104 protein-coding genes, 3 tRNA genes and 3 pseudogenes (1 of these 110 running past the window's edge) are annotated in these 115,343 nt (G+C 44.0%); 60 read left to right on the top strand and 50 right to left on the bottom strand.

Features of this window, described 5'->3' with window-relative positions:
- A partial coding sequence (locus tag I2F54_RS13960) for a mannonate dehydratase (RefSeq protein WP_195500238.1) occupies positions 1–135 on the top strand: 135 nt, incomplete at its 5' end.
- A 113-nt stretch (positions 136–248) separates the two neighbouring features.
- Here the strand turns inward: I2F54_RS13960 and I2F54_RS13965 are convergent.
- The 12 genes from I2F54_RS13965 to I2F54_RS14025 all read right to left on the bottom strand — a co-directional run bounded on the left by I2F54_RS13965 (position 249) and on the right by I2F54_RS14025 (position 12,900).
- Positions 249–321 (bottom strand) — tRNA-Pro (locus I2F54_RS13965).
- Positions 322–338: 17 nt separating this feature from the next.
- Positions 339–411, bottom strand: a tRNA-Phe gene (locus I2F54_RS13970).
- 581 nt (positions 412–992) lie between these two features.
- On the bottom strand, positions 993–2,450 hold the full coding sequence (locus tag I2F54_RS13980) for an Ig-like domain-containing protein (RefSeq protein WP_229097205.1): 1,458 nt from the start codon (positions 2,448–2,450) through the stop codon (positions 993–995).
- A 6-nt stretch (positions 2,451–2,456) separates the two neighbouring features.
- Positions 2,457–3,107 carry a hypothetical protein gene (locus I2F54_RS13985; RefSeq protein ID WP_195501502.1) on the bottom strand — a complete coding sequence of 217 codons (651 nt, stop codon included), beginning with the start codon at positions 3,105–3,107 and terminating at the stop codon, positions 2,457–2,459.
- A gap of 621 nt (positions 3,108–3,728) precedes the next feature.
- Positions 3,729–4,403 (bottom strand): recombinase family protein, encoded by a 675-nt coding sequence (locus I2F54_RS13990; RefSeq protein WP_195501503.1) that lies wholly within the window; start codon positions 4,401–4,403, stop codon positions 3,729–3,731.
- Positions 4,404–4,518: 115 nt separating this feature from the next.
- Positions 4,519–4,965, bottom strand: a complete 447-nt coding sequence (locus I2F54_RS13995) for a JAB domain-containing protein (protein ID WP_195501504.1) — start codon at positions 4,963–4,965, stop codon at positions 4,519–4,521.
- Positions 4,966–5,053: 88 nt separating this feature from the next.
- A complete protein-coding gene (locus I2F54_RS14000; protein WP_195501505.1) occupies positions 5,054–6,073 on the bottom strand; it encodes a DUF3871 family protein in 1,020 nt (339 codons plus the stop codon).
- A 359-nt stretch (positions 6,074–6,432) separates the two neighbouring features.
- On the bottom strand, positions 6,433–7,239 hold the full coding sequence (locus I2F54_RS14005; protein WP_195501506.1) for a hypothetical protein: 807 nt from the start codon (positions 7,237–7,239) through the stop codon (positions 6,433–6,435).
- A 697-nt stretch (positions 7,240–7,936) separates the two neighbouring features.
- On the bottom strand, positions 7,937–9,145 hold the full coding sequence (locus I2F54_RS14010; protein ID WP_195501507.1) for a hypothetical protein: 1,209 nt from the start codon (positions 9,143–9,145) through the stop codon (positions 7,937–7,939).
- A gap of 259 nt (positions 9,146–9,404) precedes the next feature.
- Positions 9,405–10,289: a hypothetical protein gene (locus tag I2F54_RS14015; RefSeq protein WP_195501508.1), complete on the bottom strand. Its 885-nt coding sequence runs from the start codon at positions 10,287–10,289 to the stop codon at positions 9,405–9,407.
- A gap of 81 nt (positions 10,290–10,370) precedes the next feature.
- On the bottom strand, positions 10,371–11,570 hold the full coding sequence (locus tag I2F54_RS14020) for a phage integrase SAM-like domain-containing protein (RefSeq protein WP_195501509.1): 1,200 nt from the start codon (positions 11,568–11,570) through the stop codon (positions 10,371–10,373).
- Between the two features lie 328 nt (positions 11,571–11,898).
- Positions 11,899–12,900 (bottom strand): malate dehydrogenase, encoded by a 1,002-nt coding sequence (locus I2F54_RS14025; RefSeq protein ID WP_087413403.1) that lies wholly within the window; start codon positions 12,898–12,900, stop codon positions 11,899–11,901.
- A gap of 208 nt (positions 12,901–13,108) precedes the next feature.
- On the opposite strand from I2F54_RS14025, the gene I2F54_RS14030 reads away from it, so the two are divergent.
- Entirely contained in the window at positions 13,109–13,957 is an 849-nt protein-coding gene (locus I2F54_RS14030; protein WP_022219383.1) for a CvfB family protein, read from the top strand.
- 119 nt (positions 13,958–14,076) lie between these two features.
- Positions 14,077–14,940, top strand: a complete 864-nt coding sequence (locus I2F54_RS14035) for a hypothetical protein (RefSeq protein WP_195501510.1) — start codon at positions 14,077–14,079, stop codon at positions 14,938–14,940.
- A 95-nt stretch (positions 14,941–15,035) separates the two neighbouring features.
- Here I2F54_RS14035 and I2F54_RS14040 read toward each other — a convergent pair whose 3' ends face one another.
- From I2F54_RS14040 to I2F54_RS14060, 5 genes are read right to left on the bottom strand one after another with little or no spacing between them, the layout of a single operon-like run.
- Positions 15,036–16,364, bottom strand: coding sequence for a TolC family protein (locus tag I2F54_RS14040; RefSeq protein ID WP_195501511.1), 1,329 nt, complete (start codon positions 16,362–16,364; stop codon positions 15,036–15,038).
- Positions 16,365–16,393: 29 nt separating this feature from the next.
- The gene (locus I2F54_RS14045; protein WP_009122356.1) at positions 16,394–17,500 is read right to left on the bottom strand and encodes an efflux RND transporter periplasmic adaptor subunit; all 1,107 of its coding nucleotides are present in this window, start codon (positions 17,498–17,500) and stop codon (positions 16,394–16,396) included.
- A gap of 54 nt (positions 17,501–17,554) precedes the next feature.
- Complete coding sequence (locus I2F54_RS14050; RefSeq protein ID WP_087426868.1) at positions 17,555–18,796, bottom strand: ABC transporter permease; 1,242 nt, start codon at positions 18,794–18,796, stop codon at positions 17,555–17,557.
- A gap of 6 nt (positions 18,797–18,802) precedes the next feature.
- Positions 18,803–20,059, bottom strand: coding sequence for an ABC transporter permease (locus tag I2F54_RS14055; protein WP_022219380.1), 1,257 nt, complete (start codon positions 20,057–20,059; stop codon positions 18,803–18,805).
- A gap of 30 nt (positions 20,060–20,089) precedes the next feature.
- Complete coding sequence (locus tag I2F54_RS14060; RefSeq protein WP_022219379.1) at positions 20,090–20,806, bottom strand: ABC transporter ATP-binding protein; 717 nt, start codon at positions 20,804–20,806, stop codon at positions 20,090–20,092.
- A gap of 178 nt (positions 20,807–20,984) precedes the next feature.
- Between I2F54_RS14060 and I2F54_RS14065 the strand changes: the two genes are divergently transcribed.
- The gene (locus I2F54_RS14065) at positions 20,985–21,965 is read left to right on the top strand and encodes an ROK family protein (RefSeq protein WP_022219378.1); all 981 of its coding nucleotides are present in this window, start codon (positions 20,985–20,987) and stop codon (positions 21,963–21,965) included.
- Between the two features lie 439 nt (positions 21,966–22,404).
- On the opposite strand, the gene rplS is transcribed toward I2F54_RS14065, so the two are convergent.
- A complete protein-coding gene (rplS, locus tag I2F54_RS14070; protein ID WP_009122351.1) occupies positions 22,405–22,758 on the bottom strand; it encodes a 50S ribosomal protein L19 in 354 nt (117 codons plus the stop codon).
- A gap of 225 nt (positions 22,759–22,983) precedes the next feature.
- Between rplS and I2F54_RS14075 the strand changes: the two genes are divergently transcribed.
- Genes I2F54_RS14075 through I2F54_RS14085 form a run of 3 tightly spaced genes read left to right on the top strand, consistent with a single transcriptional unit; the run spans position 22,984 to position 27,670 of the window.
- Positions 22,984–23,754, top strand: coding sequence for a 5'-nucleotidase C-terminal domain-containing protein (locus I2F54_RS14075; RefSeq protein WP_195501512.1), 771 nt, complete (start codon positions 22,984–22,986; stop codon positions 23,752–23,754).
- 28 nt (positions 23,755–23,782) lie between these two features.
- Entirely contained in the window at positions 23,783–24,628 is an 846-nt protein-coding gene (locus tag I2F54_RS14080; RefSeq protein ID WP_009122349.1) for a bifunctional metallophosphatase/5'-nucleotidase, read from the top strand.
- 3 nt (positions 24,629–24,631) lie between these two features.
- On the top strand, positions 24,632–27,670 hold the full coding sequence (locus I2F54_RS14085) for a glycoside hydrolase family 3 N-terminal domain-containing protein (protein ID WP_195501513.1): 3,039 nt from the start codon (positions 24,632–24,634) through the stop codon (positions 27,668–27,670).
- Between the two features lie 113 nt (positions 27,671–27,783).
- Here I2F54_RS14085 and I2F54_RS14090 read toward each other — a convergent pair whose 3' ends face one another.
- From I2F54_RS14090 to I2F54_RS14100, 3 genes are all read right to left on the bottom strand, one after another.
- Positions 27,784–28,413, bottom strand: coding sequence for an outer membrane beta-barrel protein (locus I2F54_RS14090; protein ID WP_195501514.1), 630 nt, complete (start codon positions 28,411–28,413; stop codon positions 27,784–27,786).
- A gap of 61 nt (positions 28,414–28,474) precedes the next feature.
- Positions 28,475–29,128, bottom strand: coding sequence for a DUF4136 domain-containing protein (locus I2F54_RS14095; RefSeq protein WP_022219374.1), 654 nt, complete (start codon positions 29,126–29,128; stop codon positions 28,475–28,477).
- A 190-nt stretch (positions 29,129–29,318) separates the two neighbouring features.
- Positions 29,319–30,320 (bottom strand): aldo/keto reductase, encoded by a 1,002-nt coding sequence (locus I2F54_RS14100; protein ID WP_195501515.1) that lies wholly within the window; start codon positions 30,318–30,320, stop codon positions 29,319–29,321.
- Between the two features lie 195 nt (positions 30,321–30,515).
- Here I2F54_RS14100 and I2F54_RS14105 point away from each other — a divergent pair, with 195 nt between their 5' ends.
- The 7 genes from I2F54_RS14105 (at position 30,516) to I2F54_RS14135 (ending at position 44,637) form a co-directional block, all read left to right on the top strand.
- The gene (locus I2F54_RS14105; RefSeq protein WP_004292320.1) at positions 30,516–31,403 is read left to right on the top strand and encodes an AraC family transcriptional regulator; all 888 of its coding nucleotides are present in this window, start codon (positions 30,516–30,518) and stop codon (positions 31,401–31,403) included.
- Positions 31,404–31,657: 254 nt separating this feature from the next.
- Entirely contained in the window at positions 31,658–34,756 is a 3,099-nt protein-coding gene (locus I2F54_RS14110; RefSeq protein WP_118047243.1) for a SusC/RagA family TonB-linked outer membrane protein, read from the top strand.
- Between the two features lie 15 nt (positions 34,757–34,771).
- Positions 34,772–36,466, top strand: coding sequence for a RagB/SusD family nutrient uptake outer membrane protein (locus I2F54_RS14115; RefSeq protein ID WP_195501516.1), 1,695 nt, complete (start codon positions 34,772–34,774; stop codon positions 36,464–36,466).
- Positions 36,467–36,483: 17 nt separating this feature from the next.
- Positions 36,484–37,578 carry a glycan-binding surface protein gene (locus I2F54_RS14120; RefSeq protein WP_195501517.1) on the top strand — a complete coding sequence of 365 codons (1,095 nt, stop codon included), beginning with the start codon at positions 36,484–36,486 and terminating at the stop codon, positions 37,576–37,578.
- 76 nt (positions 37,579–37,654) lie between these two features.
- The gene (locus I2F54_RS14125; RefSeq protein ID WP_195501518.1) at positions 37,655–38,947 is read left to right on the top strand and encodes a glycoside hydrolase 5 family protein; all 1,293 of its coding nucleotides are present in this window, start codon (positions 37,655–37,657) and stop codon (positions 38,945–38,947) included.
- Position 38,948: 1 nt separating this feature from the next.
- Positions 38,949–42,056, top strand: coding sequence for a glycosyl hydrolase (locus I2F54_RS14130; protein WP_195501519.1), 3,108 nt, complete (start codon positions 38,949–38,951; stop codon positions 42,054–42,056).
- A 22-nt stretch (positions 42,057–42,078) separates the two neighbouring features.
- Positions 42,079–44,637, top strand: coding sequence for an alpha-L-rhamnosidase-related protein (locus I2F54_RS14135; protein ID WP_195501520.1), 2,559 nt, complete (start codon positions 42,079–42,081; stop codon positions 44,635–44,637).
- A 28-nt stretch (positions 44,638–44,665) separates the two neighbouring features.
- On the opposite strand, the pseudogene I2F54_RS16325 reads toward I2F54_RS14135, so the two are convergent.
- Positions 44,666–45,834, bottom strand: a pseudogene (locus tag I2F54_RS16325) (IS4 family transposase).
- A gap of 135 nt (positions 45,835–45,969) precedes the next feature.
- Here I2F54_RS16325 and I2F54_RS14145 point away from each other — a divergent pair.
- From I2F54_RS14145 to I2F54_RS14165, 5 genes are read left to right on the top strand one after another with little or no spacing between them, the layout of a single operon-like run.
- A complete protein-coding gene (locus I2F54_RS14145; RefSeq protein WP_118047254.1) occupies positions 45,970–47,400 on the top strand; it encodes an L-fucose/L-arabinose isomerase family protein in 1,431 nt (476 codons plus the stop codon).
- Between the two features lie 45 nt (positions 47,401–47,445).
- The gene (locus tag I2F54_RS14150) at positions 47,446–48,531 is read left to right on the top strand and encodes a glycoside hydrolase family 26 protein (protein WP_195501522.1); all 1,086 of its coding nucleotides are present in this window, start codon (positions 47,446–47,448) and stop codon (positions 48,529–48,531) included.
- Positions 48,524–49,729 carry a glycoside hydrolase family 130 protein gene (locus I2F54_RS14155; RefSeq protein ID WP_276530171.1) on the top strand — a complete coding sequence of 402 codons (1,206 nt, stop codon included), beginning with the start codon at positions 48,524–48,526 and terminating at the stop codon, positions 49,727–49,729. Before I2F54_RS14150 ends, I2F54_RS14155 begins: the two co-directional genes overlap by 8 nt.
- 7 nt (positions 49,730–49,736) lie before the next feature.
- The gene (locus tag I2F54_RS14160; protein ID WP_195501525.1) at positions 49,737–51,119 is read left to right on the top strand and encodes an MFS transporter; all 1,383 of its coding nucleotides are present in this window, start codon (positions 49,737–49,739) and stop codon (positions 51,117–51,119) included.
- A 13-nt stretch (positions 51,120–51,132) separates the two neighbouring features.
- The gene (locus I2F54_RS14165) at positions 51,133–52,323 is read left to right on the top strand and encodes an AGE family epimerase/isomerase (RefSeq protein ID WP_229097206.1); all 1,191 of its coding nucleotides are present in this window, start codon (positions 51,133–51,135) and stop codon (positions 52,321–52,323) included.
- Positions 52,324–52,423: 100 nt separating this feature from the next.
- Here the strand turns inward: I2F54_RS14165 and I2F54_RS14170 are convergent, their stop codons facing one another.
- Entirely contained in the window at positions 52,424–53,761 is a 1,338-nt protein-coding gene (locus I2F54_RS14170) for an aspartate kinase (protein ID WP_039950905.1), read from the bottom strand.
- Between the two features lie 288 nt (positions 53,762–54,049).
- On the opposite strand from I2F54_RS14170, the gene I2F54_RS14175 reads away from it, so the two are divergent.
- Positions 54,050–55,393: a sigma-54-dependent transcriptional regulator gene (locus tag I2F54_RS14175; protein WP_195501527.1), complete on the top strand. Its 1,344-nt coding sequence runs from the start codon at positions 54,050–54,052 to the stop codon at positions 55,391–55,393.
- A gap of 324 nt (positions 55,394–55,717) precedes the next feature.
- On the top strand, positions 55,718–56,947 hold the full coding sequence (locus I2F54_RS14180; protein WP_195501529.1) for a site-specific integrase: 1,230 nt from the start codon (positions 55,718–55,720) through the stop codon (positions 56,945–56,947).
- Positions 56,948–57,010: 63 nt separating this feature from the next.
- Here I2F54_RS14180 and I2F54_RS14185 read toward each other — a convergent pair whose 3' ends face one another.
- The 13 genes from I2F54_RS14185 to I2F54_RS14245 all read right to left on the bottom strand — a co-directional run bounded on the left by I2F54_RS14185 (position 57,011) and on the right by I2F54_RS14245 (position 65,075).
- Positions 57,011–57,313 (bottom strand): helix-turn-helix domain-containing protein, encoded by a 303-nt coding sequence (locus I2F54_RS14185; RefSeq protein WP_032594827.1) that lies wholly within the window; start codon positions 57,311–57,313, stop codon positions 57,011–57,013.
- 3 nt (positions 57,314–57,316) lie between these two features.
- Positions 57,317–57,481 carry a helix-turn-helix domain-containing protein gene (locus I2F54_RS14190; protein WP_032594828.1) on the bottom strand — a complete coding sequence of 55 codons (165 nt, stop codon included), beginning with the start codon at positions 57,479–57,481 and terminating at the stop codon, positions 57,317–57,319.
- Between the two features lie 315 nt (positions 57,482–57,796).
- Positions 57,797–58,534 carry a DUF6047 family protein gene (locus I2F54_RS14195; RefSeq protein ID WP_195501616.1) on the bottom strand — a complete coding sequence of 246 codons (738 nt, stop codon included), beginning with the start codon at positions 58,532–58,534 and terminating at the stop codon, positions 57,797–57,799.
- Between the two features lie 57 nt (positions 58,535–58,591).
- A complete protein-coding gene (locus tag I2F54_RS14200) occupies positions 58,592–58,912 on the bottom strand; it encodes a hypothetical protein (RefSeq protein ID WP_038610725.1) in 321 nt (106 codons plus the stop codon).
- 9 nt (positions 58,913–58,921) lie between these two features.
- Positions 58,922–59,638 (bottom strand): DUF6047 family protein, encoded by a 717-nt coding sequence (locus tag I2F54_RS14205; protein WP_195501531.1) that lies wholly within the window; start codon positions 59,636–59,638, stop codon positions 58,922–58,924.
- The gene (locus I2F54_RS14210; RefSeq protein ID WP_410518271.1) at positions 59,639–59,818 is read right to left on the bottom strand and encodes a hypothetical protein; all 180 of its coding nucleotides are present in this window, start codon (positions 59,816–59,818) and stop codon (positions 59,639–59,641) included.
- Positions 59,819–59,825: 7 nt separating this feature from the next.
- A complete protein-coding gene (locus I2F54_RS14215) occupies positions 59,826–60,731 on the bottom strand; it encodes a DUF6047 family protein (RefSeq protein ID WP_195501535.1) in 906 nt (301 codons plus the stop codon).
- Between the two features lie 111 nt (positions 60,732–60,842).
- Entirely contained in the window at positions 60,843–61,475 is a 633-nt protein-coding gene (locus I2F54_RS14220) for an RteC domain-containing protein (RefSeq protein ID WP_195501537.1), read from the bottom strand.
- Between the two features lie 590 nt (positions 61,476–62,065).
- Complete coding sequence (locus tag I2F54_RS14225; protein WP_195501539.1) at positions 62,066–62,629, bottom strand: flavin reductase family protein; 564 nt, start codon at positions 62,627–62,629, stop codon at positions 62,066–62,068.
- 3 nt (positions 62,630–62,632) lie between these two features.
- A complete protein-coding gene (locus I2F54_RS14230) occupies positions 62,633–63,472 on the bottom strand; it encodes an aldo/keto reductase (protein WP_195501541.1) in 840 nt (279 codons plus the stop codon).
- Complete coding sequence (locus tag I2F54_RS14235) at positions 63,469–64,029, bottom strand: flavodoxin (RefSeq protein ID WP_195501543.1); 561 nt, start codon at positions 64,027–64,029, stop codon at positions 63,469–63,471. Before I2F54_RS14235 ends, I2F54_RS14230 begins: the two co-directional genes overlap by 4 nt.
- 18 nt (positions 64,030–64,047) lie before the next feature.
- Positions 64,048–64,737 carry a flavodoxin gene (locus tag I2F54_RS14240; protein WP_195501546.1) on the bottom strand — a complete coding sequence of 230 codons (690 nt, stop codon included), beginning with the start codon at positions 64,735–64,737 and terminating at the stop codon, positions 64,048–64,050.
- A gap of 59 nt (positions 64,738–64,796) precedes the next feature.
- On the bottom strand, positions 64,797–65,075 hold the full coding sequence (locus I2F54_RS14245; RefSeq protein WP_195501621.1) for a hypothetical protein: 279 nt from the start codon (positions 65,073–65,075) through the stop codon (positions 64,797–64,799).
- Here I2F54_RS14245 and I2F54_RS14250 point away from each other — a divergent pair.
- The 22 genes and pseudogenes from I2F54_RS14250 (at position 65,062) to mobA (ending at position 84,992) form a co-directional block, all read left to right on the top strand.
- The gene (locus I2F54_RS14250) at positions 65,062–66,129 is read left to right on the top strand and encodes an alpha/beta hydrolase (protein WP_229097207.1); all 1,068 of its coding nucleotides are present in this window, start codon (positions 65,062–65,064) and stop codon (positions 66,127–66,129) included. The two genes, I2F54_RS14245 and I2F54_RS14250, sit on opposite strands and share 14 nt — an antisense overlap.
- Positions 66,130–66,250: 121 nt before the next feature.
- Positions 66,251–67,252, top strand: coding sequence for an aldo/keto reductase (locus tag I2F54_RS14255; RefSeq protein WP_195501550.1), 1,002 nt, complete (start codon positions 66,251–66,253; stop codon positions 67,250–67,252).
- A gap of 4 nt (positions 67,253–67,256) precedes the next feature.
- Positions 67,257–68,522, top strand: a complete 1,266-nt coding sequence (locus I2F54_RS14260) for an MFS transporter (RefSeq protein ID WP_195501552.1) — start codon at positions 67,257–67,259, stop codon at positions 68,520–68,522.
- Positions 68,523–68,526: 4 nt separating this feature from the next.
- Positions 68,527–69,531 carry an aldo/keto reductase gene (locus I2F54_RS14265; RefSeq protein ID WP_195501554.1) on the top strand — a complete coding sequence of 335 codons (1,005 nt, stop codon included), beginning with the start codon at positions 68,527–68,529 and terminating at the stop codon, positions 69,529–69,531.
- Between the two features lie 15 nt (positions 69,532–69,546).
- Positions 69,547–70,260 carry a dihydrofolate reductase family protein gene (locus I2F54_RS14270; RefSeq protein WP_195501556.1) on the top strand — a complete coding sequence of 238 codons (714 nt, stop codon included), beginning with the start codon at positions 69,547–69,549 and terminating at the stop codon, positions 70,258–70,260.
- A gap of 3 nt (positions 70,261–70,263) precedes the next feature.
- On the top strand, positions 70,264–71,328 hold the full coding sequence (locus tag I2F54_RS14275; RefSeq protein ID WP_195501558.1) for an alpha/beta hydrolase: 1,065 nt from the start codon (positions 70,264–70,266) through the stop codon (positions 71,326–71,328).
- A gap of 66 nt (positions 71,329–71,394) precedes the next feature.
- Positions 71,395–72,504: an alpha/beta hydrolase gene (locus I2F54_RS14280; protein WP_195501560.1), complete on the top strand. Its 1,110-nt coding sequence runs from the start codon at positions 71,395–71,397 to the stop codon at positions 72,502–72,504.
- A gap of 3 nt (positions 72,505–72,507) precedes the next feature.
- Entirely contained in the window at positions 72,508–73,191 is a 684-nt protein-coding gene (locus tag I2F54_RS14285) for a flavodoxin family protein (RefSeq protein ID WP_195501562.1), read from the top strand.
- Between the two features lie 19 nt (positions 73,192–73,210).
- A complete protein-coding gene (locus I2F54_RS14290; RefSeq protein ID WP_195501564.1) occupies positions 73,211–73,765 on the top strand; it encodes a flavodoxin in 555 nt (184 codons plus the stop codon).
- 16 nt (positions 73,766–73,781) lie between these two features.
- Positions 73,782–74,453, top strand: coding sequence for a flavodoxin (locus I2F54_RS14295; protein WP_195501566.1), 672 nt, complete (start codon positions 73,782–73,784; stop codon positions 74,451–74,453).
- Between the two features lie 27 nt (positions 74,454–74,480).
- Complete coding sequence (locus tag I2F54_RS14300) at positions 74,481–75,080, top strand: flavodoxin (protein WP_061438486.1); 600 nt, start codon at positions 74,481–74,483, stop codon at positions 75,078–75,080.
- A gap of 112 nt (positions 75,081–75,192) precedes the next feature.
- Positions 75,193–75,999: a helix-turn-helix domain-containing protein gene (locus I2F54_RS14305; RefSeq protein ID WP_195501568.1), complete on the top strand. Its 807-nt coding sequence runs from the start codon at positions 75,193–75,195 to the stop codon at positions 75,997–75,999.
- A gap of 189 nt (positions 76,000–76,188) precedes the next feature.
- Positions 76,189–77,256 carry a cupin domain-containing carboxymuconolactone decarboxylase family protein gene (locus I2F54_RS14310; protein ID WP_410518273.1) on the top strand — a complete coding sequence of 356 codons (1,068 nt, stop codon included), beginning with the start codon at positions 76,189–76,191 and terminating at the stop codon, positions 77,254–77,256.
- Positions 77,253–78,320, top strand: coding sequence for an alpha/beta hydrolase (locus I2F54_RS14315; RefSeq protein WP_195501572.1), 1,068 nt, complete (start codon positions 77,253–77,255; stop codon positions 78,318–78,320). The genes I2F54_RS14310 and I2F54_RS14315 overlap by 4 nt, the downstream gene beginning before the upstream one ends.
- Before the next feature lie 56 nt (positions 78,321–78,376).
- A pseudogene (locus tag I2F54_RS14320) lies at positions 78,377–78,538 on the top strand (twin-arginine translocase subunit TatC); the annotation flags it as partial.
- A gap of 29 nt (positions 78,539–78,567) precedes the next feature.
- Complete coding sequence (locus I2F54_RS14325) at positions 78,568–79,407, top strand: RteC domain-containing protein (protein ID WP_195501573.1); 840 nt, start codon at positions 78,568–78,570, stop codon at positions 79,405–79,407.
- A 357-nt stretch (positions 79,408–79,764) separates the two neighbouring features.
- Positions 79,765–80,058, top strand: a complete 294-nt coding sequence (locus tag I2F54_RS14330) for a hypothetical protein (RefSeq protein WP_195501575.1) — start codon at positions 79,765–79,767, stop codon at positions 80,056–80,058.
- A 31-nt stretch (positions 80,059–80,089) separates the two neighbouring features.
- Entirely contained in the window at positions 80,090–81,100 is a 1,011-nt protein-coding gene (locus tag I2F54_RS14335) for a fusion protein (RefSeq protein ID WP_195501576.1), read from the top strand.
- A gap of 83 nt (positions 81,101–81,183) precedes the next feature.
- Entirely contained in the window at positions 81,184–83,088 is a 1,905-nt protein-coding gene (locus I2F54_RS14340; RefSeq protein WP_195501579.1) for a ParB/RepB/Spo0J family partition protein, read from the top strand.
- A gap of 82 nt (positions 83,089–83,170) precedes the next feature.
- Entirely contained in the window at positions 83,171–83,395 is a 225-nt protein-coding gene (locus I2F54_RS14345) for a hypothetical protein (protein ID WP_195501581.1), read from the top strand.
- A gap of 114 nt (positions 83,396–83,509) precedes the next feature.
- A complete protein-coding gene (locus tag I2F54_RS14350; RefSeq protein WP_195501583.1) occupies positions 83,510–83,749 on the top strand; it encodes a hypothetical protein in 240 nt (79 codons plus the stop codon).
- An 820-nt stretch (positions 83,750–84,569) separates the two neighbouring features.
- Positions 84,570–84,992 (top strand): annotated as a pseudogene (gene mobA / locus I2F54_RS16230) (conjugal transfer protein MobA).
- A gap of 497 nt (positions 84,993–85,489) precedes the next feature.
- Here the strand turns inward: mobA and I2F54_RS14365 are convergent.
- The 6 genes from I2F54_RS14365 to I2F54_RS14390 all read right to left on the bottom strand — a co-directional run bounded on the left by I2F54_RS14365 (position 85,490) and on the right by I2F54_RS14390 (position 89,489).
- Positions 85,490–85,627 carry a hypothetical protein gene (locus tag I2F54_RS14365; RefSeq protein ID WP_195501585.1) on the bottom strand — a complete coding sequence of 46 codons (138 nt, stop codon included), beginning with the start codon at positions 85,625–85,627 and terminating at the stop codon, positions 85,490–85,492.
- 93 nt (positions 85,628–85,720) lie between these two features.
- Complete coding sequence (locus I2F54_RS14370) at positions 85,721–86,005, bottom strand: hypothetical protein (protein ID WP_195501587.1); 285 nt, start codon at positions 86,003–86,005, stop codon at positions 85,721–85,723.
- Entirely contained in the window at positions 86,002–86,715 is a 714-nt protein-coding gene (locus I2F54_RS14375; RefSeq protein ID WP_195501589.1) for a hypothetical protein, read from the bottom strand. The genes I2F54_RS14370 and I2F54_RS14375 overlap by 4 nt, the downstream gene beginning before the upstream one ends.
- Before the next feature lie 13 nt (positions 86,716–86,728).
- A complete protein-coding gene (locus I2F54_RS14380) occupies positions 86,729–87,136 on the bottom strand; it encodes a hypothetical protein (RefSeq protein ID WP_229097208.1) in 408 nt (135 codons plus the stop codon).
- Positions 87,129–88,355 (bottom strand): nucleotidyltransferase domain-containing protein, encoded by a 1,227-nt coding sequence (locus tag I2F54_RS14385; protein WP_195501590.1) that lies wholly within the window; start codon positions 88,353–88,355, stop codon positions 87,129–87,131. The genes I2F54_RS14380 and I2F54_RS14385 overlap by 8 nt, the downstream gene beginning before the upstream one ends.
- Positions 88,356–88,361: 6 nt before the next feature.
- On the bottom strand, positions 88,362–89,489 hold the full coding sequence (locus tag I2F54_RS14390; RefSeq protein WP_195501592.1) for an SAVED domain-containing protein: 1,128 nt from the start codon (positions 89,487–89,489) through the stop codon (positions 88,362–88,364).
- Positions 89,490–89,656: 167 nt separating this feature from the next.
- On the opposite strand from I2F54_RS14390, the gene I2F54_RS14395 reads away from it, so the two are divergent.
- The 10 genes from I2F54_RS14395 (at position 89,657) to I2F54_RS14440 (ending at position 100,013) form a co-directional block, all read left to right on the top strand.
- Positions 89,657–90,334, top strand: a complete 678-nt coding sequence (locus I2F54_RS14395) for an RNA polymerase subunit sigma (RefSeq protein WP_229097209.1) — start codon at positions 89,657–89,659, stop codon at positions 90,332–90,334.
- On the top strand, positions 90,321–90,668 hold the full coding sequence (locus I2F54_RS14400) for a hypothetical protein (protein WP_195501594.1): 348 nt from the start codon (positions 90,321–90,323) through the stop codon (positions 90,666–90,668). The genes I2F54_RS14395 and I2F54_RS14400 overlap by 14 nt, the downstream gene beginning before the upstream one ends.
- Positions 90,649–91,446, top strand: coding sequence for an ImmA/IrrE family metallo-endopeptidase (locus I2F54_RS14405; protein WP_195501596.1), 798 nt, complete (start codon positions 90,649–90,651; stop codon positions 91,444–91,446). Before I2F54_RS14400 ends, I2F54_RS14405 begins: the two co-directional genes overlap by 20 nt.
- Before the next feature lie 746 nt (positions 91,447–92,192).
- On the top strand, positions 92,193–92,273 hold the full coding sequence (gene kdpF / locus I2F54_RS16330) for a K(+)-transporting ATPase subunit F (protein WP_087426886.1): 81 nt from the start codon (positions 92,193–92,195) through the stop codon (positions 92,271–92,273).
- A gap of 12 nt (positions 92,274–92,285) precedes the next feature.
- A complete protein-coding gene (kdpA, locus tag I2F54_RS14415; protein ID WP_022219359.1) occupies positions 92,286–93,992 on the top strand; it encodes a potassium-transporting ATPase subunit KdpA in 1,707 nt (568 codons plus the stop codon).
- A 26-nt stretch (positions 93,993–94,018) separates the two neighbouring features.
- Positions 94,019–96,067 (top strand): potassium-transporting ATPase subunit KdpB, encoded by a 2,049-nt coding sequence (kdpB, locus tag I2F54_RS14420; RefSeq protein ID WP_195501598.1) that lies wholly within the window; start codon positions 94,019–94,021, stop codon positions 96,065–96,067.
- Positions 96,068–96,084: 17 nt separating this feature from the next.
- Entirely contained in the window at positions 96,085–96,660 is a 576-nt protein-coding gene (locus tag I2F54_RS14425; RefSeq protein WP_009122323.1) for a K(+)-transporting ATPase subunit C, read from the top strand.
- 73 nt (positions 96,661–96,733) lie between these two features.
- Entirely contained in the window at positions 96,734–97,432 is a 699-nt protein-coding gene (locus I2F54_RS14430; protein ID WP_394368772.1) for a hypothetical protein, read from the top strand.
- The gene (locus tag I2F54_RS14435) at positions 97,429–98,553 is read left to right on the top strand and encodes a sensor protein KdpD (protein ID WP_022219355.1); all 1,125 of its coding nucleotides are present in this window, start codon (positions 97,429–97,431) and stop codon (positions 98,551–98,553) included. Before I2F54_RS14430 ends, I2F54_RS14435 begins: the two co-directional genes overlap by 4 nt.
- Before the next feature lie 20 nt (positions 98,554–98,573).
- On the top strand, positions 98,574–100,013 hold the full coding sequence (locus I2F54_RS14440; RefSeq protein WP_009122320.1) for an ATP-binding protein: 1,440 nt from the start codon (positions 98,574–98,576) through the stop codon (positions 100,011–100,013).
- Positions 100,014–100,031: 18 nt separating this feature from the next.
- Here I2F54_RS14440 and I2F54_RS14445 read toward each other — a convergent pair whose 3' ends face one another.
- From I2F54_RS14445 to I2F54_RS14460, 4 genes are read right to left on the bottom strand one after another with little or no spacing between them, the layout of a single operon-like run.
- The gene (locus I2F54_RS14445) at positions 100,032–100,898 is read right to left on the bottom strand and encodes a helix-turn-helix domain-containing protein (protein WP_118467618.1); all 867 of its coding nucleotides are present in this window, start codon (positions 100,896–100,898) and stop codon (positions 100,032–100,034) included.
- Between the two features lie 36 nt (positions 100,899–100,934).
- The gene (locus I2F54_RS14450; RefSeq protein WP_009122318.1) at positions 100,935–102,575 is read right to left on the bottom strand and encodes an efflux MFS transporter permease; all 1,641 of its coding nucleotides are present in this window, start codon (positions 102,573–102,575) and stop codon (positions 100,935–100,937) included.
- Between the two features lie 25 nt (positions 102,576–102,600).
- Positions 102,601–103,692, bottom strand: a complete 1,092-nt coding sequence (locus tag I2F54_RS14455; RefSeq protein WP_009122317.1) for an HlyD family secretion protein — start codon at positions 103,690–103,692, stop codon at positions 102,601–102,603.
- A gap of 20 nt (positions 103,693–103,712) precedes the next feature.
- Positions 103,713–105,038: a TolC family protein gene (locus I2F54_RS14460; protein ID WP_195501600.1), complete on the bottom strand. Its 1,326-nt coding sequence runs from the start codon at positions 105,036–105,038 to the stop codon at positions 103,713–103,715.
- Positions 105,039–105,395: 357 nt separating this feature from the next.
- Here I2F54_RS14460 and I2F54_RS14465 point away from each other — a divergent pair, with 357 nt between their 5' ends.
- The 3 genes from I2F54_RS14465 (at position 105,396) to I2F54_RS14475 (ending at position 107,525) form a co-directional block, all read left to right on the top strand.
- Positions 105,396–105,695 carry an RNA recognition motif domain-containing protein gene (locus I2F54_RS14465; protein WP_195501602.1) on the top strand — a complete coding sequence of 100 codons (300 nt, stop codon included), beginning with the start codon at positions 105,396–105,398 and terminating at the stop codon, positions 105,693–105,695.
- Positions 105,696–105,904: 209 nt separating this feature from the next.
- Positions 105,905–107,023 (top strand): DEAD/DEAH box helicase, encoded by a 1,119-nt coding sequence (locus tag I2F54_RS14470; RefSeq protein WP_009122314.1) that lies wholly within the window; start codon positions 105,905–105,907, stop codon positions 107,021–107,023.
- 61 nt (positions 107,024–107,084) lie between these two features.
- Complete coding sequence (locus I2F54_RS14475) at positions 107,085–107,525, top strand: cold-shock protein (protein WP_009122313.1); 441 nt, start codon at positions 107,085–107,087, stop codon at positions 107,523–107,525.
- A gap of 557 nt (positions 107,526–108,082) precedes the next feature.
- Here I2F54_RS14475 and I2F54_RS14480 read toward each other — a convergent pair.
- Positions 108,083–108,156 (bottom strand) — tRNA-Met (locus tag I2F54_RS14480).
- 256 nt (positions 108,157–108,412) lie between these two features.
- Here I2F54_RS14480 and I2F54_RS14485 point away from each other — a divergent pair.
- From I2F54_RS14485 to I2F54_RS14500, 4 genes are all read left to right on the top strand, one after another.
- Entirely contained in the window at positions 108,413–108,799 is a 387-nt protein-coding gene (locus I2F54_RS14485; RefSeq protein WP_022219352.1) for an START-like domain-containing protein, read from the top strand.
- Positions 108,800–108,875: 76 nt separating this feature from the next.
- On the top strand, positions 108,876–110,783 hold the full coding sequence (locus I2F54_RS14490; protein WP_039950890.1) for an LptF/LptG family permease: 1,908 nt from the start codon (positions 108,876–108,878) through the stop codon (positions 110,781–110,783).
- A 15-nt stretch (positions 110,784–110,798) separates the two neighbouring features.
- Positions 110,799–112,013 carry a bifunctional 3,4-dihydroxy-2-butanone-4-phosphate synthase/GTP cyclohydrolase II gene (locus I2F54_RS14495; protein WP_039950901.1) on the top strand — a complete coding sequence of 405 codons (1,215 nt, stop codon included), beginning with the start codon at positions 110,799–110,801 and terminating at the stop codon, positions 112,011–112,013.
- Positions 112,014–112,094: 81 nt separating this feature from the next.
- A complete protein-coding gene (locus I2F54_RS14500; RefSeq protein WP_195501604.1) occupies positions 112,095–113,288 on the top strand; it encodes a pyridoxal phosphate-dependent aminotransferase in 1,194 nt (397 codons plus the stop codon).
- Between the two features lie 146 nt (positions 113,289–113,434).
- On the opposite strand, the gene I2F54_RS14505 is transcribed toward I2F54_RS14500, so the two are convergent.
- The 3 genes from I2F54_RS14505 to I2F54_RS14515 all read right to left on the bottom strand — a co-directional run.
- Entirely contained in the window at positions 113,435–113,605 is a 171-nt protein-coding gene (locus I2F54_RS14505; protein ID WP_004292360.1) for a DUF362 domain-containing protein, read from the bottom strand.
- A gap of 138 nt (positions 113,606–113,743) precedes the next feature.
- Positions 113,744–114,835 (bottom strand): sensor histidine kinase, encoded by a 1,092-nt coding sequence (locus I2F54_RS14510; RefSeq protein ID WP_195501606.1) that lies wholly within the window; start codon positions 114,833–114,835, stop codon positions 113,744–113,746.
- Positions 114,832–115,343 carry the end of a tetratricopeptide repeat-containing sensor histidine kinase gene (locus I2F54_RS14515; protein ID WP_410518272.1) on the bottom strand. It continues 1,384 nt past the right edge of the window, so 512 of the gene's 1,896 nt are visible here — the last part of the coding sequence; the start codon falls outside the window, past its right edge; its stop codon occupies positions 114,832–114,834. The genes I2F54_RS14510 and I2F54_RS14515 overlap by 4 nt, the downstream gene beginning before the upstream one ends.

Here is a 115,343-nt window from a genome sequence, read left to right on the forward strand (position 1 = left end):
CCCGACCACGGGCATCAGATGGTGGACGATTTGAAGAAGAAAACCAATCCGGGCTACTCCTGCATCGGTCGTCTGAGAGGACTGGCAGAACTGAGAGGACTGGAAATGGGAATTGCCAAATCATTGTTTGAATAGGAGATTCATGCTATGGAAATTCGTTTTTACATTGACTCCCAATCCGATATATAACGAAACTGCTAAAAATAAAATAAGCTGTTGTAAAGAAACAACAGCTTATTTTATTTGTGTCGGAATGAGGCGACTCGAACGCCCGACCCCTACGTCCCGAACGTAGTGCGCTACCAACTGCGCTACATTCCGATACCTTTTTCGAAAAGTGGTGCCACCAGGAATCGAACCGGGGACACAAGGATTTTCAGTCCTTTGCTCTACCAACTGAGCTATGGCACCATTCTTATTTTTAACTTGCTTAATTATAGCTGTTTAGCTTCATTGTCAAGTCTTTTATGTCTGTCTTTCCACTTCTGGTTTACCTCTGGGTTTACACAAGTTGTTAAGTTAATAATCTCTTGTATTTCTCTTTAGTAAAGTGTCCTTTCGTTTAAGACGCTGCAAAGGTACTCATTATTTCCTAACCTGCAAGTAAAAAAGTCCTTTGCTCCCCTGTTTTAACAATTATTTAGTGGAATGGCTATATTGTAGCCCTCTTTTATGCTGAATTGAAGAAATAGAGTGTGATTTTCACTTCATTGGATTAGCGGATAAAAGCTGCTTTGAATTGCTACTGTATTGATATGCTTCCATCTTTATAAGTGCAATCTGTGTAAACCAGTGTGTAAACCGAGAATTGAAGTATGCTTTCCAGCGATAAAAGCTATCCTTTAAACCATAATAATTTGCTGCAACATTTTAGTGAATGGGGGCTATATGGGAAGTATTCTTTAGGAATGTAGTAGCTAAAAAAAGAAACAGCATAAGAGTTTCCTCAAATGCTGCTTTTATTCTGTTTTATTTAAATTTGAATAATTTCTTTATTCCACTCTCTGATAAGAAAATTTCCTACCATTGGGTGTAACTCCGTCAGCTTCCAATTCCTGTACTGATAAAGTCATTGAATTAAGTAACAGAATATCACTGATAATCCATTCATCCTCATCACTAAACATTTCGTAAAGTTTCTTACCGTCTATCTTGTACTTACCTACCTCTTTGTAAGTTCCACTCCCTGTGTATTCAAATGTGCCATCATTCTTATAAGTTACATGGGTGGCAATGGCATTGCCGCTTGTCATTTTCCATTTGCCTACAATCAAAGAAGTGTAATCATCCTGCTTCTTTGTCACAGTAACAATCGCAGTCGTACTGAAACCGCCATCTTCTGTTGTTACTGTGATATTCACTTCACCTGCTGAATTGGCTGTAACCAAACCATCTTGATTTACACTTGCAACAGCTTCATTAGAACTGCTCCATATAACTTTCTTGTTAGTAGCATTATCGGGCTGTACAGTAGCTATTAATTGGAATGTTTCACCTTGCTTTAGACTAACAGACTGCTCATTAATTGATATGCCTGTAACCTTTACTTCGTCAGTAACAATCTTACCATTATCTATATTGATTTTAAATGTAAAGTCCTTTTTAGTTCCATCAAAGAACAACACTTCACACCTGTATTCCCAAACATTGGTTGCATTACCAGTCAAAATATAAGTCCGCTTGGCATTGGATGGAATATCAAAAGGGGCTGTGATGGGTGTTTCCCAAACTGTTGTAGCATCCTTAAAGTTATATCTACAGAAAGCTCCTTTCTCAATGTACCCACCATTAGCATAATAGCTTCGTATAATTAAGCCATCTACGTGAGATAGCAATGTGGTATTCTCACTGTCAATCCGTGGTGTTTCCTTTGCTTCATAGATAATTGAACCTAAGTCGGAGTAGCAACAGTTATCTATAAATATAGATTCTTGAAACCAGTCTTTTGGCACAGAGCCATTCTTCAATAGCTCTGTACGGTTAGTTTCATTGCCAAAAGTAAAGATGTGCTGACGATAATAATCATTTAAAGACACAGTCACTATATTGCCTGAGGGTGTCTTTTTATAGAAAGCGGGGAAGAATTTGTTTACCCGTATGGTATCATATTCGCCATAACCTTTATGAATAACTTGTATGGTATCAGTTTCCTCTTTGTCTATCCATTCAAATTTGATTCCTTTAGTTTCTGTCTTTTCATAAAGAGCAAACCAAAGGTGCTTAGCGTTTAAACCTGTAAACAGAATGGTTGATTCAAACTCGGCATATCCTCTACAGGTTATTCTATGATTACCACCAACATATTCATCGAATAGTTTATCTATTTTAGAAGACTCACTTGGATTATGATTCTCTATAGGTTTAATATCTAATTCATCATCCCCACAGGAACTAAATCCTGCACACACTGCAACCAATAATGAGGTTGCTAATAATTTAAATGTTTTCATCTTTTTTTATTTTAGTTTGATAATCCCAAGTCTTAATGCTTCTTCTGCATCAAAATATTTGCACGATAAAGTCCGTTCATTATAATTCCCATATAACATTGCTATTGCATAATGTATTCCACAATATAATTCAAAATATGTCTGAAAATCTTTTGTGCATGGAACTTCTGTGTATGATTCTTTATTTGAGTACTTTTGTACCAAGTCAAAATCTATGCAATCAAGTGTTGGGAAATATTGTATTCCTTTTATTAGATATTCTCCTTGTTGATATGGTATATTCATATAGGTGTTCTGAGGTGTAAAAGATTCAAATATTAAAACTCCTCCATCTCCATATATGGGAGGATTCGCATATTTAAAGCAATTACAAAGCTCTTTGAATTGTTGAGAACATAGATAATCATATTCGTTCTGTTTTAATGCTTTATGCGAACAAGCATGTATGCAATTATAGAAAAACCTTACTTTTTCCCATTCCTTAAGAGCTTGGTCTATTTTTATTTCTTCTTTTGTAATAGTTCCTCTACAAGTATATTCTATATAAGCAGTAGCAAAAGGGCTATATTTCCCCAAAATAGTTGATGGCATATATAACCTACATTGAGTATCAAAGAACAATGGATGATTTAAGCTCATTCTTCTAATTAAATCCATAATCTAAATGTAATATAACCTTACCTATTCCCTATGGATAAGCTGTTACAATAAAAAAGGTGTGGGAACACTATTTGCTTTACCCTTGTAACTGGCTCTCGCATTGCCTTTGCTGTGGATAAAACAATAGCGACCCACACCAAAGGGCATATAGAAACCTCACAACTATGAGGTAGGTATATATCCAAGTGTGGGTGCTACTGCTATCATCTTCACAGCGTTTCAAATTTGCGAGATTTGTTACAAGAAGATAATTTCAATAACACCTTTCGTTAAATATGTCCTTCCAACTCCCTAACGCATTAGTTTATTGGAATTGGTGCAAAGATAGCGAAAGGTTTCAAATCATTAGATATGAAGTGAGGATAAATAGTAGATTTCCTGCCCTCAAACATAGTCTGCATGAGATATTTAGTCAGAATTGTATCTGAACTCTGTAAATCCATGTGGGTATCAAAATGATAATTTCCCTTATAAGAACTGAATATTAGAAATTGTTACCCACATGGATTTATAAAGCTAAAGTTAATATCTCCGTCTGAATTAGAGGGTAGGACAAATTCAGATTGGGGTGTACAAGACTGACCTTGCTCTAAATTTGTCCTGCCTTTCAAAGTGACTTCACGACATCAACCCTGCTCTAACAAGTAACCTCTTGACTTGTGTAATCTGAAACTTGCATCCCTTAGATGTAACAAAGCCTTGCTCATTCAACAGACAAGTCATTTCGGACAATGATTTGCCTTGCATTGATAATGACCGTAACAGTGCTATCGCTCTCATGTTATTTGGATTGTTAGTTGCCTTAGCCTTGTTGGTAATGATACTATGCTGAACAGCTTGTTCAAATTTGTTCATCAAGTTCTCAGATTTTCCAAGCTGCACACCCCTTGCTTTCTTGGCTTGAAGTGATTGTTTGGTTCTCTGACTGATTAACCCTGCTTCATATTCAGCTATGCTGCTGATAATATGCAAAATTAGTCTGTTGGCTTGGGGAAAGTCGCAGAACACAATCTCAACATCACTCTCCAACAGCTTTGAAGTAAACGCTACATTCCTTGACAGTCTATCCAATTTGGCTACAATCAGAATAGAGTCCGTTTTCCTGCACATTGCCAAAGCTGCAAGAAGTTGAGGTCTGTTAGACTTCTTCCCACTCTCCGTTTCAATGTATTCAGCAAGTATGGGCTTATGCTTTACATGGTTGTGTATAATTTCCCTTTGGGCTTCCACACCAAGACCAGAGATTTGCTGCTTCATGGTGGATTGCCTTAGATATGCTATGTATGTCTTCATAATTTACATTTATTAATAGTTGGTTACAAATGCTGAATGTTCGTTCAGCTTATGTAAGTAAGGACACCCAACTTAAAAATTGAATGTCCTTTACCTTGTTATATATAAGAACAGCTTACAACTGTCCTTCATCAGAGAAACTGTAATATCCTACATCTGTAAGAATGAGGTGGTCTGTTACTGAAATTCTCATAAGTCTTGCAGTATCCTTGACCTGCTTAGTAATCTCCATATCCTGCCTACTTGGTTTCAGATTACCACTTGGATGATTATGCGCAAGGATAATGGCTACTGAATTGGTGAGCAATGCGGCTTGTAGAATCACTCTTATATCAGCACAAGTTTCAGTAATTCCACCCTCTGAAATGAGAGTGTAGCCTAAAACTTGGTTGGCTTGGTTTAGGAACAAGACTTTGAAATATTCCTTGTAACAGATTGTACCCTCTTTATATGTAGGGAGTAAGTATTTATAAGCGTCCTCTGAACTGACAATTTTATGCAAACTCTTGAATTTGGGTTTGTAGGATAGTTCCACTTCTCCCACTGTATAATCTATATCCATAATGTATAATGTTTAATAAGTTGGTAGAAATAAAGAAAGGACAACTAACTTAATAGCTGCCCTTTCCTCTCTCAATCAATAAGCCCATTTAATCAATGAACCACTTATATCTCTCGTCACCATGCAAAGCCGCATTGATTCCAACTGCCATTTCAGTAGCATTTAATGAACGGTCTAAGAATGAATCAATATAGCTTGACTTGTTAGTTCCTGTAAGCAAGTTGTAGAACTTCCACATATTAAGCTCGCTTCCAAAGCCGCCAAAATTATTGTCGTGAATGTATGCTTTGGCTACGCTGTTAATTTGCGTATCAGTAAGCAACATTCTTGGCAGTGCCTTTTGATAGCCTGTTGGCAAGCATTGGTAAAGTCGCATCTTGCCTATTATCTGTGCGAATTGGTGTTCACTCATGGAAGTGTTGCCTAATTGCTGCATCAGATAAAGATGCTTGGCAGGATTGTAGTTGTTGAACAGTTCCAATGCTGCACGATAGAGTTCACTTGTACTGCTCACTCTCAAATCATCCTTGTAGCCATTGGTGAAGATGCACATATTGCAACAAACTTGGTTTTTGAAGCCAATTGCAAGACGGAACAACTCTGGAACTTTCTTGCTATATAAGTTCATCTGATTATAAGCCCTCACACCTACGATGGAAAGATTGAGCTTGTTTCCACCAACCGTTTCATAGATGGTAGGAACATCAATGCTGAAAGCTGCTCTCTCATAATAGATGGTCTTGTCAGATTCCAAAAGTTGATTGGCAGGTTTGTGGATGGCTGCTGGGATTCTGCCTTTGATAATGTGGCTCACACGAATGTCTGCCTGTTTCACTTTCTCACCACTAAAGAATGATTGGGCTGCATCCTGTATGGTTTCCACAAATGCAGCATGGTTAATGGTCAGTTCGTTGTCTTTAGAGAACACAGGGGTAATGCAGTCATGTTTCAGATGATGCAAGGTTGCTTCCTGTGTGTTGGCTTCAATGAAATGGTTGGCAGGTCTTACAGGTTCATCCACGATGATTGTTGCTTCCTCTGCATATTCACCCAAATTCATTCTCTCACGGTTCTGTGCCATAGCTGGCATGATAACTAAATTTCTCATAATGATAAATTGTTTAAATGATTATTGATTGGTTTAACTCTGGAATTGGTAAAGTTCCTATCGCCTTGGGTTGCCCCATAACGATTTTGACTTTACTACAATTCGCTGAATTACATTTAAGCGTATTACAGTTAGACTGTATTACCATTATGTCTGTATTGTGTATCGCTTTAAGAAGTCTATGAATGATGTGAGGTGAATAGTAAAATTTATAATGGTTGAGGGGGTGGGTGGCTATCTATCAATTCTCATTTTCCTTTTACTTGGTGAGAGGGGGCTAAAATAGTGGTATGGTATCTCGTACAACATTTTGGTGATTGGGGCTATAAAGTCCATTCTTCACCTTAATTGTTGTCATATCATAAGTATAAATCTGCCAGTTCTTCCTTGTCCTTTATCTCTTGCTTCCTGCCTACCAGCCCACTTGATAATGATTTCATAAGAGCGTGCATATCCTTAACTCCCTCAAAGTTTTTCTCCTTGTATTTCTTATAAATCATGCACTCCCTTGAAATGGGGTTTCCTCTGCTCTCGTTAAATGCTATCATGTGTTCAAAGACAGCTTTCACTTCTTCCACATATTTATCTTTGGGTAGGTCTATTATAAGACCTTTGGCTTTTAAAATGATTGAATCTCCAACTTCATCCAATAAGTCCATATCCCTTAGTTGGTCTATATATTTATCCATAGTACCATGCCCCATGTGAATTAGCTCTTTCAGTTTTCTTACAGATAAGGTAATAGTATGGCTGTGTGGCTCTGCTGCACTGAACAGTTTAAGGATGAATCCTCTGAGTTTTAAATCCAAAGTATTGTTATATGAATCGTAAAACTCTCTGTTGATTCTTCTGTAATGCCCAAAACTGACAGGAAAGAATATATAATCAGTCCAAGTTCTATCTTTCTTACCACTGTCTTTATTCTGTATGCTGACTTCTCCTGTGGCTCTTAACTTGTCATTGAATGATTTGGAACTCTTACCACCTTTATAGTTGGCAGGTTTATCACCAACAAATGATGCAAGTTGGTCTATCGTGGTGTCAGTGGTCAATGTATATTTGTCTGCTGTCAATAGTAGCACGTATGTCCTATAAACATCAGCACAACCTAACTTTTGAATCAGATTGTTGCTCATTACTGTATATTCCTTGAATGGTAGCTTCATAAGGCAATCGCTCAATATGTTTAATTAAAATGATTTGGTTGGTCTTTAATAAGAATCTCATTTTAGAAGAACTTAATCTGTTGGATTTCCTAAGTTCGCTCAGCCTGTCATAAAAATTGTTGTTATAAATCCACATATCATTGGTATTAGTCACTCCCAGCTTACAGATTACCTGTGCGGTGTCCGTTAGGACATTGCATGGGTCTTATTGGATTGTAGCGTAGGAATGTAGAGAGGGGGTGTTTAGGCACGGGGTAAAAAGTGAATAAGCACACCACAAAGATTTAACAATATGAATCTCTCTGCTTCAAATTTTATCTTGTCAGTAAGCCAACTTCTGCAATGAGATATAATAGGTAGTAACCTTTCCATTTTTCTTTCTCCTTGTTTTTAGATAGTTATTAAGATTAGCCCACAATCCAATATGAACCTTGTTATCTTTTACTCCCTGTTTAAGAGCCTTAGCCCTTATCTGTTCATAAGTAAATTCTTCCATTTTAGATATTCTGAATAGTTTGTAGTCCGTCAATCTGTGTGGTGGGATTATCCGCTTGTAGTACTGTAAAAGTAGTAATTCCATAAGTGGGGAACTAATGATAAGACCACACATTTAAGAATCAGACTGTAGATTATTCAGAATGTCTAAGAGCTTGAGGAGAGTAAGCCCACCTGTCACATGGGCTTTATTATTGATGGCTTATGCAGCCTGTTCTTCCTTAATCACTCCATGATTCTTTAGGTATTGAGTGAGCATTTCAGAATAGATAGCGTTCACATGGTCTGACTTCACTTTATTTATAATCTTAATGCTGTCCTCATTCAATGTCTTTATGGTACTTAGAGTTTCATCCAATCCAATCTTCTTGTTTCCACCATTCGGTGCGTAATTGGCAAGTTGGGTGATTGCATCAATCATGTAGCGATGTCTGATAGTGTCCTTAGAAATCTTCATGTCAGTTAAAGTCTTGATAATTGTATCGCCTACTGTCAAGTCATATTCTTCAAGTTGGGTTTCACAAACTCCCAGCATGGCACTGTTCCAGACTTTCAAACTCAGTGTTTTACCCAAATTATAGTATTTGGTGATTACGCTGATGTTTGCTTTCAGTTCCAATGCCTTTTGGAACACTTTATTAAAGAACTCCTGTTGAGTGGCTAATGCTGCGTTACCTGCTTTCTCCAATCCGTTAAATCCACGACTTAACACATTGTTTACTCCTCTGTACTTGCCAAACTCTTGTAAAGATGTGAACTCTTTGATTCTCACATTTTCTATAATGAGTTTTGTATCATCCTTGACTATGGCATTGAGGTTGTGCTCATGGTAGCTTGCCCATTGCCAATATCCGTTTGCAGTATCAACAGGAACATAGACATTGGGAGTGCCTTTAGGTACGATGTTCCCGTTAAGGTCTTTCAGTTCAATGTCCGCGTTGTAAAACAGGGTGGCTTCTGTGATGTAGAGAGGAACTTTATCAAATTTTTCATTGGTTATCAAGTCCTTGCCACATTCGATGTTTACCTTGCTTACTGCCATGCTGTAAACAGATGTAGCGATGATGATTTCCTTTTCCTCTTTAGTGAAGACTACCTGTTTGTTTGTATTCTTGCTCTCATTCCACAATTCCACTTTAGATGTTGGAAGTTCCACCTTTTTAAGTGCTTCAAGATATGCGGTTTCAGCCTTACCTACATTGACCTGTGCGGACTTCTTGATATTGGCTTCTGCATCCTTGTTGGCTTCAAGCACGCTCTTGGCTTTCATCAAATTCTGACGGGCTTCTTCTACTGCTTGCATCTTAACTTCTGCTGATGTCATTCTTACTTCTTCCATATTATTGTTCTGATTTAAAGATTCAACTTCATTCTTCACTCTCTCTTCGGTTACATTTGTTAATTCTGCCATAATTTTAATCTTTTAAATTGTTATTATTCATTCAGTGCAACCGTCAAACCTATGCGCACTTGGCTTTCTGATTACGCTGCAAAGGTGGGAACTTTGGAGAAGATTAAAGGAGAGTAAAATTTTGAGGATTTTGGTTCTCCCTTAACTTGCTGCCTTACAAGTTCTGTCCCTTTGACACTGCAAAGGTGGGGAGAAACCGTGAGGATAAGAGAGAGTAAAAAATAAGGGAGATGTTATTCTCCCTTAGACGATTATTCTATTAATATATTCTGTTTCTGACATTTGTCAGTTTGCTCTTATTGCTTAGATAGCCTTTTAATGTGCGCTCATTCACATAAAATTCCTCATTCTTGGAGATTCCTGTCAGATAAATAAGCCTTGATATTAAGAATGTAACATTGTAGGAAATCTTACTGTTCCTGCTTCTTCGTTTTTGTTTTGTCATTATTCCGTCAGGAAATGGCTGCAACATGGACTTGAATAATAGGGTAAAATAGCATATTTGGCTATTATTGGATTCCGTGTTGCTTGTGTCTTTCAAGGGAACTTCGCACATTGCTATCATATCTTCCAATTCCATATCGCAGAGTGATTGGAAGCTCTTTTCACATAAGGACAACAAGTAACCAATGGTATTGGGGTGCTGTATGGTCTGCACTTCCTTACCATTTATTTGAATGGATAATGTGATGTCTTCACTGAATTGCATTTGGTCTGTCAGTGGATTCTCTCCAACTGCCTTATATTGAGATAGCAGTTTGATAAGGCTGTTCAGTTCACCTATGGGTGACGGAGCAAGTTCTTGGGCATTGAAACATTGTCCTTGTGTATAATCCAAAATAAAGAGGAGTAGAAACCAAAACTTGTCTGAATCTATTTCCAAACCAGCAAGGGTTGGTTGTATCTCTTTGTTCTTCTTATATTCTTCATAGGTTAGTGGCATTTTTATAAGCCTGTTATTGTATCGTTCCTTAAAAGTGGGCATAGCTTCACTTCCTTCTAATATTTCTCCTTTTACTTTTTTAGGAATGGCAGGGTGTATCAGCATGGCAAGTTGCCAAACATAATCTAATATATCTTCTTCCTTTGCATCAAAAGTAGGGTAAACTGTATCTATATTGGTAAATTTATCTATTGGGTTCATATCCTTATGTGTAATGGTTATATATGCAAAGTTAAAAAATAATCCCCACCTGCAATTTGCTGCAAGTGGGGAATTATTGGCTTAGAGTAAATTCTTCATCGCTTCATCCATCTGCTCATTTCCAAAACTGTCCAGATAGACCTGCGTTATCTTCTCTGAACTGTGTCCTAATGATTCGCTTATGATGGAAGTTGCTACTCCTGCTTTTTTCAACACTGTGGCATGGCTGTGTCGTGCAACGTATGTGGTCAGAGTGACGGGTATCTCCAAATCTTTGCCAATCTTTTTCAATCTATTGTTCACATTGGAGATAATCTTATGCACCCTGTTGAACTTCTGCTGCTCCGTCTTATGGTATGCTTTCAGAATGGGGAACAGATAAGGGTTGCCATCGTCATGGTACTTTTCAATCAGTTCTATGGCTTTGTCCTGCAAGGGTAGCTGGATTAGTTTTTTGGTCTTGTGTCTGATATAGACCAGTCTGTTATCCATCATGTTCTCTTTGGTGAGGGTTGAAATATCCACAAAATTGATTCCTCCCATGATGTAGGAGAATGTGAATATGTCTATGGCAAACTGCACCAACGGATTATCTGTCTTGTATTCTATGATTCTGCTAATATCTTCTTTGGATATGGCACGTTTGGCAGTTTCCTGTTGCAGTTTGGCAATTTTGAATTTTCTGAACGGATAATGTTCCACCTTGACAATATTCTCGTCTATGGCGATGTTGTACATGGTGCGTATATCCACAAATTTGCCTTTGATGGTATTGGAAGCCAGTCCTTGCTTGCGTAGCCATGCCTCATATCTTTTCAACCAAGAAACGTCTATATCCACGAAATAGATATTCAAATGCTTGTTGAACTCCAAGAGTGAATTGTAGGTCTGTTGGATGGAAAGCATATAGCTCAATTTCTGCGCTTGTTTCAATAGGTTCATTTGTTCTACAAACACTTCTCCAACAGTTTTCACCTTGTTGGGCTTGCTTACTTTCTCCACCAGACTTGTTGCTGTGAAGTCCCTGCTCATGGATTTCAGCTCAATAATCTGCGCTGAATATTCCTGCACTTTTTGGGCTATCAGAGAATCTATGTATTCTTTGTTGGGACATTGCGGTTTGGGAGCGTTCCTATTAAAGTCCCAATAGGCAGGATTGACGGATATTCCAAGACTGATGTACTTGCGTTTCCTGTCTTTGCACACTCTCACCATCAGAGGTGATTCATTGTTTTTAAGCACTTTTGATTTGTAGCAAATCACGTTTACAGTAGCATTCACGGTTTACACGCTGGTTTACACAACCTGCTTCAAGCCCCTGTAAAACCGTCATTGTGGAAGATAAAAAAAAGTTGCTCTTTTGAAGCAACTCTCATATAATCAAGTAGTTAATATCTTTTGCAAGTGTCTCACGCATGGATTTTCAGTCCTTTGCTCTACCAACTGAGCTATGGCACCTTTTTCGTTTGCGGGTGCAAAGATAAAGAGATTTTTTTATACTACAAGGCTTTTTGAGGAAAAATATTAGAAAAATCCCCTTTGTGACTTTCTAAATAAGGACAAAGGGGATATTCGTATTATTTATCGGTATAGATTTCCGCGTAATCGTCTAATCTATATTCGGATTTATGCTGTGCCAATCCTTAATCGGCGGTAACACCCCCATTCCGATAACTTCATCACGCAGCTTACAGAGATGTTCGTAGCTTTCTTTCAGTTTGGCCTCCTCTTCGGGAGTACCTTTCAGCTCTTTATAATGTACGCCGTCCTTATTGATTTCGGTTTCCATGGCCATCATGATATGGTCGAAACCGTGACTGTGCACGTATGTACCTGCCGGCCAGCGGAAAGGCTTTCCACCCATGGCGGCGGCAATCATTTCAATGGAAACATAGGCAGGGCTTTGGAACGAAGAGCGACCACGTAAGGCGATAATGTTAGCGCCGCCTTTGGTAACTTTGGTTTGTATCTCTGCCCATTGTTCCTTTGTCAGGGCGGGAGTGCCGATGATGTCCGGCAACGGTTTTCCATCCACTTTGGCGGTAGAGGCATATACGGCCATTTGTTCGCCATGCCCGCCGTACGTACGGCAGTTCTCTATTTTATCGGGAGCAATTCCGAAGTGTTTGGAAAGCTCGCTGCGCAGACGGGTGCTGTCGAGAGCGGCCAGTGTTGTAACCTGAGATGGCTTCAACCCTGAATACAATAACGTAATCAAGCCGGTAATATCCGCAGGGTTAAAGATGACAACCACGTGCTTCACATCCGGGCAGTAAGCTTTTACATTTTTTCCGAATTCTTCGGCGATGGCAGCATTGCCTTTCAGCAAATCTTCGCGGGTCATGCCGGCTTTACGGGCAGCACCACCGGAAGATACTACGTATTTGGCGTCGGTCAAGGCTTCTTTGATGTCGGATGTGAATGTAAGGTTCAAACCTTCGAATCCGCAGTGGAACATTTCTTCCGCTACACCCTCCAGTCCGGGAGCATAAGGATCGTATAAACAGATGTTCGGAGTGAGGTGCATCATGATTGCGGTCTGCGCCATATTGGAGCCAATCATACCGGCCGCACCTACAATGGTCAGTTTTTCGTTTGTAAGAAATTCCATAATTATATTGTTTAAAGATGAATAACAAGCGCTTTTGTTGATTGCTATGTTACAAAGATAACCGTTTTCAGGCGGAGTTGTTCATATAAAAAAGTTATCTTTTAGAGTGAAAAGTTATTCCTTATCTTTATCTTTGCGCTGAATGCCGGGATAAGTTGTGCGCCGTTGTGCATTATCCCTGCTGTAAACGTTACGAAATATAATTTATATGAGCATAGAGTTAGGGAAGTTCAATACTTTGAGGGTGGTGAAAGAGGTCGATTTCGGAATGTATCTGGATGGCGGTGAAGAAGGAGAGATTCTGCTTCCGTCGCGTTATGTGCCCGAAGAGTGCAAGCCGGGAGATGAGTTGACTGTGTTTATCTACCTGGATAATGAAGAACGGCTGGTAGCTACCACGTTGACGCCGCTGGTGCAGGTCGGGCAATTCGCTTGTCTGGAAGTGGCATGGATAAATCAGTACGGCGCTTTCCTCAACTGGGGATTGATGAAAGATTTGTTTGTCCCTTTCCGTGAGCAGAAGATGAAGATGCAGGTTGGGAAACGATATGTAGTCCATGCGCATCTGGATGATGAAAGCTACCGGATTGTAGCCTCTGCGAAAGTAGACCGTTACCTGTCGAAAGAAAAAGCGCCTTATGCACCCGGCCAGGAAGTCAACATACTTATCTGGCAGAAAACGGATTTAGGTTTCAAGGCTATCATTGAGAACCGATATAGCGGCTTATTGTATGAAAGCGAAATATTTCAGCCCCTGCATACGGGCATGATGCTGAAAGCCTATGTAAAGCAGGTACGTGAGGATGGTAAGATTGACTTGATACTCCAGAAACCGGGTCAGGGTAAAGTGGAAGATTTTGCGACCACCTTGTTGGACTATATCCGCGAACAGGGAGGACACATTACCTTGCATGACAAGAGCCCTGCCGAAGATATTTACGATACATTCGGTGTCAGCAAGAAAACCTTTAAGAAAGCAGTTGGCGATTTATATAAAAAGCATCTGATATCGTTGCAGGAGAATGGCATCGAGCTGGTAAATACCTCTAACCCCTAATTGCGATAGGGTTTTCCCTATAACATATTAGAGAGAAACAAAAGGATAGGGGAAAATATTCCCCTATTTTTGTTTTTACTAAAGAACCGATGGAATATAAACTTGTAAAGAACGCTACCATGAAACGAATATTATTTATATTATTTGCCGCAATAACGAGTACCGCTGTTTGCCATGCGGCTATGAGTAACAGTAAAGTGCGTAAAGAGACACGCTTCCTTACGGATAAGATGGCCTATGAGCTGAAACTGAATACGGAACAGTATAATGATGTGTACGAAATCAATTATGACTTTATCTCGGGTATACGGTATTTAATGGACGATGTCTTGAGGGGGGAAGAATGGGCTTTGAATCGTTATTACGATTATCTGGATATACGTAATGACGATTTGCGCTGGGTGCTGAGCAGCAGACAGTATTCCCGTTTCATGCAGGCCGCTCATTTTTTCCGTCCGGTCTATGTGAGTGGCGGACGATGGTCTTTCCGGATTTATGTTACTTATACCAATCCGAATCATTTCTATTATCCGCGTCCTTACCATTATCGTACTTACTGTGGCGGACATTATCGTACCCATTATCAAAATGTAAGTTACTATCGGGGAAGGCACAATCATCCCACTTATAACGGTTCTTTCCGTATCCGTGATAACAAATCGTACCACACGAGCCGCCGTTCTGATTTCGGCTCGGTTAATATCCGCCCCAACTCCGGTACACGCCCTCGCGTGGAACAGTCCAATCGCCGTCCTGCCGCCAACGGCCCGACACGCCGTTCCGATGCCGGGAAAGAAGTGAATGCGCCGAAACGGGAACAGAGTACTCAAAAAGAAAGCGTAAGGCGCGGTAGCTCTAAAAGGCAGGTGGAGAGCAATAGCAGTTCACGCAGAAGCGGCGGTTCTTCTTCCTCTTCTACGCGTACGACACGTTCTTCTTCCCGTTCGTCGGAAAAAAGTAATGGAACGTCAAGACGAAATTAAACTCTTGTCTGTGTGACTTAACTGACAAAAGCCCCTTTCCCTCTGTATACGCAGAAGAAAAGGGGCTTATCAACACACAACAACTAAAATTATATTTATTCGATAGGCTCCCCTTTATAAAAGTCCAGTATCTTGGTACGGAAGAGGTACTCATATTTGGCCTGGAGTTCGTCGGATTGCGCTTTCATTAAGTTCTGCTTTGCCTCATTATATTCTACGGCATTCGCTTTTCCGTTCTCGTACTTCTCGCTCATCAACTTAAAGGATGCCTTGCTCGCCGAGGCTGCCGTACTGCTGCTTGTATACTTGCTCTCGGATGCTGCCGCATTGTACCATGCTTGCTGAATTTCTTTGTAGAGGTTCTTTTTGGCATTATCCAGTTGCAAAGAGTAGTTCTCGCGTTGCAGGCGGGCTGTACGTACCCGGTTGCGTGTAGCCAGTCGGTTGAAGATAGGTACGCTCAGATTGAAACCGATGTATTTGTTGAAGTTATCACTCATCTGCTGACTGAAAGTCCGGTTGATGGTCGAATAGTAGTTCGTACCGAGGCTTCCGTTGAAACTCAGTTGCGGATAATAACCGCTTTGGGCGATTCGGATACTGTGTTTGCTTCCTTCCAGACGATACTGCGCAGCTTGTATAGAAGCCTTGCTGCCCAATGCTATCTGGAAAATTTCATCCGGCGGAGTTAGAGGAGTGAGCTCTATCTTTACGGCGGGCTCTTCCAAAAGGAAACCTTCCGGTGTTTCCAACTCGATAAGTTGGCTGAGGTCGAGTAATGCCAGCCGGTAATCATTGTTCGCTTGTACCGCGTTCATCTCATCCTGCGCTACACGCGCTTTGGCTTCGGCGACTTCTGCCGGAGAGGCTTTCCCTACTTCCGCCAACCGCTCTATACGGTTGTACTGTTCTTTGCTCAGTTCCACTTGTCCTAAGGATACCCGGTACAGTTCCTCATTGAATAATACCTGCAGGTAGACTGAGGCTATGTTGATGGAAATATCTTCTTTGGCTTTCTCCAAGTCGGCAAGGGCGGCTTTGAGGTTTAGCTTGGCCAAAGCATATTGGTTGGGTATCTCGAGCCCGGTAAATAGCGGAATGCTGGTAGAAACGGACATGTTTGTGCCGTGACTGCCCGTGTTGACATATACAGTGGAGTAATCGCCGGTATTTTCGTCCTTGATTGCCGTCTGCGTACGTCCCCAGTTCCAGTTTTGTCCGGCACTGGCATTAAGGTTCGGCAGCCGTGCCCATTTGGCGGTATTTACTTCAACATTACTTTGTTCGGCGGCATTGGCTGTCTGGCGGATGTCGATATTATGTTCGATGGCGTAGTCTATGCATTGGCGTAATGACCAACGGTCTTGAGCCTGAATTTGCATACAAGCCAGCATAGCCAGAGATATGCATATATTTCTCTTCATGGTGTTCCTGATTCTTCTGATGGTGAGGGTTATTTATCTTTCTTTTCGGCGCCACGTACCTTGTCTTTGGCGGTCAGACCGCTCTTGACGGCTATCTTGATGCCGTCGCTCATGCCCACCTCTATTTGCCGGCGTTTGAACTTCTGTTGGGGTACACTGTCGGTCAACACATATACGAAGGTGCTGTCGCCGCTGAATTCAACCGTGCTTTCCGGCAACGCGAGCGTCTTTTGGGCACGTTCCAGTACAATTTCCGCATTGGCGGAATACCCTGAACGGATTTGTACGCTATCCGGCGCTTGAACGGCCGCTTTGATTTCAAACTGGTTGGCGCCGTTTTCTTCCACTCCTTTCGGAGATATGTATTCCAGTACGGCATTGAATGACAGGTTTTGCAGTGCCCCGATAGTCAGTTTCACCGGCATGCCTTCGTGTACGCGTCCTACTTCGGTCTCGTCCAGATTACCCCGGAAGATAAGGTCGTTCATATTGGCAACGGTAGCGATTGTTGTTCCGTCGTTGAAAGTGTTACTCATAATAACGGAGTTGCCGACTTTGATGGGTACATCCAAAATCAGTCCGGTGATGGTGGAACGAATCAGTGTGCTGCTGAATGAAGCGCTGTTCTTGGTGATACCTTCCTTTACGATTTCCAGATTATCTTTGGCCGTTTGCAGTTCTTCCCGTGCCTGCTTTACGTTCACCTCGCCCTTTTCGTATTCTTCGTTGCTGATGAGCTTGTCATTAAATAACTTCTCGATGCGCGCAAAATCCGTTTCGGCTTGCTTGGCGTTGATTTCAGCCAGGCGGACGCGACTTTCGGCGGAGTTCAGCGTACCCAGTTCGGGGATGACCTTTACTTTGGCAATCACTTCACCTTGCTTCACGCTTTGTCCGGCTTCTTTATATACTTCGGAAATGATACCGGAGATTTGCGGTTTGATGAGTACTTCATCTCTCGGCTCCACTTTCCCGGTAGCCACGGTTGTCTTTTCCAAATCGGCTGTTTCCGGGACGATGGTCTCATATACTTTTACCTTAGGCTGTGACTTCTGATATAAGAACACGAATGTCCAGATAAATATGGCAGCTACCACTACCAACGACGCGATTTTCAGATACTTCTTTGTTTTCATCTTATTATTGTATTATTGTTTTATTTCTCTACGTTATCACCCTGTCACCTCGTATCACTCATCCCTTATCGCCTCAATCGGCTTGATGACCATTGCACGGTAGGCGGGCGCCAGTCCCGCCAATACTCCCAATGCGATGAGGAGGGCGCAGGTGCCGATAGCCAACCCGAAGGACACCTGATAATGCGTCTTGATTATTCCCGGTTCATTCGCCGCGCTTTCCAGTATTTGCAGCACAAGGACGGCAAAAGAGATGCCTGCCATACCGGCTGCGGTGGTCAGTACCATGCTTTCCGAAAGGATTTGTTGCAGAATGTCTTTGGGACGGGCGCCGATAGCACGCCGTATGCCTATCTCCGTAGTGCGTTCCCTTACCGTAACCATCATAATGTTGGATACGCCGATGGCGCCGGCAAACAGGGTACCCAAGCCTACCATCCAGATAAGGATGCGCGTGCCTGTCATCAGGGTATCCATCATGGAGAACATTGCCTCTGCGTTAAGGAACATGACCGCTTGTTTGTCGTCCGGTGAGATATAATGGGCGGCTTTGACAAGACGTTCTATCTCCGGTTCTACATCCGTAACCTTTACTCCCGGTTTCATGATAAAGCATACGACATCTATTCTTTGTCCCAGGTTGTACGTTTGCTGCATCGTTGTGAAAGGCAGGGTGACGGCTTCCGAAGCCTGTCCCTGTATGTTGACGTTACCTTCGGAAGAGCACATGCCGATGACACGGTAGTAAATGCCGTTTACCCTGATATATTTTCCGCAGGGGTCCTCACCCGGTCTGAAAAGACTTTCGTACACGCGCTTGCCTATGACGCATACCTTTCGCGCTTCCCGTATATCCACGTCATTGATAAAGCGGCCGTAGGTCATTTCCTGATGTTCTACCTGTTCGTACTCGGGGTACAAGCCTTTGACGCTGCATTCGTATTTGTTTTCGCCGTAAACGGCTGTTTGTCCCCAAAGAGCGAATGACGGAGTGGCTATCTTTATTCCGTCGATGCCGCGCACCCGTTCCACATCTTCCAATTCCAAGTCCCACCGGCGGCCTTTGCGGAATCCCTTATAAGCCTCACTCGTCTTTTGCGCGGCGATAAATCCGGAGTTGGTGGCAAAGCCCTCGAACTGCGATTTCATTTTCTCCTGCATGCCTTGTCCGCCGCCGATGAGTGCCACAAGCATAAAGATGCCCCAAAACACCCCGAAGGCCGTCAGCAGGCTGCGCGTCTTGTTTCTTGTTATCGTGACGAGGATTTCCTCGCACGTATCCATGTCTATTCTCATAATCGTTTAATCTGCTCTAAGTGCTTCAATGGGACTGATGCTTACCGCCTTTCTGGCCGGAAAGAATCCCGCGAGTGTACCTGCGATAATCAAAGTCAGCGTAGCTTGTATGGCGATGCCGATGTCTACTGTGGGGTCGGAGAACATTCTGGCCTGGAACATACCCGTGTCTGCCGTTTGGGTGCCGAAGGCGGAATTCATCCACTCGGTCACTCCGATGCCCGCTACCATGCCGATGTAGCCGAAGAAGGTCGTAATCGTGACGCTTTCCACAATAATCAGCCAAAGGATGGAGAAAGGCTTTGCGCCCAGCGCTTTCCGTATGCCGAACTCGCGTGTGCGCTCCTTGACGGTAATCAGCATGATATTCGATACACCTACAATACCGCTCAGCAACGTAAAGATACCTATCACCCAAATGGCCGTACGAAGCAGACCGGCAACGTTCTGCGTCTGTATGTACTGTGTGAAGCGGTTCCATATCCAGATTGCGCCTTCATCTTCCGGGTCGAAACGATGATTGGCGGCAATGACTTTCCGGTATTCTTTTTCAAAGGCTTCATTGGCTTCCTCACTCGTGAGGTTTTTGGTGGTGAAGATGATATTGTTAAGCTTGTCGCCCTTGTTATAAATGGTTTGCAGGGTAGAGAAGGGGATAAAGGCCACGCTGCTCTGGTCGCCCTGGTCTTCGTACAGTCCGGCTACCTGATAGGCTACGCCACCTGCATTGACAAACCGGCCGACAGGCTCCGTATGCGACTTCCCGAAAAGAATCTCCGCCGACTTTTTATGAAGAATGATAACTTTCCGCCGTTCTTTGATATCGTTCCGGTTGATGAAGCGTCCGGTCGCGGTTTTTATGGCTTCGGATTGCACGTAGTTCGGGTGTACGCCCATTAGCGAGATATTGATGTATTCTTGTCCGAAGCTGATGTTTACATCGCCTTGCCGCAGTGTGGCGCCGGCGGTGATAATGTTATCCGGAAAGTATTTCTCGGTTGCGGCGAGGTCTTTGTTCTCCATTTGGATGCGTCGTCCCTCTTTCAGTCCTTCGTATGACTTGGTAGTCCAGCCGCCGCCCAGACGAATGGAGTTCAGCGCGCGCTCGGAGGCGTTTTGCTCGAAAGCGTGGATGATGCCGTTGCCCGCTCCCAGCAGTACGATAAGCATAAAGATGCCCCATGCCACCGCAAAACCGGTGAGGAACGTACGCAACTTGTTACGCTTGATGGTACCGTATATTTCTTGCCAAAGGTCTATCATGATTAATGTGGTAATGCTATAAGGTGGTCATTATTTCATATATCCGTCCTTGCCGAATGGCGACGCGTCATGATTCGGATTATCTTCGATACTGCCTATCACGCCGTCCTTGATGTGGATAATCTTATCCGTCTGATTGGCCACGCCGCTCTCGTGAGTTACGACGACGATGGTCATGCCCGTTTCGTGCAAGTCCTTCAGAATCTGCATAACCTCTACGGAAGTTTTGCTGTCGAGGGCGCCGGTCGGTTCGTCGGCAAGGATAATCTGGGGTTGGGTAATCAGCGCACGGGCAATGGCGACACGCTGCTTCTGTCCGCCGGACATCTCATTGGGCATGTGGTGCGCCCAGTCTTTCAGTCCCAAACGCTCCAGATACTCCAGTGCCATGGCATTGCGCTTCCGGCGGCCTACGCCTTGATAGAAGAGCGGGAGAGCTACATTCTCTACCGCATCCTTAAAGGAAATCAAGTTGAATGACTGGAAGATAAAGCCAATCATACGGTTACGGTATTCGGCGGCTTTGTTCTCGCTCAGGTTTTTGATAAGCGTACCGTTCAGATAGTACTCTCCGGTGTCGTAGTTATCCAGAATGCCTAATATATTAAGTAACGTGGATTTTCCGGAACCCGACGCTCCCATAATGGACACGAACTCTCCTTTCCGGATGTCGAGATCGATGCCTTTGAGAACGTGTAACGGCGCCCCGTTATTATAGGTTTTGTTGATGTCTTTTAGTTGTATCACGATTTTCCCTGTTTATTGCTTTGTTCTTATTAATTTTCACTATTAGACGCACCGATGTCACGAAAAGTTGCAAATGGAGCGAAGTTTTTTAAAAAAAGATTTTGCAGTGTCGTTTTTCTTTGTGTAATTTGTAACCATTAATGTTATAACTAACCCTTTAAACAAAAAAGTAAATATCATGAATTCAAACATGGAAAAACCCTATGTAGTGGGGATTGACATAGGCGGAACGAACACCGTCTTTGGTATCGTGGACGCACGTGGCACTATTCTTGCAAGTGGTTCCATCAAGACGGGAGCTTATGAACGGGCGGAAGATTACGTAGACGAAGTATGTAAGAATCTTCTTCCGCTGATTATCGCAAATGGCGGTGTCGATAAAATAAAAGGTATCGGTATCGGCGCTCCTAACGGCAACTATTATAGCGGTACAATCGAATTCGCCCCGAACCTTCCGTGGAAAGGGGTAATCCCCTTGGCCGCCATGTTTGAAGAACGTCTGGGTATTCCCACCGCGCTGACCAATGACGCCAATGCCGCCGCCATCGGTGAAATGACCTATGGCGCCGCACGCGGTATGAAAGACTTCATCATGATAACGCTGGGTACAGGCGTAGGTAGCGGTATCGTTATTAACGGCCAGATGGTATACGGACACGACGGTTTCGCCGGAGAGCTGGGACATACCATTATCCGCCGCGAAAACGGTCGTCTTTGCGGATGTGGCCGTCATGGTTGTTTGGAAACTTATTGCTCGGCTACCGGTGTGGCGCGTACTGCACGTGAGTTCCTTACCGCACGTACCGAACCGAGTTTGTTGCGTTCCATTCCCGCCGAAAATATCACGTCTAAGGATGTGTACGACGCGGCCGTTCAAGGCGACAAGCTGGCGCAAGATATTTTTGATTTTACCGGTACCATTCTGGGCGAGGCTCTTGCGGACTTTATCGCTTTCTCCAGTCCCGAAGCCATTATTCTGTTCGGCGGATTGGCTAAATCAGGCGATTATATCTTCAAGCCTATTCAGAAAGCTATCGATGACAATGTCCTGACTATTTACAAAGGCAAGGCAAAACTGATGATGTCCGAGCTGAAAGACTCTGATGCAGCCGTACTGGGAGCCAGTGCACTGGGTTGGGAGTTGAGAGATATTAAATAAGCGCAGTCTTTAATAAAGGTATAGCCGCCCTGCCGGAACGTGATGTTCCGGCAGGGCGGCATTGTTTTTTGATGTACATCAAAAGAGATTTCCAACCGTATCGAACGAATTTTTCCCTATGGTGAAAAGTCTTTTTCATCCTACGAAAAAAGAATATCCTTGTAAGGAACATAAGTTTTCCTGTACCCCCTTCACCTTTCACATCCCTTTATCCATACGGGATAGCGGGTGAAGGGGCGTTGTTGGTGTACACCGCGAGAACCGGCTTGCGGGACGGATGTTTTTGTCTTGCGAGACGGTTGCATTCGTCTCGTGAGATGGATTTATCCGTCTCCTGAGACAAATAATTCCATCCCGTGGGACGGGGCTTTTGAGATATTAAAAAAGGGAAACCGAATCAATCGGTTTCCCCTTTTTATTTAGAAATAGGAGTTCGGAATTAACCGTTGACTCTTTTTTCTTTAATTCTTGCTTTCTTACCGGTAAGAGCGCGCAGATAGTACAATTTGGCGCGACGAACTTTACCCACTTTGTTCACTTCGATGCTGTCGATAGCCGGTGATTCAATCGGGAAAATACGTTCTACACCTACAGTACCAGACATTTTACGTACGGTAAAACGCTTCTTGTCTCCATGTCCGGCAATCTTGATAACAACGCCGCGGTACAACTGTACACGCTCTTTGTTACCTTCGACGATACGATATGCTACTGTAACAGTGTCACCTGCCTTGAAGCTCGGGTGTTGTTTGCCGGTAGCAAATGCTTCTTCTGCAATTTTAATTAAATCCATTGTTCTTATTATTAAATTGTTTGATCGTTACAACGCAACATACCAGGCTTCTCACTCGGTGTCCTGACAGCGATTGCGCGAAAGCGGTGCAAAGGTAGAGTTTTTCTTTTGATTGACAAAGAGATGTACGCTTTTTCTTTTTTGTCAGATTGAAAGAAAAACTATCCCCTCTTTGGGATTACAGCAAAAGAAAAGTATATTTGTAGCAATTTAAAACGAACAAATATGAAGAAAAGTTATTTGAAATTCGTTTCCGGCGCAGCGTTGGCAATGATGTTTTTGTTGGCATCTTGCCATTCGGCCTGCGAAGTGACGAAAGTGGAAGGACGTATGCAACCGATGGATTCCACGTATGATGTTAATCCCGATACGGAAGCTATGGCGCTGCTTGCCCCCTATAAGGCAAAGATAGACAGCATGATGTACCGGGTGGTGGGCACTGCCGAAATGTCTATGGATAAAGGCGCTCCCGAAAGTCTCCTTTCCAATCTGGTGGCCGACGTGCTGCGCGGAGCGGCCGCGCAAGTGCTCGGAAAACCTGCCGATATGGGGCTTGTGAACATGGGCGGTCTGCGCAATGTGCTGACCGAAGGTGCCGTTACCTGCGGTAATATCTACGAAATACTGCCGTTTGAGAACTCGCTTTGTGTGGTAACTCTGAAGGGCGTTTATCTGAACCATCTGTTTGAAAATATAGCGGCGCGCGGCGGCGAAGGAGTCAGCGGCGTGCAATTGCAGATTACCAAAGACGGCAAACTGCTCCGGGTTGCCGTAGCCGGCAAGCCGGTTGTCGACGACAAGCTGTACACGGTTGCCACCATCGACTATCTGGCCGACGGCAATGACGGTATGACCGCCCTTATTCAGGGCGAGAAGAGAGACTGTCCTCCGGGAGCAACCTTGCGTGGCCTGTTTATGGACTATGTGGAGCGGCAGACGGCAGCGGGAAAGAAGATTACTTCGCGCATGGAAGGACGAATCACGGTAGAAGATTAAGAACGGAAAACTAAAAAAAGAGAATTCGATGAAACGTATATCTATATATTGCTTGCTGATATTCTGCGTATTGCTGACAGCATCGGCACAGCAGACCAAACAACTGGTCATTCTGCACACAAGTGATACCCATAGCCGTATCGAACCGATTGACCCGCATGCTGCCGACCGGTATGCCGGTATGGGCGGTGTGGTGCGCCGTGCCACTTTTCTGAAAGATTTTCGTGCCGGAAATCCGGATGTCCTGCTCTTTGACTGCGGCGACATTTCGCAAGGTACGCCGTATTACAACCTTTTCCAAGGTGAGGTGGAAGTCAAGATGATGAACCTCATGGGCTATGACGCCATGACTATCGGTAACCATGAGTTTGACTTCGGGCTGGATAATATGGCGCGTTTGTTCCGCATGGCCGATTTCCCGGTGGTGTGCGCCAACTATGATGTCACCGGAACCGTCCTTGAAGGGCTGGTGAAGCCTTACGTTGTACTGAACCGCGACGGAATGAAAATCGGCGTATTTGGGTTGAGTCCCAAAATGGAAGGCTTGGTACAGGCCGATAAGTGCGAAGGCGTCGTTTACAACGACCCGATTGCCGCAGCGCAGGAAGTGACCGACCGGCTGCGCGCACAAGAGGGATGCGATGTGGTTATCTGCCTTTCTCATCTCGGATTCCGCATAAAGAATGAAGTTTGCGACGAGAAACTGGCGGCGGAAACCAAAGGTATCGATGTAATTCTGGGCGGGCATTCCCACACCTTTATGGAGAAGCCGGCCTTTTACCTGAATGCCGAGGGCAAGAGTGTCCCGGTATTGCACACCGGAAAGAGCGGTATTTTCGTAGGAGAATTGGATTTGACGTTGACTAAGGAGTAGTAGATGAAAAGACTGTTACTATTTGTTCTGATGATAATGGGATGTTGCGGCCGTTTCGCTTCGGATGCGAAACGGTGTCCGGCGACACCTGCCGTTGCGGCTCCCGTGGAACCGTTGTTAGTAAGGCCGGTACTGGATGATGTGCGGTGCAGGCAGTGGGTGGACTCGGTGTTGGATAAACTGAGTCTGAAGGAACGTATAGGACAGCTTTTTATTTATACAATCGCCCCCTATCAGGATAAAGCCAACAAGGAGTTGTTGCGCAAGGTGGTTGAGGATTACAAGGTTGGCGGCCTGCTGTTCTCCGGCGGCTTGATGCAGAACCAGGCTATGCTGACGAATGAGGCGCAGCGCATGGCGGATATTCCTCTGCTGATTACGTTCGACGGGGAGTGGGGGCTGTCCATGCGCTTGCGGGGTACGCCCGTCTTTCCGAAGAATATGGTGCTGGGCTGCATACAGAACGACAGCTTGCTTTATGAATACGGCCGGGAGATGGCAAGGCAGTGCCGGGAACTGGGTGTACAGGTGAATTTCGCCCCTGTGGCGGATGTCAATATCAATCCGAAGAATCCGGTCATCAATACCCGCTCTTTCGGTGAGAGTCCGGTGAACGTGGCCGATAAGGTTACCGCTTATGCCAAAGGGCTGGAAGACGGCGGGGTACTCTCGGTGTCCAAGCATTTCCCCGGTCATGGGGATACGGATGTGGATTCGCACAAGGCGCTTCCTACGTTACCTTTCACGCGTGCGCGTCTGGATAGTGTGGAGCTGTATCCTTTTAAGAAAGTCATTCAGGAAGGGTTGAGCGGTATTATGGTAGGGCATCTGGAAGTTCCCGCTTTTGAGGCGCAAAGCGGATTGCCGTCTTCTCTTTCCCGTAATGTGGTTTATGACTTGCTGACACGCGAGTTGAAGTTTCGGGGACTTATCTTTACGGATGCCTTGGCGATGAAAGGGGTGTCGAATAATGGGTCGCTCTGTTTGAAAGCGTTGAAAGCGGGCAATGATTTGCTGCTCGTTCCACGGCGTATCAAGGAAGAGGTGGATGCCGTATTGGCTGCCGTAAAACGTGGCGAGCTGACGGAACAGGCGGTAGAGGAGAAGTGCAGGAAGGTGTTGACTTATAAATATGCTTTGGGGCTGAATAAGAAGCCGATGATTCGTCTTTCCGGTTTGGGAACCCGGATTAATACGCCTTATACACGTGATTTGATTCGCCGTCTGAACATGGCTGCCATTACCGTGCTGGGTAATGCAACGGAAGTGCTGCCGCTGGACCCGTCGATAAAGGATGTTGCCGTACTGAATGTAGGTGCGGCTGCGGAGATACGGCCTTTCATCAAACAACTGTCCGGATATACGCGTCCGGTAGAGTTCCAATTGGGGAAAGACCTGTCGGCAGCGGGGCGTAAGGCTTTGAGGGATAAGCTGTCAAAATATAAACGTATTCTGGTATGCGTCACCGAGCATCGTTTGGCCGCTTATCAGTCTTTCTTTGCGGAGTTTGCCCCGGATGTTCCGGTGGTGTACGTGTTCTTCATTCCCGCTAAGCAACTGTTGCAGATACATCGGGGCATATCGGCCGCCGAAGCGGTGGTATTGGCTCATTCTTCGGATGAGGATGTGCAGCGGCAGGTAGCCGGGATACTCTATGCGGACGCTGTGGCTGACGGCAGGCTTTCGGCAAGTATCGGCGGTCTGTTCGCTACCGGAGAGGGGGTAGACCTGAACCCGCAGACAGAGCCGCATTTCGTACCCGAAGAGCATGGGCTGGATTCACGCTTGCTGGCGCGGATTGATACGCTGGCGCGCGAAGGTATACGGGAAGGCGCCTATCCGGGATGTCAGGTAGTGATTTTGAAGGATGGGAAAGAGATGTATAATAAGGCTTTCGGCACTTATACATGGAATACGGCTAAGAATAAAGCCGCTGCTCCGGTGACGCCGGCATCCGTATATGATATTGCGTCTTTGACGAAGACCACGGCTACCTTATTGGCCGTAATGAAGCTGTATGATAAAGGACGCTTGAACCTGACAGACCGTGTGGCTGATTATCTTCCATACTTGCAAGATACGGATAAACGTAATATCACTGTCAGGGAATTGTTGTTCCATCAGTCGGGGTTACCTTCCACTTTGTTGTTCTATCTGGAGGTCGTCGACAAGGACAGTTATGATGGTACATTGTTCAAGGCAAGGGCGGATGCGCAGCATCCTACCCGTATCGGGCGGCAGACATGGGCTAATCCGAAGTTCCGTTTCCGTCCGGGACTGACTTCGAAAGTACGTACAGCCGAATGTACGTTGCAGGTTTGTGACAGCCTTTGGCTGAACAAGTCTTTCAAAAAAGAGTATCTTCAAAAAATCGCGGATACCCCTCTGAAGGATAAACGGTATCGTTATAGCTGCGTGGGCTTTATTCTGTTGCAGCAACTGGTTGAGGCGCGTGCGGGAATGCCTATGGATGAGTTTCTGGCTCAGGAGTTTTATACTCCGATGGGGTTGAAGCGCACCGGGTATCTTCCGTTACGGTTCTTGCCTGAAGAGGAGATCGTTCCTTCGTCCGTTGACCCTTTCCTGAGGAAAACGACTCTGCAAGGATTCGTGCATGATGAGTCTGCCGCTTTTCAGGGTGGTGTTTCCGGCAACGCGGGATTATTCTCTACGGCTGGGGAAGTGGCACGGATTTATCAAATGTTACTGAACGGCGGTGAACTGGATGGAAAACGCTATTTGAGCAAGGAAACTTGCAGGCTCTTTACCACTACGGTTGCCAGAAGCTGTCGCCGCGGCCTGGGATTCGATAAGCCGGATATGCAGAACCCGGCAAAAAGTCCTTGCGCGCCTTCCGCCCCGGCATCGGTGTACGGGCATACGGGTTTTACCGGTACTTGCGCATGGGTGGACCCGGATAATGGTTTGGTTTATGTTTTTCTCAGCAACCGTATTTATCCGGACGTATGGAACTCGAAGCTGCTAAAGCTGGATATTAGGGGGAGAATACAGGAAGCGATGTATCGGGCGGTGTTGAAGTAAGGTATCACGTCCGAATAAAAAATAGAGGAGAGGCTGGCTGACTTTGGATTGTCAGGCAGCCTCTCCTTTTCTTGAAACAATTAATTTATTCTGTTAAGCTTTAGGTGTGTATGTCAGAATGCGATACCGATACGTAAGCCTAAGTTATTCACACCGTCTACACTGTAAGTGAAGAGGTCGCCTTTGTTGGTGCCGTAGCTATAATAGGCCGCGAAGTGCAGACCCGGACCGTAAGCCCACGGATAGACGTTGAAGCCGATTTCGGGGGATACATAGAAGCCCCATGTATCTTTGTTGGTTTCGAACGCGTTGAAAGTGGACTTCAACTGCGCATATTGTGCGCCGAGTTTGACGCCTACATACGGCTGGAATGCACCGCCGCGGTTCCATGCGTAACGCGTGGCAAGACCGAAAGGCAACTGGAATACGGTGTGCTGCTGGTCGGTGTTCAAGCTACCGCTTTCGCCAACCGGCAAGGTCTGACGGCTGAAATATTCATGATTGCTATGATAAGCAAGGAAGCCTCCTAAAGCAAAATTGGACGTCAGGAAGTAACCGCCTTCAAAGTTCATACCCCATCCGCTGGCTTTATCGGCGAAGTGGTTGCTTAAGGGGAAGTTGAACTGCCAATCGATGTTGGCGTAACCGTTATCGGTCATCTGTGCCTTTGCCGGCATGGCGAAGGCAAGGGCGAGGGCTGCAATGGCGAATGCCCTCAAAGATATATATTTCAATGTTTTCATACTTGTTCTTGTTTTATAAATTCAACAATAGCTTGCTATCGGGATAGAAGAAGCTGGCTGCTTATCTCGGTTGAGCACTCATTCTGTTCAGATAGGCAGATTGTGTAAAGGATTGGTTTACGCCTTCTACGGCCATCTTGGTGTTGAAAGAAGTCGAACCGCTCAATAATCCGCTCATGTAGCTGGTCCACAGAACAGGGAGTTTCTCTTTCTCGCCTTGAGGAGCGTCGAGGTTCAGCAATTCGGTGATGAAGGAACCGGTACTATAAGCATAGTTTACGGCATACGGATAGTACCATCCGCCCCAGTTACCCCAGTAAGGAGCGTCCCAATAGCCCGGATAGTTCCACCACCATTCGGGGCGTCCGTAGTCTGTAAAGTAGTAGGTACTCTTTACGTAGCTGACTTGCAAACCGAGGTCGGCGTCTTCACGGTTGTCCACACGGAGATAACCGCGGTTGTTCATATTGGTAACGTATGCGCTGAGGATTTCCTGCGCGCTTTCGTCTTTCCAATATTCGGCGTCTTTACTGTTGCCGATAACAAGTATGCTATCCGGTAAGTAGTAAGTTTCGAAAGCTTTGAAGTCTGCTTTCGTGTCATAATTGGTATAAACCAGATACTTGCTGTCCAGCTTATCCATGTCGGGGTCTTTTTCGCAAGAAACAAATGCTATTGCGAAGACCGCTAATAATAAGGGAATAAATTTCTTCATACTTCTATAATTGTTTAGGTTAAATATAAATTCCTGCCCTATTGGTACCTTAGGCTTTTGGAGAAAGAACAAGATAAAAAATAAAAGGTTCAAAAATAAATGTGTTAAATGTGCGGCGAACGATAAAGAAATAGGGTGATGAATGTATGGTAAATACATCATCACCCTATTGTATGCAGGCTTATCGCAACTATTTTACAATCTGATAAATACTTTCTAATTCTTCAGCGGAGAAAGCCGTGTTTTCCATCGCTTTCAGATTATCTGCCAATTGTCCGACGGAACTTGCCCCGATAATGACCGAGGTCACCAAGTCGTCTTTCAGTATCCATGCGAGCGCCATCTCAGCAAGGGTCTGGCCGCGACGGATAGCGAGTGCATTCAGTGCTTGGATTTTGCTCAAGACTTCATCTGTCAGCGCTTCTTTTTTAAGGAAGCCGCCTTTGGCGATGCGCGAGTTTTCTGGAATACCGTTCAGGTAGCGGTCTGTAAGCAAGCCTTGTGCCAGAGGAGAGAAGGCGATGAAACCGGTACCGTTCTCTTTGGTTTGTCGCAGGATGCCTTCTTCTGCCGGTTCACGGTTGAACAGGCTGTATTTACCTTGATAGAGGAGGCAATGTATATCCCGCTCTTCCAGGTATTTATAGGCGAACTCTGCTTTGTCTTTAGGATATTTGGAAATGCCGATATATAGCGCTTTGCCTTGTCGTACGATATCAACCAGTGTTTGAAGTGTTTCTTCGAGAGGAGTGTTGGGATCGTAACGGTGGGTATAAAAGATGTCTACATAATCCAGATTCATTCGTTTCAGACTCTGGTTGAGGCTGCTCATCAAAGATTTTCGGGAACCCCAATCTCCGTAAGGACCCGGCCACATTTCATGTCCTGCTTTGGTGGAAATGAATAATTCGTCCCGATAGGGCATGAATGATTTCTTCATGATCATGCCGAATGTTTCCTCTGCGGAGCCGCAGGAAGGACCATAGTTGTTGGCAAGATCGAAATGGGTAATACCTCGGTCGAATGCGTAATGTGCCATTGCTAAAGAGTTGGAGAATGCATTGACATCACCGAAATTGTGCCATAGCCCTAAAGATATTTCAGGGAGCAGAATGCCGCTTTTACCGCAACGACGGTACTTCATATTGCGGTCGTATCTGTCAGGGGCTGGAGAATAGATGGAATTGATCATATCTGTAGGTTTTAGTTGAATTTTATTATAAGGTAGTAAAAACTGTGAAAGCAAAAGTAAGTAAATTCTTTAAAATACTCTGCGCTTTTTTGCAATAATAAATTAGTCATTTAAGAGTTAAAATGGATTTTGTAAATATTGGAATGAAAATAATGGCTATATTTGCAATATGTGATACTTTTTTAACTAATAGAAATGGAAAACCCAAACTACATTATGAGGGAGATAACCCCTTTGTCTGAACGTGATTGTTTTTATATTGCAGATCGTCGTAAAACTGAATTTACTTATCCTATTCATTGCCATGCCGAATATGAGTTGAATTTTACGGAACATGCTTCCGGAGTGCGTCGGGTAGTCGGTGATTCTGCGGAGGTTATCGGGGATTATGATTTAGTGTTGATTACAGGTAAAGAGTTGGAGCATGTGTGGGAACAACATGAATGTACTTCAAGGGATATCCGAGAAATTACAATTCAGTTTTCTTCAGATCTTTTCTTTAAAGACTTTATCAATAAAAATCAGTTTGATAGTATTCGCCGGATGTTGGAAAAAGCACAATGTGGTATTAGCTTTCCAATGCAGGCTATTATGAAAGTCTATAATTGGTTGGATAAGTTGGCTTCTGAAGAACAGGGATTTTATGCGGTAATGAATTTTCTTCGAATACTTTATGAACTATCTCTGTATGACAATGTAGAAGTGCTTTCTAGTTCTTCGTTTGCTAAAATAGACAATTTTTCAGACAGTCGTCGCGTGCAAAAAATTCAGAAGTATATTGCGGATCATTATCAAGAAGATATACGTTTGGCAGATATGGCAGAGATGGTAGGAATGACTCCAGTGTCATTTAGCCGTTTTTTTCATTTGCGCACAGGTAAAACTCTTTCTGACTATATTATTGATATTCGTTTAGGGTTTGCTACACGATTGTTAGTTGACTCAAGTCAGACTATTGCTGAAATATGTTATGATTGTGGGTTTAATAATTTATCTAACTTTAATAGAATGTTTAGAAAGAAAAAAGGATGCTCGCCTAAAGAGTTTCGTGAAAACTATCGGAAGAAGAAAATTGTTATATAACATTTGGTGTATTTGTAGAGAACTGGAAGAGGTATTCGAAAGGATGCCTCTTTTTTTGTTGTTTAATGCGAACGTATCATTTGAATATGATAAAATAGTATTAGTTTTTTGCATGACAATGGTCTAATTTTGTCGTGTCTAATCTATGAGATATATCGGTTTTAAGAAAGATGAAAATATCTGGATATTTAGTTGAATAGAATGATTGCTTATTGTGAAATTATTAATCTATATTGATCTTATTTTTAAATAGCATGAAAAATGTACTATTCTTTTTAATGGCATTCTTATTTGAATGTCAGATTGTAGCCCAGGAGGTTATTATTAGAGGTTCTGTGGCGGATGCTGCAGATGGTTCTCCTTTGATAGGAGCGAATGTGTTGGTAAAAGGTACTAGTGTGGGTACTATTACGGATGTGGAAGGAAAGTTTAGTTTGAAAGTTCCTAAAGGAACGTCGAAGTTGACTTTCTCTTGTGTAGGTTATCAAGAACAGGAAGTTGCTTTGAAAGCGAATCAAACAATGTTGGATGTTTCTATGCGTGAAGATTCAGAATTACTTGATGAAGTTGTCGTTATTGGGTATGGTGGAGCTAAGAAGTCGGATCTTACCGGTGCTGTAAGTGTATTGGAATCTTCTGATTTGTTAGATGCTAATCCGTTGAGTGTGTCACAAGGATTGCAAGGTAAGATTGCAGGTGTGAATGTAACTCAAACAGACGGTGCTCCGGGTGCAGGTATGAATATCTTGATTCGAGGTATTAACTCATTCTCAACAAGTACGGAACCTCTTTATGTTGTCGATGGAGTTCCTTTTGAAGGAGCGTCTTCATTAATTAATCCATCTGATATTGAAACTCTTACGGTTTTGAAAGATGCTTCGTCTACAGCTATTTATGGTTCGCGAGGTGCTAATGGAGTTATATTGATAACAACAAAACAAGGAAAAAGAGGGAATGATCGGATTGAATTCTCGGCAAACTATGGTTTCTCTAATGTTTTAAAGAGAATAAACGTATTGGATGGTCCTACTTATATTCGTTATAGAAATGAAGCAGTAAGTAATTATATGTATTACGATAATGCAGATGATGAATTGCCGTATCCGATAACAGGACCGGGATATTATGACCCTGCTCAGGGATATTATAGACCGTCTTATGAAGATTTTGAAAATGGATATTTGAATGGAACAGGAACTGATTGGCAGGATGTGATTTACAAAACAGGTGTAACGCAAGAATACAATTTGAGTATTTCCGGAGCAAGTGAAAAAGGGAACTACTCTGTTTCTGGTGGTTACTATAACCAAAAGGGTGTTATCGAAGGTTCCGGTTATAGCCGTATTAGCTTGCGTACCAATATCAATAGAAATTTGCGCGATTTTATCCGCGTTGGTACAAGTACGTCGGTAGTACGGAGTGTAGGAGATTATGTGAAGGCAAGTACTAGCTCAAATAGTGTCGTTCGTTCTGCTTTGTGGTATCCTTCTGATTTGCCTATTTATGATGAGAATATTGAAGGTGGATTTACGCGTGTGGACTGGCTTGCGGCTAATCCCTATTTGCAAATACGTGATTCAAAAGATCAGACAGTAACTTATAATATATTTTCATCCAATTATTTGGAGGTCGATATCTTGAAGAGCTTGAAATTCAAGCAGACAGCAGGTGTAAGTTATGTTGGCAATAATAATTATTCTTATTATGGTAGCACTACTTTGGATGGTAGGAATGCTCCTAATGGTAAAGCTTCTCAATCTGACAGTTGGAGTACTCGATTGGTCATGGAATCAATGTTGACTTATGATAAGGTATTTAAGAAAGATCATCATTTGAATGTTATGGCTGCATTTACGGCAGAGCGCTCAGATTATGGTAGTAAGGCAATTTCTGTATATGACTTTGATAATGATTATTTGTTAATGTGGAATTTAGGAGCTGCGAAACAACAAAATAAGCCCTCAAGTGGACGAGGTATGTCTTCTTTAGCTTCTGTATTAGGTAGAGTGAATTATAATCTGAAAGAGAGGTATTTGTTTACAGCATCATTTCGCTATGATGGTTCTAGTAAATTTTCAAAGGATAACCGTTGGGCATTTTTCCCGTCAGTGGCTCTTGCTTGGAGAGCTTCAGAGGAATCATTCATCAAGAATTGGAATGTCTTTAGTAATTTGAAGTTACGTGCCAGCTATGGTCAAACTGGTAATCAGGCTATAGGCTCATATCAAACTGTTTCATCGTTATCTCCGGTTGGTTCTGCATTGAATGGTTCTATCGTAAGTGGAGGTGTTGATTCATTCTTGAATAATACACAGTTGATTTGGGAAACAACTGAACAGACGGATTTAGGACTTGAAATGGGATTCTTCGATAACCGTTTGAATTTTACAGTTGATTTGTATCATAAAAAGACGAGAGACTTATTACAAAACATAATCATTCCGTCCAGTACCGGATTTGGTTCTAAAATTGTAAACTCCGGTAATATGATCAACCGTGGTTTAGAATTGTCTATGAAAGCATTTATTATAGCACAGAAGAATTTTGGTTGGGACATCAATGCTAACATTGCTTTTAATAAGAACAAGATAAAAGGTTTGAAGACCGACCAGTTTGCACAAGCTCTGTGGTCAGATGTTGACCAAGTGTTTATTCAGCGGAATAATTGTCCGGTAGGATATATTTATGGCTATGTTGAAGATGGATTCTATGATAATGAAGCTGAAGTACGTGCAGATCCCGCATATGCCAATGCTTCGAGTGCTGTTATCCGTTCTAAACTTGGTGAAATCAAATATAAAGATTTGGATGGAAAGCCCGGAATTACTTCGGATGACCGAACGATAATTGGAGATGTCAATCCAAATTTCACCTTTGGTTTTACAAATAATTTCCAATGGAAAGACTTGTCTTTGAGTATGTTCTTCCAAGGAAGTGTGGGAAATGATATCTTTAATGGTAATTTGATGGAGCAAAAAATGGTGGAAGTTAGTAATATAACGCAGGAAGCCTATGATACACGTTGGACTCCGGACAATTACGAAAATGCGAAGTGGCCTAAACCGACAGAGAATATGAGCAGACAACTCCAAGTATCAGATCGATTTGTAGAAGATGGTTCATATTTGAGATTAAAAAGTCTGAATGTGGAATATAAGTTTAGATCACCTGTGAAATTTGTTAACTCATTGACGGTTGGCGTTACAATGACGAATTTGTTTACGATTAGTAATTATAGTTGGTATGATCCGGAAGTTAACGCATTCGGTGGAGATGCTTCTCGTAGAGGAGTAGATGTATTCTCTTATCCGTCTAATCGTACTTATTCATTAAATTTTAAATTAGTATTATAGTTAATTCTTTATATTATGAAGATCAGATTGTTAATAGCTTTGTTAATAGCCTCTGTTACTATTACTTCGTGTAATGACTTTTTGACAGAAAAGGAATATGATTTTATAGGTCCCGGTCTTGTCGGCGATTCAGAAGATTCAAAAGAATATTGGTTAAATGGAGTGTATTCAACATTTAATTCCGGAGAGTACTTCTTATATGGCGCGTTTGAACAGATGTGGGAATTGGATAGCGATGATGTGACGGGACCGGCTTGGGCGATGTCCGGTATTGGAGCTGGAGTTTTTACTGAGTTTTGGGGATATAATGTAACATGGACAGGACCTTATAATATTATCCATCGTGCAAATCAAGCCCTGCTTAGAGTAGCTGAAATGGGTTCATTATCAGAAGAATCTAAGAATGATGCGCTTGGACAGTTATATTTTCTGCGGGCATTTGCTTATTTCCAGTTGGTAAGAGCTTATGGACCGTGCCCTATTCATGAAACGTCTGTATCTGAAGGAGATGAACCTCACAAACCTCGTGCAGCGGTATCAGAAGTGTATGCTCAGATTATAAAAGATTTGAAAATGGCAGAGACTCTTATGTTTTCTATGAAGTCTCAGGAACATAAACCGGGTCGTCCTGCCAGTGGTGCTGCCAGTTTGCTGTTAGCAAAAGTTTATCTGACTATGGCATCGGGGGCTGCTCCGGCCGGAACGGAAGTTACAGTATTGGGAGGACCTGCGTTTAAGGATGAAAATGGAATACGTGTGAAAATTGCGAAGCCCGCTCCGATTACTTATGCTAAAAGTGTAGTTGCCGGTTATGAGGTTTTTGATTCTCAAGAGTATTTTAAGTTAGCCAAAGAGAAAGCTTATGAAGTAATTCAGAGTGGCGATTATGAGTTGTTTAAAACTTGGGGTGAAATCTGGAAAATCGAGAACCGTAATACGAAAGAACATATGTTCTCTTTACAGTCTCTTTCAAGCGATTCATCATTAGGTAATTCGTTGGCATATAATTTTATTGGGCTAATGGATCTTACTACAATGCACCGTAAGGAAGGTGGATGGTTTGGCTTGCGTTCACATTGGTATGAATTGTTCGAAGAGCAGGATGCCAGAATATTGGAAGGTGTTGTTCATAGATGGACCGGTGATCCGGAGTTGGAAACAGGACAATACCGTTATTATCCGGAAAAGCATAAAGATAAAGTTGAAGCAGAAGATCCGACTTATGGATATAAAAAGGAGGATGTATATTTTGATTTTGATCAAAATGCTATTGCAAGATTGACAAAGTTCTTCTGTACATCAGATCCGACTCAAAGATATGGAGATTTCCCTTATCCGTGGTTGCGTTATGCTGAGGCTTTCCTGATTTTTGCTGAAGCTGAAAATGAATTGAATGGTCCGACTTCAGATGCTTATGCTGAATTAAATAAAATTCGGAGACGTAGCAATGCTTCGGATGCACCGGTAAATATGAATAAAACGGAATTTCGTTCATTCGTATTGGAAGAGCGTCGTAGAGAATTGGCATTGGAAGGTAACCGACGTTGGGATTTGGTTCGTTGGGGAATCTATTTGCCTGTAATGAATGATATCGATATCGATGAGAACAATGTGATAAAGCGTCGTGAAAGTAGAAGTTTGTTATTCCCTATTCCTGTAGGTGAAATAGATTCAAACGATGCGATATTGGAGAATAATCCTGGATGGTAATTTAAAAATGGAAAATTATGAAAAGTAAATTTTGTTTTTTTATGATACTTTGTGCACTATTGTTTGTAGCTTGCGATAATGATACAGACAATATGGCTCAACCTCAGGTAATGAAAATTACTTCAACTACAGATTTAGAGACATCGTTGAGTGCTTGTAACTTAGGCGACTGGGTAGTTGTTCATGGTGAGGGGTTGGATAATGTTACTTCAATCAATGTAAACGGAGTAGAACTTAATATTAGAGATGTCTTTCGGGAAGCGAATCGGATAACGCTGCAAATTCCTCGTGAACTTCCTGAAGGAGAACCTACAAATAAGATTAGAGTAAATGTTGCAGACCTTGTTGCAGAAACTGACCTTGCTGTGTCAATTCCGGATTTAATTGTTACAGGTTTGGACAATGAATGGGCAGTTGCCGGGGAGACAGTGAAAGTGTGTGGTAACAACTTTGATTTATATGATGTGACGGCAGATGCTGGAGAGGTGTTCTTTGGTGATGCCAAAGCTGAAATTACTGAAACGCAAGCCACTTTTGTAACAGTAGTAGTACCTAATGGAGTATCGAATAAAAGCCAGATTAAAGTGTTAAGTAAAAAATCAACTGTAATTGCTCCTGTGCTATACCGCGATGATACTAATCTTTTTGAAGGTTTTGAAGGTGGATTTGGTTGGGCTGGAACGGACAACTTGGTTACAGATGGAAGTCGTGAAGGCGATATTGCACCTTGCAATGGTAAGTATTTTTATATGAATGAAGTTCTTCATGCCAATTGGTATATTTTTATAGCTAATGCAGTTATGTGGCCTAAGGAAATGTGGGAAAATCCTGAAAATTGGTGCATGAAGTTTGAAATGTTTACACAAAAACCTTTCAGTGGCAACTACTTCCAATTTGATCAAACTCATTATCTGTGGAAACCAGAAGAGCATGGAGTAACTAATACTCATGGTAAGTGGCAAACAATGGTTTTAGAGATGACCGATGTTCTATTTGAAGGGTATACTCAAAATCCGGAAGCTGCTTTCTTATTCCAAATATCTCTTCACGGAGGAAATGCGGAAACAGTGGACATAGGACTTGATAATTTCCGCTTATATAGAAAAAAATAATTTTAGTTATTTGAGAGCCTGTTTGAATTTTGTTATAAGGCGATTTGAACAGGCTCTTATTAAATGTACGTAAACTATGCATCGTTTTAGATTTTTAATATTATTCTTTTCTTTTGTACTGGTTCTTCATTCGTGCTCTAACACTGAAGATAAATTTGTTAGAATTAACAACTCTCATTTTGAAGTGAATGGTAAGCCCTATTATTTTGTCGGTACAAATTTCTGGTATGGGGCAATTTTGGCTTCTCAGGGTGAAGGAGGCGATAGAGAGCGTTTGGTTCAAGAATTAGATTATTTAGATTCTATCGGAATAAATAATTTACGTATATTAATCGGAGCCGATGGACAAGACGGAACACTGACCAAAGTGATGCCAACTTTGCAAAAGTTACCGGGTGTTTATAATGATACTATTTTTGATGGTTTGGATTTCCTTTTGGCAGAAATGGGAAAAAGGGAGATGTACGCTGTCTTGTATTTTACAAATAGCTGGGAATGGAGTGGAGGCTATGGACAATATTTGGAATGGACCGGACATGGAGTGGCTCCTATACCATCTAAAGATGGCTGGAATACATATATTGATTATGTATCGCAATATGCAACTTGTGACGAATGCACTGAGTTGCTGAAAAAGCATATAACAAATGTTGTACATAGGGTTAATTCTTATACAGGTGAAAAATATATAGATGATCCTACGATTTTCTCATGGCAAATTTGCAATGAACCACATGCATTTGGTGATGAGAATAAAGAAGCGTTTGAGAATTGGATGACAGAAGTGGCGAAACACATACGCTCTTTGGACCCCAATCATTTGATCTCTTCCGGTTCTGAAGGTATTGCAGGATCTGAATTTGATAAATCTCTTTATGAACGTATTCATACAAAATCGGATATTGATTATTTCACATTGCACATTTGGCCGCTCAACTGGGGATGGGTTGACGGAAGTAATATGAAAGACTCATTGGAGCTATGCATTGAGCGGACCAATAAATATATAGCAGAGCATATTGAACTGGGTGTCAAGCACCAGAGACCGGTTGTTATTGAGGAGTTTGGAATGCCTCGTGACGGACGTAAGTATCAGTTGGATGTTCCAACAGAATGCCGTGATAGATATATGGAGAATGTGTTTGAGCAAGTGGTACTTAGTAGCCGTAATCAAGGAGTGTTGGCAGGTTGCAATTTCTGGGCATGGGGAGGACTTGGAAGACCTCATTCGGAACATATTTATTGGCAACCCGGAGATACCTATTTGGGTGATCCGGCTCAAGAGGAACAAGGGTTAAACTCTGTTTTTGATACAGACTCTACTATACAATTAATATTGAAATATACTAATCAAATCGTGAAAGAGTAAGATGAGAAATCGTATAGATAAAATCTTTCTGTCTGTTTGGGGGCTATTTATGCCTCTGTATGCTTTGGGAGATGACTATGGAACTTTTTATGAAAAGTTTATAGACCCTCCAAAAGAATATAGGCCTGCACCTCTATATGTATGGAATACACAAGTAACTGCTGAACTGATAAATCATACAATGGAAGATTTGCATGAACAAGGTTTTGGAGGCGTTTTTGTGCATCCTCGTCCTGGATTAAAAAACGAGTATTTATCGGATGAGTGGTTTTCTCTTTTTCAGCATACACTAAACACTGGTAAAAAATTGGGAATGAATGTATGGGTTTATGATGAAAATACCTTTCCTAGTGGTTTTGCTGGTGGACATGTAAATGCAGAAATGCCAGAAAGTTATAATCAAGGAGGGAGTATTGTATTGTATCAGTATAATAAACTTCCAGAAAATATAGATAATCTTTATTTAATTTTAAAAGAAGAAGCTGGAAATTATGTGGATGTGACAGCAAATTTTTTGTCAGAACGTAAAAAGAATGGAAAATATTATGTTTATGTAAAAAGTTTTGAGCCTCGAGTTGCTTGGCATGGAGGATACTCTTATGTAGATTTACTTTATCCTGGTGTTACACAGAAGTTCTTGGAAGTGACAGGAAAAGGGTATGAGAAAGTTGCATCCAAAGACTTTGGAAAATATTTGCCTGGCTGGTTTACTGATGAACCTCATGTTGGTCCTCCGGGAGGAGGAATACGTTGGACTCCCGATTTGTTTGATACTTTCTACAAGCGTTGGAAATATGATTTGAAGTCATATCTGCCTTCTTTATCATTGGATGTAGGCCCCTGGAAGCAGGTTCGTCATGATTATTATCAAACCTTGTTAGACCTGTTCATAGAACGCTGGGCTAAACCGTATTATGAATATTGCAGTGAGCGCGGATTGGCTCTTACCGGACATTATTGGGAACATGCCTGGCCTGAGATTACGTATGGACCGGACAATATGGCAATGTATGCTTGGCAACATGTGCCTGGTATTGACATGTTGATGAACCAATTTAATGAAGATGAGCCTCAGGCTCAATTTGGAAATGTACGCTCTGTAAAAGAAGTTCGCAGTGTGGCTAATCAATTGGGACGCGAACGAATACTTTGTGAGACTTATGGCGCTTCAGGTTGGGAAGAACGTTTTGAGGATTTTAAAAGATTGGGAGATTGGCAAACTGTGTTGGGAGTTAATTTTATGAATCAACATCTCTCGCATCTCAGTTTGGCGGGTGACCGTAAATATGATTGTCCTCCTTCTTTCTCGGAACATTCCCCATGGTGGCGTCATTATAAAAACTTGAATGATCATTTTTCTCGTTTATCTGTTGCGATGTCTGTAGGTGAACAAATAAATGATATTTTAGTAATAGAGCCGACTACAACAATTTGGATGTATTATGTGACTTGGGCAAGTCGCCCTCAGTTGTGGAATATAGGACGTAGTTTCCAGCGTTTTGTTACTACATTGGAAAAGTCACAGTCCGAGTATGATTTGGGGTCGGAACAGGTTATTAGTGATTATGGGAGCATTTGCAATCATCGTTTTAAGGTTGGGCAACGAGAATATTCAACAGTGGTAATTCCTCCTTTAACTGAAAATTTGAACAAGAGGACTTTTGACCTTTTAAAAGAATTTGCAAAAGTTGGGGGTAAAATATTGGCATTTGCAATACCGACATTGGTAGACGGTTGCGAAAATCGAGAAATTGTTTCTTTTTTTCAAAAGAATAAGTCTGTAATAAGAGAGAAAGAACTTACACAAGAAGTTGTTGATAAATATTTGCTTCCCAAAGATTTTCGTATTGTATCCAATCAAGGGGGCAATCTTTTTCATCATCGTCGTAAAATGTCGGATGGAGAAGTTATGCTATTGGTAAATTCCGATTTGAATGAATCGTCTAAAGGTATGGTACAGCTTGCCGGAGCCGGAGTTGTTGAACTCAATACATTCTCTGGTAAAGTTGTTGATTACCCGAACAGTCGTTCATCTGAGAATGTAAAGTTTGATTACGAGCTATCACCCGGTGGACACTTATTGGTTTATGTATTTGAAAAGAAACATCACTCTTATCAATCTTCACCGGTAACCACGCAGCGTGAATATATAATGCCCGTTTCTCCTTTGAAAATAAATCCGTTGGCAGATAATGTGCTTGTGGTTGATTTTTGTGATTTGGAGTTGGCGGATAGTGTGCATAAGGATATTCATATTTATGAAGCCGATCAGAAAGTATTCAAGCATTTTGGCTTTCCGGAAGGTAATCCGTGGGGAACAGCCATACAGTATAAGAAAAATATAGTAGAGCGTGATATAAATAAACATGAAGGCTTTAAACTGACCTATCATTTCCAGTTTGACAATTTGTTTAATGTATCAACTGCCGATTGGAAGATAGTTATAGAGCGATCCAATCTCTATTCTATCGCTATAAATGGAATTGAAGTAAATAACCAAACAAATGAATGGTGGCTTGATCGTGATTTTTGTGTATTGCCGCTTGGAAAATATATTTGTAACGGTGACAATTCGCTTACTTTATCCATTGATTCAATGAATTTGGATGCAGAGCCGGCTCCTATCTATGTATTGGGAGACTTTAAACTACTCTCAGCTGAGCATGGTTGGAAAATGGTAGGTTTGAACAATAAAATAGAATTGGGTAGTTGGAGAGTACAAGGCAGTCCTTTTTATGCAGATGCGGTTACTTATGAACAAAGCTTTCAGGTGCCTTATTGTGAAAATATGGGTTATGAAGTTCAATTAGGCAAATGGAATGGAACGGTTTCTGAGGTATTGGTTAATGGCGTTTCTGCCGGTATTATAGCATTTAAACCTTATACATTGGACGTTTCGAAATTGATTCGACCGGGAATCAATCAGATATCGGTTAAAGTTGTGGGAAGTAATAAGAATTTGTTCGGTCCTTTTCATAATGAATCCTCTATAGGCTTCGTGACTCCTAATTTGTATAAAGGAACAGTAAATTATCCGGCAGGTAAAGATTATATGCAATTTGATTATGGTTTGTATGAACCTTTTTTATTGGTAAGTAAATCTAAGTGAAATCATTAAATTTTTATTATATATGAAGACGCGTTATATGAGGGTTTTGTTGGGCATCCTATTGTCCATTGTTTCGTTCGCTCCGGTGAAGGGAAATGTTACTAACGTAGATTTTGCCCCTGCACATTGGATATGGTATCCGTCCGGACGTGTTTTGCAAAACACTTTTGTATTGTTTCGTAAAGAGTTTAATTTAGAAAAACAACCTAAACAAGCTATAGGTTGGATTTTAGCAGATAGTCGTTATCAACTTTTTGTAAATGGACATAGAGTTCAATGGGGACCTGCTCCTCATGATCCCCGTTGGCCTGAAGCAGATCCGGTTGATGTTACATCTTTGTTGAAAGAAGGTAAAAATGTTATAGCCTGTCAAGTCCTATTTTATGGGATGGGCGAAGGCACATGGGCTATGGGAAAACCGGGACTTATTATGAATCTGGATGTTGATGGTGAAAAAATAGTAACCGATAACACCTGGAAAAGTTTCTTGGCTGATAGTTGGAAACCGGGACAGTATAAGAGAAGCTTCTTGAGAACATTGCAAGAGTGTTTTGACGCAAATAAGTTCCCTTATGGTTGGGATACTGCTGATTTCCAGGAAAATGCAGATTGGATACCGGCGTCGGAATCACAAGCTTCAGCTGCTAAGCCATCGATTTGTGCTGGCTTTGCAGAATATCAGTGGGAAATTTATGGAAATCAGTCGACTACAGATATTCGCCAACGTTCGATTCCTATGATGAAAGAAAACAATGTATCTGTAGATAAATTGGTTGAAACAGCTTGGGTTACTTGGAAACGCCCATGTGAAGAGTATTTCGATATGTTAGTTCCTAATGCTTATGAAGCAGAATGGGCTGATTTGGCTCATAAGAAATCAAATGATGCGTGGGAAGTCAAAGACTCTTTGGGAAAAGCTGCTATATTGACATTTGATTTTAAAGAACAATCTGTTGGATGGCCTTATTTTACCATTGATGCTCCTGAAGGCACTATAGTAGAACTATTGGTACATGAGGCTCATCAACCGGGAGGACCTGTATTGTTGAATTCTCATTTTAATGCATGGAGCCGTTTTGTATGTAAAGAAGGAATTAATCATTTTGAAACTTTTGATTTTGAATCGTTACGTTGGTTACAACTTCATATTCGTAATAATTCAAGGTCTGTGACTGTTAGTAACGTTGGTATGCGACGCAGGCAGTACAATTTCCCTGTAGTTCCTCAGATTCATATGAAGGATGGTAAATTACAGAGATTGATGGATGCTGCGGTAAATACACTCTATAATTCAGCCCAAGAAACAGTTGTAGACGGTATGGCACGCGAACGTCAGCAATATAGTGGCGACGGAAGTCATCAGCTGCATGCTTTATACCAAGCTTTTGGAGAAAGCAGATTGCCTAAACGATTTATCCATACCTTTAGTCAAGGTATGACATTGGATGGTTACTTTTTGGATTGTTGGCCTGCTTTCGACCGTTTGGCGCGTATTATAGAACGTCAAATGCAGTTGACGGATTGGGGACCCATATTAGATCATGGTGTAGGCTTCTGTTTCGAGAATTATCATTATTATCAGTATACAGGTGATTTGGACGGGTTGAAGGGGTCTTATCCACGTTTATTGCGCTTCTTTGATTATCTAAAAGAGTTACGGGGCAATGATAAATTGTTGCCGGTTGAGAATATTGGTATTCCTTCAGTTTGGATTGATCATCAGGCATTCCGTCAACAGAAACATAAACAATGTGCTTTCAACTTGTATGTTTCGGCGATGTGTACGAGAGCATTGTTACCGTTATGTAATGCTTTTGGTGATGTAAATAAGTCTCGCGAGGTGAAAGAGTTTGGAGACTCTTTGTTGAAAGAAACGGTAGCGGCATTTTGGTCTTCTGATCAAAAAGCATTTGTTGATAACTTGCCTTGGGTAAGCGAAGATCAGGGTCAAACATACTATAGTGATAGGACATTAGCGTTGGCTATCCTTTTTGATATGTGTCCTAATGATGATGATACAGCGTGTGTCCGTTTGTTAGCTGATAAAAATAAGATAGGCGTTTCATATCCTTGTAATGCAATATGGGCTATGTGGGCGTTGGCTAAAGCCAATCGTATGGATGTAATACTGAAGGATATGCGTGAATTGTGGGCTACAATGTCGTCTGTGACTATCAACAATACAATTCAAGAGTTTTGGCAGACGGAACCCGATTCATGGTCGCAATGGAGTCATTGCGCTGTTGGTCCATTGATTATTCTGTATCAAGGAATTGCAGGAATACATCCATTGAAACCCGGATATGAGGAGTGTATGATTTCGCCCCAATTAGGAGATTTGACTGATGTTGAATTGGAAGTCCAAACTCCGGCGGGTGGAATACATTTTAAGACAGAAGGAAAATATGGAAAGAGAACATTGTTGCTTGATATACCTGCGGGAATAAAGGCTGTATTGAATTTGGATAGTCGTGAGAATGTAAAGCTGAAACCTTTGATATCAAATGATTCAGTAAAAGGCAAAAAGCAATATGAACTTATCGGAGGAAAAACTTATAAACTGAATTTGAAGTATATGTAATTTAATAAAATATATCACTGCTGGGCACTTAGTCCCAGCTGATTTTCAATTGTTTATAATTTAGTTCTTTGACATTTTTGTAATCGCAATCGGTAAGTATCTCTCTTACAGGTGTTTTATCCGGTAGAGAGAAGCTCAAGATTTGTAGAATTTCGTAGATTGGACGGTTAATTTTCAATTTGTAAGCGACAGTGGTAACCAGACAGTATGTTATGATGGCACAGTACATCTGTGTCTTGACTGCATTCATCGTGGTCTCCCAAAAAGATTTTACTCTCAGGTGTTGCTTTATCCATTTGAAAAATAGTTCCACCTGCCAACGGTTCTTGTATAGCAAGGCTATTTCCTCTGCTGAGAGTTCCATGTTGTTGGTGATGAACACAAATTCTCTGCCCAGTTTTTCATCGTAGTATTTAACCCGTCGGAGTTTGTCCGGATATGCTTTGAGCGATTTATACGTTTCAAGCATTCCAATCTGGTCACATTTTATTCCGGTTATTTTATCGACCTCACGGGAATACATTTACGGAACCTCATATTATCCTTTGCACGTGTAACGAAGTAAACACTGCTGGTGCGCAGCTTATGTAAACGAGTGAAGTCAACATATCCTTTATCCATGATATAGAAACTTTCCTTTTCATAGTTTAACTCGTCCAGCATGTTTACGTCATGTACTTTGGTGTTGGTTATCAGTACGATTGTCGGTATGGAGGTCTTTACACCATACAATGTATGAAGTTTGATGCCTCCTTTGTGTTTCCTAAATTCTGCCCACCAAAAAACATTCAGGTAAAGGTCTATGGTGGAGGAATCAAAGGCATAAACATCACCGTCAACTTTCACCTCAAAGTCATTTCTGTAGTAGCTGTTACGGGCTTCTGCAATCAAGGTATAGGCAAATTCTTCGTGGATACGATAATCCCTATTCCGGTTTGCTTTCCCTAGATTGGTACGGGTAACTGTTGAGCCGAGTCCTAAGTGATAGTACTTGTTCTTGTGCGCCTCAAGGCTAAGCATAAGGTCACGCATACTGTCCCGGGCGGTCAGTTGTCCGAAGATCATGCACAACATCTGATTCCAACAGGTGAATGTTCTGATTTTCTTATTCCCGGAATACTTCTCTACCAAGCGGTCAAAGACACGACGAGGAAGAAAATCTGTAAGTTGAGCGAAAATATATTTGCCTTGATTCATTGTTTCGAGCTTTTGGGCAAAGCTAAAACAACTTTTCAATTCAAATCGTCACGCTCCAAAAAGATACATAACTATGCGATTATCAAATATTTCAAAGAACGATGTTTAATTTAAAGTGCCCACTAGTGAAAATATATGGTTATGAAAAAAGTAAAAATTGGATTGTTAGGAACCGGACTTGATACATATTGGAACCAATTTGAAGGCTTGCATGATGCATTGTTAGCTTATCAGGAGAAGATTTGCTCAAAAATGGAAGTTGTAAATGACGTAGAGGTGGTAAATGTAGGATTGGTTGATAATGCGCAGAAATCCATCGAAGCAGCTGATAAATTAGTAAGCGAAGGAGTTGATATCGTCTTTTTATATATGTCAACTTATTGCTTGTCATCGACGGTTTTGCCTATAGCTCAGAGAGTTAATTGCCCTATTATTATATTGAATCTTCAACCGACTTCAGCAGTAGACTATGATTATATGAATAGTTTGCAAGATCGTGGTAAGATGACCGGTTATTGGTTGATGAACTGTCAGGCATGCTCTGCTCCGGAAATTATTTCTGTTTTGAAGAGAGCCGGTTTGCGCTTTGATTTAGTTTCGGGGTATTTGGATGATCCATTGGCTTGGAAAGAAATTTATGAATGGATTAATGCCGCTGTAGCATACCGTAAGATGTACAATAACCGATTGGGTATTTTAGGACATTACTATGGAGGTATGTTAGACGTATATACCGATGTAACCAAGCAGTCTGCTGTTTTTGGAACTCAGATTGAGATTTTGGAAATGTGTGAGCTTAAAGCTTTGCGTGATGCTGTAACAAAAGAAGAGATTGATGAAAAGATTGTAGAGTTCCGTAATGCTTTTAAAGTAGATGACAGATGTGATGATAAAGAACTTGTTCGGGCAGCTTGTACTTCTGTTGCTTTGGATAAGTTGGTGAAAGCTCATGATTTGGGCTCAATGGCATATTATTATGAAGGATTTGCGGGAAATGATTATGAAAATATAGTAACATCCGTAATCGCAGGAAATACACTGCTGACAGGAAAAGGAATCCCCGTTGCTGGTGAATGTGAGGTAAAAAATGTTCAGGCGATGAAGATTCTTTCAGCTTTAGGTGCCGGTGGTTCGTTCTCTGAGTTTTATGCATTAGACTTTGATGATGACATTGTAATGTTGGGACACGATGGTCCTGCCCATTGGGCGATAGCAGATGGTGAAGTCGAGCTTGTTCCATTACCTATCTACCATGGCAAACCCGGAAAGGGACTTTCTATACAGATGTCTGTGAAATGTGGTCCGGTTACCATTCTTTCTGTTTGTGAAGGAGAAAATGGAGTTTATCTGTTGGTAGCGGAGGGAGAAGCTGTTGAGGGACCGGTATTCCATATCGGAAATACGAATAGCCGTTATCGTTTTGCTTGTGGTGCACGTGAATTTATTAATAAGTGGAGCAAAGGCGGTCCTTCTCACCATTGTGCAATCGGAATAGGACATTGGGCTTATACATTGGAAAAAATGGCATTTTTGTTTAATATTCCTATTATAAAAGTTTGCGAATAAATTGCTCTTGACTTGATTATAATAACTTAATTATAAGATTATTGTATGAAATTTAAAACATTACTTTGTATAAATGCATTGGCACTTTGTGTCTCTTCTTGTGGAGTAAGCGTAGAAGAGACAACCCTTGAAACCCAAAAGCTATTAAGTAACCTTCAGAAGATGTTGTCAAAAGGCATAATGTTTGGACATCATGATGATACGGTTTATGGCATTGGCTGGGAGGGAGATGAAGGACGATCTGATGTAAAAAGTGTCTGTGGAGATTATCCGGCTGTAATCAGTTTTGATTTAGGGGAAATAGAACTCGGGCAAGATGAGAACTTGGATAAAGTTTCTTTTGATAAGATACGAAAGGAAATTGTAAATCAATATGAAAGAGGCGGTATGGTCTCTTTAAGTTGGCATGTTCGTAATCCGTTAACAGGAGGAGATGCATGGGATGTATCTGACTCAACTGTAGTCCGTTCCATTTTGCCGGGTGGAAGCATACATGATAAATTCGTCAACTGGATGGATTATGTTGCAACCTTTCTTAATTCTTTAAAAGATTCGGATGGAGTAAAAGTTCCTGTTTTGTTCCGCCCTTGGCATGAACATACCGGTAGCTGGTTTTGGTGGGGAGAAAAACTATGTTCCTCTGCTGAGTATAAACAACTATGGCGTATGACTGTAGAAACTTTGCAAGCTAAAGGTGTGAACAATGCGCTTTATGCGTATTCTTCAAGTTCTAATTTGCAAGATAGTTGCCAATATTTGGAACGTTATCCCGGGGATGATATAATCGATGTTATGGGATTTGATGCATATCAGGGTGATAGCCTAGCTTTTGTCCAAGATATGAAATCCTCTTTAAATGTTCTCAGTGAGGTTGGTAAGAAGCATAATAAAATTATAGCGCTTACAGAAACCGGATATGAAAGCATTCCTGATGCTAAATGGTGGACTGATACACTTTTACCGCTTGTTGAATCTGTTCCTCTATCTTATGTATTGGTTTGGCGTAATGCACGTGAGCGGCCGACTCATTATTATGCTCCTTATCCAGAGCAAGTTTCTGCAGAGAACTTTGTAGAATTTTACAACGATTCCAGAACTTTATTTGTTTCAAATGTTAATTTATATGAGTAATACAATGGGAAATAATTATAAAGAAAAAATTAATGCGCTTTTAAAAGATTACGAAGCGCTGATAACACAAAAGAATGAACCGGTAGAGAATGGCAACGGTATATTTACCCGTTACAAACATCCTGTGCTGACAGCTGCCCATACCCCTATCTTCTGGCGTTACGATTTGGATGAAAACAGTAATCCTTATCTAATGGAACGAATCAGCATTAATGCCACGATGAATTCCGGTGCCATAAAATGGAATAATAAGTACTTATTGGTGGTTCGGGTGGAAGGTGCTGATCGTAAATCGTTTTTTGCCATAGCCGAAAGTCCGAATGGTGTTGACAGTTTTCGCTTTTGGGATTACCCGATCACAATGCCCGAAGATGTCATTCCGGCAACCAATATCTATGATATGCGTCTCACAGCCCATGAAGACGGTTGGATATATGGTATTTTCTGTGCGGAACGGCACGATGACACAGCTCCTGTGGGAGATTTGTCTTCTGCAACGGCTACGGCAGCTATTGCCCGTACCAAAGACCTGAAAACCTGGGAGCGTCTGCCGGACTTAAAAACTAAAAGTCAGCAACGTAATGTGGTGCTTCATCCGGAATTTGTAGATGGTAAATATGCACTTTATACCCGTCCGCAGGATGGTTTCATAGATGCCGGAAGCGGTGGAGGCATTGGTTGGGCATTGGTGGATGACATAACGCATGCTGAAGTAAAGGGGGAAAAGATTATTGACCAACGCTATTATCATACTATCAAAGAGGTGAAGAATGGCGAAGGGCCGCATCCTATCAAAACCTCTAAGGGGTGGTTGCACTTGGCACATGGAGTACGTGGTTGTGCGGCAGGATTGCGTTACGTACTTTATATGTATATGACAGCCTTGGACGATCCCTCCAAACTGATAGCTGCTCCCGGTGGTTATTTCATGGCGCCCGAAGCGGAAGAACGTATAGGCGATGTAAGCAACGTACTTTTCTCCAACGGGTGGATTGTTGATGATGACGGAACGGTATTTATCTATTATGCTTCTTCCGATACGCGGATGCATGTTGCAACCTCTACTGTCGATAAGTTAGTGGATTATTGCATGAATACTCCTGTTGACGGTTTGAGTTCATCCGCATCGGTGGACACTTTAAAGAGATTGATAGACAAGAATTTGAAACTATTGAAACAACAGGCTGTTTCTAAATAAACACAGTATGATAAAACTTACAGAGAAAATAGGCTACGGATTTGGGGATATGGCATCATCCATGTTCTGGAAACTGTTTGGCGCCTATCTGATGATATTCTATACGGATGTTTTCGGTTTGCCGGCTGCGGTGGTGGGAACTATGTTCCTGATAACGAGAATATGGGATTCGGCTTTCGACCCTATTGTCGGCGTCGTTGCCGACCGTACACACTCCCGTTGGGGAAAGTTCCGGCCTTATCTCTTGTGGTTGGCTGTCCCGTTCGGCATCATCGGTATTCTGACTTTTGTTACTCCGGACTGGAGCCCGACCGGTAAGTTGATTTATGCCTACGTCACCTATTCGTTGATGATGATGATATACTCTGCCATCAACGTACCTTACGCTTCCCTGCTGGGAGTAATGAGCCCTAATCCTAAAGAACGCAACACACTTTCTACTTATAGAATGACCTTTGCCTATATCGGTAGTTTCATAGCCCTGCTGTTGTTTATGCCGTTAGTGAATTTTTTCAGCGGCAACAGTAAGGAGTTTGCCGATCAGCAGACGGGCTGGACTCTGGCAGTCGTTGTTATAGCCATCTTATGCATCGTGTTATTCTTCGGATGCTTTGCCTGGACTAAAGAACGGGTAAAGCCAATCAAAGAAACACAAAACCCGCTGAAAGAAGACTTGAAAGATTTGTTTAAAAACAAGCCTTGGTGGATCTTATTGGGTGCGGGTGTGGCTGCTTTGGTATTCAACTCCATTCGTGATGGCGCTACTGTCTATTACTTTAAGTATTTTGTCGTAGAGGAAGATTATGCGACTGTCTCTTTCTTCGGCATGTCATTCGTGTTGAGCGGACTATACCTCGCTTTGGGGCAGGCTGCCAATATAATAGGCGTAATAGCAGCCGCTCCCGTCAGCAACCGCATCGGTAAGCGTAACACCTATATGTGGGCGATGATTATCGCCACAGTACTTAGCGTTATCTTTTATTGGTTTGATAAGGAAGACCTGATATGGATGTTTGTATTTCAAGCGTTAATCAGCGTTTGCGCGGGCAGTATCTTTCCGTTGCTCTGGTCTATGTATGCCGATTGCGCCGACTATTCGGAACTGAAAACCGGTAACCGTGCCACAGGACTGATATTCTCCTCTTCTTCCATGAGCCAGAAATTCGGTTGGGCTATCGGTACGGCGGTAACCGGCTGGCTGCTCGGATTCTTTGGCTTCCAGGCAAACGCTGTGCAAAGTGAAGAAGCGATTAGCGGTATCAAGATGTTCCTGAGCTTCTTGCCGGCCATAGGTACTATCCTGAGTGTGGTGTTCATCAGCATGTATCCGCTTACAGAAAACAAAATGAAAGATATAACAACAGAACTGGAACACAAAAGACAATTATAAGAAAATGATGTGCATGAATATACTAAGCGGGATGCAGCAAGAGATGCGTACTGTACTGGAAGATAATATCCTTTCGTTTTGGGCGGATAAAATGACAGACCCGGTGCATGGCGGTTTCTATGGCCGCATCACCGGAACGGATAAACTGGAACTGCAGGCTGTGAAAGGCGCTGTACTCAATGCCCGCATATTGTGGACGTTCTCATCGGCTTACCGTTTGTTGAAAAAGCCCGGATACTTGGAAACGGCTACCCGTGCCAAACGTGTCATTATCGACCAATTCTACGACAAGGAACAGGGTGGAATATACTGGTCGCTCGACTATACAGGCCATCCCTCGGATACCAAAAAGCAGATTTATGCTTTAGGTTTTGCCATTTACGGTCTGAGTGAGTATCATCGCGCCACCGGAGACGAAGAAGCATTGGACTATGCCATCCGCCTCTTCAGAAGCATCGAACAATATAGCTTCGACTCCGTAAAGAACGGTTATTGCGAGGCCTTGACCCGCGATTGGCACGAAATCTCCGATATGCGGCTTAGCGACAAGGATGAGAATGAGCGCAAGACCATGAATACCCATTTGCATATTCTGGAACCTTACACAAATCTCTATCGGGTATGGAAAGATGAGGGTCTTGAGAAGCAACTCCGCAACTTGATACTACTCTTCACAGATAGAATACTGAACCAGCAAACCGGGCATTTGGAACTCTTTTTTGATGATGATTGGGTGAGCAAATACCGCATCGTATCCTATGGGCATGATATTGAGGCTTCCTGGCTGATTCATGAGGCGGCTTTAGTCTTGGGAGATAAAACGCTCTTGGAGAAGGTAGAGCCTCTGGTTGAGTACATCGCGGCGGCTGCCGATGAGGGATTGACATCCGAGGGTAGCATGATTTACGAGACTTTCCCCGACAAGGGGATAACGGACAGGGACTGCCATTGGTGGGTGCAAGCCGAAAATGTGGTAGGCCACATTAATCTCTATCAGCATTTCGATGATGAAGTGGCTCTTCAAAAGGCATTCCGCTGTTGGGAGTATATCAAGAAACATCTGATAGATTATCAAAACGGAGAATGGTATTGGAGCGTTCGTGCCGACGGAACGGTAAACACCGCCGATGATAAGGCGGGTTTCTGGAAATGCCCCTATCATAACGGGCGCATGTGTATGGAGATGCTTGAACGCTTTTCGTAAAAAACAGGTTAGTTGTTTTCAGGTTGAGGCTATATTAGAATGAGGTACTGATGAATATCCATTCTGATATAGCCTCTCCATTATGTATAGGGGCGGGTTGCTATTTGATGATTTTATCTGTTTCCGGCTCAAAGAGCTTATTGCTGAGCGCCTGCAAAGCCTTTTTCTTATCTTCCGTCTTAATGACGAATGCCACGTCGCTGTCATTGCTTCCATACGAAATCATCCGTAACGGAATATCCGCCAGCGCTTCTATAATCTGCGCCTCGACACCGGCATACTGCCAGCGTATGTTTCCCACTACGGATACAATAGACATGCGGTCTTCCGTCAGAATTTTTGCATATTGCTCCAGTTCCGCAAGGATTTTGCATAAGCGTTCGCTATTGTCTATGGCGACGGACACGCCCTGATTGGATGAAACCAACAGACAAAGCGGGGTTCTGTACTTGGCAAACGTATCAAAAATCTTACTGATAAACTGATAAGGGCACAGACTGTGTTTCGATTCGAATTTCACGTAGAAGATATTGTCTTTGGCGGCTATGGCCTTGATGATATTATCGTCCTGCAAATCCGAAATCAATGTCCCCTCTGCCTGAGGATTCATCGAGTTGAGCAATCGTACCGGAATATTGCGTTTGCGTGCCGGAGCGATACAAAACGGGTGCAATATTTTCGCTCCGTAAAAGGCCAGTTGCTCGGCTTCGTTGAAACTGAGATGTTTTACGGAACGGGTTCCCGATACTTCACGCGGGTCATTATTGTGCATTCCGTCAATGTCCGTCCATATCTGTATTTCCTCTGCGCGGATAGCGGCTCCGATGAGTGATGCCGTATAGTCGCTGCCACCCCGTTTCAGATTATCCGTTTCATTATAAGCGTTTTTGCAGATGTACCCTTGAGTAATAAAAAGATTGATGCCGGGGTACTGTGCCAATTGCGCTTGCAGTTTTTCCTCTATATACTTCAAGTCCGGTTCCCCTTCCGTTCCGGTACGCATAAAGTCGAAAGCAGAGAGCAAAATATTGGCAATCTTTCGTTCCCGCAGGTAGAAGTGGAGCAGGGCTGTACTGATAAGTTCCCCTTGCGCCAGTACCTCTTTTTCCTCGACCGAGGTAAATTCATCGTTGATAAATTGCCAGAGCCGCTGGAAACGGTCGAGAATATAATCTATCGCTTCCCGCTTTATGGACTCGTCTGTCAACAGTTCGTTGGCGAAGTCTATGAACTGGAATTCCAGCCGGGTTATTTTCTCGTGTGCCTGTTCTATATCACGGCTGAAGAGGTTGGCTGCGATTTCTTCCAGATGATTGGTGGTACCTGCCGTTGCGGACAGGACTACAATCTTCGGTGCGGACTCTGAAATGAGTTCCGCCACGTGTTTCATTCTCTCTACTGTGCCGACGGAAGTACCGCCGAATTTGTAAACTTTCATTTTTAATTCTTTTTTAGTTATTCTTTTTTCCGTTGCCGGGTGGAGCCACCGTACGCCTTTTCGTTTTAGAAGGCTCATTCCCAAAATGAAAGGGAGAGTTTCTTTCTCTGTTCTCTTGCAATGCCCCCGAGGATGCATTGTAAGGCGATTTACTACTTTTCCGTAGCCTTATGTAGCCCCCCTTCACTTATAAAAGTTCAAAAGACATGCCGTTCGTTTCCCGGAAAACATTTATATTTGCGCATCCCCTGTTTTTACCATTTATCACTTTAAACTTATCCGAGAAATATGAGCAAGATTTTAGTCGTTGACGATGAAGTACAGATTCGTACCCTTCTGTCGCGTATGTTGGAGTTGGAAGGATATGAAGTATGTCAGGCCGGTGATTGCAGGACTGCTTTGAAGCAGTTGGAATTTCAGAGCCCGGATGTGGCCTTGTGCGATGTATTCCTTCCTGACGGTAATGGGGTAGACCTTGTGTCGTCTATCAAGAAAACGGCCCCTAACGTCGAGATAATCCTATTGACGGCGCACGGCAATATCCCGGACGGGGTACAGGCCATTAAGAACGGCGCTTTCGATTATATCACCAAAGGTGATGATAACAATAAGATTATACCGCTTGTCAGCCGTGCCGTGGAAAAGGCGCGCATGAACGTCCGCTTGGAGAAACTGGAAAAGAAAGTAGGGCAGACGTATTCTTTCGATTCTGTTTTGGGTGATTCGAAAGCATTGAAAGATGCCGTTTCACTGGCACGGAAAGTCTCGGGAACGGACGTGCCTGTATTGCTGACGGGCGAAACGGGTACGGGAAAGGAAGTCTTTGCGCAAGCCATACATTATAATAGTAAGCGTGCCGGGCAGAATTTTGTGGCGGTCAACTGCTCTTCTTTCAGTAAAGAGCTGCTGGAAAGCGAGATGTTCGGTCATAAGGCCGGTTCGTTTACAGGCGCATTGAAAGACAAGAAAGGATTGTTTGAAGAGGCCAGCAATGGTACAATCTTTCTGGATGAAATCGGTGAAATGGCATTTGAACTGCAAGCCAAGCTTCTGCGTATTCTCGAAACGGGTGAATATATAAAGATTGGCGATACCAAACCTACCCGCGTGAATGTGCGTATCATTGCCGCAACCAACCGTAATCTGCCGGAAGAGATTGCCGCAGGACGTTTCCGCGAAGATTTATTCTACCGGCTTTCCGTATTCCAAATACATCTGCCGCCGTTGCGAGAACGGGCGGGCGATGTGCGTCTTTTGGCAAAAGCCTTTGTGAAGAACTTCTCCGCCCGGTTGGCGCGTCCCGTTACGGAAATTACGCCCGCCTTTCTCGAAGCTCTCGAGCAACAACCCTGGAAAGGCAATATCCGTGAACTGCGTAATGTGATAGAGCGCAGTCTGATTGTTAGCGAAGGTGAACGGCTGGACGTGGCCGACTTGCCGCTCGATATACAGAACGCACATTACGAACAATCCGATGAAACCAGTCCCGACAGTTTTGAACTTTCGGCTATGGAGCGTCGTCACATCGCCCGTGTATTGGAATATACGAAAGGTAATAAGACCGAAGCCGCCCGTCTGCTCAAAATCGGACTGACCACCCTCTACCGTAAAATCGAAGAGTACGGAATATAATCTGTTCCTTTCCCATAGCTTACCGAAAGTTCCCCGGCATGGAACAAAGTGTTCCGATAATCGAAACCAAGTATTTTTAAAAGATGTGCAAAGATAACGCAACCCTGTTAGAAATCAAATAGTTATAAAACATTTTTTTAGCAGGGAGGCAAAAGGAAAGCAAAAAAAAGCAGATTTGGAAAGGAGTTAGGTTACCAAATCGTAACTCCGCCAAATATGCTATAAAAAGGAGTATAATATATTATATTTCAATCTGTTGCTCGTTTTTGCATAGTATCAGATAACTCAACAGAAAGTAAATTTGTAACTAAAAAAAGTTGAGTTATGCGAAGCACATTCAAAGTATTGTTCTACACCAAGAACCAGTCAGTAAAAAATGGTAAGGCCCCGATAATGGGACGTATCACAGTCAATGGAACTCAAGCGGGTTTCAGCAGTAAAAGAACGGTGTCCCTTTCCTTATGGGACGTAAAAGCCAACCGTGCGAAGGGCAAGTCCGAGGAGGCACGCACGCTGAATCAAGAACTTGACAACATCAAGGCGCAGATAACGAAGCACTATCAGTACATCTGCGACCATGACAGTTTTGTTACGGCCAAGAAAGTATATAACCGCTATGCAGGTTTCGCAGAGGAATGCCATACTCTTATGGTGCTCTTCAGAGAACAGATTGAATCGTATAAAGAAAAGATTGGTAAAGGAAAGGCAGAAAGCACTTACCGTGGACTGGTTGCCGACTACAAGAGTCTTTTGCTTTTCATGAAAACGAAAAAGAACATCGAGGATATAGCTATTGACGAGCTTGAAAAGTCGTTCATTGAGGACTATTACACATGGATGCTCGGCACGGCAGGCAATGCGAATGCCACCGCTTTCAACCGTGTCAATACCCTGAAATGGCTGATGTACATCGCGCAGGAAAAGGGTTGGTTGCGAGTCCATCCTTTCGCATCCTTCGAGTGCAAGCCGGAATACAAGAAAAGGGCTTTTCTTACTGAAGAGGAATTGCAGAGAATTATCCACGTGGATCTGAAATACAAACGCCAGCGTGCCATGCGGGACATGTTTCTCTTCATGTGCTTCACCGGTCTTGCGTACGCCGATCTCAAAGCCATTACTTACGACAACATCCATACCGATTCCGACGGAGGCACATGGCTGATGGGCAACCGTATAAAAACCGGAGTGGCCTATGTCGTGAAGTTATTGCCCATAGCCATTGAGCTTATTGAGAAATACAGGGGTGTGGACGAGAAGAAGGATTCCCCCGATAGTGTTTTCCCCGTAGGCGAATACAACACGATGTTCCTCAGCCTCAGAATCATCGGCAAGAAGTGCGATTGCCATACCGAAGTCACCCCGCATATCGGACGTCATACATTCGCAGTTCTGGCCATTCTCAAAGGGATGCCGTTGGAAACCCTGCAAAAGGTATTAGGACATAACTCCATCCTTTCCACACAGGTATATGCCGAGCTTATCAATCCGAAAGTGGGCGAAGATACCGACAAGCTTTGCGAGAAGATAGGCCATGTTTACAAACTGGCCGTCTAATACCGACCAAAAGGAATGCCCTTTCAGCCGGCAGGCCGGAGGGACATTCCTTTTGTCTTTTCTTTATTTCCTGAACCTTCGGAAATCCCGGTAGTTCTTTTTTAACACCTCATACAGTCCGCTTTCGGGATAAAGAATCTTTCCACCGATGGTAGTATAGGATACCATGTTCTCATCACGCAAGGTTTGCAGTGTCCGCCGTGAGATGTGCAGCCTCTCGCACACGTCATCTCCTGTCAGGTAATGCTCATCCGCAATCGTGGGACGTATCCTTGCCGTGGCTTCCTTAGCCGCCTTACCCGCTTTCCTTATCCATCCGGTCAGTTCCTTGAACTCTTCCGAATCCTTTGTGATAATGTCTGCCATAGCCTATTTCCTTTTTACAAGTCCATCACTCAATATCTCCTGAATATCCGTTTCCCGATAGAAGAATTTCCCGCCTATGTTGGAATAAGGGATAAGGCCGTTGTCCCTGTAATTTTGCAGGCATCTCTTCGATATATTCAGAGCCAGACATACCTCTTGTGCGTCCAATCATTTGTCCGGTGCGGGTGGGGCAACCTTTTTACGGAAGTCTTCCAACTGTACCGCCAGCAGGCTGAACTGTTTCCTCATTTCCAGATACGCACTCGTTTCGATAATAGTCAGTTCCATACATGATGTTTTTGGTTTATACATTTTGATGTTTTCTCCGGCAAAATAAGGCATACTCTCCGCTAAAAACAAATGTGCGGAATCAAAGTCGGATTTTGTCGTGCATTGTCACAACGGTAAAGTAAACGGTATGAAGAATGGCTTGTATCCCTATGTTTCCACTATGGACAAGCCTTTCCTCTACCATCTGCCACCTTATATTCTCAGGCCTTTATTCTTCCGCTCTACTATGACATTTTCTATTTTTCCCTCTTTCATTTCCGTATTCTGACGTATATTTGGAAAATGCTCATTCAGCAAATCGCCTGCCAATCTTTTAGCTTTCTCCTGCATCTCGTCGTGTACACTCAATCTGTCCGGTCCTGACAGTTTTTTTTCAATCTCCTCAAACTTGTCGTAAAAACTGAACTCATCCGGATATTCATCAACCAGCCCGTCCCTCGGATACCCTTGTTCCCGGATGAATAGTAAGGTCATCCGATCATAATTATCCGGACTTCGTGGCAATCCCAATCCTTCCCCTATTTCAGTCAGATTGAAGTAATTTTCCCATGTAGGCGCAAGGTCAAAAGTCTTGCTTTCCACTACATTCTTCAAAACAGACCTGTCCTGATATGCGCACTGTCTCATTGTTTCCTCATCTACCCAGTCTCCCCGCTCATTTTTACAGAGGTTTACCTTTCTTTCCATTAAGGAAGGCCATCCGCTCAGCTCATGAACGGCCAGAGATTTTAAAGGAAAATCAGGTTCAAAGAAACTCTTCTCCACATATTCATACATATAACTGTTGAATTGCCATTCTCCATTTGTATTGTCGTCAAAGAGAAGGACGCCCTTATCCGTTTCGACGGCAGAGTAATAATGATTCCCGCGTTTCAGGTCATCCAGCATTTTCTCCACCATTTTAGGTGAGGATTGTATTTCCTCCCACATGCCGGGTGTCAGTATCCGTTTAAAATGCTCATCTTTTGACAACGGGTCTATATCTTTTCACAGGCAATACACCACTTCCGATACACGCAGGTAACTTTGCAATCCGATTCCCTGCCCATCCATTGCTTTTTCCAATGTTTTCAAATAGTTACTGTTATTTCTCTTCCGCAAAGGAGGGACCATTGCCAGGTCAGGCACATCATAGTATAAAACGCCTGTTGTCGGTATCTCTTTTCCTCTCAGAGCCTTTTCCACATCTTCCTGCATGAAATCCCAAAAGCCTTCTTTACCCTTGCCTTTCATACTGATGTGTATCGGATTGAAGTGTCCGTCCACTGTGACATACACACTGCCACTCTTGTTCTCTTCTTTTTCCATATTTCAAAACTAAATTTTCATTCCACGCCTTTCCCTTTTCATGGGAACTTTCACCGACATGTTCGGACCGGAGAAACGGGTATTGTCAGGCCGCGCCACCAGTTGCACCATGATCCGTTCCTGTTCCTTTGTCAGCGGAACCTTCACCAAAGGCAGATTTCTCAACCGGTTGAAGTTTCTTAATGTGGGTGCCATATCCAGCCGTTTTGTACAAATCCCGTAACTCAATATCTCCGGCGAGGCCACCTGCCAGTCACCCATTGTACCCCGGTACTTTGCATTCAGCGGTGCTATTTCATAAAATCCCAGTTCCTTCGGTTTCCCTTTTCTTTCAAAGAACTTTTCAGTTATTCCGTCTAATAATTTGGTCAGTTCCTTGTCTCCTGCTTCTGTCTTATCAAACAGCAATACCTTTTGTCCGTATTCCACTGCCGTACAGGTAGGAAATACTGCCAATCCGTTTCTTATCACATGGCCGTCCGTTCCGAAACGGTGTGCCAGCCGTTGGTAGTCCTCATGCTCCACCAGTGCCGTATGCGCTGCCGAGGCGGACAGTTGCCTGATTCCCCTTTCCTCGCAGAATGCCGCATCCCGTAGTCTCACCACCCCCGAAGGATGAATCTTCTCCCGTTCCAATACCGGAGTGAGCCGTTCCAGATAGTCCCTGTTGTCCGTTCCGAGGATAGGGGGAATCATGGACTTGTCCCTGAAATCGAAACGGAACATTCAATGGTCGGGGATAAACTCCCTGCCAGTGGCATGAAAGGTTACATTATTACTGATATAGCGTGCGAACCCTTCTTCACCTTGTCCCCGCATACTCAGATATACGGGACGATAGAAAGAGTCCAGCGTCATGTACAGGCTGCCGTTTTCCATACAGTCTGTATTCATTCTCTTTTCCATAAGCATATTATATAATCAGTTGTTTTTTTTCTTTCTTCTGCGGAATAACGGAAGAGACATGCTTCGTAGCCTGACGCACCGATTTTTCCGGTTCCGGCTCTTTGGACTGTTGAGACGAACACTTTTCCGGAGTTTTTGTCCTTTGTGATGTCCGGCTCGCTTTTCCGCCCAGCCTGAACTCCCCGTCTGTAATGTGGAACTCCGATTGCAGGATGTCCCTCGCCATTGTTTTGGCTTCCATCTGCAAGGCCGCATAGCCGAAGTCGTGCGCCGAGAGCGGGGCTTCCCGTCTCGCCTTCATACTGTCCCCCAGCTTCTCCGCCAGTTCCTTGAACTCATACTGATAGCTGAACGGATGGAAATGGTCCGCTTCCATAAGGCCGGCATATCCGTTCTCCGAGATATACAGCAGTGCCGCAACATCATAATTACGGGGTGAGATACCCAGGTCGAAGTCCTTTGTCAAACGGTCAAAGTTATTGAAGTCGGGACGTAAGTCGTATTTGCCAGTGCAAACGGCACCCACCAGCATCTCCTTTCCCGACATCTTTTCGGGCGTGAAGCTGCATACCGATTTTCTTAATTGTATATCATCCCTGCGCAAGTCTGCTTTTGAGAGTTTGTCGATACAATTATCGGCCAGTTCAACCATCTGCCGCATGGGAATCTCTATTTCATACAGTTTAAGTGTTTCCACTTTTTTACTGAAGTTGAAGAAACCGTCTGCCAGATGTTGTAAGTAAGTGGTACGTGCTTTCATTCCCTTTACACTGTCCGAGAAGAGAAGTACACCCTCATCCGTTGCCACAGCAGACATGCGCTGATTCTCATTGTCTGCCGAAACAGGCAAGTTATCCGCTTCGGCTGTCCGGTGATGTAACCAACGGTCTGCCCAATCTTTCAATAGTCCCATAACTTGATTCTTTTTGCATAACTTAATGCTTGCAAAGAAAATACATCATCTGACAACCCACAATAAAGAGGGAATCCGAGTCGGGCTTTGGCGTTCGTTGGCGCATGACTTTTAAATTAACCGTTTCTCCAGCATACGGTTATAACTTACACGCAAGGAATCAATAAAAGGAGTAGTGTCCGTACAACGGTCAAACACTTTTCCCCGTTTGGTATATAGTGCATTTATTTTAAGATGAAACATATCCTCAAAAGCTCGAATTACACTTATCACAGTTAGTTTATCTCCATTTCTCGAACTTATTGCATCGGCTGCCATCAACGCAGCCACCAGTTCAATCAAATCACTGTCTGTACCGTTCCAAGTCAACATGACAACAGATTTATCTTTTGTTCCTTTCATTATTTCCGGTTTCAATTCGGGGATAATATTCCCATATTTGAATAACTCCTTGACCATTTCTATTTCTGTATCAAGAAGAGATAATGCCTTACCGATAAACACATCGTACAAAACATGCCTTTTATCCAACATTTGCTCCGATACTATTTGCATAGAAGTCAGCTCTATTTTAGTATAATTCAAGCGACGTAACTTCAATATTTGGCCTTCATTTTGTGGAAGTTCTCCAAGCAGAGTTACAAAATTATCATAAGCAGCAGGTAATTCTTCCGCCACTTGTACCATATCCTCCAAGTAGGAGGTAAATAGATTGAAAAGGAGTGCATTTGTTAATGTTTTCATCGCATCACATTTTAGGTTTTACAAATTATCAACTCCTACTAAATCATCATAAAATGCATCAAGCAAGTACTAACTCATATATTTCTTCATTTTAATCTTTTACAAAATTATTAGTTATATAGATAACTAAAAACGAGGTCGGTATAACTATATTTTCAATTAGTGTTATATACTGATAAATAGCAAATTATATTGAATTGAAACTGGATGATATTTCCCGAAAATCAATCGTACACTCGGTATTTGTTTTCATTCAGGTGGATATGGGATATTAATAACAGATAGAGTACAGTTTTATCTTTAGAGCCATAATAAAATACCCATTTCTCTTTTGAAAAGAGACAAATAGGGTAAATTTATATTATTTTCAATGTACTCTCAGTAAATACCGACTACGATATGTTTATCATGTAATAACCTATTAAATAGCAATCTATTTAATAAATAAAAGAAACAAGTATCGGTATTTCATTGATTTTTATTTGAATGAACACAAAAGCAAATCCCCCTTTTATTTTCTTAAGGTAAGAATTTAAATAGGGAATCCATAGATTATTAGATTCCCTATCATGATTTTCATTGATTTATTTTTAGTGTAATTGTGTTCCAGCCTTAAACGCCTTACCAACCACATCTCCGAGTACGCGGTAAGAACGCAATACGGAATCGAACGAAATGGGTTGCAACTTTCCTAAATCCACTTTACCTTGTGTATTCAATATGGATTCATCAGCTTGCACATTTACGACCTCTCCCACGACGTGCATTTCTCCCAACGCCTCCTGCATTTCTACAACTTTACATTCGAGAGTCAGAGGATATTCGTCGATAACGGGTGCATCGACAAATTCGCTATGGGTAACGTGTACACCCGCTTTTTCAATCTTGTTTTCCTTGCGTCCGGAAACAAGACCGAAATAATCAGAAAGCACCAATGTTTCTACATTGGCAATACTTAACGTGAACGCCTTTTTATTTTTCAGATTCTCGGTTGTTTTATGCCCAAGTGCGAGATTCAACGCGACGTGATGATAACCACATTGCCCGCCCCATGCCGCGTTCATGGCGTTGGGTGTACCTTGTTCATCATAGGTTGCCACAATCAACACGGGCAACGGAGCGACTACGGGAGTATTACCTAAATTCTTTTTCATAGATTACCTCCTTTCCATAAACATTCGGGCGGTTTCCGCATCGTGGTGATCGAAGAAAAGACTTTTTCCCGTGTCAAGTGTAGCAATGGAGGCCATGTCTTCGGCAGTCAGTTCAAAATCGAATATGTCGATATTTTGCCGCATCCGTTCGATGTGTGTCGATTTGGGGATAATGATTACGCCTCGTTGTATCAGCCAACGTAAAGCGACTTGAGCAACACTTTTGCCATATTTTGCCCCGATTCCAGCAAGCAAAGGATTCGTAAAGAACCCGTTTCTTCCTTCGGCAAACGGCCCCCATGACATGATGTGTGTACCGAACTCTTCCATGATTTGCTGCGGTTCGGTTTGCTGGTTGAAAACATGGGTTTCCACTTGATTTACAGCCGGAACAATTTCCATATTACCGGCAATGTCGATAAAATGATCCGGGTAAAAATTGCTCACGCCGATAGCTCGAAGTTTTCCTTCCTTATATGCCTCTTCCAACGCCCGGTATGCGCCGTAACGATCGCAGAATGGTTGGTGGAGCAACATCAGGTCGATGTAATCCGTCTGCAACTTGCGCAGGCTCTCGTCTATGGAAGTCTTCGCCTTTTCATAGCCGTAGTTGGAAATCCACACTTTCGAGACCAAAAAAATCTCTTTGCGGTCAATACCGCTTTTTTGCACGGCATTGCCTACACCCTCTTCGTTGTGATAGGCTTGCGCCGTGTCAATCATCCGATAACCGACTTTCAGGGCATCGCTTACGCAGTGTTCGCACTCGGCAGGCGAAACCTGATAGATACCGTAGCCCATCTGGGGCATTTCTACACCGTTGTTTAATATTACTTTATTCATTGAAATATCCATTTTTTAATTTCTTCTGATTTAGCAGGCAGACGAAGTCCTTTTCTGATTTTCAAAGCAGGATAACCTTTCTTTAGCGTGGCATCGGCTTCCGACATAGGGCTTTCGTAAGATGTACAGAAAGGAAATATCACCTTGCCTTTCAGTTGTTCACCGTAATTGTCGAGAAAAGTACGGATCACTGCCGGTTCTTCGTGCCACCAAATAGGGAAACCGACAAACACCGTATCAACCTTTGCGAAGTCAATGTCAATCGGTTTAATAGCCGGTCGAAGCGACTGATTGAGGTGTTCCTGCGTGCAACGGGATTGCTCGTTTACCCAATCAACATCTTCCGATGAATAGGGTTGTTCGGGCAAAAGCCGAATCATTCTGGCTCCTGTCACTTCTGCAACCTGCTTGGCGGCAAGCTCGGTATTGCCGGAATGTGTGAAATATACGACGACTGTTTTCATGTTATTATCATTTTTTGTCTGGGCCTGTACCGTATTTCCGTATGACATGGCTATCGCCACGGTCATTACAAGGATGTATTTGAATATGTTCATAATTATAGGATTATATTATTATTCAATAACCCCGATTTCCCGTAGCCACGTTCCTACATTTTCTGCATTGATTCGTCCGCTCGTCAGCCCTTCACCGGTCAGGTGGGCAGCATCGGGCGTAAGTTCTGCAATGCGGGCGAGCGTTTCGTCTCGGTAAGTTGCCGAATAAGTGCAGAACGGCACGACGGTCTTACCGGAGAAGTCGTAGCTTTCGGCAAAGGTGGCGATGATCATCGGAGCTGTATGCCACCAAACGGGGCTACCGATGAAGATAACATCGTACTGTTCCCAATTTTCCACATTGTCGGCAATAGCCGGACGTGCATCGTTGTCCCGTTCTTCAAGGGCGACTTCCGTACATTCGGTATAGTCAGTAGGATAAGGAACTGTCGGCTCTATCCGAAAAAGATCGGCTCCGGTCTGGCTGGCAATCTCCTGCGCCATACGTTGTGTCGTTCCTCCCCAACTGAAATAGGCAACCAGAATTTTGCTGTCGCTTTCGGGAGTATCAGGATTCTCCCCCGGATTGTTCGGATCGTCGGGATTGTCCGGGTTATCAGGTTCTTCCTGATCGCCCGGTTCCTCCTCGTCCGGTGTTTCGGGTGTTTCAATACCCGGCATTTCAGGTTCATTTTCATCTTCGGGCGAGCAAGCTCCGAACATTGTGATGGTCATAGCCATCATCAGTAAAATCAAATACTTTTTCATACTTAACTATTATTTATGGTTTCAAGTTTTTATCCGACTGCAAAATTACGGACGTTCCTTCATTCGGTAGGAACAAAAAATACGGGTGTAATTACCATTTTTTCGGAAAATGAAATCAGGCCAATCGGGGTATATGTACGAGAATATCGAAAAACCGAAATAATAGCATTTTCAACCGCAATTCTTGTAAAGCCTCGCTGAAAGGTTCTCTCTAACTTTGCAACATCAAAAACAAAGAAACAGATATCGTCCGATTTGATGGTTCTGTTTCGGCGAATAAAAATGAGAAAAGCAATGAGAAAGAAAAATTCACTAAAGCTATGGATGGCTTCAGCCATTTTGTTCAGTTTGTTTATATCATGCAGGCAAGACAGACGGGAACGGGTTGATGGCGAAGTGCTGGTGGTAGAGGAACAGGGAAGTTTCCTTGCCGGAGGAGCCGCCGTGACAACCCCAGGAATCTACAATGAAAATGACCCGACCAATCCTGCCGGACAGACACTCCACGGCGACCATGCGTATGTATTTTACCAGAAACCGCTTCATGCCCGTAAATACCCGCTGGTATTTCTGCATGGTAACGGAGAATCTTCAAAAACGTGGGAAACCACACCCGACGGGCGTGAAGGATTTCAAAATATCTTTCTACGGTTGGGATTCAGTGTTTATCTGGTTGATCAGCCTCGTAGGGGAAAAGCCGGGAGAAGTATGGTGTCCGATTCTATTTCTGCTTTGCCGGAAGAAGCTTTCCAGTTTGAAATATTCCGTTTGGGTATATGGCCGGAGTTTTTCCCCGATGTTCAGTTTCCAAAAGATCCGCAGTCATTGGAACAATTCATGCGACAAATCACCCCGAATACAGGAGCTTTTGACAAGCATGTCGTAGCGGATGCAATGGCTGCCGTGTTCGACCGCACAGGAGAAGGAGTCCTGGTAACTCATTCTATGGGTGGAGGTCCCGGATGGCTGACCGTCATCAGGAACCCCAAAGTACGGGCAGTAGTCGCTTACGAACCGGGTAGTAGTTTTATTTTTCCTAAAGGAGAGGTTCCGGCTCCTATGCCGACCTCTTGTCCTTACGGAGCATTGACTGCTGATTCCGTATCACTGGAGCAATTCACTTCTCTCACGTGCATTCCTATCATTATTTATTACGGTGACAATATTCCTAAAGAGCCAACTGAACACTGGGGGCAGGACACATGGCGTGTACGTTTGGCAATGGCACGGCTTTTCGCAGAATGTATAAATCGCCATGGAGGAGATGCAAAAGTTGTCCACCTGCCAGAAATCGGCATAAAAGGTAATACACATTTCCTGTTTTCCGACTTAAATAATTTGGAGATAAGCGACCTCATGTTCGATTTCCTGCATGAAAAAGGATTGGATTGACCGGAAGATTCCATTATGACAGTGTAAAACCAGCTCAATTTACTTTTTTGCAATAAACAGATTATATAGGTAAATCTCTTTCTAACTGAAAGATTAACAAAAAAAACAAATCAAGAAAATTATGAAGAATAGAGAATTAGGAAAAAGCGGATTATATATATCCGCCATCGGATTGGGGTGCATGGGCATGAGCCATGCTTATGGTGCGCCTGCCGATAAACGGGAAATGTCGGAACTGTTGGCTAAAGCCGTAGAAATCGGTTATACGTTCTTTGATACCGCCGAAACTTATGGCACGACAGAGAATCCTCACGATAACGAGGAACTGTTGGGAAATGCCTTAAAACCGTATCGCAACCGTATCGTGATCGCGACTAAATTCGGACTTCGTTTCGATACGGAGAGCGGAAAGATTCCTTACCCGTTGATTACCGATTCACGCCCTGACACTATCCGTCGCAGCGTGGAAGGTTCGCTGAAAAGGTTGCAGACCGACCATATCGACCTTTACTACCAGCACCGCGTGGATGCGGGTGTACCGCCCGAAGAGGTTGCGGGCGTAATGGCCGATTTGATAAAGGAGGGAAAAATCCTCCACTGGGGAATCTCGGAAGCCACGGAAGAGGTGATCCGCAGGGCACATAGTGTCTGCCCGATTACCGCCGTGGAAAACCGTTACTCCATGATGGCACGGCACTACGAATCGCTTTTTCCCGTGCTCGAAGAATTGGGTATCGGGTTCGTCCCGTTCTCTCCGCTTGCCAACGGCCTGCTATCCGACCAATACACGGCATCATCCCGTTTCGAGGCCGGAACGGATTACCGTGCTTCCATGCCGCAGTTCCGTCCCGAAAGTTTTGCAGAGAACCGGGAGTTGCTCGGACTGGTACGCCGTTTGGCCGAAGAAAAGAATGCCACCCCGGCACAAATATCCCTTGCATGGATGCTCTGCAAGAAAGCGTGGATCGTACCTATTCCGGGGACACGCAAGTTCAGCCGATTGCAGGAAAACGCCGGAGCCTCGGATATAGACCTGACAGCAGATGAGGTGAGACAGATAGACAAAGCATTGGACACGATGCGGATGTCGGCGGTATTCGGTGGGACAGCCATAAAATCCTGACGCCATGAAGAAAGATACGACAAAAAGTTTATTCCTGTTCTGGCTTTGTGCCGTGTTACTTTACTTTATTGCCAACCTGCAAAAAGTGGTAATGCCGGGTGCTATATTCAACGAGTTGCAGGAACATTTTTCGGCGACCGCAGGAAGTGTTACCGGCATCGGAGCGATATTCATGTACACGTATGCCATCAGCCAGTTGGTAGTCGGGTTGTTGGTGGATCGTTTCAGCGGTGCGCGTGTTATGGCTTGGGGAGGTCTGGTACTGTGTGGCGGCAGTCTCTTGTCTGCTGTCGCGCCATCTCTTTGGCTACTTTATGTCGCCCGCTTCATGGTGGGGTTCGGTGCTGCAAGTATCTATTTGAGTATTACAAAGGAAACGAGCCGTATCTATCCGAACAGCTTTGCCATGATGTTGGGCTTTGTCATGGTAGGCGGTTATTTGGGCGGAGTGATGGGCAATGCCCCTTTCATTGCCGGGGTACAGATGATGGGGTGGCAGCAGGCTTTGTTGTTGGTCGGAGGCATAGCAACCTTAATCTATCTCGCCTATGCCGGATTGAAATGCACGCTTCCCATGCCGGAAGTGGTACAGACCGCCAAATTCGACTACCATCGTTTTTTTGAAGTGTTGAAAGTACGCCAGAATATCCATATTCTCGTTTGCGGCGGTTTCCCGTTCGGGCTTTATTTCGCGATACAAAGCATCTTCGGTAAAAAATTCTTGGAAGATTATTCGGGTATGAATCCCGAAAGTGCCGGATGGGTTCTTACCGTATTGATGGTCATAGGTGCTGTCAATAGTCTGCTGGCTCCTGCTTTGAGCAAGATGTTGAAGAACCGTCGCCGTCCGTTGATGCTTTTCTCCGGTGTTGGAACCGCAGCCGCATTTCTGTTGATTGTCGGTTGCCTGTTGTCGGGAGTTCATTCTCCGTGGTTGATAAGCGGAGCCTTTATTCTGCTTGCCTTTGCCGGAAATATCTCGCCAGTCATTGTCGCATTGGTACGCGAGTCGAATCACAACGATATTTGGGGTGTGATGTTAAGCGTCTATGCTTTTCTGGCCTATATCGTGACAGCCGTTATCGGTCATTCGACGGGATGGATAATGGAGCTTTTCCCGCCGCAGGTGGTGGATGGAGTGCATATTTACGGCAATGATTCCTATTTAGCAGCATTTGCCGTATTGCTCGTCATCGCCTTGTTTGCCGCTTATAGCGGTTTCCGGTTAAAAGAATCGAACGGTAAGGATATTTCTAATGAAATCAAATAGCACAATGGAATACAGAGTATTAGGATTGAGCGGATTGAGAGTGTCCGCCATCGGATTGGGCTGCATGGGTATGAGCCATGCCTACGGAGAGCCTGCCGATACACATGAGATGAAAGAGTTGCTGGCGTATGCCGTGGATATGGGGTACACTTTTTTCGATACGGCTGAAGTGTACGGGACTCCCGACCGTCCGCATCATAACGAGGAGTTGCTGGGCGAAGCGTTAAGGCCGCTACGCAACCGGGTTGTCATCGCCTCGAAATTCGGTTTGAGATTCGATGCCCCCCAATCATCCGGGCCGCACGTATTGATACCGGATTCGCGTCCCGAAATAATCCGTTATTCGGTCGAGGAATCGCTCCGTCGTTTACAGACCGACCGCATCGACCTCTATTACCAGCATCGTATCGATCCGAAGATTTCCCCGGAGGAGGTGGCCGGTGTCATGGCAGACCTGATACGGGAGGGTAAAATCCTCCATTGGGGCATATCGGAAGCAACGGAGGAGTATCTGCGTCGTGCCCATAAAGTCTGTCCCGTTACAGCCATTCAGAACCGTTACTCGATGATGGCGCGGTGGCACGAGAATCTGTTTCCCGTGCTCGAAGAGTTGGGTGTCGGATTCGTGGCATTTTCCCCGTTGGCGAACGGGTTATTGACGGATTGTTACACGGCCGACACACGATTCGACACCAAGACAGATTACCGTGCATCCATGCCGCAGTTCCGTCCCGAAAGTTTTAAACAGAACCAAAGGCTGTTCAGCCTTGTGGAGCATCTGGCAGATGAATACCATGCCACACCCTCGCAAATCGCATTGGCGTGGATGATAAACAAGCATCCGTGGATCGTGCCCATTCCCGGCACGCGCCATCTTTCGCGATTGAAGGAGAATATCGGGGCTGTGGATATACACCTGACAACAGAGGAAATCCGGCGTATTGATGCGGAACTCGATACAATAGGCATGAGCGATGTGTTCGGAGGTTCCCCTATAAAAAGTAAATAGATAGAACGAAGAAAAATGAAACCAAAAGTAATATGTCATATCATGAGTTCCGTCGATGGGCGGTTACTCGACAATCGCTGGACGCAGCCGTTCGGCGAAACGGATAAAACAGAGTTGTTGAAGGTTTACGCGGCTATCGGCCGTGAACTGAATACCGATGCGTGGATGTTCGGGAAAAACACGGTTTGCGCTGTATTTCCTGAAAAATCGAGCAAAGGGAATACCCCCTTCTCCGGAACCGCTTCTGTTTTCATGGGAGAGCGGCACTCCGAGAGAATGTTTATCGTGTCTGATCCCGACGGCGACATACTCTTCACCTCCTCCACCTTGCGTGGCGATAATATCCTCGTGGTTTTAGGCCGGAACGTCACGGAAGAGTATCTTGCGTTCCTGCGCGGGATGCGTATCTCTTATGTTGTCGTGGAAGACGCAACCGATTTGTACGCGGGTCTTGAAGCGGCCAATCGTGAGTTCGGTATCCGTTCGGTATCGGTGCAGGGCGGAGGAATCTTGAACGGAGCTTTGCTGAAAGAGGGAGTTATTGACGAGTTAAGTTTAGTCGTTTATCCCGGAATCGACGGGCTTGCAGGTATCCCCTCTGTTTTCGAGTATATCGGGAGTAAAACCGATTGCCCGGCAAAAGGTCAAAACCTGCAACTTCTTTCGGTAGAACAACGGAAATACGGGGTTGTCTGGCTCCGATATAAATTTCACTTCAATAATAAATAGACTATGAAAAAGATGGTAGGAATAATGTTATTGCTTTGCTCGATAATGCCATTTACGGCTTGCACATCTACTGAAGACGAACCTTATAAACCGGAGACAGAGCAACCGTCGGATGATCCGAACAATAATGAAGAAGAGGATAATGATACGACACCCGTTTACGGGCATCTGACCACGGCCAATACCGTGAGCGATGTTGTCAATCATGAGGCTTTTAACGGGTTCGGACGATTCATACTCCCGGCAGAGCGGAGCTATAACGTTAATATGACATTGCAGAATGTGGCGAGTATGCTCCCGTATCATAATTACATAACGGGCGAAAGAGCGGTTGAAACCATCAACACGATGGTCGATTACGTGCATGACGGGAACACGCTCTTTTATGACATTTATTCGGATGCGGATAAGCAGGCGGATTCCCGGAAAAACAATACGGGACTGTTCTTTTTTCGGGGAGAACCCGGCAAACCGTTTGCAATCGTGTGTCCCGGTGGAGGTTTCTCGTATGTGGGGGCTATCCACGAGGGATTTCCGCTTGCCATCGCGTTGAGCAAGATGGGTTACAACGCCTTTTCCATCCAATACCGCACGGGCGGGGCGCAGGTCGCTTGCGAAGATCTTGCCGGGGCCATCGACTTTATTATGCGCCATGCCGAAGAGTTGCAGGTCTCGACCGACGACTATTCGCTCTGGGGCGGTTCTGCGGGGGCACGTATGGCGGCTTATCTCGGCTCTTACGGGACGCAGGGGTTCATCAGTGCAGTACATCCGCGTCCGGCAACGGTCGTGATGGGTTATACCGGGCACTCCGATTATACGCGCAACGATCCTCCGACATACGTGGTTATCGGTGATAACGACGCCATCGCGAGCGCATCGGTCATGCGTCAGCGGGTGGAGAATCTTCAGGCCATAGGCATTGATGCCGAATTTCATCTGTTCCCGAATCTGCGACATGGGTTCGGATTGGGTATAGGAACGAGTGCAGAGGGCTGGGAAAAAGATGCAGTCGCATTCTGGGAAAAATACATTTCCCGTAAAAATGGAAAATCCAACCGTAAATAACGTAAGGGGAAATTGCCGGCCCCTTTCTACCTTTGCAATGTCCGTAAAACATATAAATAGATAATAATGAAAAAGATAATCACAACCGTATTGTGTGCGACAATGGCTGTATGCAATACATTAAATGCACAAGAGAATATGGAAAAGAAAGAGAAAATGCCGTTCACATACGTGGATGTCAAAACAATTAAAAGTCACAACAGTAATCCGTGGGGATTGGTCTATAACGGTGCTATCACGGAAAACAAGGAGGGAGCGGTGAATATCCACTCCATCACTTACGAATTGAACGGCCTGAAAATCGCCGCCAATGTCTATACCCCCGCGGGATATGACCGGGCGAAAAGCTATCCCGCCCTTGTCGTCGCCCATCCGAACGGTGGCGTCAAAGAGCAGGTTGCGGGATTATACAGTCAGCGTATGGCAGAGGCAGGTTATATCTGTCTTGCGTTTGATGCCGCTTATCAGGGAGCCAGTGAAGGGCAACCGCGCAGTACGGACAAGCCTGCCAACCGTATCGAGGACATCCATCGTGCTGCCGATATTCTGGCGCAATATCCGGGTGTCGATCCTGCCCGTGTCGGTATTCTCGGCATCTGTGGCGGTGGCGGCTATACGTTAAAAGCCGCGCAGACAGACAAGCGTTTCAAGGCGGTAGCCACGTTGAGTATGTTCAACACGGGACTGGTGCGCCGTAATGGTTTTCTCGATTCGCAGATAAACGAAGTTCAGCAGCGTCTTGCCGATGCCTGTGCCGCACGTCAGAAAGAAGCGGAAACCGGGGAACCCGAATATATCGGCGACATGAGCGGAATGACACCGGAGCAGGCCGCAAAACTCCCCTTCGACCTTTACCGTGACGGATACGAGTATTATCTTCAAAGCCACGCGCACCCCAATTCTACATTCAAGTACACCAAAAGCAGTCTTGTAGATCTTATGGCATTCGACGCGAGCGAAGGAATGTATCTTATCAACCAACCGTTGTTGATGATTGCGGGAAGTATCGCGGACACGTTCTACATGACCGAACTGTGTTACAGCAAGGCCACGGGAACATCGGACAAGGAGCTGTTCCTTATTCCCGGCGCTACGCACATCAAAACTTATTTTGTGCCGGAATACGTGGAACAAGCCGTAGTTAATCTGACGGATTTTTTCAACAAGAATCTGTAAGCTATGAGCCTAAAAATTAGCAAAATAGCATCATTCGTAGTCATAAGCCTCCTTGTCGGGGCTTTGGCTTCTTGTGGAGACAGCAAGCCTGAACGTGTACCGGAAGGATACCATATCAATTTTTCGGAAACATCGCCCAATCCGAAAGAACATAAGAGAGTGCTGGTTATTTCCGGAAGCCCCCGTAAAGGAGGTAATACCGATTTATTGTGCGACGCCTTCGCACGCGGAGCGAAAGAGGCTGGAGGATATGTGGAGAAGGTGTTTCTTGCCGATTATAATATCGGCTATTTCTCGGAAGAGGACGTGCAACGGGTAGGAAAGCGGGCAAATGAGGCCGGGGATGATGTCCCGATGCTCGTGGATAAGCTGGTAAACGCGGATGTGATTGTATTGGCAAGTCCTGTTTATTACATGAACATTACCGGACAGTTGAAAACCTTTATCGACCGTACATACGGGCGTTATCGAGAAATGAAAGATAAGGAGTTTTTCTATCTGACCGCTTGTGCTGATGCTGAAGAGAGTACGGCAGATTGGGCGATAAACGGTTTTCGCGGCTTTGTGATGTGTCTCCCCAATCCCACGGAGCGGGGTATGGTCAAGGCAACGGGCATGGGGCGTAAGGGAGCTGTAAAAGGCAGCCAATACGAAACGGAGGCATATAATCTCGGAAAAAATATTTAACGAATTAAATGATTGATTTATGAAATTAAGATTCACAATTTTATTGATTGCCGTTTTGTTCCATATCGGGGCTTACGCGCAAGCGACACCGGATAAACAATCTTCCGGAAAAATATTGGTGGCTTATTTCAGTTGGGGCGGCAATACCCAGAAAGTGGCCGGACATATCGCATCACTCACTGGAGGGACTCTATTCCGTATCGAGCCAGAAAAACCATACCCTACTGAATACACCCCGTGTACCGAAGTGGCGAAAGCGGAGAAAGAAGCCGATGCACGTCCCGCCATTAAAAATAAAGTCGAGGATTGGGATCAGTACGATGTTATCTTCATCGGTTGTCCTGTTTGGTGGCATACAGCCCCTATGATTATCAATACGTTCTCGGAGAGTTATGATTTCAAGGGGAAAACAGTCATTCCTTTCTGTACCTATGCCTCGACTTATCGGGATGAAACGCTGGCCAAAATCGCAGAACTGACACCTGCCGCCGGGCATCGGAAAGGATTCGGAGCCGTGGATAAAAACACGGAAGGCATTGAAGCATGGCTGAAAGAAATCAAGCTGTTAAAATGATTAAAAACAAAGGATTATGAAAAAGATACTTTATGCACTCGCACTATTGGCAGGCACTATATGCCTTGTTGTTGCCTGCTCGAATGACGAACCGGATACCGGCAACGGGAATCAGGATATGGAAGAGGTCGTTCCCGGAACGAACCATAAAATTCTGATCGCCTATTTTTCCCAGCCTCTTCCTAACAATGTGGATGCGGTAACTTCTGCCAGCCGAGTGACCGTGAACGGGGAGCTTTACGGCAGTGTCCAATACGTGGCTACCATCATCAATGAAGCTACGGGAGGAGATATGGTTCGGATTCAGACCTTACAGCCTTATCCTGAAAGTTACGATGATCTGGCAAGTCAGGCAAATCAGGAACGTCAGAATAACATTCATCCCGAACTCGCCACGAACATAGAGAGTTTTGACAATTATGATGTTATTTTCATCGGTTATCCTATCTGGTGGTATCAGATGCCGATGGCCATGTATTCTTTCTTCGACAAGTATGATTTCGCCGGCAAAACCATTATCCCGTTTTCCACGCACGGAGGCAGCGGTTGGTCTGGGACATTGGAAGATATTGCAGAGTTAGAGCCGGATGCAACGATGGTAAACGGGTATAGTATTTCCCGTAATAATACGGCGACTTCCCGCGACGGTATTTTGAATTGGTTGCAGGGAATTGGCATGATGGAATAGATTCAATAACATATAAAGTACAGAAAAATGAAACGAAATATTATATTCTGGAGCGGGATTCTTTCTATGTTGATTGCGTTGGTCGCCTGTTCCAAAGAGGAAGGTTCGGACACTCCTTTGTATCAAAATGATTACATAGAATACGATGCAAACCGTAAAATACTCGTCGCCTATTTCAGTTGGGGAGGCACTACTCAATATTTGGCGGAAAATATTGCAGAACAGACCGGTGGTACACTGTTTCGGATTGAAACAGCTACTCCCTATCCGACTGACTACAACGAATGTACGGAAGTTGCACGTGAAGAGTTGGATAATGGCACTCGGCCGGAATTAGGCACATCGGTAGAGAATTTCGATGAATACGACGTCGTATTTGTAGGCTGCCCGGTCTGGTGGCATACGGCTCCGATGGCGATATGGTCGTTCCTTGAGAGTTCGGAATATGATTTTACAGATAAAATCATTGTGCCATTTTGTACTTACTCTGCTACCTATCGAGAGGAAACTCTCGCTAAAATCGTTGAACTTACCCCCGGTTCGGTTCACTTGCAAGGTTTCGGTACTGTCGGACGAAATACGGAGGGAGTAGAGAATTGGCTGCGGACAATCAATGTTATTCAATAAATAGAGCGTGGATTATTTTGTTAAAAGCATAAAAAGTGTTACTGAACGGATAATATCCCTATTTAATTTCGTATTTATTCGCTATTTTTGCTTTTAGTGTAAAAAATAGAATATGGAAGAACAGAAAGACGTAATTGTTGCCAATAGGCTCGGCATGGTGAGAACGGATTCCGAAGAGGAGTATCTGGCGCACTTGCTTTGTCTGGGAGGCACGTGCCGTTATCTGTTCAACGGGAAAGAGTTCGAGTTGCACGCCGGAGATCTTTCTATCATCCGCAAGCGGAAGATGATAGAGAAGATAGAGCCGAAAGATGACTTTCAATGCAAAATAATCTACGCGAAACCCGGATTTATCGAGTTATGCACACCGCAAAGCAATTACGGTATGAAAGGGCAACTGGCTCTTTTTCTTAATCCCGTCATGCATCTCTCGCCCGAACAGCAGATTATCTGTCGCCGTGACTTCGAGCAACTGGAATTCCGCATCAAAGACACGGAGCACCGATTCTACCGTGAGACACTTATCAACGCCATGCAGACAGCCATTCTCGACTTCTTCGATTTTCATGCCCGCATCTATGGCGAGAGCGACATTTCCACGCAGAACGCCTCTATCATGAGTCGTTTCCTGAAAATGCTGGAAGAAGGTGCGTTTCGTGAGCATCGGGAAGTTACCTATTATGCCGATTGTTTGTGCGTTACGTCGAAATACCTTTCGGAAGTATCGAAGAAAATAAGCGGGTATGCCGCCAACTATTGGATCAACCGTTATACGATACTCGAAATATCCCGTCTGCTCCGCGACAAGTCGCTGACATTTGTCCAGATTTCCGATATGTTCGGTTTTTCATCCCCTGCCTATTTCAGCCGTTACGTGCAACGCAATCTGGGGCTGAATCCGACGGATTATAGGGAATAATCCTATTTCTCTTCATTCGCATTTTCGGTAAAAACAGCAGTTTTTACCGATTTTTTTGTATCGCCGGTTTGTTGTATTCTCTCTAATTTTGCAACAGTAAGAACTTAAAATCAGAGCGATATGAAATCATTTGCTATTACAGTATTGTTGTTGCTTTCCACTGGAGCGATAGCGCAGAATAATCCGGAAATGACATTTCGCCAGCCTTATCCGCTTGGCGAGAAACTATCTTCAAACCCCAATTTTACGGGCAAAGCATGGTTTGCACCATTAAGTGAGCAGAAAGAGTTGAATGTTCCCATGTCAAACGTAACCTTTGAACCGGGATGCCGCAACAGTTGGCACTCGCATAAAGCCGGTCAGATATTGATTGCGACAGCCGGTGTCGGGTATTATCAGGAAAAAGGACAACCCGCCCGCCGGTTGTTTCCGGGCGACATCGTGGAGATAGCTCCTGACGTGGTGCATTGGCACGGGGCAGCACCGGACAGTTGGTTTGCGCATATCGCCATTACGACCAACCCGCAGATAAATGCGGCAGTATGGCTCGATCCCGTCAGCGACAGCCAATATCAGGAAGCTACGACTGAAGCGGAAAACCGTTATGCGAAGGCAAACAGTATATTGGCCGCACGCGAACAAGCCATTGTAGCGGTGGCATCCTATACCGGAAAGGGAGATTTGGAACACCTGAAACCGGCTCTCGCGGGAGCGTTGGAGGCAGGTATGACCATTAATGAAATAAACGAGGTATTGATTCACGCTTACGCTTATTGTGGGTTTCCGCGTAGCTTGCGGGCGATACAAACCTTTATGCAGGTCGTGGACGAGCGGAAAGCGAACGGGATGAACGATGTTGTCGGTCGGGAAGTTACTGAAATGAACGACAATAGAACCCGCTACGAACGGGGACGGGATATACTTGCCGAAATATCGGGTACTTCCGTCGATGCCCCCAAAGCAGGTTATGCAATATTTGTACCTGCTATCGAACGCTTCTTGAAAGAACATCTTTTTGCAGACCTTTTTGAGAGAGACCTGCTGACTTATCGGGAACGCGAGCTTGCAACAGTCTCCATTCTTGCCGGTGTCGGCGGCGTTGAGCCGATGTTCAGGAGCCATGCAGCGATATGCCTGCATCTCGGCGTTACAGCCGAACAACTTTCGGCATTACTGAATATCGTGGAAATGAATCTCGGAAAAACCTATTCGGAACCGCTTCGCGGAGTGTTGAACCAAATAACAAAAAAACAATGAAAAAAATAATCTTATCGGTATTGTTGCTGTCTGTTACAGCAATAGCCGGCGCACAGAATATAACGATTGCCCGACAAGGACATTTTTCGGTAGGCGGGCAAACTATACAAAGATCGGGGGAATATGACAACAGTAAGTTCGTCGGATGGGGGGAGCAGGAAGAAACCGGACAAAGCTATCGGGCCGACCATGCCTTTGTAGATTTTCAGATTCCTGCCGACAGCAAGAAACTACCGTTAGTCTATGTTCACGGTTACGGAGGTTCGGGTGTATGCTGGCAAATGACTCCCGACGGTAGAGAAGGTTTCGCCACGTTGATGTTACGCCGTGGCTGGAGCAGTTACGTGGTCGATCTTCCCGGTCGTGGACGTGCTGGACGGACATCAGCAACAACGACAGCCAAGCCTGTGGCCGACGAAATGTTCTGGTTCGACATCTGGCGTATCGGCGTATGGCCGAATTACAACGAGGGCGTGCAGTTCCCGAAAGATTCGACTTCTCTTTCGCAGTTCTTCCGCGAAATGACACCCGATTTGAGCAACCATCAATTAGATGTTCCCGCGCTTGGAGCCTTGGCCGAACGCATCGGCGACCATATTCTCGTAACCCATTCTGCCGGAGGGTTCCCCGGTTGGATGTCTGCGATGCAAAATTCAGAGGTCAAAGGTGTCGCGTCCTATGAGCCGGGCGGGTTCGTATTCCCTGAAGGCGAAGTTCCTGATCGTATCGAGGGCTTGACCGGCGGTGTAGCCGGAACAGCCGTTCCGATGGAACAATTCAAACGGCTCACGGAAATTCCGATTATTCTTTATTTCGGGGATTACATTCCTGAAACACCCTCCAAGAATCTCGGTGACGAGAATTGGCGCGTTCGCCTCCAGATGGCTCGCAAGTTCGTCGAAGCTATCAACCGACACGGAGGAAATGCAACATTGGTAGAACTTCCTAAAATCGGCATTTATGGAAATACACACTTCTTGATGCAGGATTTGAATAATGCAGAACTGGCAAATTTGCTTAATGAGTGGTTGGCTAATGAATTTCAGATTGAAAAAGGGAAATAGTTTATATTACGAAAGATAAGAATCATACTGGCAATCATCTTTTTCATGTCAGTACTTTTCTTTTGGCGAATTTCATGCGCCGCTATCAGAAACACGCTATTGTGATTATTCTTGTGGTCGCCGCGGTTATTACCCCGACATCGGACGTGTTCACGCTTTCGCTCGTTGCCCTGCCGATGTGCGTATTGTATGAGATTAGCATTTTGATTGTAAAATAGTCTAAACATCATAAAGTTCTAAATTAGAAATGAATGAGTTTATCAATAATCTCGAAAAAGAGATTGAAAAGAAATTGAAAAAAATCGAGTCCGCGGACTTGAATATTATGAAGAAGTCTCTTGAAGCCTCACAAGTATTAGCTAATGCTTTTCAACAGGTAAAAGAGTTTGTTGGTTCCTATACATTCAAAGATGAAGCGGAAGAAATAGAGTTCTTCAAAGAAATAAAACCTCGTTTGTTCTACCGATTGCTTTACTATCGTAAGGTCTATAATATCGAAATGAATCGCCCGGTAGGAGTAAATTCACAGCGGGCTTATCTGATTGATGAAATCAAGGCTATCAATCGTTACAACACAAAACGTTCGGATTTCGTGCGTTATTATCGTTCAGGTTTGACGCATTTGGATTCAATTTATTATTTGCGAGGACGTATTGACACGGCTCTTTATTTGGAATCGTTCCATTACGAACGTGATCCGATGTTTTCTACTAATTGTGATTTCAAGGTCGCCAGGCTGAAAGCTAACGAGATGTTGATGGTATATCTGAATAAGGAACTTGAAGCATTGGAAAATCGCCGGCTAGAACAGTCTTTACCTCGCGTCCGTATCACGTGGGTTGCAACAAAAACAGAACTTTATGAACAAATTTACGCTTGGGATAGCCGTAAAGTCTTTGGTGATATTCCTTTGGCAAAACTTTTTGACTATATCCAGACCGTTTTTAATATTGAATTGGACTCTAACCATTCACGTACATTCAGCGATATGCGTATCCGTAATAATAAGACACCTTTCTTGGATTCATTGAAAGAAGCATTAACCAAACGGATGCAAAGCTGGACACAAGGGCATAAAAAGAAATAATAACCTAAGATTTTAGATTGAGTAGGTCTGGGGATTTCAGCCCCAACCTCTCACATAACCATACGTGGAAGTCTTCCCTTATACAATAACTCTCATCCAAACGGTTTCAATCGGTTGGGCTTAACACCATGTTGCGAATGGTCATATACTGATTGAGACGATAGCAATCCTCTCGAATCTTGCTATATTTCCTTATCTCTTTTTCCTCAAATAACAATTTCCTCATTTTTATTACCCCGTCATGACTTCCCCTTGCATGATTCAGGGTGCGAAGTTACGTCCGGGGCCCCTAAAAATCTGCCCCCTGAAACGAGCAAGGTGAAGCCACCGACAAGGCATAAAAAAAAAGTCAATGTTATGAAAAAGAGAACAGAAATACAGCAAGATTTGAAACGAGGCTTCGGCTCCGCTCCAACCGGCATAAAAATTTTGGTGAAGTGGTCGCTGGTCGGTTTCATGGTGTATGTGGCGGTGCGTTTCGTGTGTGCCTTCGTCGGTGGTGTGGCGACGGGTTTAGGCGGTATTCTGCCCACGTTGGTAGTTTTGGCGGTGGTGTTTTTCCTCATCCGTGCCGTGTGGCGTATTCTTTCCGCTATCCTTTTCCTTTCCGTTCTTCTCCTTTTCATCATCCTTTTTTGCGTGATACTCTGAACCGAAATATTAATCATTAAAACAATTCATTATGAACAAAGTACATTTATTGGGAGCGAACAGAAGCTATGACAGAGACGAACAGACCGTTTCAGTCAATCAAGTGGTAATGCTGGAAGGTTACAGCTACGACAGCTATGTAGTGTATGAAGTAAGCCGCAGCCAGTGGGGAATAACCTATCATCTTATCAATTTGCGGACACACGAGTTTCATACTTCCGACCTTATCCGACCCTTGTCGGAAAAATTCGGGATAGGCATGTATTATGACGATGCGAACCCCAAGTTTTTGGATCCGTTGGAAACAGCCGCCCTGCTTACCAAAGCGAGGGAGAAGAAAACGGAGGATGACAGAAAAGCGGAGGAAGAACGGCAGAGGAACGAACACACCGCAAAAATCGGAGCGGAACGCTTGCGCCCCCTTATCCCATCGGATGCGAAAGCCGTCATTGTCGGTGAACTACGGGTGAGCGAGTGTGACAGCTATACGGACTACTACGACTACCGTATAGAAAGAACCGTGATTTTAGGTTTTTCCACCCATACACGAAACCTCTTTTCCGAAATGCGCAAATATGCCGCCAATTTTGAGGGAACGGCTTATCTGGCAGGGAACGACAAGGAGTACGAACACCGTGAAAATTACAGCATGGGGGACGGCATGTATTTGGGACGCAACAAGTACAGCGGTTGGACGATTTCAAAAGAGCGGATTTACGACCTTGAAAAGTTCATTGAGCGATACGCCTACACCGCAGGGAGTGAAGCCAACATTTGTCTGAAAGCACCGCAAAGGGAAACCGAAGCACAGCCGACAACATCCGCAGACCTCTCAACGCTCAATCTTGAAATTGTGGAATACAGCGAAAAGGCGATAGCCGTATTCGGGGACACCAAGCCGATAAAGGACGTTTTGAAAGGCTTGAACGGTCTGTTCCGTGCGAACCTCACCTATAACGGTGAAAGGCGTGCAGGATGGATATACAGCAGGAAGCAGGAACAGAAAGTACGTGAGACACTCGCAACGTATGCCAACGTATAGAGACGTAAAAGGCAGGGCGGAACAAACCGCCCTGCCTATCGAAAGTAATTCAATCAATATCAACCCATTAAAAAATTATAGTTATGAAAACGAACAAGAATGCACGGAAGAACAACAAAGTTCAGAAATCAGAGAAAGAAACGGCAGTAAAGGTAACCGCTTTGGCAATCATCCCCAAGCCAATGACGTTAATCTGTGGGCAGGACATACCCACAACTGCCGGAGTGACGGAAGCACCCGAAACGGCAACCGTTCCCACCGTTGTGGAAGAAACACCGCAGCAAGCCACGCCCAAGACACCGCTTGCAACGGCAACGGCTGAAACAGACCTTGACATCACAGCCGTACACCCAAGTGCGGACAACCACCGCAAGACCTTCAATGACACATCCTTGCAGGAACTTGCCGACAGCATTCGGGAAGTGGGAGTCTTGCAGGCCATTGCCGTACGTCCACGCACGGCAGGCGGTTACGAAATCATCTACGGCGAACGCCGCTACCGTGCCTCACTGCTTGCAGGAGCAAAGACGATAAAGGCAACCATATACGACCATATAACGGACGATGAAGCGGAGGACATGTCACTGAGCGAGAACTTACAGCGTGAGCAGGTACGCCCCACCGAGGAAGCGAGAGCCTTCAAACGCCTGCTTGAAAAGGGCAGGTACGACATGTACTCACTCGTCAGCCGCTTCGGACGGAGCGAGAAGTATATCTATACACGCTTGAAACTGAACGAATTGTATGCGCCTATCGGTGAACTGCTGGATAACGGGACAATCACCGTCAGTGTGGCCGAGGAAATAAGCACCTATGAAGCCAACATCCAAAAGGACGTGTACGAGAACCACCTGAAGCAGGGCAATAGGGACGATTGGAGCGGTTACACGCTCAATCTGTTCAAGAAACATTTTGAGAAATATTACACAACCGACCTTGAACAATACAAGTTCGACAAGACGGAATGCAAGGCGTGTGCACACAACGCAGCCAACTACAACCTTTTTGCCGAACACAACGGGTGCGGACATTGCACCAACCGCAAATGTTTGGAAGCCAAGAACGCAGCGCATGTGGCAAAGGAAACGGAGAAACTGTTGAAATCCGATCCGAAGCTGGTGATCGCCCGACCTTATTACGGAAGCCGTAACGACACGGCACTCCAAAAATTAGACAAGAAAGGGCATGAAATCAAAGAACTCGATTACAACGTATCGGCAAGGGAATTTCCCAAAGCACCCGAAGCACCGCAAAAGGAGCGGTTCTTCGAACCGACAGAGTATGAACAAGCGGTACAGACCTTTGAACAGAACAACGAGGAATACGCCCGAAAGGTGGAAGAACTCAACCGTAAAAAGGAAGAGGGCAGGATAAAGACGTACGTTAAAGTGGGACAGACAGAACCCGAACTTTGCTATGTGGAGATAAACAGGAAGGAAACCGCCCCCGTTACCATTGAGACATTGCAGGAGCGGGACAAGCGTTTCAAACAACTCTCCACCGAGAAGATTGTTGCCGATACGAGAAAGATAGTCCGTGAGAATGACTATCCCGAAAGTCCGTTTACGCAATACGAGAACGGAATGCTTTATTTCATCATGCTGACCAAACTGCAAAGGAAGCATTATCCGCTTTGCGGCATCAAAGACCAGCCGATATCGTTGGACGAGAAACAGCGGATGAAGATTGTAGCCAAACTGACGGATGCACAAAGGACGGTCATCAAACGCGATTTCATCATCCACTCCCTCTGCGAGGACGGCTACGGAGACAATAACGCATCCAAGCTACTGAGGGACTTCGCAAACATGCACTTCCCCGACCAGTACGGACTTGCCAAAGCCACCCACGAGGAAGAATATCAGAAAAGGCACGAACGTTTGGGAGAGAGGATAAAGGAGATGAAGAAAGCGGAAAAGGCGGCAGTGAAAAAGGATGAAAAGCAAAAAGTTTCCCCTGCATTGCCCCATGACGATAAGGCCGCTTGAATGTATAGTATTGAAAGGTGAAAAATTTCACCTTTCAATACCCGATCCGATTTTTTATGTAACCCTATAAGATTGTAACATTATGGAGAAAGAGGAAATAATTGATACCATCAAACAATTTGCGTGTTCTTTGGCAGAAAAGGAACTGATAGACAAGTACGGGAAATTGCCCGAACAGCTGATGACTGAAAGAGGAACATATCGTTCAAAGTATCAGGATGAATTTAACAAGCTATACGATAAACACGAAGACAGGCTTATCCGTTTATCGGGAAAGAATGCGGATGAACTGTTCGTATGCGAGTAGCTATTTTATGTGCCGGGACTATTATCCGGCACATATTTTTTCCGTATTGAAAGAACAAAGGGCGGACGACCCCACCCACACCGCCACCGTAATTATCATCCCAACCGTGAATATATGAAATACATAAGAATCTCCCCGAATGTGGAATACTCCACAGACATGGATTTTTTCCTTGAGAACCAGATACTCTGTATCGTGGACAAGGAAGGTACGAAGTTTTGCAGTCTGATAGAAAACAGACTGTTCATGCGTTCCAAGAACCGCCGCATCAGCAAACGGATGCAGGAGCACATCATGCATGAAATCCATAGTGACATCTGCCGTCTGTGCTATGGCGGAGAACCGGTGGACTGACCTGCCACACCCTACACCTGACAAGTGACCGTATTAAAAAGTCGGGCCGTCCTTATGGGATTGCCCGACTTTTAATATTCTTACGCAGTTGAATAGAATATCAAGAAAGTTATAAGATTAGAAATGGTTGAATGATAACATATAAGAACAGCCTTTAGCTGTTTAGTCAGGCAGACAGAAATCTGTCCACTTATCCGTTTTGTTTGATAGCTATTTAGCTACAAAGCTATCTGTCTATTCAGCTATATAGCTATCCGGTTATCTATGTAAGCATCCGCTTAATAATCCGTTCTCCTATTCATCTATCCGAACATCTGTTTGCCTATACATCATTATATATGTATGGCTGTATAAGCGGATAGGCAGCCTTATGAATACTTGTCTGAAAACATCCTTAATCGAATAGCTCTTCAAAAAGAAAACTACCCGGACATTTATTCGGATAACCGTTTTTTCACCTATCCGAATAAGTAGCTGAATGACTATCCGGCTGCAAATAAACCTCAAGAGAGCTATTCATAATTCCAAAGTCATTTATTGGCGGTTGTTGGCGGGAACTGCTATAATGCTCGGACAGAAAAAACTATCTACCTTTGTCGCCGGGAGAACGCAGCCCGTTCTCGGAAGAGAACGTAAGACAAATCCTTTAGACCTATAATCCGGCTGGGCCGGATTTTTATATGCGTCAGCATATAGCGAGGTGTACTTTGAGGCCCTCACTTGAAGTTTAGGCCCTCAAAGTCTCGCCCGAAAGACCTTTCGGGGAGGGCGGTTCTCCCAAGTCGAACCTTTTAAAAATATTCATGTCATGAAGAAAAGAATGCTTGTAAGAAACAAAGCGGGACACAAAGTGCTCGCTGACCCACGGGTGCATCGCCACTCTGTGCGGTTGAGCAGTGAGGAAAATGAAAAATTCCTCACGATGTTTGAACAATCGGGTATGAAGAACAAGGCCGAATTTATCTTCGCCCGCATCTTTGGCTGAGAGTTCAAGGTGGTGAAGATTGACAAGGAAGCTCAGGAGTATTACGCCCAGCTTACCGCTTTCTATCAGCAATTCCGCAGGATAGGAAATAACTATAACCAATGTGTAAAGATCATCCATACCATTTACGGGGAGAAGAAATCGCTTGCATTTCTCTATAAACTCGCCGAAGAAACCCGTAAGCTGGAAGAAATATGCAGGCAGGTTATTGAACTTACAAAACGGTACGAAAAGGAGTATCTTACTAAAAAGGAATAATGTTCATGGTGCTGAATATCATATCGGGCAGTTTCTCCTACGGGGTGGCTGCCTATAATAAAAAAGGAGGATGACGGTACGGTAAAGGTCTTATGATATCCGAAAATAGCGGTGGACACTTCCAGTAATGTGCGAATTGAGTGCAGACTTTCAAACCTTACGTTGCACTCAATTCGCACATTAGTAAGCCGGTCATTCATATCTCATTGAATCTTTCCCAGAAGGATATTCTTACAAAAAAGCGGATGCCTATATACAAATGGCACTGGTTGTGGAAACTAATAAATTATGTAAAGTCTAAGTTACTAATCAGTGATAAATAGTGATATATCAATATCTATGGTCAGATATACTTTCCATTATATTCATATTGATATGAAGCAGGTCCACAGATGTACACAAGTTTTATGAGATAGTTCAATTTAATGTCTATGGAAAGATGGTAAATATTAAAAGAGCGTAGGTTCAAAAACTCTCTACGCTCTTTGCTTTTCTGCTTATTTTCTCTTTTCATCTTTTTCTCTTTGAGAAAGTGCACTTTCTGCGGCGGTTTTGCTTGTGGCACTTACCCGTCCGTCTCTTAATGCTTTTGAAGTGGCACTAGCAGCTGCTTTACCAGTAACTTTTTTAGCCATTACCTTAAAGTTTTATTTCCAATCCAAATAATGCAGGTTGATTTCTGTCGAAAATTGTTCTTAAATAGCGAATTTCCTTATACCTGTTTAATATTAAAACAATGCAGCCCAGCTAGGAATTTTCTTGGCTAATTTAATCGCTGAAGTACCTAAACTTTTTATTTTCGATATAAGTTGGGCTTGTGCCAAATTATCTTTGGAGGCTTTCTCTACAACTTCCACTAATGCTTGATAGGTTTGCATACTGTTTGATGCAGATACGATTGCATTAATTTCCTCCTTTGATAATCCTTTTAACTGTCTTAGTTCAGCACTATACATGCCGTTAAACACTGCATCTGCATTGGCAAATGATTCAGAAAATCTGTTTGTTTTCATTTTGTTATTTTATTGGTTAATTCTTTGATTTTATTTGTTATATCTTCGATTTGCTGTTGGGCTTTGTCACTTTTAATGTTAATCTTTTCCCCTTTATCAAGAATCATATCTACAAAACTTAACAACTCGACCAATTGATTGGTAACTATAGTATCTAAACCATTAAGACCAGCAATGGAAAGTGCTTCGTTTTGGCTTTCTTTGACTTTACGAACTGATACAAGATAAGCAGTTAGAGTTGTATTGGCATATATCGTATTTTGATAGGATTGGTCTATTGCACTCAATACTTCTCTTTCTTGCTGTAGTATCGGAGAAAGCAATTCATCTTTTTTCGCATTTATTTGTTGATTCGCTGCCTCTTGAAATTCCAACATAACATTCAAGGCTTCTTCCGTCTCATCTTTACCACCTTTTTTCCCGGCATTTTCTATAATTCCGTATATCGACGATTCACCTCTTTTATACTTATTCAGCTCTATTTCTAAAACATGATGGATGATAAACGGAGCATACACATCGTCGATGAAAGCATTTATGTTATGCTTTATTCCGTTATAATACAGTTGTACCATATTACGCTGAGAATTATGCAAAATTTGCAAATCCGAACCTATCGTTTTCGACAGGGTTACGGTTTCTTTGGGTATTGAGGCACACGACACCAGCAATAACGAAGAAAAAATAACAGCTAAAATTTTATTATTCATATTTTTTATAGTTTTAATGTATTCCACCACCATGCCAAATACCTGTGGCAACCCAGATTTCATAATGAAGTAACCATTCACTTGTCCAAGGAATAATTGTATCTGCAATAAATTGAGACTCATCCCATTCTTTTGCCCTTTTATAATATATACACAGGTGTTGTTTTTCTGTGTTATACACATGCTTAAGTCTCGTTTCCCCTTTGGCTAATGTCAAAGGTTTTGGAGCTAAAACATAGACATTAGGATGGCTTTCCCGGTGGTAAACAACTTTAATAAGATATCTGGGACTCAAGTAGGTGGGTTGTATGTAGCCTTTCCAAACAAGAGTATTTGACCTGATTGAATACTTAGAATCAGGGAAGTAAGACTGAAGTTTAAGAGCTTGTATCATTAGTGAAATTTCTTGTCTTTTAATCATTACCATGAAAATTATGTGCAGCAGCGGTAACGCTACCAGCTGTACTAAGAATCCCTGTACCTGTTGCCATTTTTAATACTCCATTTTCCCGAAGATTAAAATTTTTCCTGCCTAATTCTGAAAAAATTTTTGTTACAATTTTTTCGCCAAATGGCTTTTCCATAGATTCAGAAATATTATACAATCCCCGTTGTTGAATTATAGTTTGAATGTCTTGTTCAACCTGATTGAGCCACTTATAAAAGTTCTTTTCTCGCTGTGGATGTTCTACCCATTTGTCTGCAAAGTTCTCTTCAGGATTCACCGGATTTGGAATCCATTTAACAGTTCTGCCTATGCTTGAGTCATAGCGACTCTCAATATAATTCGGCATATTGATAATCACATTCGTCAATGCATCTATGATAGACGTTTCTTTATTGTATGCCCTTGAAGCTAAAGTTGTAATAATAATGGATATAGGTTTATCTTCATCTCCGTTAAACATTATATCACGATGTCTTTTCAGAATTTGAATAACCCGCTGAAGCGGTAACTTCTCTTTATTATATTTCGGAACAGGACTTACAGCTTCTGCCAACATTATAGATTTATGTAATGAGACAACATTAGCTGCATTGAAAAACCATCGACCATAACCGAATGGGTTGCTTTTCATCCAGTTTTCAGCAATTGTATCGGTGTAATAGTTGTTTTGTTTATTGTCTGTTATACGTATTGCCAATGATTCGTAATCTTTCTCCAATTCCGTATCTGAAAAGGCTTTTTCAAATACAATATTATATCCACTGCAAACAAGGCTTGGAAGTATATCCATATGATAATTGGCACTATCAGAATACATCAACGTCCAACATCTTCGCCCTTCTCTGTCAAGCATATTCTTGTAAGTCTCATTTGCTTTAAGTCTATTTCCGATCACTTGTTTGAGATGATATTGTGTCCACTGTGGATTTTTTCCCGTCAGTTCACATACTAAGTCAATATCCAAATCATCATCTTCACAAATAGGTTTGATCATTGTTCCAAGCAAGAATGAGCCTTGCGGGCGAATGACCGGTTTATATGGAGCAAGCGATGATTCGGGCTTTGCCAGCCATTCTCCTACTGCACCATAACTACTAACTGCGGTGTTATATTGGGTTTCTGTGATGTCCAATGTTTCGCCGAGTGTTTCTAAAATTTCACTGAATTGTTTTTTTTCTTCTTGTGTCAGCATATCTGTTTATTCTATTGTTATTGTCTTGTAAAAATCGTTTTTTAACTTATTCGCATCATAGATTATCATAGGCATATCAACTTTGGGCATCCACACTCTACCCAATTCAACAGATGCCGATACTGGCATAGCTGGAAAAACATGTAATTCCGTACAACCATGATGGAATTTGATTTTGTTAAAAGCATTTCTAACCGTACGACGAAAATCAGATAATAATGCTTCTGTTTTTAAGAAATCATTGTTAGGTGTACCACATATTGTGATTTCCCATATACTTGTATTTTTTCCAAGAGCCTTTTGTATTCTATCATGTGTCACTGTTGCACTCAAACTAAATACGAGTACGGGAATCTTCGTTTTATTAGCAGGTTCATTTAGAACATATTCTATATCATTGGATATCATCGACTGCCACTTCCACGTAGAAGGTTCCCTGTGTTTTTGATATACTTTTACATCATTCAAATCGTTCAATAAAACTCCCAATTTTATAAGTAGCGGCTGCGGTGCGAGTGCAAATACAGAATAATGATCGGTATTTCCTTGCATCAATCGTGGCTTTATTTGTAGCTTAAACTGTTCACAAAGATTAGCTTCTTCTATCACCCAATAAGTATCAGTGTCATCCGTAAACGGCACATTCTTCATTCTTAATTCTATGGCATTATCGCTTGCCGGGTAATAATCATATAACAATGCTTCACATGCAGATTGGTAAGATAAGGGAGAATTGTTGCTCCCTATATTCGCTCCATATAAGATTATTTCACTGGACATATTGGGGACTATGTCCGTTATTCGTCTAATACGTTCTTCATGTTGATGTTTCATAACTAATAACCGGGATTCAGGGTGTCCTTCTATGTCCACCTTATCTATTAAATTATGATGCTCATTACATAATAACATCAAATTGCTTATGTCATCACAAAGTAGTTTGGAACGTACAGTATCACCTCTTGGGCCATCTGGTTTATCCGCTACTATGTGGGCAATATAGGCACTATTGTATTTCTTTTTTGTCAATATATCTGTGTACAATATCCTATTACATCCTTCATATTCACATCTCCCACCAGAGACTGCCCATAGGAGATTCTGTTTTTTAGTAGTAATGCTTGTTACGCTCATTCTGTATCTATTTTATTCGCCACCATTTTATTATATACAAATTCCGTTAGGATAAAATCCCGTTATTCTATGATATATCCCTATATTTGCAGAATAATTGGTATCCCCTTCAACAATATACCAATTCCGTTAGTAACGCTTTTAGTATATATATGAAAAGTGACGTAATGACAAAAAAGATAGATTTTGAGAATATGGCTGGTTCTGAATTGTTGGAATATATCTCATTCAAAGATGAATTCCCCAATGAGGCAGAAATGGCTTTCTATGTATTCCAAGCTCGATATCAACGAGATATATTACAAAAATCAGAGGTTTTATGTTCAAAATTTGAATATAATGAAGTTATTGCTTTTTTAGCAGCAACATGTACTTTTGATAAAGTATGGAAAAACGCTCATACTTTTAGTATGGAAAAAGCAAATACTAAAAATGTTGATAAGGCCATTCTTTTATGGATGTATAAAATACTATTCACCCAAATATTGCTTTTTAAAAATAGGGACACTTGCGCTCAGCCTACAAAAGAGGAAGATTTGTCATTAATTGATAATGTGGACGGACTCATTAAGGTGTATGCTCCAGAGGAACTTGAGAAACAAAAGGAATTAAAAGAAAATTTAAGTTTTCTGGAAAGAGTACTACAAGGGCTTTCACTAAAACATAGAATAATCTATTTCACTTATTTAGCATACAAACCAGATAAAGATAAGAACATTCCACGTTCTGTAAGCAATAAGTTACAAGAACAATTGGAGTTGACACAAGCTTCCATCAGAGTATATAGAAAAGAGGCAACAGATCTTGTCAATAATTATATAAACAAAGTCAATGGGAACAAATAATAAACATAAAATCAACAATCAGAATTTGGAAGAGTGGTTCCGTTCTACTGGATTTTTATTTCCGACAAATGAATTGGAACTTGCAAGGTTTGATAAATTGTATGCTGATTATGACTTCAAATTAAAAGACGTTTCAATTGATGCGAAGTCTATAGTTGAAGGGAAAATTTGTTCTTGCGGTACAAAAGTGCTTCATATCAAAAAATCAGATGAACTGAAAAGTGAAATAGAAGGATTGAGAATGGTTGCAAGAAAAGGACAGGAAGTTCCTAAACATATTCTTGATAAAATGACTAAAAAGCATCGCAAGAACAATGATCGCGAAGAAGAATAGATTAAAAATTAAGAAATTAGCGGAATATATTGTTTTACAGTTCGATGAAAAAATAACGCCGCTTGAAAGGATTGTCGCTGATGAGAACTTAGATGTATTTTATGATAACTACGAAAGTAATACTTTTGATGGAATGACTATTTATGATAATGGGAAGTTTTATATTCATATTAATACATACAATGGTAACCGAGTCGATACAGATAGAGGAAGATTTACTTTAGCACACGAACTTGGTCATTATTTTATTGACACACATAGAATCGGTTTGAAAAATGGATTGTTAGAACCACATCCTTCTCTTACCAATAAAGCTCAATATTTTTCTATTGAACGTGAAGCTGATTATTTTGCCGCCTGCTTATTAATGCCTGAAGAACGTTTTCGCAAAGATATTGGGAATAAGAAATTTGGCATCAAGGTGATAGACTGCTTGAGGTCTGAATATAAAATAAGTAGAACGGCTTGTGCTTTGCGATTTGCAGATATTGGAAATTATCCTCTTTTAATAGTATATGCAGAAAATAATATTATAAGATGGTCCTATTCAAGCGAGGATTTTCCCTTCAAATGGATGATTAATGACAAAATCGTACCACGAAACACTGTAATGGGAGATTATTTTAATAATAATCATATTGCAGAGGTTTTTCGAACGGAGCAAGTTTGGGCTATAGATTGTTTCAAATACGTTAAAGATGAGGATCGACAAAGAAAGTTCTATGAACATTGCATTACTCATAAAAATTCTGCTTTAAGTCTATTTTGGGAGGATTGATTCTAGGAAATATAAGAGGTTGTCAATTATAGTTTGACACAATCTCGCCAAAAAACAGAAAGCTCTAAATAGGACAAAAAATAATTAGAAACAATTTTCAGTCATTCTTAAAAGAACAGGCATCTGATTATAAAGCCTATTATTGGGTAAAATATTAATATGCAAATACTTGTAAAAAATAATCCTTATAAATTTGGTTATATCCCAAACAGTGCCTATATTTGTATATGAGTTATTTGAAACTATGCAAAGCTGTGTAACCGAAAGCAAAACTTTTGCTACTAAATCGTTACCTGCATTTTTTAAGTACTGTAATCATCTTCTGATTTACAATAAGTTATAATAAAATGCCAAGTTTCATGCCGTGAAACACTCCGTTTCATGCCGGGGAACTCTCGTTCCCAACCGTTGGAACAAATGGTTCCGCCGGATGAACCCCGAATCATGCAGTATTCCTTTTCTATTTTGATAAGCACCCTTTCATTTTGGAAGGGTGTTTTCTTTTTCTGTAAGTCCCTGTTTTGTTTTATTCCTTTAGAAATCAGAATCTTATCTTTTTAGCTTCTCTTTTGGCACGCATTTGGCGATTATGAGGGCGGTAAAACATGAATATTAATTTAACAAAGTAAAAACATGGGAGTAACGATTTCATTTATTTTCTGCCTGTTAAGCGGGTTTCTCGCTTTCTGGCTATTCTGGAAATGTGTGGATTGGTTTGAGAAGATTTAAAGAGGAGAGAAAAGATTATGTACACAGTATTATTTGTATTAGGTGTTGCAGTGTTCGGGTACCTGATGTATGTTCTGGTGAGACCCGAAAAGTTCTAAAAGATTAAAGAAATGAATACGGAAATTTTAGGTGTAGTTTTACAGATTTTCCTGTTGGTGGTGATTTCTTATCCACTGGGAAAGTATATTGCAAAGGTTTATAAAGGAGAGAAGACATGGTCGGACTTTATGAAACCGGTAGAGAGATTGATATTTAAGGCAGTGGGGGTTAATCCCGATGAAGAAATGAACTGGAAGCAGTTCCTCAAGGCATTGTTGATATTGAATGCGTTCTGGTTTGTTTGGGGAATGGTGCTGTTGGTCAGTCAAGGGTGGCTGCCGTTGAATCCTGACGGTAATGGCCCGCAAACTCCCGACCAGGCATTCAATACCTGCATCAGCTTTATGGTAAACTGCAACTTGCAGCATTATTCCGGTGAGAGCGGACTGACGTATTTCACTCAGTTGTTCGTCATCATGCTCTTCCAGTTTATTACCGCAGCGACAGGTATGGCGGCTATGGCAGGTATTATGAAGTCCATCAGCCGTAAAACAACGAGTACAATCGGTAACTTCTGGAACTTTCTTGTATTGAGTTGCACGCGTATTCTGTTGCCGCTTTCCCTGATAGTCGGCTTTATCCTTATTACGCAAGGCACTCCGATGGGCTTTGACGGTAAGATGGAAGTGACTACGCTCGAAGGACAAGAACAAACCGTTTCACAAGGTCCTGTGGCGGCCATCGTTCCTATCAAGCAGTTGGGTACGAACGGCGGCGGTTACTTCGGCGTAAATTCGTCCCATCCGCTGGAAAATCCTACCTACTTGTCCAATATCGCCGAGTGCTGGTCTATCCTGATTATACCTATGGCTATGGTTTTTGCGTTGGGCTTCTATACAAAACGCATGAAACTGGCTTATAGTATTTACGGCGTAATGCTCTGCGCTTATCTGGCGGGTGTCGGTATCAATGTCTATCAGGAGATGAACGGTAATCCGCGCATCGATGATATGGGCATCGCACAGGACAATGGAGCGATGGAAGGCAAGGAAATCCGTTTGGGAGCGGGCGCCACTGCATTGTGGAGCATTACGACCACGGTTACTTCCAACGGTTCCGTCAATGGTATGCACGACTCCACGATGCCGTTGTCCGGTATGATGGAGATGCTGAACATGCAGATAAACACTTGGTTCGGCGGTGTCGGAGTAGGGTGGATGAACTATTATACGTTTATTATTATCGCGGTCTTTATCAGCGGACTGATGGTGGGACGTACACCGGAATTCTTAGGAAAGAAGGTGGAAGCCCGGGAGATGAAAATAGCGACAATCGTCGCGCTGCTTCATCCGTTTGTGATATTGGTGGGTACGGCTTTGTCCTGCTATCTCTTTGCGCATCATCCGGGGTTTGTGGAGAGTGAGGGCGGTTGGCTGAATAATCCCGGTTTCCACGGACTGAGCGAGCAGTTCTATGAGTTTACCTCGTGCGCTGCCAACAACGGTTCCGGTTTCGAAGGTTTGGGCGACAACACTTATTTTTGGAACTATGCCTGCGGATGGGTACTTATTCTGAGCCGTTTTCTTCCTATTGTGGGACAGGTCGCCATTGCAGGTCTGCTGGCGCAGAAGAGGTTTGTGCCCGAAAGCGCCGGTACGCTGAAAACCGATACGTTTACCTTTGCCGTAATGACTTTTGCCGTAATCTTTATCGTGGCAGCGCTGTCTTTCTTCCCGGCACATGCGTTGAGTACCATTGCCGAACACTTCAGTTTGTAACGAGATAAGAATAATTAGATATGTTTATGAAAGATAAAAAATCAGCTTCTTTGTTTCAGAAGGAGCAAGTAATGGAAAGTTTGAAACAGTCATTCGTGAAGTTGAATCCGCGGGTGATGATAAAGAATCCGATAATGTTCACCGTGGAGCTGGTGACACTGGTGATGCTGGTGGTCTGCATCCTCTCTTTGGGAACATCGGAATATGGGACGTTCGGCTATAACTTCCTGGTGTTTGTGATATTGTTTGTAACTTTATTGTTTGCCAACTTTGCCGAGGCCATTGCCGAAGCCCGTGGCAAGGCACAGGCGGACAGCCTGCGTAAGACGCGTGAGGAAACTCCCGCCAAGGTCTTGGTGGAAGGTAAGTTGCGTACCGTCAGCAGCGCGCGTCTCAAAAAGGGAGATTTCTTTATTTGCGAAGCCGGCGATACGATTCCTGCCGATGGAGAGATTGTGGAAGGGTTGGCTTCTATTGACGAGAGCGCCATTACCGGTGAGTCCGCTCCGGTAATCCGTGAAGCGGGCGGTGATAAAAGCTCCGTTACCGGCGGCACGAAGGTGCTGTCGGATAAGATAAAGGTGTTGGTTACGCAGCAACAGGGCGAGAGTTTCCTCGACAAGATGATTGCGCTGGTAGAGGGCGCCACCCGTAAGAAAACACCGAACGAAATAGCGCTGACTATCTTATTGGCCGGTTTTACGTTGGTGTTCGTAATCGTATGTATTACGTTGATTCCGATGGCGGACTATACCGCTATCGACCATCCGGGTACGTATATCTCCATTGCGGCCATACTCTCATTATTTGTCTGCCTGATACCGACAACCATCGGCGGTCTGCTTTCGGCCATCGGTATTGCCGGTATGGATCGCGCCCTGCGTGCCAATGTGATTACAAAGTCGGGTAAAGCCGTTGAGACCGCCGGTGACATTGATACGTTGCTGCTGGACAAGACCGGTACAATCACTATCGGTAATCGTAAGGCTACCAAGTTCCACCCGGCTCCGGGCATTGATGAAAAGGTGTTTGTGGAGGCCTGCCTGCTGTCCTCGCTCTCCGATGAAACCCCGGAAGGGAAATCCATCATCGAGCTGGGACGTGAGAACGGACATCGTATGCGCGACCTCAACACAGCGGGCGCTCACATGATTAAGTTTACAGCCGAAACCAAATGCTCCGGTGTCGACCTGCAAGACGGTACTCAAATACGTAAAGGCGCGTTCGACGCGATTCGTCGGATTGTGGAAAGCGCGGGGAATAAGTTCCCGAAGGAAGTGGAAGGAACGATTGCCGCCATTTCGGGCAACGGCGGTACTCCGCTGGTGGTATGTGTCAATAAAGCGGTGTTGGGAGTCATTGAATTGCAGGACATCATCAAGCCGGGTATTCAGGAGCGCTTTGAGCGTCTTCGCAAAATGGGGGTGAAGACGGTGATGGTAACCGGTGACAACCCGTTGACCGCCAAATACATTGCCGAAAAAGCCGGTGTGGATGATTTCATCGCCGAAGCAAAGCCGGAGGATAAAATGGAATATATCAGGAAAGAGCAGCAGGCCGGCAAACTGGTTGCCATGATGGGAGACGGAACCAATGACGCCCCCGCGCTGGCGCAGGCAAATGTGGGTGTCGCCATGAATAGCGGTACGCAGGCTGCAAAGGAAGCCGGTAATATGGTAGACCTTGACAACGACCCGACCAAGCTGATTGAAATTGTAGAGATAGGCAAGCAGTTGCTGATGACACGCGGCACGCTCACCACGTTCTCCATCGCGAATGATGTGGCCAAATACTTTGCCATTATTCCCGCGCTGTTCATGGCGGCCATTCCTCAGTTGGCTCCGTTGAATATCATGGGGTTGCATAGCCCTGAGACGGCCATTCTTTCGGCTATCATCTTTAATGCCGTCATCATCCCCATACTGATACCGTTGGCATTGAAGGGTGTCCGGTACAAACCGATCGGCGCAAGCGCGCTACTTCGCCGCAACTTGCTGATTTATGGTTTGGGCGGTGTCATAGCGCCGTTCATAGGTATCAAGTTAATAGATATGTTTGTCAGTTTGTTTTTTTAATTTAAAATAGAAAGAAAATGAAAACTCTTTGGAAATCAGTTAAAATAACCATTGCTTTCTGCGTATTCTTTTCCGTGTTCTATATCCTTGTCTTATGGATATTCGCACAATTTGCAGGACCGAATAAAGGTAATGCCGAGGTCTTGACCCTGAACGGCAAGGTAGTGGGCGCCGCCAATGTGGGGCAGATGTTTACGGAAGACACTTTTTTCTGGGGACGGCCTTCCTGTGCCGGTGACGGTTACGATGCGAGCAGTTCGGCTGGTAGTAACAAAGGTCCTACAAACGAAGAATACCTTGCGGAGGTGGAAGCGCGCATAGATACATTCTTGCTGCATCATCCTTATTTGCAACGCAAAGAGGTTCCCGCCGAAATGGTAACGGCCAGCGCTTCGGGTCTTGACCCTGACATTACGCCTGCCAGCGCTTATGTACAGGTAAAGCGTGTGGCTGAGGCGAGAGGACTGGATGAGGCTACTGTCCGGAGCATCGTTGACAAGGCTGTTGAAAAACCGTTGCTGGGGTTGTTCGGTACGGCGAAAGTGAATGTGTTGAAGTTGAATATCGCATTGGAAGAAACAAATGGAAAATAAGAAAATAATGAAAGATATGAATAGGATAAGAGTAACAGTAATAGGTTTTATCGCTGCTTTGGCGGCAAGTGTTATGGGAGTGGACAAGGTACAGGCGCAGGAGTTTAAGATACAGGGTGATTTAGTCAGTTCCTATGTGTGGCGCGGCTTTTATCAAACCGGGGTTAGCTTCCAGCCGACTTTAGGATTTGGGATAGGTGGCTTTTCGTTGACGGCATGGGGCTCTACCGATTTTGACGGAACAAGCTCCTCGGACGGTGAGGCTGCAAAAGAAATAGATTTGACGGCAGCTTATACGTTCGGTGATTCCGGTTTGACCTTGTCCGTTGCCAGTCTTTGGTGGGCAGGTCAGGGAAGCAATAAGTACTTTAATTTCAAAAGCCATGAGACGGCCCATCATTTTGAAGCGGGGCTTGCCTATACGCTGCCGTTGGAGAAGTTCCCGCTGTCAATAGCCTGGTACACGATGTTTGCCGGTGCGGATAAGAATGAGAAGGGAGAACAGAATTATTCTTCTTATGTAGAGTTGAACTATCCGTTCAGCATCAAGTCCGTCGATTTGAATGCCACTTGCGGTTTTCTGCCTTATGAAGCCGGCTCGGGTGTTTACGGAGTTCCAAACAGCGGCTTCGCCGTAACCAATCTGGCGCTGAAAGCCACGAAAGACATCAAGGTAACGGATAGGTTCGCTATACCGGTATTTGCGCAGGCTATTTGGAATCCCCGTATGGAAGATGCGCACCTGGTGTTCGGTATAACTCTGAAGCCATGAGCAGGGAAGAGAGCGTACAACATTTCCTCGACCTGATTAAGAAATCACGTCGCGGTAAGTTTAAGGTCTACATCGGCATGATTGCCGGTGTAGGCAAAACTTATCGTATGCTTCAGGAAGCCCATGACTTGCTGGATAATGGGGTAGACGTGAATATCGGCTATGTGGAAACGCATGGACGCGCCGGTACGGAGGCGGTGTTGGCCGGACTGCCCGTAATTCCCCGGCGTAAGATATTCTATAAGGGCAAGGAACTCGAGGAAATGGACCTTGACGCCATCATCCGTATCCATCCGGAAATCGTCATTGTGGACGAGCTGGCGCATACCAATGTAGAAGGTAGCCGGAATGAGAAACGTTGGCAGGATGTAATGGATTTGCTGGATGAGGGTATCAATGTCATATCCGCCGTCAACATACAGCATATCGAGAGTATTAATGAAGAAGTGCAAGGTATTTCCGGTATCGAGGTAAAGGAGCGCATTCCCGACAGTGTGCTGGAAGAAGCGGATGAAGTGGTGAATATCGACCTGACGGCGGAAGAACTGATAACCCGCCTGAAAGCCGGCAAGATATACAAGCCGGATAAAGTAGCCCTTGCGTTGAACAACTTCTTCAAGACGGAAAATATTCTGCAACTGCGTGAGCTGGCTCTGAAAGAAGTGGCGTTAAGGGTGGAGAAAAAAGTGGAGAATGAAGTGGTGGTTTCCAGTGTCGGTGTACGGCATGAGAAGTTCATGGCGTGTATCAGCAGCCATGAAAAGACGCCGCGCCGTATTATCCGTAAGGCGGCGCGGCTGGCAACCCGTTATAATACATCATTCGTGGCTCTCTATGTACAGACTCCCCGGGAGAGCGCCGACCGCATCGCGCTTGCGAATCAGCGGCATCTGCTGAATCATTTCAAACTGGTGACCGAATTGGGCGGAGAGGTTATGCAGGTGCAGTCCAAAGACGTGCCGGGCAGTATCGTTACGGCTTGCAGAGAGAAACAGATAACGACTGTTTGTATGGGTAGTCCCTCGTTCGCTTTGCCGCAATCTTTGTTTATGGTGCTGAGATATAGAAAATTTGTGAGCGAACTGGCGCAAGCAAACATAGATTTGATTATACTTGCATAAAATTTAATTCCTTGAGCGTTATGAACATTCGTACTAAATTGATACTCAGTGTAGGCATTCTCGCAGGTATGATAATCCTGCTGGTAGCCCTCTCGGTTGTGAATCTCCAGATACTGACGGCTACGGAGCCGGATAGCCCTGCCGCCATGCCCGGCTTGCAGCGCGCCTTGCTGTGGATTTCCGTAACGGGCGGCATTTGCATTCTTGCCAGTATCGTGCTGCTGGTATGGTTGCCCCGTTCCATAAATAAACCTATCAGGGAACTGACGCAAGGCATCCTCGAAATAGCCAACCATAACTATGAAAAGCGTCTTGATATGAGCGAGCACGAAGAATTTCGCGAAGTGGCCGATAGCTTTAACAGCATGGCGGAACGCCTCACGGAATATCGTACCAGTACACTGAATGATATTTTATCTGCCAAAAAGTTCCTGGAAGCCATTGTAAACAGCATCCATGAGCCTATTATCGGCTTAAACCGCGGGCACGAAATCCTTTTCATCAATAAAGAAGCGTTGACCGTACTGAATCTGAAACGTGAAGATGTCATACGCCGTTCTGCCGAGGAACTGTCGCTGAAAAACGACCTGCTCCGGCGGCTGGTGAGGGAATTAATCAATCCGGGCGAGAAGAAAGAGCCTTTGAAGATTTATGCGGATAATAAGGAAAGCTATTTTCAGGCATCCTATATTACCATTATGAATACGGATGCCGATACGGATGAATCCCATAATCTGGGCGATGTTATTCTGTTGAAGAATATCACCGAATTTAAAGAACTGGATACGGCGAAAACAACCTTTATCTCTACGATTTCGCATGAGCTGAAAACCCCTATCTCCGCCATCCTTATGAGTCTGCAGCTTTTGGAAGACAATCGTGTGGGCGCCTTGAACGAGGAACAGGAACAGCTTTCAAAGAGCATCAGGGAGAACGCCGACCGCCTGCTGGGTATTACGGGCGAGCTTCTTAACATGACGCAAGTGGAAGCCGGCAAGTTGCAGATGATACCGAAGATAACGAAACCTATCGAACTGATAGAGTATGCCATCAAGGCGAATCAGGTACAGGCTGATAAGTTCAATATCCAGATTGAGGTGGAATATCCGGAAGAGAAGATGCCGAAGCTGTTTGTGGATAGCGAGAAGATAGCATGGGTGCTCACTAACTTATTGAGTAATGCCATTCGTTATTCCAAAGAAAACGGCCGTGTCGTTATCGGTGCAAAGCAGGAAGATAATTTTGTGGAGCTCTATGTGCAGGACTTCGGCAAAGGTATCGACCCGCGTTATCACCAAAGTATCTTCGACCGCTACTTCCGCGTGCCCGGTACGAAAGTGCAGGGAAGCGGTTTGGGGCTTTCCATATCCAAAGATTTTGTAGAGGCTCATGGAGGCACGCTGACTGTCCGGAGCGAGTTGGGAAAAGGCAGCCGTTTCGTTATTCGGCTGAAAGCGTAGTGGCGGTTTGCCGTTTGCCTATTTTCTGCGGTATTGTTGGGGCGACATTCCTGTCTGTTTTTTGAAGAAAGTGCCGAAATAGGATGCGTTCGGGAAGTTGAAGAAATCGGAGATTTCCTGTACGTTCTTCTGTGTATTCTTGAGCAATGAAATGCTCTTGCGGATGATGGATTTGAACACCAACTCCTGTACCGTATACCCGCAGATAGACTTGGACAGAGCCGAAAGATATTTGGGCGACAGGCACAGCTTGTCCGCATAGAAGTCTACTCCCCGCTCTTTCGTATAGTATTGTTCTATCAACTGAACCAGGCGGATAAAGATGTCATGCTTGTGGCTTACGGATGCTTTCTCCGCAATGAGTTTACGGGTGTAGACCGAACAAAGCCTGTATGTCAATGCCAGCAGGAGCAGTTTCTGCTCGTATCGGTTGAACGTGTTCTCTTCTATTTTCAGCGTATTGTCCAGTAGCGACAGGTATTTCAAGACCTCTTCTTCCTCTCCGGTGTTCCATACATAGCACGGTTCGGTGGCCAAATGTGAATACAGGTTCATGGATACTATCGAATTTCCCATAATATCCCGTATGGGATCGGTCTGATAAATGAAGATGACTACTTCCACGTCGTCGGATGCGTACAGTACTTGAAACAGGGAGTCTTTCGGAAGAAAGAGCGTATCGCCGTCTTTGGCGGAAAACGATTTCTGATTGAGGATGAAGGTAAAACTTCCCCGGCGGCAAATCACCAGTCCCACCCCGTCTATCATAAACGGGCTTTGCAAAGCAGACGGAAAAGAGCGGAGCACGCCTTCCGAACTGCAAATTTGTTGTTTGCTTGATAGCGCATTGTCAAGGTGCGATAAACGTTCTTGCCGGGTATCCATGATGATAGAGATTACAGGTTTCGTTTGAAAACAGCGCTAAGTTAATAATTTCCGTTTAGGATAGGGCAGTATCACGACAAATATCATGCAAAAAAGGCAGGCGTACAGCGTCCAACCCGCCATTTCCTTGACCGCCGATAAGGTGGCCTGCACCTGAATGCGTCCTTTAGCGGACATGGCTGCCATGTGGACGGCTTCCTGTTTGCTTTTTCCTTGATATTGCATTCCTTGCACGGTTTGCGTAAATGAGGCGGACGCTTCGGGATGCATCATATCCACATTCTGCGCATAACGGGTGATGTAGTATTGCTGCCGTTCCTGCAACACATTACTATATAAGGCGGTTCCGATGCAGGGAGCGAGCACCATGCGTACGGTAAGCATCGTGCAAATCCACGAGGACAGGAACTTGTAGGGCATACGCTGGGTGGCAAAAGTCGGTATCAGCGAGTATAGGAGCATCATACCCGTGGAGCGGATAATGACGGGATATTTCATCCGTTCGTATAATCCCGCGTCCTGTACCTCGAAATACATAAACATGGCGGATAATCCCAAAAACAGGAATCCGGCGGCAAAGAGGTATTTGAAGTGCACTCCTTTTACGCTGAGCCAGATTGTTGCGATACCGCCGATAAAGTAGCCTAACATAGACCAATTGCCCAGCGTAGCGTTTTGGTAGTTGTCCAATTTCATTCCTATGCCTGTAAATACGTTGACAAACAGAGAGCTGGAGTTCAGCACCATTAGCAGAAAGTAGAACAGGAATCCGAAGCGGATGGTACGCAGCTTGAGTACATCGAACTGATAATAGGGATTGCGCCGGGTTGCTTCTATATAGACGAACAGGATGCCCGCGACCACAGCTCCTACCGTTGCCCAACGGATGGTAGGGTCGTCATACCAGTCGAGAACCTTGCCATAGGTCAGCACATAAGTGATGCACATCAGTGTGATGCAGAAAATGGAGGCATTGCCGAACTGCTTGAAGTTAATGGGAAAACGGCGGGTGGCATATTTATGATAAGGCATCGTGACAAACGAAATAAGGATGCAAAGCAGCAACAGTCCCATCATGAAGTAATAAACGTATTGCCATTCGTATTCGTAAGTGAGCCATGCGGTGAGCGATGTACCCAACTGTCCCAGTACCATGAAAAACAGATAAATGGCAGGCTGCGCGGCGCTTCGTTCGATATCCAGCTTGTCCCAGCCTTCGCCGGTAGCGGGTTCGTTGCCGGGGGTAATTTTCTCGGTTGCTTCCACATGCCCCGCATATTTGATGAGAGTGAACAGGTTGACCATCATCAGCACCATGCGCAGGAATCCCATGAACAGACTGCACAATGCCAATAGGAATATGCTGTCCGTCTTGGCGCAGATATAACTGAAGATATACATCAGCGAGAATCCTGCGATGCACATCATCTTCTCCCTGCGTATGCATACCAGCCGGTACAGGAAAGGGCAGAATGCCGCCATACCTATGGACGTGGCGAAGTTGGCAAACTGGATATGTTCGGATATGATACCCAGGCCGCTCATCATTTCCGTACCGTTGGCGGAGTAGGTTCCGCCTACCGTAAGAATAGGCAGGAAGAACACTAACAGGATGATGATGCCTATCGGTTTGGGCACCCAGTTATAGAAAGGATAGTTCTTGGGGTATGAGGGCATTTCCTTAATGATTAATCGTTGAGAATCAGAGTTTGGCTTTTACTATTACCATCATGCCGGCCGCAAGTTTCCCGTTCTCCTCTTTGGACAGATGGGTGAAGTCGATGCGTACGGGTATGCGTTGCTGTATCTTTACGAAGTTTCCGGCGGAGTTGTCGGTGGGCACCAATGAGTATTTGGAACCCGTCGCACCGGAAATGGCGGTGATGGTTCCTGTAAACTCCTTGTCACTGATGGCGTCTACGGTGATGGCTACCTCTTGTCCTATACGCAGGTTCTCCACTTGTGTCTCTTTGTAGTTGGCGACAATCCATTTTTGAGTGTCGGGCAGAATGTAGGTGATGGTTTGCCCGGCTGTAATGAACTGGCCTTCTTCCAAGGTACGGCGTCCCAATTTGCCGTCGCAGGGAGCTGTCACTACGGTGTAGGAGAGGTTCAGGCGTGCCATCTCCAAAGCGGCCGTTGCCCGCTGAATGGCGGCTTCCGTACTTTCGCGGCGGTGTGATACCTCGTTTACGCCCGATAAGGCTGCTTTCTGTTGCCGTTTTGTAGCTTCCAGCTTTTTGCGGGTAGCTTCGTATTCCGTTTCTATCTGCTCGAGTTGTATAGGGGTAGCCGCGTTTCTCTGTACCAGATTCTGGTAACGTTGGCGGTCTTTCTCCAGTTTGGCGAGGCGGATTTCTATTTCGGAGATGGAAGCGTCGTATACAGAGGCGGTGGTCTGCGTGGTTTGCAGTGTAGCCCCGATTACGGTAGCCCCGGCTTGCGCATCTTTCAGCGCGGCTTCGGCTTCCATTACGCGTATCTTATATTCGCGGTCGTCCAGTACAAGCAACGTGTCGCCTTTGCGTACTTCCTGATGCTCGGTGAAATAAATCTTCTTGATATAACCCGATGCACGCAGGTTGATGGGAGAGATATACTGTTCTATCTGCGCATCATTGCTGACCTCTGTCTGTTTATAATCAAGGAAGAGGCAAACAACCTCTATCACTCCCCAAACTACGATTGCCGCTCCCAGCAGGCTGACCGCGATTTGCCAACGGCGCAGCTTGCGCAGTTTCTTGGCTTTCTCCTGGTGTGTGCCCGACGTGTTATTTTTCGCTGTTGTTTCCATATGATGATTTGATTAACTTGTTATTTTACTAATGTATCTATTTGCCCTGTCAGTTTCAGCAGCAACAAGGTGGTTACCCGGTAGCTGTAATGGGCGCTGATGTAGCTGTTTTGCGCTTCGCTCATCTGCATTTCGTCTTGCAGCACCTCGGTCATGGAAGCGATGCCTTCGCGATAGCGCTCCATGGTGACTGTATATACATCTTCGGCAAGCAGGTAGTTGTCTTTCTGCTTTTTGAAGTTGCGTTGGTTGTTCATCAGGTCGTTGGTGGCGTTCAGGTACTGGGTTTGCAGGCTTTTGCGGGTATTTTCCTGCGCCAGCTTTATGTTCTCGATATCTATGGCGGCCTTCCGGGTTTTGTAACGCTTGTCCAGCCCGTCAAATATCGGAATGCGCAGTGACAGTCCCAGTCCGTAGGAACGGAACCAGTGATTGGACGGTCCGGAGTGAAACCAATGGTAGGCTTTGTCTGTATAGGCGGAGAACATCCAGTTGCCGGTCAGGTTCAGTGAGGGGATATAGCCATAACCAATCATTTTTTTCTGCTGTTCCGCCGCTGCCTTTTGCGATTGCAGCAGTTGGAGCTCGTACAGGTTTTCGGATAATCCGGTCAGCGCGACGGGGGTGATGTTTTCGGAGTTCACCGGCACTAAGGCTATCTGTTCATCGGCGGGATAGTCCATGATATATTTCAGCAGGTTCAGTTGCTGCTCCTGCATTGCCCGGACATTGTCGTATTGCACTTTCAGGTTTTCCAGATTGATATTGACGCGTTTTACGTCCACTTCCATAGCCATTCCGTTGTCATGGAAAGCCATGGTGATGTCTTTCAGCTCTTCCAGCCGGGTGATGTTGGCTTTTATCAAAGTGATTTGTTCGGCAGTGGTCTGTCCCAGATAGTACATCTTGCATATCTCCAGAATGAGGTCTTCCCGCGCTTTCTCGTAAGAAAGACGGTTTATCTCATCCATGACTTTTGCAATGGATACGGTGGTATAAAGCGTCTGATTATAAAGAGGCATCTGCAATTGCAAACCTGCGTTGGCGTTGTAGCGCAAGGTCCGGGTTATGTTATACGGGTTTCCGTAGGCGGAGCCGTCGGTAACGGATACGGGCGGGTCTATATTATCATTATAGTTGGCGAACCCGTTGATTTGAGGTAACAGCCTTGCACGGTTTTCGGAAATCCCGTATTTGCTTTTCCGTATTTCCTTGCGTTTGCTTTCCAAAGACAGGTTGTTCTCGATACCTGTTTCGAGGCAATCTTTCAGTGTCAAGGTCTTTTGGGCGTGTCCTGCGGCGGCCGGCAAACAAAGAAAGGAAAAAATGAATAGTAGCTTTTTCATAATAATCACCAATAATTTGTGCAAAGTTAGCGGCTTATCATGGAAGAATGCTATCCATATATAGACTGCTTATGTTCATATTTTCCTTTTTCTTAGCTCTTTAAAGGAAGAAAACAGGCAAAAAACGACTGTTTTAAATTTCCGCATGTACTTAATAAATGATAATAATCGTCTTTCTTATGAAAAAAAACGGGAAGAAACGTATTTATCAACTTTATTATACTACCTTTGTCCCCAGAGTTTGAGTTACGAATCATTATCGTATAGTTCTTCTTTTAATATATTATTAGTAAGCAGTCCTCTCCTTTAATTATCCTCCTCACTCCAATTTATTATTTATTTTATAACATTTTTAGAATGAACATTTACATTTCAGGTTTAAGTTATGGCGTTAATAATGCCGACTTGACAAATTTATTTGCAGAGTTTGGAGAAGTTTCTTCAGCTAAAGTTATTCTCGACAGAGAAACCGGTAGATCCAGAGGATTTGCGTTTGTGGAGATGAACAATGACACAGAAGGACAGAAAGCTATTGACGAATTGAACGGCGTAGAATATGACAGCAAAGTTATCTCTGTAAGCGTTGCGCGCCCTCGTGAGGAAAGACCCTCAAACAGTAGACCTCATGGCGGTTATAACAACTCCAGAAGATACTAATATCAGAATAAAGGCAGGAAACCCGATTTCCTGCCTTTCATAAACAAATTCCGTCTTTTTTTATTTAGCGGAAGCGTTCCGCTCCACCACCTGCACTTTTCATTCTACAAAGATTTATCAGACTTTTTGTATGGGCCACTTGAGTGAAGCGTGCTCCCATTATACCTGTGCTAATGTTTTGGCACGCTCATAAAACAATATATATATATATGACATTTAAAGATTTAAATATAACCGAACCGATTTTAAAAGCAATTGAAGAAAAAGGATATACCAGTCCTACCCCTATACAAGTAAAAGCAATCCCCGCCGCCTTAACGGGAAAAGATATATTAGGCTGTGCGCAGACCGGAACAGGAAAGACCGCCGCATTCGCCATTCCCATTATTCAGCATCTGCAGGCCGGAAAAGAACGGGATAAGAGTATCAAAGCCTTGATACTGACGCCTACCCGCGAACTGGCGTTACAGATTAGCGAGTGCATAGACGACTACGCCAAATATACGCAAGTCCGTCATGGAGTTATCTTCGGAGGAGTAAACCAGCGTGCGCAGGTAAATATGCTGCACAAAGGAGTCGACATATTGGTTGCCACTCCGGGACGCCTGCTGGATTTGATGAACCAGGGATATATCCGTCTGGATAGTGTACGGCACTTCGTATTGGATGAGGCCGACCGCATGCTCGACATGGGATTTATCCATGACATCAAACGTCTGTTGCCGAAACTCCCTAAAGAAAAGCAAACCTTATTCTTCTCGGCTACCATGCCCGATACGATAATCGCTTTGACGAACTCACTGCTGAAGCAACCGGTAAAGATTGCCATAACCCCAAAATCGTCTACGGTGGATACCATCGAACAGACCGTCTACTTTGTGGAGAAGAAAGAAAAAAGCAAACTGTTGATTTCCATTTTGCATAAAGCGGAAGGACAGTCGGTACTTGTTTTCTCACGTACCAAGCACAATGCGGACAGAATTGTCCGCGTATTAAGCAAAGCGGGTATCGGCAGTCAGGCCATTCATGGAAACAAAAGCCAGAATGCAAGGCAATCCGCATTGGAAAACTTCAAAACGGGTAAGATACGTGTAATGATAGCCACCGATATTGCGGCCAGGGGTATTGATATCAACGAATTGCCGTTGGTCATTAACTATGACCTTCCCGATGTGCCCGAAACGTATGTGCATCGTATCGGACGTACCGGCAGAGCCGGTAACTCAGGAACGGCGCTGACTTTTTGCTCGCAGGAAGAGCGTAAATTGGTCAGCGATATTCAAAAGCTGACGGGCAAGAAGCTCAGTAAGGCTGAGTTCGCTATCTGAGTTCGTTTATAAGTTTATTATTTATTCGACGAGTATACACCAATTAAAAAATATAAGTTCTATGGCAAAATCCATGACAGCGGGAAAGCGTGAAAATGAAAAGAAAAGACTTGCTAAGCGGGAAGAGAAATTAAAGAGAAAAGAAGGCAGAAAATCTACTAAAGGCAGTTTTGACGACATGATTGCCTATGTGGACGAATATGGAATGATTACTTCAACTCCACCCGAAGAGAATATCAAAAAGCAAGAGATTAATGTAGAGGAGATAATGATTTCCACTCCCAAAAAGGAAGATGAAGAACCGGTGATTCTGCGAGGAAGAGTTGAGTTCTTCAATGAAGCCAGAGGATTTGGATTTATCAAAGACCTTGCAGGAATTGAGAAATACTTTTTTCATGTAAACAATGTTGTTACGGAAGTCAAAGAAGGTAATATCGTTACGTTCGACCTCGAACGCGGGGCGAAAGGAATGAATGCTGTCAATATCAATTTGGAAAGATAATCTGTAATAGTCAAGGCTTGTCCAGGTAATCTGCCGGTTCGGAACAAAGCACAGTATTTGCCTTCACCCTCCACACCTTTATTCATCAGGGATAGCGGGTGAACCCCTGTCAAAGATATATATGCGGCATGATTGGTGGCGAAAGCGTCTTACGGTATGGATAAATCCGCCTCACGGGATAAATTTATTTATCCCGTGAGGCGGATTTATTTGTCTTATGGAACGAAAATTCCCGCCTTGCGGGATGATTCGGAGGGAAGTCCGTAATGTCAGGGTTCACCCGCTATTCCTCATGGATAGGGGAGTGTGAAAGGTGAAGGGTAGATAAGGAAATTTTGTTCATACGATGATAGCTTGCTTTCACAGGATGGAAACCGTTTTTTCACCGCAGTATAAATCTCGTTTGATACGGTTGAAATTTTTTTTGGATATATATCAAAAACGGAGTTATCGGAAAGTTCGGTCGCTCCGGCCGGTGCCGGTACGAACCGCGGATACTGAAAACAAAAAAGACCGCCAAGAGTGGAAGCCTCTCAACAGTCTCAATACTCATCTTGTAGCGGGACCCGGGATTGAACCGGGGACCTCATGATTATGAATCATGCGCTCTAACCAGCTGAGCTATCCCGCCATCATTTCTCGATTGCGGGTGCAAAGATATAGCTTTTATTTAAACTGCCAAAACTTTTGGACGTATTTTCTGTTATTTATTTTATCATTAGGATAAAGAAAAACTATTTCTTTCTTTTCTTCCGATGATATAATATAACATTATCAGTACTTTAGCCGGTTGCGCTAAAGTAAAGCCGAATAAAATTAATGAATTATTTTTTCTAATTAGAAAAAAGTATTTATCTTGGCTGGCGCAATAAAAAGCAGAATAGACTATGGAAAGAAAAAAAATACATTTGGAATATCTCTTGAATGCGACTTCTAAAAGTATTCTTTGGACAGCAATAAGTACTCCTACCGGTTTGGAGGGATGGTTTGCGGACAGGGTTCAATCGGACGATAAGACCGTCTCCTTCTTCTGGGGGAAAACAGAAAGGCGCGATGCCGAGATTATTGCCGTGCGGGCATACTCATTCATCCGCTTCCGCTGGCTCGATGATGAAAACCCGCGTGAGTATTTTGAATTAAAAATGACAAACAACGAGTTAACCAATGATTTTGTACTTGAAATAACTGACTTCACCAACGCAGACGAAGCAAACGATTTACGTGAATTGTGGGAATCCCAGGTAGATACTTTGCGTAGAACATGTGGTTTTTAGTTAACTTTCAATTAAAAATTTCCCGTACTCCCTTTTTTGTGCTACTTTTGTGCGTTCATTGCATGAAACAAGTAAAATGCTGCGCATAAAAAAGTTAGATATATTTATATTAAAGAGCTTTTGCATGCTCTTTATGGGCACTTTCTTCATCTGCCTTTTCATCTTCATGATGCAGTTTCTGTGGAAATATGTAGACGAAATGGTGGGAAAAGGATTGGAGATGAACGTTCTTGCCCAGTTCTTTTTCTATTCGGCGCTGACGTTGGTGCCGGCCTCGTTGCCTTTGGCGATATTGCTGGCGGCTCTCATCACTTTTGGAAATTTCGGAGAACGTTTTGAATTGCTTGCCATGAAAGCGGCAGGTATCTCTCTGTTGAAGATTATGCGTCCGCTGATAATTTTCATATCCATCATTTGTTGTGTTTCTTTTTATTTTCAGAACGTTATCGGCCCTAAGGCGCAGACCAAGTTATGGACGCTGCTGATTTCCATGAAGCAGAAGTCGCCCGAAGTGGATATTCCCGAAGGGGTGTTTTATGACGAGATAGACGGCTACAACCTTTACGTAAAGCATAAGAACCGTAAGACGGGTATGCTGTACGATGTGCTGATTTATAATTTCGAGAAAGGATTTGAGAATGCGCAGATAATCAAGTCGGACTCCGGCAGACTGGAAATGACGGCCGACAAACAGCACCTTTATCTGCACCTTTACAGCGGTGAGCAGTTTGAAAATCTGAAGTCGCAGAATATGAACCAGAAGAATGTGCCCTATCGTCGGGAAGCGTTCGTGGAGAAGCATGCGATTATAGAATTCAACTCGGATTTCAATATGGTGGACGCCGGATTTATGAGCAATCAGTCCAATAGTAAGGATATGAGAATGTTGCAGGCCGGCATCGACTCCATGAAAGTACAGAACGACAGTGTGGGGCGGTCTTACTATAAAGAGGCTATGGCAAGTACTTACAAAGCCACTACCAATACCTTGAGCAAGACGGATACGATGAAGATAGAATCTGCCCGCTTGGGCAATTACGATGTGGACAGTCTGTTCAATGCGGCTACTTTGATGCAGAAGCAGAAGATTATGTCTACGGCTGTCAGCCGTGCGGAAAGCGCGGCGAGCGATTGGAGCTTCAAGGGCTTCAATATATCGCAGACGGAAACCAGCTTGAGACGTCACATGACGTCCTGGCACGAGAAACTGACGCTTTCGTTAGCGTGCCTTATTTTCTTCTTTATCGGTGCGCCGTTGGGCGGTATCATCCGTAAAGGCGGTTTGGGTATGCCTGTGGTGGTGTCCGTGCTTATTTTCATCATCTATTACATCATCAATAATACGGGCTATAAGATGGCGCGTGACGGCAAATGGATTGTATGGATGGGCATGTGGACCAGTACGGCTGTGCTGGCGCCGCTGGGTGCATTCCTTACTTATAAATCCAATAACGACTCGGTGGTGCTGAATGCCGATGCTTATGTCAACTGGTTTAAGAAGATAGCGGGTATCCGCAGTGTCCGCCACCTGTTCAGGAAGGAAGTGATTATTCACGACCCGGATTATGCCCGTCTGCCGGGAGAACTTCAACAACTGTCGGCGGATTGTCGCGCGTATGCCGAAAAGAAAGCTCTGATGCGTGCGCCCAATTATTTCAGGCTGTGGATGAACGATACACCGTATGACGAGGAAGTGGCGGAGCTCAACGACCGGATGGAGGCTTTGATAGACGAGATGTCCAATACAAGGTCTATACCGTTGCTGACGGCATTGAATAATTATCCTGTCATAGCCGTTCACGCCCATGTGCGTCCTTTCCGTAATTACTGGCTGAATATGTTGTGTGGAGTGATAGTGCCTGTCGGCTTGTTTTTCTATTTCCGTATCTGGGCATTCCGCATCCGGTTGAACAAGGATATGGAGCGGATTATCCGCACAAACGAAGAGATACGGAATATCATAAAAGTCAATCAGAATAAATAATAAAGAATGAAATATATGGAAAAAGTAAAGTTGAATACGATAGAAGAGGCCATTGAGGATTTCAAGGCCGGTAATTTCGTGATTGTAGTCGATGATGAAGATCGTGAAAATGAGGGCGACCTGATTATCGCAGCCGAAAAGATAACGCCGGAAAAGGTGAACTTCATGCTGAAACACGCGCGCGGGGTATTGTGTGCTCCGATTACGGTGTCGCGTTGCAAAGAACTGGATTTACCTCATCAGGTGTCCGATAATACCTCTGTATTGGGTACTCCTTTTACGGTAACAATCGATAAGCTGGAAGGTTGTACGACCGGTGTTTCTGCCGCCGACCGTGCCGCAACCATTCAGGCGTTGGCCGACCCTGCTTCTACTCCGGCCACATTCGGCCGTCCCGGACACATCAATCCGCTGTACGCACAGGAGAAAGGCGTGTTGCGCCGTGCCGGTCATACCGAAGCTACGATTGATATGTGCCGCTTGTCCGGTTTCTATCCTGCCGGTGCGCTCATGGAGATTATGAACGAAGACGGCACGATGGCGCGTCTGCCCGAATTGCGTAAAATGGCGGACGAATTCAATTTGAAACTGATTTCTATCCGCGATATGATAGCCTATCGCTTGCAGCAGGAATCTATCGTGGAGAAAGGTGTGGAGGTGGATATGCCGACAGAGCACGGACATTTCCGTCTGATTCCTTTCCGTCAGAAGTCCAACGGCTTGGAGCACGTGGCTTTGTTCAAGGGTACTTGGGCGCCAGATGAACCTGTACTGGTGCGTGTACACTCCTCTTGCGCCACGGGAGATATATTCGGCTCCATGCGTTGCGATTGCGGCGAGCAGTTGCACAAGGCGATGGAGATGATAGAGAAAGCCGGTAAGGGAGCTATCGTATACCTCAATCAGGAAGGCCGTGGTATTGGTCTGATGGAAAAGATGAGAGCATACAAACTTCAGGAAGACGGCATGGATACGGTGGATGCCAACATTTGTCTCGGACATCTGGCTGATGAACGCGATTACGGTGTGGGTGCTCAGATTTTGCGCGAGCTGGGTGTGCATAAGATGCGTCTGCTTACAAACAACCCGGTGAAACGCGTAGGCTTGGAAGCTTATGGCCTGGAGATTGTGGAGAATGTGCCGGTGGAAACCAACCCGAACCAGTATAACGAACGTTACCTGCGTACAAAGAAGGAACGTATGGGGCATACTCTTCATTTTAATAAGTAACTGTCTTTTTGTTTTATTATATCAAAGAAAATCGCTTATTTTGCAACCGGATTTGCATAACAACCATTAAATAGAAACAAGATGAACCAATTATCAGATCGTTTGAACAGCTTGTCGCCCTCTGCGACGCTGGCTATGTCTCAGAAAAGCGCAGAGCTGAAAGCTCAAGGCGTAGATGTAATTAACTTGAGTGTCGGAGAACCTGATTTTAATACTCCCGACCACATTAAAGAGGCTGCCAAAAAGGCGATAGACGATAACTTCTCTCGCTATTCTCCCGTTCCGGGGTATCCGGCCTTGCGTAATGCTATCGTAGAGAAATTGAAAAAAGAGAACGGTCTGGAATATACGGCTGTACAAATTTCTTGTGCCAACGGAGCCAAGCAATCGGTTTGCAATGCAATCTTGGTATTGGTGAACCCGGGTGATGAAGTGATTGTGCCTGCACCGTATTGGGTGAGCTATCCTGAAATGGTGAAGCTGGCGGAAGGCAATCCGGTGATTGTTACAGCAGGTATCGAGCAGGACTTCAAGATTACCCCCGCCCAGTTGGAAGCCGCCATTACGCCGAAGACCAAAGCTTTGATTCTTTGTTCTCCTTCCAACCCTACCGGTTCTGTATATAGCAAGGAAGAGTTGGCCGGACTGGCCGCTGTGTTGGCCAAGCATCCTCAGGTAGTTGTCATTGCCGATGAAATCTATGAACATATCAACTACATCGGTAAGCACCAAAGCATCGCACAGTTCCCTGAAATGAAAGAGCGTACCGTGATTGTAAACGGCGTTTCCAAGGCTTATGCCATGACGGGCTGGCGTATCGGTTTCATTGCCGGACCGGAATGGATTGTAAAGGCTTGCAACAAATTGCAGGGACAGTATACATCAGGCCCGTGTTCCGTATCTCAGAAAGCTGCGGAAGCCGCTTATACGGGAACGCAAGCTCCGGTGGAAGAAATGCGTAAGGCTTTTGAACGTCGCCGCGACCTTATTGTGAAACTGGCTAAGGAAGTGCCGGGATTCGAAGTAAACGTACCGGAAGGCGCTTTCTACCTGTTCCCGAAATGCAGCTCGTTCTTCGGTAAGTCCGCCGGCGACCGTAAGATTGAAAACTCCGATGATTTGGCCATGTACTTACTGGAAGTAGCTCACGTGGCTTGCGTAGGCGGTACGTCATTTGGCGCTCCCGAATGTATTCGTATGAGCTATGCTACCAGCGATGAGAATATTGTGGAAGCTATCAGCCGCATCAAGGAAGCATTGTCAAAGCTTGCATAATCTTTGGATGGCGGGAACTCACCGCAGGCGTATGGATGGAAGGTCTGTGTAGTCTGGGGTGAGTTGCGATATATACTTCTTGGTACTGAAATAAAAAGGCCCGGTTTCATTGAAACCGAGCCTTTCTTCTTTTTCTTAGGATTGTATTATTCTCCCGGATGAATTGCTTCAGAAGGGCAAACATCTGCACAAGTACCGCATTCAGTACAAGTTTCAGGATCGATAGAATAGATATCGCCTTCAGAGATAGCGCCTACCGGACACTCGTCGATACAAGTTCCGCAAGCAATACAATCGTCACTAATTACGTAAGCCATTTTCTTTAATTTTTTAATTATTAGTACTAATTGGTTCGGCAAAAATAGCTGTTTTCTTCAATACTTGCTATCAATCTTGATTAAAAACGTTTAATTTGTACCCTGTCTAAATAGCGGCAGGGACAAACGTGCATATAATCAGGTAGTAAGCGTGGGATATGTGAAATATATGATTGGATTGTCACCGCTTTTCTCTACACGATAGCTGCCGTTGAAGTGCTCGAAAAACAGTAGATTGATTCTGTGCGATATGGATTCCTTTTGTGAAGAAAATGCGGGATCGGTGAGCGGGCTGTTCTCTATCCGGCAGTTTATTGACTGTGTTTCCGGATTGTAAGTCAGTTGCATGTTCACTATCCTTGTTCTCTTGCATTCGACAGGGTATAGCAGCATGCCGGAAACCAGTTGCGTGAGGCGGCTGACGTCGGTATGGATGATTGCATTGCCGGTATCTGCCACCAACTCCAAATGTATGCTTCCTTCGCTTCGCATCTGTACCAGGCAGGGGAGTTCGTTGCACCACTCTTGTACGTTGCAGTTCTGTAACTGAAACTTCATCATGTTGGCTTCCAAACGTGAGAGGTCCAGTACATTGTTGACAAGCCGGATGAGTTCCGCCGAATTACTTTGGATGATACCGGAGTATTCTCTTTTCTCGTCTTCACTCAGGTTGGCGTCCTCGGTCATGAGTTGTGAAAATCCTACTACGTTGTTAAGAGGAATGCGTATGTTATAACTCATAGTTGTCAGGAAACGGCTTTTTATCTCATTCGCTTCTTCGGCAATGGCGGTTAATCTTCTCATTTCCTTTTCATCTTTTTGCAGGCGTTTCCGGCTCCGGTATATGTGGATGTTGAAAAGCAACAATGCAAAAATGATGATAACGGATATGGATAAGCAGATTTGGTGGAACATATTGCGCCTTTGCTCTTTTTGCAGCGTGAGCTTGTCCATATTGTAAAGAGAGAGTATCTCTTCCATTTGCGAGGTGGTAATAAGATTGTATAGAGAGTCTTTGCTTTTGAGGCTCTTTTTGTAGAATGTGAGCGCTTCGTCCGGTTTTCCCGCTTTTACTAATGAGTCGGCTTTCTGAATGTCGCGGTTTATGGCACATTCTATTTCGGCCGGATACCGGCGCGGCGAGGAGTACTGTTTTTTCGCGTCTGTACCGACAGCTTGTACGGGTAGGAGCAGAGCGAGTAAGGCCGTTATGATAAGCAGTCTTTTCATACTTCGCTCTCCTTTCTGCCTTTGGCCGGCTGTGGCTGTTGGAGGGGGTGGGTGAAAAAGAACCGTGAACCGCCTGTATAGTCAGGGTCTATCCATATTCTGCCACCTATATGTTCGATGATGAGCTGGCAGATGGAAAGTCCTAATCCGCTGCCTTGAGCATTTTCGTTTAGTTTCTCGAAACGCTGGAAGATAGCGGCTTGTTTGTCTTTGGGAATGCCGCAGCCCGTATCTGTCACGGAAAAGAGCAACTCTTGTTCCGACTGTTTTTTAAGTTCCAGGGTAATACTGCCTTGCGGTGTAAATTTGGTGGCGTTAATCAGCAAGTTTATCAAGACTTGTTGCAGGCGCGAGTCGTCCGTTTCTATTTCCATGCTTTCCAGCTCCGTCGTGAAGCATATTTCTGCCTGGGTCTGTTTAATCTTACTGACGGTATCGGCTACATTCCTGCAGATGCTGACGACATCATACCGGCCAATGCTGAATTGTATTTTCCCGAATTCAAGGC

This window comes from Bacteroides clarus (genome assembly GCF_015555825.1).
Classification (GTDB): domain Bacteria; phylum Bacteroidota; class Bacteroidia; order Bacteroidales; family Bacteroidaceae; genus Bacteroides; species Bacteroides clarus.

What these genes read in the sequence shown, in the direction of transcription:
- I2F54_RS13980 (WP_229097205.1), bottom strand. Translation starts at nt 2,450, where the DNA reads ATGAAAACATTTAAATTATTAGCAACCTCATTATTGGTTGCAGTGTGT.
- I2F54_RS13985 (WP_195501502.1), bottom strand. Translation starts at nt 3,107, where the DNA reads ATGGATTTAATTAGAAGAATGAGCTTAAATCATCCATTGTTCTTTGAT.
- I2F54_RS13990 (WP_195501503.1), bottom strand. Translation starts at nt 4,403, where the DNA reads ATGAAGACATACATAGCATATCTAAGGCAATCCACCATGAAGCAGCAA.
- I2F54_RS13995 (WP_195501504.1), bottom strand. Translation starts at nt 4,965, where the DNA reads ATGGATATAGATTATACAGTGGGAGAAGTGGAACTATCCTACAAACCC.
- I2F54_RS14000 (WP_195501505.1), bottom strand. Translation starts at nt 6,073, where the DNA reads ATGAGAAATTTAGTTATCATGCCAGCTATGGCACAGAACCGTGAGAGA.
- I2F54_RS14005 (WP_195501506.1), bottom strand. Translation starts at nt 7,239, where the DNA reads ATGAAGCTACCATTCAAGGAATATACAGTAATGAGCAACAATCTGATT.
- I2F54_RS14010 (WP_195501507.1), bottom strand. Translation starts at nt 9,145, where the DNA reads ATGGCAGAATTAACAAATGTAACCGAAGAGAGAGTGAAGAATGAAGTT.
- I2F54_RS14015 (WP_195501508.1), bottom strand. Translation starts at nt 10,289, where the DNA reads ATGAACCCAATAGATAAATTTACCAATATAGATACAGTTTACCCTACT.
- I2F54_RS14025 (WP_087413403.1), bottom strand. Translation starts at nt 12,900, where the DNA reads ATGGAATTTCTTACAAACGAAAAACTGACCATTGTAGGTGCGGCCGGT.
- I2F54_RS14030 (WP_022219383.1), top strand. Translation starts at nt 13,109, where the DNA reads ATGAGCATAGAGTTAGGGAAGTTCAATACTTTGAGGGTGGTGAAAGAG.
- I2F54_RS14035 (WP_195501510.1), top strand. Translation starts at nt 14,077, where the DNA reads ATGAAACGAATATTATTTATATTATTTGCCGCAATAACGAGTACCGCT.
- I2F54_RS14040 (WP_195501511.1), bottom strand. Translation starts at nt 16,364, where the DNA reads ATGAAGAGAAATATATGCATATCTCTGGCTATGCTGGCTTGTATGCAA.
- I2F54_RS14045 (WP_009122356.1), bottom strand. Translation starts at nt 17,500, where the DNA reads ATGAAAACAAAGAAGTATCTGAAAATCGCGTCGTTGGTAGTGGTAGCT.
- I2F54_RS14050 (WP_087426868.1), bottom strand. Translation starts at nt 18,796, where the DNA reads ATGAGAATAGACATGGATACGTGCGAGGAAATCCTCGTCACGATAACA.
- I2F54_RS14055 (WP_022219380.1), bottom strand. Translation starts at nt 20,059, where the DNA reads ATGATAGACCTTTGGCAAGAAATATACGGTACCATCAAGCGTAACAAG.
- I2F54_RS14065 (WP_022219378.1), top strand. Translation starts at nt 20,985, where the DNA reads ATGAATTCAAACATGGAAAAACCCTATGTAGTGGGGATTGACATAGGC.
- rplS (WP_009122351.1), bottom strand. Translation starts at nt 22,758, where the DNA reads ATGGATTTAATTAAAATTGCAGAAGAAGCATTTGCTACCGGCAAACAA.
- I2F54_RS14075 (WP_195501512.1), top strand. Translation starts at nt 22,984, where the DNA reads ATGAAGAAAAGTTATTTGAAATTCGTTTCCGGCGCAGCGTTGGCAATG.
- I2F54_RS14080 (WP_009122349.1), top strand. Translation starts at nt 23,783, where the DNA reads ATGAAACGTATATCTATATATTGCTTGCTGATATTCTGCGTATTGCTG.
- I2F54_RS14085 (WP_195501513.1), top strand. Translation starts at nt 24,632, where the DNA reads ATGAAAAGACTGTTACTATTTGTTCTGATGATAATGGGATGTTGCGGC.
- I2F54_RS14090 (WP_195501514.1), bottom strand. Translation starts at nt 28,413, where the DNA reads ATGAAAACATTGAAATATATATCTTTGAGGGCATTCGCCATTGCAGCC.
- I2F54_RS14095 (WP_022219374.1), bottom strand. Translation starts at nt 29,128, where the DNA reads ATGAAGAAATTTATTCCCTTATTATTAGCGGTCTTCGCAATAGCATTT.
- I2F54_RS14100 (WP_195501515.1), bottom strand. Translation starts at nt 30,320, where the DNA reads ATGATCAATTCCATCTATTCTCCAGCCCCTGACAGATACGACCGCAAT.
- I2F54_RS14105 (WP_004292320.1), top strand. Translation starts at nt 30,516, where the DNA reads ATGGAAAACCCAAACTACATTATGAGGGAGATAACCCCTTTGTCTGAA.
- I2F54_RS14110 (WP_118047243.1), top strand. Translation starts at nt 31,658, where the DNA reads ATGAAAAATGTACTATTCTTTTTAATGGCATTCTTATTTGAATGTCAG.
- I2F54_RS14115 (WP_195501516.1), top strand. Translation starts at nt 34,772, where the DNA reads ATGAAGATCAGATTGTTAATAGCTTTGTTAATAGCCTCTGTTACTATT.
- I2F54_RS14120 (WP_195501517.1), top strand. Translation starts at nt 36,484, where the DNA reads ATGAAAAGTAAATTTTGTTTTTTTATGATACTTTGTGCACTATTGTTT.
- I2F54_RS14125 (WP_195501518.1), top strand. Translation starts at nt 37,655, where the DNA reads ATGCATCGTTTTAGATTTTTAATATTATTCTTTTCTTTTGTACTGGTT.
- I2F54_RS14130 (WP_195501519.1), top strand. Translation starts at nt 38,949, where the DNA reads ATGAGAAATCGTATAGATAAAATCTTTCTGTCTGTTTGGGGGCTATTT.
- I2F54_RS14135 (WP_195501520.1), top strand. Translation starts at nt 42,079, where the DNA reads ATGAAGACGCGTTATATGAGGGTTTTGTTGGGCATCCTATTGTCCATT.
- I2F54_RS14145 (WP_118047254.1), top strand. Translation starts at nt 45,970, where the DNA reads ATGGTTATGAAAAAAGTAAAAATTGGATTGTTAGGAACCGGACTTGAT.
- I2F54_RS14150 (WP_195501522.1), top strand. Translation starts at nt 47,446, where the DNA reads ATGAAATTTAAAACATTACTTTGTATAAATGCATTGGCACTTTGTGTC.
- I2F54_RS14155 (WP_276530171.1), top strand. Translation starts at nt 48,524, where the DNA reads ATGAGTAATACAATGGGAAATAATTATAAAGAAAAAATTAATGCGCTT.
- I2F54_RS14160 (WP_195501525.1), top strand. Translation starts at nt 49,737, where the DNA reads ATGATAAAACTTACAGAGAAAATAGGCTACGGATTTGGGGATATGGCA.
- I2F54_RS14165 (WP_229097206.1), top strand. Translation starts at nt 51,133, where the DNA reads ATGAATATACTAAGCGGGATGCAGCAAGAGATGCGTACTGTACTGGAA.
- I2F54_RS14170 (WP_039950905.1), bottom strand. Translation starts at nt 53,761, where the DNA reads ATGAAAGTTTACAAATTCGGCGGTACTTCCGTCGGCACAGTAGAGAGA.
- I2F54_RS14175 (WP_195501527.1), top strand. Translation starts at nt 54,050, where the DNA reads ATGAGCAAGATTTTAGTCGTTGACGATGAAGTACAGATTCGTACCCTT.
- I2F54_RS14180 (WP_195501529.1), top strand. Translation starts at nt 55,718, where the DNA reads ATGCGAAGCACATTCAAAGTATTGTTCTACACCAAGAACCAGTCAGTA.
- I2F54_RS14185 (WP_032594827.1), bottom strand. Translation starts at nt 57,313, where the DNA reads ATGGCAGACATTATCACAAAGGATTCGGAAGAGTTCAAGGAACTGACC.
- I2F54_RS14195 (WP_195501616.1), bottom strand. Translation starts at nt 58,534, where the DNA reads ATGTGGGAGGAAATACAATCCTCACCTAAAATGGTGGAGAAAATGCTG.
- I2F54_RS14200 (WP_038610725.1), bottom strand. Translation starts at nt 58,912, where the DNA reads ATGGAAAAAGAAGAGAACAAGAGTGGCAGTGTGTATGTCACAGTGGAC.
- I2F54_RS14205 (WP_195501531.1), bottom strand. Translation starts at nt 59,638, where the DNA reads ATGTTCCGTTTCGATTTCAGGGACAAGTCCATGATTCCCCCTATCCTC.
- I2F54_RS14210 (WP_410518271.1), bottom strand. Translation starts at nt 59,818, where the DNA reads ATGGAAAAGAGAATGAATACAGACTGTATGGAAAACGGCAGCCTGTAC.
- I2F54_RS14215 (WP_195501535.1), bottom strand. Translation starts at nt 60,731, where the DNA reads ATGGGACTATTGAAAGATTGGGCAGACCGTTGGTTACATCACCGGACA.
- I2F54_RS14220 (WP_195501537.1), bottom strand. Translation starts at nt 61,475, where the DNA reads ATGAAAACATTAACAAATGCACTCCTTTTCAATCTATTTACCTCCTAC.
- I2F54_RS14225 (WP_195501539.1), bottom strand. Translation starts at nt 62,629, where the DNA reads ATGAAAAAGAATTTAGGTAATACTCCCGTAGTCGCTCCGTTGCCCGTG.
- I2F54_RS14230 (WP_195501541.1), bottom strand. Translation starts at nt 63,472, where the DNA reads ATGAATAAAGTAATATTAAACAACGGTGTAGAAATGCCCCAGATGGGC.
- I2F54_RS14235 (WP_195501543.1), bottom strand. Translation starts at nt 64,029, where the DNA reads ATGAACATATTCAAATACATCCTTGTAATGACCGTGGCGATAGCCATG.
- I2F54_RS14240 (WP_195501546.1), bottom strand. Translation starts at nt 64,737, where the DNA reads ATGAAAAAGTATTTGATTTTACTGATGATGGCTATGACCATCACAATG.
- I2F54_RS14250 (WP_229097207.1), top strand. Translation starts at nt 65,062, where the DNA reads ATGGCTTCAGCCATTTTGTTCAGTTTGTTTATATCATGCAGGCAAGAC.
- I2F54_RS14245 (WP_195501621.1), bottom strand. Translation starts at nt 65,075, where the DNA reads ATGGCTGAAGCCATCCATAGCTTTAGTGAATTTTTCTTTCTCATTGCT.
- I2F54_RS14255 (WP_195501550.1), top strand. Translation starts at nt 66,251, where the DNA reads ATGAAGAATAGAGAATTAGGAAAAAGCGGATTATATATATCCGCCATC.
- I2F54_RS14260 (WP_195501552.1), top strand. Translation starts at nt 67,257, where the DNA reads ATGAAGAAAGATACGACAAAAAGTTTATTCCTGTTCTGGCTTTGTGCC.
- I2F54_RS14265 (WP_195501554.1), top strand. Translation starts at nt 68,527, where the DNA reads ATGGAATACAGAGTATTAGGATTGAGCGGATTGAGAGTGTCCGCCATC.
- I2F54_RS14270 (WP_195501556.1), top strand. Translation starts at nt 69,547, where the DNA reads ATGAAACCAAAAGTAATATGTCATATCATGAGTTCCGTCGATGGGCGG.
- I2F54_RS14275 (WP_195501558.1), top strand. Translation starts at nt 70,264, where the DNA reads ATGAAAAAGATGGTAGGAATAATGTTATTGCTTTGCTCGATAATGCCA.
- I2F54_RS14280 (WP_195501560.1), top strand. Translation starts at nt 71,395, where the DNA reads ATGAAAAAGATAATCACAACCGTATTGTGTGCGACAATGGCTGTATGC.
- I2F54_RS14285 (WP_195501562.1), top strand. Translation starts at nt 72,508, where the DNA reads ATGAGCCTAAAAATTAGCAAAATAGCATCATTCGTAGTCATAAGCCTC.
- I2F54_RS14290 (WP_195501564.1), top strand. Translation starts at nt 73,211, where the DNA reads ATGAAATTAAGATTCACAATTTTATTGATTGCCGTTTTGTTCCATATC.
- I2F54_RS14295 (WP_195501566.1), top strand. Translation starts at nt 73,782, where the DNA reads ATGAAAAAGATACTTTATGCACTCGCACTATTGGCAGGCACTATATGC.
- I2F54_RS14300 (WP_061438486.1), top strand. Translation starts at nt 74,481, where the DNA reads ATGAAACGAAATATTATATTCTGGAGCGGGATTCTTTCTATGTTGATT.
- I2F54_RS14305 (WP_195501568.1), top strand. Translation starts at nt 75,193, where the DNA reads ATGGAAGAACAGAAAGACGTAATTGTTGCCAATAGGCTCGGCATGGTG.
- I2F54_RS14310 (WP_410518273.1), top strand. Translation starts at nt 76,189, where the DNA reads ATGACATTTCGCCAGCCTTATCCGCTTGGCGAGAAACTATCTTCAAAC.
- I2F54_RS14315 (WP_195501572.1), top strand. Translation starts at nt 77,253, where the DNA reads ATGAAAAAAATAATCTTATCGGTATTGTTGCTGTCTGTTACAGCAATA.
- I2F54_RS14325 (WP_195501573.1), top strand. Translation starts at nt 78,568, where the DNA reads ATGAATGAGTTTATCAATAATCTCGAAAAAGAGATTGAAAAGAAATTG.
- I2F54_RS14330 (WP_195501575.1), top strand. Translation starts at nt 79,765, where the DNA reads ATGAAAAAGAGAACAGAAATACAGCAAGATTTGAAACGAGGCTTCGGC.
- I2F54_RS14335 (WP_195501576.1), top strand. Translation starts at nt 80,090, where the DNA reads ATGAACAAAGTACATTTATTGGGAGCGAACAGAAGCTATGACAGAGAC.
- I2F54_RS14340 (WP_195501579.1), top strand. Translation starts at nt 81,184, where the DNA reads ATGAAAACGAACAAGAATGCACGGAAGAACAACAAAGTTCAGAAATCA.
- I2F54_RS14345 (WP_195501581.1), top strand. Translation starts at nt 83,171, where the DNA reads ATGGAGAAAGAGGAAATAATTGATACCATCAAACAATTTGCGTGTTCT.
- I2F54_RS14350 (WP_195501583.1), top strand. Translation starts at nt 83,510, where the DNA reads ATGAAATACATAAGAATCTCCCCGAATGTGGAATACTCCACAGACATG.
- I2F54_RS14365 (WP_195501585.1), bottom strand. Translation starts at nt 85,627, where the DNA reads ATGGCTAAAAAAGTTACTGGTAAAGCAGCTGCTAGTGCCACTTCAAAA.
- I2F54_RS14370 (WP_195501587.1), bottom strand. Translation starts at nt 86,005, where the DNA reads ATGAAAACAAACAGATTTTCTGAATCATTTGCCAATGCAGATGCAGTG.
- I2F54_RS14375 (WP_195501589.1), bottom strand. Translation starts at nt 86,715, where the DNA reads ATGAATAATAAAATTTTAGCTGTTATTTTTTCTTCGTTATTGCTGGTG.
- I2F54_RS14380 (WP_229097208.1), bottom strand. Translation starts at nt 87,136, where the DNA reads ATGATTAAAAGACAAGAAATTTCACTAATGATACAAGCTCTTAAACTT.
- I2F54_RS14385 (WP_195501590.1), bottom strand. Translation starts at nt 88,355, where the DNA reads ATGCTGACACAAGAAGAAAAAAAACAATTCAGTGAAATTTTAGAAACA.
- I2F54_RS14390 (WP_195501592.1), bottom strand. Translation starts at nt 89,489, where the DNA reads ATGAGCGTAACAAGCATTACTACTAAAAAACAGAATCTCCTATGGGCA.
- I2F54_RS14395 (WP_229097209.1), top strand. Translation starts at nt 89,657, where the DNA reads ATGACAAAAAAGATAGATTTTGAGAATATGGCTGGTTCTGAATTGTTG.
- I2F54_RS14400 (WP_195501594.1), top strand. Translation starts at nt 90,321, where the DNA reads ATGGGAACAAATAATAAACATAAAATCAACAATCAGAATTTGGAAGAG.
- I2F54_RS14405 (WP_195501596.1), top strand. Translation starts at nt 90,649, where the DNA reads ATGATCGCGAAGAAGAATAGATTAAAAATTAAGAAATTAGCGGAATAT.
- kdpF (WP_087426886.1), top strand. Translation starts at nt 92,193, where the DNA reads ATGTACACAGTATTATTTGTATTAGGTGTTGCAGTGTTCGGGTACCTG.
- kdpA (WP_022219359.1), top strand. Translation starts at nt 92,286, where the DNA reads ATGAATACGGAAATTTTAGGTGTAGTTTTACAGATTTTCCTGTTGGTG.
- kdpB (WP_195501598.1), top strand. Translation starts at nt 94,019, where the DNA reads ATGAAAGATAAAAAATCAGCTTCTTTGTTTCAGAAGGAGCAAGTAATG.
- I2F54_RS14425 (WP_009122323.1), top strand. Translation starts at nt 96,085, where the DNA reads ATGAAAACTCTTTGGAAATCAGTTAAAATAACCATTGCTTTCTGCGTA.
- I2F54_RS14430 (WP_394368772.1), top strand. Translation starts at nt 96,734, where the DNA reads ATGGGAGTGGACAAGGTACAGGCGCAGGAGTTTAAGATACAGGGTGAT.
- I2F54_RS14435 (WP_022219355.1), top strand. Translation starts at nt 97,429, where the DNA reads ATGAGCAGGGAAGAGAGCGTACAACATTTCCTCGACCTGATTAAGAAA.
- I2F54_RS14440 (WP_009122320.1), top strand. Translation starts at nt 98,574, where the DNA reads ATGAACATTCGTACTAAATTGATACTCAGTGTAGGCATTCTCGCAGGT.
- I2F54_RS14445 (WP_118467618.1), bottom strand. Translation starts at nt 100,898, where the DNA reads ATGGATACCCGGCAAGAACGTTTATCGCACCTTGACAATGCGCTATCA.
- I2F54_RS14450 (WP_009122318.1), bottom strand. Translation starts at nt 102,575, where the DNA reads ATGCCCTCATACCCCAAGAACTATCCTTTCTATAACTGGGTGCCCAAA.
- I2F54_RS14455 (WP_009122317.1), bottom strand. Translation starts at nt 103,692, where the DNA reads ATGGAAACAACAGCGAAAAATAACACGTCGGGCACACACCAGGAGAAA.
- I2F54_RS14460 (WP_195501600.1), bottom strand. Translation starts at nt 105,038, where the DNA reads ATGAAAAAGCTACTATTCATTTTTTCCTTTCTTTGTTTGCCGGCCGCC.
- I2F54_RS14465 (WP_195501602.1), top strand. Translation starts at nt 105,396, where the DNA reads ATGAACATTTACATTTCAGGTTTAAGTTATGGCGTTAATAATGCCGAC.
- I2F54_RS14470 (WP_009122314.1), top strand. Translation starts at nt 105,905, where the DNA reads ATGACATTTAAAGATTTAAATATAACCGAACCGATTTTAAAAGCAATT.
- I2F54_RS14475 (WP_009122313.1), top strand. Translation starts at nt 107,085, where the DNA reads ATGGCAAAATCCATGACAGCGGGAAAGCGTGAAAATGAAAAGAAAAGA.
- I2F54_RS14485 (WP_022219352.1), top strand. Translation starts at nt 108,413, where the DNA reads ATGGAAAGAAAAAAAATACATTTGGAATATCTCTTGAATGCGACTTCT.
- I2F54_RS14490 (WP_039950890.1), top strand. Translation starts at nt 108,876, where the DNA reads ATGCTGCGCATAAAAAAGTTAGATATATTTATATTAAAGAGCTTTTGC.
- I2F54_RS14495 (WP_039950901.1), top strand. Translation starts at nt 110,799, where the DNA reads ATGGAAAAAGTAAAGTTGAATACGATAGAAGAGGCCATTGAGGATTTC.
- I2F54_RS14500 (WP_195501604.1), top strand. Translation starts at nt 112,095, where the DNA reads ATGAACCAATTATCAGATCGTTTGAACAGCTTGTCGCCCTCTGCGACG.
- I2F54_RS14505 (WP_004292360.1), bottom strand. Translation starts at nt 113,605, where the DNA reads ATGGCTTACGTAATTAGTGACGATTGTATTGCTTGCGGAACTTGTATC.
- I2F54_RS14510 (WP_195501606.1), bottom strand. Translation starts at nt 114,835, where the DNA reads ATGAAAAGACTGCTTATCATAACGGCCTTACTCGCTCTGCTCCTACCC.